We start from the raw sequence: 114373 nt of genomic DNA, 5'->3' as shown, positions 1-114373 counted from the left end.
CTGAGGCTTGCCGTTGGACGCCTCGGCCAGCACGTACCCACCCTTGGCCACGCCCTCGGCGCTGCCCAGGACGTCGCGGTCCATGGTCGGCAGCGGCTGACGGCTCAGCGCCAGAGCGGTGGGCCGGTCGGTGTGCTCCAGCGCCTGCCGCCAGGCCCAGGCGGTCTCGTTGGCGTCCGCCGGACGGACCACGTCCAGGCCCGGGATGGCGCGCAGCGCGGTGAGGTGCTCCACCGGCTGGTGGGTCGGGCCGTCCTCGCCGAGGCCGATCGAGTCGTGCGTCCAGACGTAGGTCACCGGCAGCTTCATCAGCGCGGCCAGCCGCACCGACGGACGCATGTAGTCGCTGAAGACCAGGAACGTGCCGCCGTACGGGCGGGTGCCGCCGTGCAGGGCGATGCCGTTGAGGATCGCGCCCATGGCGTGCTCACGGATGCCGAAGTGCAGCGTGCGGCCGTACTCGTGGCCGGGGAAGTCCTTGGTGGCGTGCGCGGCCGGGATGAACGACGGCTCGCCCTTCATTGTGGTGTTGTTGCTCTCGGCCAGGTCGGCCGAGCCGCCCCACAGCTCCGGGAGCACCGGCGCCAGCGCCTCCAGCACCTTGCCGGAGGCGGCCCGGGTGGCGACACCCTTGGCGTCCGCGGGGAAGACCGGCAACGCGTCGGTCCAGCCGTCGGGAAGTACGCGACCAGCCAGCCGCTCGTAGAGCGCGGTGCGCTCCGGGTTGGCCTTCTTCCAGGCGTCGAACGCGGTGGTCCACTCCTGCTGGGCGTCGGAGCCGCGGCCCATCACCATGCGGGCGTGGCTGAGCACCTCCTCGTCGACCTGGAAGGTCTGCTCCGGGTCGAAGTCGAGGATCCGCTTGGTGGCCTTCACCTCGTCGGCGCCGAGCGCCGAACCGTGGATCTTGCCGGTGTTCTGCTTGTTGGGCGCGGGCCAGCCGATGATGGTGCGCAGCGCGATGAAGGAGGGGCGGGCGGTCTCTGCCTTGGCGGCCACCAGCGCCGCGTACAGCGCCTCGGCGTCCTCGTGGTAGTCGCCCTGGTCGGCGTCACCGCTGCGCCAGTCGACGGTCTGCACGTGCCAGCCGTACGCCTCGTAGCGGGCGGCCACGTCCTCGCTCTTGGCGATCCGGGTGTCGTCCTCGATGGAGATCTCGTTGTCGTCGTAGATCACCGTGAGGTTGCCCAGCTGCTGGTGCCCGGCGAGGGCGCTGGCCTCGTGGCTGATGCCCTCCTCGATGTCACCGTCGGAGACGATGCACCAGATGTCGTGGTCGAAGACCGACGCGCCGAGCTCGGCCTCCGGGTCGAACAGGCCGCGCTCGCGGCGGGCCGCCATGGCCATGCCGACCGCGTTGCCCAGACCCTGCCCGAGCGGGCCGGTGGTGGTCTCCACGCCCGGCGTGTGCCCGTGCTCGGGGTGCCCCGGCGTCTGCGAGCCCCACTGCCGCAGCGACTTCAGGTCGTCCAGGCTCAGCGGGTAACCGGAGAGGAACAGCTGGATGTAGAGCGTCAGGCTGGAGTGCCCGGCGGAGAGCACGAACCGGTCACGGCCGGGCCAGTTCGGGTCGGCCGGGTTGTGCCGCATCACGCGGTTGAAGAGGAGGTACGCCGCGGGCGCGAGGCTCATCGCGGTGCCCGGGTGACCGTTGCCGGATTTCTCTACGGCGTCCATGGCCAGCACGCGGACGGTGTCTACGGCCCGGCGATCGAGGTCGGACCAGTTCAGTGCGGAGTGCTCGGGTCGTTTAACAGCCACGATGGTTGTGCTCCTCGGCAGATGGGCGGAACCCTCACCGATGACCTTATCGAGCGTCCGTAAACGTGCGCCCGGGGATCTGTGCATGGTGTGCGCTACGTGACCATCCGGATGCTCGGTTCAACCCGGTGGTGTGACGGCCCGCACCGTTGTCGGGTCGGCCGGGCAGCCAAAACGACGACGCGTAGTGTGTGGGGCGGTATGCGGACCCGAGCGGTCCCGGCCAATCCGATCTCCCCGTGCCCGATGCCGGAAGGTGGCAATCCGTGAGCATGATCACCGAGCGCCCCGCGAGCAACCCGGCCGGGCAACACCCGGCGCGGGCGGCCGAGGGCCCGGTGGCCCGGCGGGACGTACGCGCTGTCCTCTCGGCGTACGTGGCGCTCACCAAGCCGCGGATCGTCGAGTTGCTGCTGGTCACCACCATCCCGGCGATGATGCTCGCCGAGGGCGGGCTGCCGTCGCTGTGGCTGATGGCCATCGTGCTGATCGGCGGTTCGCTCGCCGCCGGCGCTGCCAGCGTCCTCAACTGCTACATCGACCGGGACATCGACCAGCTGATGCGGCGTACCAAGCGTCGGCCGCTGCCGGCGCACACGGTGTCGCCGCGAAGCGCGTTGATCTTCGGTCTGGTGCTGGCGGCGGTGTCGGTCGCCCTGATGGCGGCGTTCACCAACCTGCTGGCCGCCGGGCTGACCCTCGCCGCGATCGCCTACTACGACCTCGTCTACACCCTGTGGCTCAAGCGCTCCACCCCGACGAACACCTTCTGGGGCGGCGCCTGCGGGGCGGCACCGGTGCTGATCGGGTGGGCGGCGGTGACCGGCTCGCTGGCGCCGGCTGCCTGGGGCCTCTTCGCTGTGGTCTTCTTCTGGCAGATGCCGCACTTCTACCCGCTCGCCATGAAGTACAAGGACGACTACGCCCGCGCCGGCATCCCGATGCTGCCGGTGGTGGCCTCGATCCGCCGGGTGAACGCCGAGATCCTGATCTTCGCGTGGCTCACCGTGCTCACCTCCCTGGCCGTCTGGCCGCTGGGGCTCAGCGCGATCTACGGGGTGCCGACCCTGGTGGTGGGTGCCATCTTCGTGGTCGAGGCACACCGGCTCTGCCGGCGTGCGACGCGCGGCGAGGCGGTCAAGCCGATGCGGCTGTTCCACTGGTCGACCACGTACCTGACGATCGTCTTCGTGGCCGTCGCGCTCGACGCGCTGATCTGACCCGCCCCGCTCTGGCGCCCCTGGTGCTTGGTGCGATGCGCCTCCGGTCCGCGGCTTCGCTGGCCGCCGGCTTCCGTGCCGCGGCTCCGCTTGTCGGCCCCCGCGCCGCCCGTCGCGTGATGCGCGGGGGACCGCGGTCGGGAGATGCGCGGAGCCATCGGCGGCGAATCGCGCCGATGATCTCCCGACTAATCATGGACGTGGATGAGTTGTCCGGGTTTAACGTCACATCAGAGTAACTTTCAGCATGAGTCGGATCGGCTCAACCTGGGGTAGTTCAGGGGAGATTTGCCGAGGTGCTTTGAGCGCAAAAGTCCACATATAAGCGGACAGCAAACCTGTGGTCGTCCTTAAACCTGTAGGTAATTGGCATCACAAAACGTTCATGGTTCTCACCCGGCAGGGTGCAACTCTGCTTAGGCTTCGCGTTATGGCAGATGGTTCCGATACGACGCTGACGGCCGAGCAGACCGCCGGCGAGCAGGCGCCCCAAGGCCTGGTCGCGGGCCTCAAGGCGTTCGCGGCCGGACACGGCGGCGCGAAGGCGGTCATCGAGTACGTCGGCAAGCGTGGCGCGCGGATCGTCCTGGTGGGCTCCGACGGCGAGTGGGGCGACCAGTTCGCCGACGACACCGTCACCGCCCGGGAGGCGTGCGCCAAGGCGGGAGTCACCGTCGAGAACGCCTGGGAGCGTGAACTGATGGACCAGATGCGTCCGAGCAACGACCTCTGGCGGTCGATGGCCCGGCGCACGATGGCCCGCTGAAACAGACACCTGAATTGACCACACATCACCAGTCGACCCGGGGGGAACCCCGGGTCGCTCTCGTCACCTGCGCCGACCTGGCCGACCTCGACCCGGACGACCGGCTGGTCCTCGCCCCGCTCGCCGCCCGTGGCGTCGCCGTCCACACCGTCGTCTGGGACGACCCCGACGTCGACTGGTCGTCCTACGACCTGGTCGTGCTCCGCTCACCCTGGGACTACGCGCTGCGCCGCGACGAGTTCGTGTCCTGGGCGGCCACCGTGCCCATGCTGGTCAACCCGGCCGACGTGGTCCGCTGGAACACCGACAAGCGCTACCTCGCCGAGCTGACCGCCGCCGGGGTGCCGACCGTGCCGACGTCGTGGATCGAGCCGGGGGAGAGCTGGCAACTGCCTGCCGAGACCGGCGAGTACGTGCTCAAGCCCGCCGTCAGCGCCGGCAGCCAGGACACCGGCCGGTACGACCTGGCCGACCCCGAACACCGGGACCTGGCCGCCGCGCACGTCCGCCGGCTCTCCGAGGCCGGCCGGGTGACCATGGTCCAGCCGTACCTGCGCGCCGTCGACACCGAGGGCGAGACGGCACTGCTCTTCCTGGCCGGCCCGGACGGGCTCGCGTTCAGCCACGCGATCCGCAAGGGCCCGATGCTGTCCGGGCCGGATCTCGGCCCGGACGGGCTCTACAAGGCCGAAGAGATCACCGCCCGCACCGCCCGCCCCGAACAGCTGGCGGTGGCCGAGCAGACCCTCGCGACGGTGCCCGGCGGCACCCGACAGCTGCTCTACGCCCGGGTCGACCTGATCCCCGGCCCGGACGGCGAGCCGGTCCTGGTCGAGCTGGAGCTGACCGAGCCGTCCCTCTTCATCGGGTACGCGGACGGAGCCCCGGACCGCCTCGCCACCGCGATCACCACCCACCTGGCCCGCGCCGCCTGACCTCCCACAACGAGCGTCACCCCAGAACGGCCTCGGGGGTGGCGCGCGACCGCGCCACCGGGAAGATCGCGCAACATCCTGGTTCTAGTGGTGTCGGCGCTGCGCCGAGGCCACTACATCCTGGTCCGAGCACGATCTTGGTGGCCGTGGGCGCCCCGAACCCGTCCCCGGTCTCTCGGGCGCGCTGTGCGTCGTCAAGATCCGCGCAACATCGGGGATGGTGCTGTCTCCCGCGCGTCGGAGGCAGCAACATCGGGGAAGTTGCGGAGATCTTGGCGCGGAGCGCGCTGGGCGGGCCGACGCGCGCTGGGCGGGCTGGGCGGTCAGGCGGTGGCTGGGACCGGGGTGGCGGCGGCGGTCGGGGCGGCCTGGGGGGCCGGCGCGACCGGGCGGCGTTCCCGGGTGGACCACTGCACCGCCAGGGCGGCCAGCAGCACCAGGCAGGAACCGAGCATGTGCGCGCCGACCAGGATCGCCGGCAGGTGGGTGAAGTACTGCACGAACCCGATCAGGCCCTGACTCAGCTCCACGGCGACCAGGACGATCGCGGCGCGGGTGGCTCGCTGCGCACCGACGGCGCGGAACGCGAAGATCAGCGCCACCGACAGCCCGATCAGCAGGAAGACGCCGTCCGCGTGCACCTGCGCGATCGTCTCCGGGTCGAGCCCGTTGCGAGCGGCGCCGTGGTCGCCGGCGTGCGGGCCGCTGCCGGTGACCCAGGTGCCGACGACCAGCACGGCCACTGTGACGCCGGTGGTGACCCGGGCCAGCGCACGCAGGGGTGTGGGCACCACGGCCACGGTCGGGCCGTCGGGGTCGCCGATGCGTCGCCAGAGGGCGTACGCGGCGGCGATCACCGCCATCGAGGCGAGGAAGTGCAGCCCGACCACCCACGGGTTGAGGTTGGTCAGCACTGTGATGCCACCGACCACCGCCTGGGCGGGGATGCCCAGGAAAACCGCGACGGCAAGCGCGAGGAGCCCGGGTCGGCGAGGCCGGTGCAGCAGTACGGCCAGCACGGTGGCCAGCGCGATGAGACCCACCGCGAAGGTCAGCATCCGGTTGCCGAACTCGATCACCCCGTACACGCCCATCTCGGGGGTGGTGACGTAGGAATCGTCGGTGCATCGGGGCCAGGTGGGACAGCCGAGGCCCGAGGCGGTCAACCGGACGGCCCCGCCGGTGACGACGATGCCCACGTTCGCGATGATCGAGGCGAGCGCGAGGCGGCGCAGCAGGTTGCCGGAGACCGGACGGACGATTCGGTTCACGGCGCAAATCCTACGCACCGTAGTGATCGAGGTTCGTCCGACTCCGTTGAGTCGGTGGTTGGGATCACCGGGGCCCGGGTTTGCGACCCTCCGGGTAATTACGTAACGTTGGCGTTGTGAAAAACGCGGCGGCGCTCTCCGGGCACCAACCGACGGCCGTACCGGCCCTCGGTGCGCCCGCCTCCGCGCCCGTCGTGACCACGTCGGCCGGCCTGGCCGGGTCGGCGGCGGCCGAGATCTCCACCCGGGATCGGGTCACCCAGTTGCTGCTGGAGCAGGGTGCCACCACCGCCGCACAGCTTGGCGCGGCCCTCGGGCTCAGCCCGGCGGCGATCCGCCGGCACCTGGACGCGATGCTCGCCGACGGTGACGTGTACGCCCGCGAGCAGACCGTGCAGGGCAGTCGGGGGCGGGGGCGCCCGGCCAAGGTGTTCCTTCTGACCGAGTCTGCCCGGGTCCGCTGTGGCACACACCACTACGACAACATGGCCACCGCCGCGCTGCGTTGGATCGCCCGCAGTGGCGGCTCGGACGCGGTCGAGGCGTTCGCCACCGAGCAGGTGTCCGCTCTCGAGTCCCGTTGTCGGACGGCCATGGAGGACGCCGGCGACGACCCTCTCGCCCGAGCCGAGGCACTCGCCGCAGCGCTCACCGCCGAGGGTTACGCTGCCAATGCGACCACGATCGCCTCTGGCGGCCAGCTCTGTCAGCACCACTGCCCGGTGGCGCACGTGGCCGCCGAGTTTCCCCAGCTGTGCGAGGCCGAGACCGCGGTTATCTCCCGTCTGGTCGGCACCCACGTGCAGCGTCTGGCCACCATCGCGCACGGCGACGGGGTGTGCACCACGCACATCCCGACCCAGCCGGGCCGCGCTCAATCCGGTAATCCCGTAACCACTGTGAGGACAGATAGATGACCGAGCAGATCGTCCAGCCCCTGACCCAGGAAGAGCAGCTCGCCGCCCTGGGCCGGTACGAGTACGGCTGGTCCGACCCGGACGCCGCCGGGGCGGTCGCCCAGCGCGGCATCAACGAGGCGGTGGTGCGGGACATCTCGGCCAAGAAGAACGAACCGGCGTGGATGCTCGACCTGCGGCTGAAGGGCCTGCGGCTGTTCGGCCGTAAGCCGATGCCGGCCTGGGGCGCGGACCTCACCGGGATCGACTTCGACAACATCAAGTACTTCGTGCGGTCCACCGAGAAGCAGGCCACCAGCTGGGAGGACCTGCCCGAGGACATCAAGAACACCTACGACCGGCTGGGCATCCCGGAGGCGGAGAAGCAGCGGCTGGTCGCCGGTGTCGCGGCGCAGTACGAGTCGGAGGTCGTCTACCACAAGATCCGCGAGGACCTTGAGGAGCAGGGCGTCCTCTTCCTGGACACCGACACCGCGCTGCGCGAGCACGAGGACGTCTTCAAGGAGTACTTCGGCACGGTGATCCCGGTCGGCGACAACAAGTTCGCCGCCCTGAACACCTCGGTGTGGTCCGGTGGCTCGTTCATCTACGTGCCGAAGGGTGTGCACGTCGAGATCCCGCTGCAGGCCTACTTCCGGATCAACACGGAGAACATGGGCCAGTTCGAGCGGACGCTGATCATCGTCGACGAGGGTGCGTACGTGCACTACGTCGAGGGCTGCACCGCGCCGCTCTACTCCTCCGACTCGCTGCACAGCGCGGTCGTGGAGATCATCGTCAAGAAGAACGCGCGTTGCCGCTACACGACCATCCAGAACTGGTCGAACAACGTCTACAACCTGGTCACCAAGCGCGCCGTCTGCCACGAGGGCGCGACCATGGAGTGGGTCGACGGCAACATCGGCTCCAAGGTGACCATGAAGTACCCGGCCGTCTACATGACCGGCGAGCACGCCAAGGGCGAGGTGCTCTCGGTGGCGATGGCCGGCGAGGGTCAGCACCAGGACGCCGGCGCCAAGATGGTGCACGCCGCGCCGCACACCTCCTCGACCATCGTGTCGAAGTCGATCGCCCGTGGCGGCGGCCGCACCTCGTACCGGGGTCTGGTGCAGGTGCTGGAGGGTTCGCACCACAGCCGGAGCACTGTCAAGTGCGACGCGCTGCTGGTCGACACCATCTCCCGCTCGGACACCTACCCGTACGTCGACATCCGTGAGGACGACGTGTCGATGGGGCACGAGGCGACCGTCTCCAAGATCAGCGACGACCAGCTCTTCTACCTGATGAGCCGGGGCCTGAGCGAGGACGAGGCGATGGCCATGATCGTGCGTGGCTTCATCGAGCCGATCGCCAAGGAACTCCCGATGGAGTACGCCCTGGAGCTCAACCGCCTGATCGAGCTTCAGATGGAGGGCGCGGTCGGCTGACGCCGCCGCTCCCCGTGGCGGGCCGAAACCTCGGCCCGCCACACCCGGCCCCAACTCGTCGTCACGGAACAGACAGACCAAGGAAGAAATGACTACCCAGGCTTCCGCGCCGCCGCCCAGCACCAAGTCGCAGGCGCTGCGCTCGTACGACGTCGCCGACTTCCCGGCCCTCACCGGCCTGGAGGAGGAGTGGCGTTTCACCCCGCTCAAGCGCCTCCGCGGCCTGATAGGTGAGGCGCCGGCCGCTACCGGCGCGGTCCGACACGAGTACGGCGACCTGCCCGAGGGCGTCGCCATCACCCGCGTCGGCCGTGACGACGATCGGGTCGGCAGCGTGCTGACCCCGGTCGACCGGGTCAGCGCGTTGGCGTACGGTGCCGCCGCGGACGCCCTGCTGCTGCGGGTGGCGCCCGACGTGGTGCTCGGTGAGGCGGTGCGGCTGCGGGTGGTCGGCGAGGGCGTCGAGCAGCCGTCGTTCGGGCACACCTTCGTCGAGGTGGGCCGGTTCGCCGAGGCGACAGTGGTGCTGGAGCACGTCGGATCGGCCACCCTGGCCGACAACGTCGAGGTCGCGGTGGCCGACGGCGCCAAGCTGACGCTGGTCACTGTCGCCGACTGGGCCGACGACGCGGTCCAGGCCCAGCACCTGAAGATCAAGCTGGGCCGGGACGCCAAGGCCATCCACATCCAGGTGTCCCTGGGTGGCGACCTGGTCCGGCAGTTCACCAGCGTGGAATACACCGGGCGGGGTGGCGAGGCCGAGCTGTACGGCGTCTACTTCGCCGACTCCGGCCAGCACCTGGAGCACCGGCAGTTGGTCGACCACACCGTGCCGGACTGCCGTAGCTACGTCGGCTACCGGGGCGCTCTGCAGGGCGAGAGCGCGCACACCGTCTGGGTGGGTGACGTGCTCATCCGGGCCGAGGCGACGGGCACCGACACGTACGAGATCAACCGGAACCTGCTGCTCACCGACGGCGCGCGGGCGGACTCCGTACCCAATCTGGAGATCGAGACCGGCGAGATCGCCGGCGCCGGCCACGCCAGCGCGACCGGCCGCTTCGATGACGAGCAGCTGTTCTACCTGATGGCCCGGGGCATTCCGGAGAGCGAGGCCCGCCGGCTGGTGGTCCGTGGCTTCTTCGCCGAGCTGATCAACAAGATCCCGGTGGAGTCGCTGCGCGAGAGCCTCGGCGACGCGATCGAGGCCCGGCTGACCAAGGCGGGCGCTTGATGATCCGCATCTGCTCCACCGAGGACGTGCCGAAGGGCACCGCGATCAGCGCGGACGTCGACGGCACGCCGATCGCCCTGGTGCACGGCGAGGACGGCGGCTTCTACGCCGCGTACGACGAGTGCTCGCACGCCTCGGTCGCCCTCTCCGAGGGTGAGGTCGACGGCTGCACGCTCGAGTGTTGGCTGCACGGCTCGCGCTTCGACCTGCGCACCGGCGAGCCGACCGGCCTGCCCGCCACCGAACCCGTCCCCGTCTACCCCGTCGAAGTCCGCGACGGCGACATCTACCTCAGCCTGACGCCGAGTAATGGAGTGACCCGATAATGAGCACCCTGGAGATCCGCGACCTGAAGGTGTCGGTCAAGCTGCCCGAGGGTGAGCTCAAGCCGATCCTGGCCGGCGTCGACCTGACCGTGAAGTCGGGTGAGACCCACGCGATCATGGGCCCGAACGGTTCCGGCAAGTCCACCCTGGCGTACTCGATCGCCGGTCACCCCAAGTACGAGATCACCGGCGGCACGGTGACCCTCGACGGTGAGGACGTGCTGGCCATGACTGTCGACGAGCGCGCCCGCGCCGGCCTCTTCCTGGCCATGCAGTACCCGGTCGAGGTGCCCGGCGTCTCGGTGGCGAACTTCCTGCGGACCGCGAAGACCGCCATCGACGGCGAGGCGCCGAAGCTCCGTACCTGGGGTGGCGAGCTGCGCGGCGCGATGGAGCGTCTCCAGATGGACCCGGCGTTCGCCCAGCGCAACGTCAACGAGGGCTTCTCCGGTGGTGAGAAGAAGCGGCACGAGATCGTCCAGCTGGAGCTGCTCAAGCCGAAGATCGCGATCCTCGACGAGACCGACTCCGGTCTCGACGTGGACGCGCTGCGCGTGGTCAGCGAGGGCGTCAACCGGGTCCGCGACAACGGCGACACCGGCGTGCTGCTGATCACCCACTACACCCGGATCCTGCGCTACATCAAGCCGGACTTCGTGCACGTCTTCGTGGCCGGCCGGATCGTCGAGCAGGGCGGCCCGGAGCTGGCCGACAAGCTTGAGGCCGAGGGCTACGAGCGGTACGCCGCCGGGGCCGGCACGGCCAAGGCCTGAGCGGGAGAGGCGCTGCCGAGATGACCAGCATCGCGATCCCTTCGGGGATGCCGCAGTACGACGAAGTGCCGCGTTTCGACGTGGCCCGGGTGCGCGCCGACTTCCCGATCCTCGGTCGGGAAGTCAACGGACACCCGCTGGTCTACCTCGACAGCGCCAACACCTCGCACAAACCCCGCCAGGTGCTCGACGTGCTCGACGAGCACTACGCGCGGCACAACGCCAACGTGTCGCGCTCGGTGCACACCCTGGGCACCGAGGCCACCGAGGCGTACGAGGGGGCGCGGGCGAAGGTCGCCGCGTTCATCAACGCGCCGAGCGCCGACGAGGTGGTGTTCACGAAGAACTCCACCGAGGCGATCAACATCGTGGCGTACGCCTTCTCGAACGCCTCGCTGCGCCCGGACGCCGACAGTCGGTTCCGGCTCGGTCCGGGCGACGAGGTGGTGATCTCCGAAATGGAGCACCACTCGAACATCGTCCCGTGGCAGCTGCTCTGCGAGCGGACCGGCGCGACCCTGCGCTGGTTCCCGGTCACCGACCAGGGGCGGCTGGACGAGTCGGGCCTGGAGGATCTGGTCACCGAACGGACGAAGATCGTCTCGCTGGTGCACATGTCCAACATCCTCGGCACTGTCAACGCGACCTCCCGGATCACCGCGCGGGTCCGCGAGGTGGGCGCGCTGCTGCTGCTGGACTGCTCGCAGTCGGTGCCGCACCTGCCCATCGACGTGGTCGACCTGGACGCCGACTACATCGTCTTCACCGGGCACAAGATGTGCGGTCCGACCGGCATCGGTGTGCTCTGGGGTCGGGGTGAGCTGCTGGCGGCCATGCCGCCGGTCTTCGGCGGCGGCTCGATGATCGAGACGGTCACCATGGCCCGTTCGACGTTCGCGGCGCCACCGGCCCGCTTCGAGGCGGGCACCCCGCCGATCGCCGAGGCGGTCGCGCTCGGCGCGGCGGTCGACTACCTGACCGGCATCGGGATGCAAGCCATCCAGTGGCACGAGAAGGAGCTGACGGCGTACGCGCTGGACGCTCTCGGCTCGGTGCCGGACTTGCGGATCTTCGGTCCGACCGTGCCGGTGGGCCGGGGCGGCACCATCTCGTTCGCGCTGGGTGACGTGCACCCGCACGACGTGGGTCAGGTGCTCGACTCGCTCGGCGTGCAGGTGCGGGTGGGTCACCACTGTGCCAAGCCGGTGTGCAGCCGGTTCGGCGTCCCGGCCATGACCCGGGCCTCGTTCTACCTCTACACCACCACCGAGGAGATCGACGCTCTGGTGGCCGGTCTGGAGCAGGTGCGGAAGGTGTTCGACTGATGCAGCTCGACCAGCTCTACCAGGAGATCATCCTGGACCACTACAAGCGCCCGCACGGGCGTGGTCTGCGCGACGCCGACGACCCGGGCGACCAGGTCGCGGAAGCGCACCACGTCAACCCCACCTGCGGTGACGAGGTCACCGTGCGGGTGGCCACCGACGGCACGGTGCTGCACGACATCTCGTACGACGGGATGGGCTGCTCGATCAGCCAGGCGTCGGCGAGCGTGTTGCACGAATTGCTGCGGGGTCGGGGTGCTGGGGAAGCATTCGAGGTGCACGAGGCGTTCGTGGAGTTGATGTCCGGACGTGGCCAGGTCACGCCGGACGAGGACGTGCTCGGTGACGGGGTTGCTTTCGCGGGTGTGGCCCGTTACCCCGCCCGGGTCAAGTGCGCGCTGCTGCCGTGGATGGCGTTCAAGGACGCCGCGGCACGCGCCGGTGTGGGCGTGAGCCCGGAGGTGAAGGCGTGACGGTGCGTCAGCGAGCGAATGACACCGTGGTGCCCTGTGGCATCACACAGCGATGCGGAGGGACGGCATGAGCGAGCGTCAGCGAGCGAATCAGCGGTTCAGCGCGTTGGTGCCTCATGGCGTCACGGAGCGATGCGGAGGGACGGCATGAGCGAGCGTCAGCGAGCGAATCAGCGGTTCAGCGCGTTGGTGCCTCATGGCGTCACGGAGCGAAGCGGAGGGACGGCATGAGCGAGAACACCGCCACTGAGGCGACGCCGGAGGCCGGTGACACCACGGTGGTGCCGCAGACCGACGCCGCGACGACCGATGGCACCGGTGACGCCGCCGCTCCTGCGGGCGGCGTCAGCAAGGCCATGATCGCCGACATCGAGGAGGCGATGAAGGACGTCGTCGACCCGGAGCTCGGCATCAACGTGGTCGACCTGGGCCTCGTGTACGGCGTCCACGTCGACGACGAGAACGTCGCGACCCTGGACATGACGCTCACCTCGGCGGCCTGCCCGCTGACCGACGTCATCGAGGACCAGACCCGGCAGGCGCTGACCACCGGCCCCGGCGGCGGCCTGGTCAGCGACATCCGGATCAACTGGGTGTGGCTCCCGCCGTGGGGCCCGGACAAGATCACTGACGAGGGTCGGGACCAGCTCCGCTCCCTCGGCTTCAACGTCTGACCCGATCCACTTCGTCGAGCGCGGTACCCGGACGGGTACCGCGCTCGATGCGTTTCCAGGCCCGAAAGTAGTGGAACGGATCGTTCCGGTCTGCTAAGCTGAACTCATCGAACGGAGCGGAATATTCCGCTCCGCACGCGGGCGAGGTAGCTCGCAGGAGACCGGCGGAGAGGGCAGGACGATGAGCGAGATGGCAGCGGCGCAGTGGCGGATCGTGCTCGAGCAGGCGCACGAGGCGCTTCGTACGGCCGTCGAGGGGGTTCCGGCGGACGCCTGGGAGCGGCCCACCCCGTGCGAACGGTGGAACGTCACCCAGGTGCTTCAGCACGCGACCGGCGACCAGCTCGCCTTCGCGTCGGCGATCAACGGCGGTCCGGGGCCGACGGAGGACCCGTTCGCGCCCTCCGGTCGGATCGACGGCGGACAAACTGGCCGACCTGCGCGCTGCCCTCGACGCGTCCGCCCGGGCCTGGAAGAGCGTCGCCGACGACGCCACGGAGGTGCCCACGCCGCTGCCTCAGGGCAAGCTGCCGGCCGAGGTGGGCGCCGTAGCGTGCGCCCTGGATGCGGCGGTGCACGCCTGGGACATCGCGGTGGCCACCGGACAGCCGTCCCCGCTCGACGCCGAACTGGCCCGCCCTCTGCTGGTGGTGGCCCGGCAGATCGTCGAGCCGCTGCGGGCCTACGGCGCGTACGCCCCGGCGATCGACCCCACCCCCGAGGCCGACGAGGTCGCGGCCCTGCTCTCCTACCTCGGTCGCAACCCCCGCTGACCGCCTGACGTTCGGCTCCGCTCGGTCGGCCGACCCCGGAACAATTCACGATCGCGCTCGATCATCGATGTAGTGGCCTCGGTGCGTCGCCGAGGCCACTACATCCTGCTTCGAGCACGATCGTGGCGGCGCTGTGCGTCCCCAATCCCCTTCCGGTCTCCCGGGGGCGCTGTGCGTCGTCAGGATCTGCGCAATATCAGGGATGTTGCTGTCTCCCGCGTGTCGGAGGCAGCAACTTCGGGGAAGTTGCGGAGATCTTGGCGCGGGGCGCGGGGCGCGGGGCGCGGGGAAAATCGGTGGCGGGGGTGCGGGTTCGGCGCGGAGGATGCGCGTGTGATTGAGGCGTACCCGATGCAGGTTCCTGTCCGTGCGGCGACTGCCGTGCGTCGACAGCGGCCGCTCCGGGGACGAACCTCGACCCGCCACCGACGTCCGTGACCGGGGCGTTCCTCGCCGGCCTGGTCGCCGGCTACGGCGTCGCCATTCCCGTCGGCGCGATCGCGATTCTCATTCTGGGGCTCAGCGCCCGTACCTCGTTTCGGGTTGGTGCGGCCGCGGCGCTGGCCGTGGCGACGGCCGACGGGCTGTACGCGGCGGTGGCAGTGCTCGGCGGCGCCGGCCTGGCCGGGGTCATTGCGCCGGTCGCCGGGCCACTGCGGGTGGTCGCTGCCGTGGTCCTGCTGGGTCTCGCCGGGCACGGCCTCTGGCGGACCTGGTCGGCGCACCGCTCGCGGCGACCACCGACGGCACGCGCCGGTCAGGGCATGGGTACCCCGGGGCGGGCCTACGCGGCGCTGCTCGGGTTGACACTGCTGAACCCGATGACGGTCCTCTACTTCACGGCGCTGGTCCTCGGCCGTCGGGACACGGCCGACTCGGGGATGCTCGCCGTGGCGCTCTTCGTGGCCGGGGTGTTCCTGGCGTCGGCGAGTTGGCAACTGGTCATCGCCGGCGGTGGCACTGTGGTCGGCCGGGCGCTGACCGGGCCGCGCGGCCGACTGGTCACCGGCCTGGTCTCCAGCGCGCTCATCGCCGCGCTGGCGGTGGCCGCCCTGCTTCCGAGCTAGCGGTCACCGCCGGAGCGTGCCGGGCCCGCCTGACCATGCTGGGCCCGCCTGACCGCTCTGGGCCCGCGTGCCGCCCGGGGGCCCAGGCGGGTCCGCTGTGCCGTACGGTCGGGCGGTGACCAGTCGACCCGCAGCGGGCGGAGGCCGGTGGGTCGAGGTCGACCCGGCCCGCGTCGGCCGCTGGGTCGAGGGCTTCGCCGACCGGCACGGCCCGCCCACCGCCAGCGCGCGGGAGTACGGCCTGTTGCTCGCCGCCCCGGACGGGGCGACCGCCGAGCTGTACGCCCCACCGGGTGCGTCGGCGGGCGTGGATGTGGCCGGGTTCGTGGCCTCCGCCGTCATGCCCCGCCGGATCGGTCTGCTGCTGGCCCGCAAGGGCGCGGTGGCGCTCGGGGTGGCCGAGGGCGCCGATCTCGTCGTTTCCAAGGTGGACACCCGGTACGTGCAGGGGCGCACCGCAGCGGGGGGATGGTCGCAGCACCGGTTCGCCCGCCGACGCGACAACCAGGCGAAGGCCGCGCTGGGTGACGCGGCGGACCTGGCCGTACGGCTGCTGTTGCCGGAGGCGGCGACGCTGGCCGCACTGGTCTGCGGTGGTGACCGCCGGGCGGTGGACGGGGTGCTTGCCGACCGGCGGTTGGCCCCGCTCGTGCCGTTGCGGGCGGAGCGGTTGCTCGACGTGCCGGAGCCCCGGCACGCGGTGCTGGTCGCGGCGGTGGGTGCGGCGCGGGCGGTGCGGATCCTGGTGCGCGACCCGGACTGACCTCGGCGATCCCCGGCGTCCGAGGGGAGACGACCGCCACCTGGAACGGGGTTCGCGGCGTGCCGCCCGGCTGGCGGTCGGAGGATGGGCGCGTGGAGTTTCTGGTTGACATGGTGACGACGGTGCCGCAGGGAACCTCGGAGGACGGGGTCGCCGACATGCGCGCGCGTGAGGCGGCGCGTTCGGCCGAGCTGACGGCGCAGGGCAGCCTCCTGCGGCTGTGGCGGCCGCCGCTGGCGCCGGGGGAGTGGCGTACCTGGGGGCTGTTCCAGGCCGCCGACGCCGATGAGCTGGAAGTCGTGCTGGCGTCGATGCCGCTGCGCGCCTGGCGGCGCGAGACCGTGACGCCGTTGACGCCGCACCCGAACGACCCGGGTCAGCCGCCTCGCTGAGCCTGGAAGGCACGCCATGACACCGTCCGCCAACAGGGAGATCATCATGTCCGAGGTCCAGATTCTGCGTACCGTCCTCGACCGGTGGAAATCGGCTGTCGATGCCCACGAGCCCGATCGGGTCGCGGCGTGCTTCACCGACGACGCGATCTTCCAGGGGTTGCAGCCGTACACGGTCGGCCCGGCCGGCGTCGCCGCGTACTACGCCGCCCAGCCGCTCGGCCTGACTGCCGCGTACGACATCCGGGAGATCCGTCGTCTCGCCGACGACGTGGTGCTCGGCTACCTGGAGGTGGAGTTCGGCTTCACCGACCGGCCGGCCCTGACCGTCAACCTCGGCGTGCTCCTGCGGCGGGTCGAGGGCGACTGGCTCATCGGCCACTACCAGGTCTCGCGGCTCGCCTGACCCGGCTCCGCCGTCGACCATCCCCTCCCGGGCCGGGGTGGGGGACGGCCGACGGTGGTGCGGTGGCTACCGGGCGACCGTGGCCTGGAAGGTCAGGATCTCGGTGCCGTTGCCCTCCTCGCCGTTGTCCGGCGCGGCCCACATGGTGAGCCGGTTGCCGTCGGCGGCGAGCTTGACCGGGTTGCGGGTAGCCACGTGTCCGGCAGTGGACCACTGCTGGAAGGGCACCTCACGGAGCACGTCATGGCTGTGCAGGTCGATCAGGGCCAGGCCGCCGAGCTCGTAGGTGGCGTTGCTGCCGCCGGCGGCAGGGGTCTGCGGCAGGTTGGTGACACCACCGCAGATCATCTTGCCGTTCGGCACGTACTGGCAGTCCTGGTAGTCGACGAAGAAGTTCTCGTTGTCCCAGGTCCGCAGCTGCTTGCCCTGGAGGTTCCACTCTGCGAAGCGTCGCGATCCCCAGGTGTTGCCGACGAGGTGGCCGTTGGTCTTGTCGAGGACCACGCCGCCGAAGTGGTCGGTGACCTCGAACTGCTTGTGCACCCGCAGGCTGGAGGCGTCGACGCGGTAGACGATCGTGCTGCTGTTGGGGCGGTACTGCGCGACCGGCACCCAGATGTTCGTCCCGTCGAAGTCGATGCCGCCCGGGTGGTACATGTCGCCCTCGCCGAGGACGATGTCGCGTTGCAGGTTGCCCTGGCGGTCCATGACGAACAGGTGGCCCACCCCCTTGCCGGGGCTGCGGTCGTACCCGTTCTGCGGGGTGGGGTATTTGACGGTCGGTTCGATGATCTCGACCGAGGAGAGGAAGATCCGGTCGCCGGCGAAGGCGATGCCCTCGGTGTGGAACGTGGGGAAGTTCAGCTTCAGCTTGCCGGTCTGCTGCCAGGAGGTGTTGCGGTCCACGGCGCCGAATGCGGTGGCGAGCGCGGTGTCGCGGGGGTGGCCCACGCCGGGGTGCCCGGTTGCCGGGCCGGTGGCCTGGGCGGTGGCGGCGCCACCGAGGACGGCGGTCAGGGCCACGCCGACGGCCAGGGTCCACCTGGTGGTCGTCTTCATCGTTACCTCTTCACAGCGGGTTGCGGGGACCCGGTGAACGTAGGTAGCCGTCGTGAACGCCCTCTGATGCTGCGGTGTCATGGCCTGGAACGATCGTGGCAGGCCCGCCGAAGGGCCCGCCACGATCTTGCGGAGAGGTCAGAGCTGGTCGGTCCCGAAGGTGTCGCAGGTCTTCGGGTCGCCGCGGTCGTAGCCCTGGGTGAACCAGCGCTTGCGCTGCTCGGACGTGCCGTGGGTGAACTGGTCGGGGTTGACCCGGCCGCCGGAGCGCTCCTGGATGCTGTCGTCGCCGATCGCCTCGGCGGCCTGCACGGCCTCGCTGATGTCGGTCTGGGTGATGGACTTGAACAGCGGTTCCTGGCCGGTCTTGTCCTTGCTCTCGGTGGCGTGCTTGGCCCAGGCGCCGGCGTAGCAGTCGGCCTGCAACTCCAGCCGCACCGAGGCGGAGCGGGGGCCGCTCTGATCGCCCTGGCCGGCCTTGGCGTTGGTGCCGAGCAGGTTCTGGATGTGGTGTCCGTACTCGTGGGCGAGCACGTAGGGCTGGGCGAACTCACCCTTGGCGCCGAAGCGGGAGGCCAGCTCGTCGTAGAAGCTCAGGTCGATGTACACCTGCTTGTCGGCGGGGCAGTAGAAGGGACCGACGCCCGAGTCGGCCTGCCCGCAGCCGGTGTTCACGGCGGCCTGGAAGAAGTTGGTGTCGGTCGGCTCGTACTTGCCGTTGCCCAGCTCCGGGTACGCCGTCTGCCAGTAGGCCTGGATGCTGTTGACGTAGAGCGCGTTGCGGCAGCGCGCGTCGTCGAGACGTTCGGGGTTGTCGCGGGAGCACAACTGCTCCAGGTCGGTGCCGCCGGCCTGGCCGCCCTCGTCGCCGTTGGTCATGGCGTTGAGGCCGAAGCCGCCGCCGAGCAGCGCAATGAGCACTGCCACCACGATGCCGATGATGCCGCCTCGACCGCCGCCTCCGGGGATCGGGATGCCGAGGCCGCCGCCGCCGGATCCGCCACCGCGGCCCACGTCGTTGACCTGGGAGGTGTCGATTTCGGCCCGCTCGTTGAGTTCCATGGTGACCCCGATCGCCGTATGCCGGTAAGTATGTGTCGTTTCGTCCATCGAGTGCCGGACGGGGTCCGGACAGGCGTTCCGGTACCCGATGATCTTGATCGGTAATCCGGGCGGGCCGTCCCGGGGCGCCCGGTACACTTGTCGGGTGCTGCGCTGCGAAGGCTGAACCGCCCCGCGCCGTCGGGCCCCTTGAGCCCGCCGGCCGTTTCGCGTGCCCCGAGTCAGCCTTCCAAACCCCGAGAGCGAGCCCGCAAACATGATCACTGCCACCGGCCTGGAACTGCGTGCCGGTTCCCGGATCCTGCTGTCCGACACCACCCTGCGCGTACAGCCCGGTGATCGGATCGGCCTGGTCGGTCGCAACGGCGCCGGCAAGACCACCACGTTGAAGGTGCTCGCCGGCGAGGGGCAGCCGTACGGCGGCCAGATCGACCAGCGCAGCGCCATCGGCTACCTCCCGCAGGACCCGCGCACCGGTGACCTGGAGGTCACCGGCCGCGACCGGGTGCTCTCGGCGCGCGGCCTGGACGTGCTGATGTCCCAGATGCAGGAGGTCGAGGCCCGCCTCGCCGAGGACGCCAACGACAAGCTGGTCCGTCGGTACGGCGCGCTGGAGGACCAGTTCGCCGCCCTCGGCGGGTACGCGGCCGAGGCTGAGGCCGCGCGGATCTGCGCCAACCTCGGCCTGCCGGACCGGGCGCTCGCCCAGACCATCGGCACCCTCTCCGGCGGTCAGCGGCGCCGCATCGAGCTTGCCCGGATCCTGTTCCGGGACGCCGGCGAGAACGGTGGCGGCATCCTGCTGCTCGACGAGCCCACCAACCACCTCGACGCCGACTCGATCACCTGGTTGCGGGGCTTCCTCGCCAACCACAAGGGCGGCCTGATCGTGATCTCCCACGATGGCGCGCTGCTGGAGTCGGTGGTCAACAAGGTCTGGTTCCTCGACGCCACCCGGTCGGTCATCGACGTGTACAACCTGGGTTGGAAGGCGTACCTCGAGGCGCGCGAGACCGACGAGCGGCGCCGCCGCCGGGAGCGGGCCAACGCGGAGAAGAAGGCCGGTGCGCTGATGGCGCAGGCCGACAAGATGCGGGCCAAGGCCACCAAGACCGTGGCCGCGCAGAACATGGCCCGCCGTGCCGAGAAGCTGATCTCCGGCCTGGAGGAGGTGCGGGTCTCCGACCGGGTGGCCAAGGTGCGTTTCCCCAATCCCGCGCCGTGCGGCAAGACGCCGCTCACGGCGACTGGCCTGTCCAAGTCGTACGGCTCGCTGGAGATCTTCACCGACGTCAACGTGGCGGTGGACCGGGGCTCCCGGGTGGCCATCCTCGGGCTCAACGGCGCCGGCAAGACGACCCTGCTGCGGATGCTCGGTGGGCTGCTCAGCCCGGACACCGGCGAGGTGCACGCGGGCCACGGCCTGCGGCTGGGCTACTACGCCCAGGAGCACGAGACGCTGGACGTGGAGCGGACGGTGCTGGAGAACATGCGCGCCGCCGCCGTCGAGCAGTCCGACACCGACCTGCGCAAGATCCTGGGCGCGTTCCTCTTCTCCGGTGACGACGTGAACAAGCCGGCCGGTGTGCTCTCCGGTGGCGAGAAGACCCGGCTGGCCCTGTCCACCCTGGTCTGTTCCGGCGCCAACGTGCTGTTGCTCGACGAGCCGACGAACAACCTCGACCCGGTCAGCCGGGAGCAGGTGCTCGACGCCATCGCCAACTACCCGGGCGCGATCGTCCTGGTCACCCACGACCCGGGTGCGGTGCTGGCGCTCAAGCCGGACCGGGCCATCCTGCTGCCCGACGGCGACGAGGACGCCTGGAGCGACGACCTGCTCGAACTTGTCGAGCTGGCCTGACCGAGGAGGCCCGGTCGGCTCTCAGCCGAGCAGGTCGACCAGTCGACCGAGCACGCCGGAGCTGACCAGGATCACCAGACCGATGGCGATGAAGATCGTCGGCACCAGCCAGGCGCCGGCGCGCTCGACCAGCCGGACCACCCTCCGGTGCCCGCCCAGCCAGGCCCCGGCCACGCACCACAGCGCGATGAGCAGCACGAAGACCAGCAGGAACACCACGCTGTCGGCCACACCGAGGGCCCGGAAGACGGGTACGTAGACAGCGACGTTGTCGGCGCCGTTCGCGATCGTCACCCCGGCCACGCCGAGCGCTCCGGTGACGACCGCAGGCGCCTCGTCGTCGCCCGAACTTCGCAGCGCGCGTACCCCGAGCGCGATCGGCAGCAGGCCGAGCAACCCCGTCCACGGGTCGGGCACGACCAGGAGCCCGCCCGCGATCACCGCGCTGGCCACCGCGAGCGCGCCAATGCCGAGGTATTGGCCGGCGACGATCTCCCATGTGCGGGGTCGGCCGGTGGTGCGGGCCGCGACGAAGAACAGCGTCAGGATGACGATGTCGTCGATGTCGGTGGCGGCGAAGACCACCGCCGCCGCGCCCGCGGTGGTCAACAGGTCGATCACGACCGAAGGGTACGGGCTGTCGTCAGCCGTCAGCTTCCGGCGGCGGTACGCCCGGACGCCGCGGCGGGCCCGATCGCCAGGATCACTCTATCGGGAAGCTGACATTGCATAGCGTGTCGGTTGGCGAAGAGTTGATATCTGGCGCATGATCGTCCGAGGCGGTCTAATAGGTGGGACCGTATCCGAACCGCACAGTCTGGGACGTGAGGACACAGCATGGCAGCCACTGGCACAGCCACCAGCACTGAGAAGGGTCGCCGGATCGTCGGAGCCGAGCGTCAGACGCTCGCCAAGGACCTGGTAAAGCGGTACACCTCGGGGGAGAGCATCCGCGCGTTGGCGGCCTCGACCGGCCGTTCCTACGGGTTCATCCACCGAGTGCTCACCGAGTCCGGCGTGCAGCTGCGTCAGCGCGGTGGCGCCCGGCGCCGCAAGAAGGCGTGACCCGCCCCTCAGCGTCGTTCACCAGCGCCGCGCCCCGGGACGTCCGGTGACCGCCGAGGCGACCGGGGTTCGGCTGACTTGCGACGGGCCGGTCGCCACGGTGACGTTGTGCCGGCCCGACGTGCTCAATGCCCAGACGCCCGCGATGTGGCGAGCGATGAGCGACTTCTCCCGCGACCTGCCCGGCGACGTGCGGGTGGTGGTGGTTCGCGGTGAGGGTCGCGCGTTCTCGGCCGGCCTCGACCTCGCGGTGGCCGGCGCCTCCGGCCCGGGGTCGTTCGCTGAGCTGGCCACGCTGCCCGAGCAGGAGTGCGCCGAGCGCATCGCGGAGTTCCAGGCCGGTTTCACCTGGCTGCACCGGCCGGATGTCGTCTCCGTCGCTGCCGTTCAGGGCCACGCGATCGGTGCCGGCTTCCAGCTCGCGCTCGCCTGTGACCTGCGAGTGCTGTCCGCGGACGCGAAGCTGTCGATGGCCGAGGTGACCCTCGGCCTGGTGCCCGACCTGGCCGGCACGAAACGCCTCGTCGAGTTGGTCGGCTATTCGCGGGCGTTGGAGATCTGTGCGACCGGCCGCCGGTTGGACGCCGCCGAGGCGGACCGGATCGGGCTGGCCACCCTGGTCGTGCCTCCGGCGGAGCTGGACGGCGCGGTGCGGGACCTGACCGCCGGCCTGCTCTCCGGGGCACGCGACGCGGTGGTGGAGATCAAGGCCCTGCTCGCCGGCGCGGCCGGGCGGTCGCACGCCGACCAGCAGCGCGCCGAGCGGGAGGCGCAGACCCGTCGGCTGCGTGACCTGGCCGGCACTGGAGAATAGGTAAGGACCGCACGGGAAGATCCGGGTTACGACCGAGGTTGTCACACTCGTCGGGAGAATTGACCTGACGGTGCGGTCCGCCCGGCAACCCGGAGGTGAGCGATGTCCAACCCGATGTCCGGCGGTGGCATGGCCGGGTGGAGCATGCTCCGGTCGATGCGCAACCGCGACGAGGTCTCCACCCACCGGCTCAAGCGCGGGGTGGCCCGCCGCATCGTCGCCTTCGCCCACCCCTACCGGCGCGACATCATCGTGTTCCTGGCCACAGTGGTGTTGGCCGCCATCATCGGCGTGGCCACTCCGGTTCTCGCCGGCGACGTGATCAACGCGATCAACCGGGGCGGCACCGAGGCCGGCCGGCTCGTGGTGCGGCTGGCCCTGTTCATCGCCGCGCTGGCTGTCGCCGACGCGCTGCTGTCGCTGGCCCAACGGTGGTATTCGGCCCGCATCGGCGAGGGCATCATCCTCAACCTGCGCACCCGGGTCTACGACCACGTGCAGCGGATGCCGTTGCAGTTCTTCACCCGTACCCAGACCGGCGCCCTGGTCAGCAGGCTCAACAACGACGTACTCGGCGCCCAGCGGGCATTCACCTCCACCCTGTCGGGTGTGGTCAGCAACGTCATCCAGCTGGTGCTCACCGCTGCGGTGATGTTCACCCTCTCCTGGCAGATCACCGCGCTCTCACTGGTGCTGCTGCCGATCTTCATCATTCCGGCGCGCCGGGTCGGTCGGCGGCTGGCAGACATCACCCGCGAGGCGTACAACCTCGACGCCAAGATGAACGCGACAATGACCGAGCGGTTCGGGGTGGCCGGCGCGTTGCTGGTGAAGCTCTTCGGCCAGCCCGAGATCGAGGCCCGCCGGTTCGGCGACCGGGCCGAGCGGGTCCGCGACATCGGCATCCAGTCCGCGATGTACTCCCGCACGTTCTTCGTGGCGATGCTGCTGGTCGCCTCACTGGCGCAGGCACTGACCTACGGGCTCGGGGGTTGGCTCGCGGTGACCGGCGGCGTCAGCGCCGGCACCGTGGTGACGCTCGCGCTGTTGCTCACCCGCCTGTACGGGCCGCTCACCGCGCTCTCCAACGTCCGGGTGGACGTGATGAGCGCGCTGGTGTCCTTCGACCGGGTCTTCGAGGTGCTCGATCTCAAGCCGGGCATCGTGGAGAAGCCCGACGCGGTGCCGGTGCCCCGGGGCGCCGGCCGGGTCGACTTCCGCGACGTGCGGTTCCGCTACCCGAGCGCCGCCGAGATCTCCCTCGCCTCGCTGGAGGAGGTCGCCACGCTCGACCGGACCGTCAACGAGCCGGTGCTCAAGGGGGTCTCGTTCAGCGTCGAGCCGGGGCAGATGGTCGCGTTGGTCGGTCCGTCCGGGGCCGGCAAGTCGACGCTGTCGATGCTCATCTCCCGGATCTACGACGTCACCGACGGGCAGGTGCTCGTCGGCGGGGTGGACGTGCGCGACGCGACGCTCGCCTCGCTGCGTGACGAGATCGGTGTGGTCACTCAGGATTCGCACCTGTTCCACGAGACGATCGCCGAGAACCTTCGCTACGCCAAGCCGGATGCCACCGACGACGAGATCTGGGCCGCCCTGGCCGGTGCGCAGGTGGCCGACCTGGTCCGGGCGCTGCCCGACGGTCTGGACACCACAGTGGGGGAGCGCGGCTACCGGTTCTCCGGTGGCGAGAAGCAGCGCATCGCGATCGCCCGACTGCTGCTCAAGGCCCCGTCGATCGTGATCCTCGACGAGGCGACCGCCCACCTGGATTCGGAGAGCGAGGCGGCGGTGCAGCGGGCCCTGTCGGTGGCGTTGGCCGGGCGTACCGCGCTGGTGATCGCGCACCGGCTCTCCACAGTGCGCGACGCCGACCAGATCCTGGTCCTCGACGGTGGGCGGATCGTCGAGCGGGGTCGGCACGAGGAGTTGGTCGCGGTCGGCGGGCTCTACGCCGAGCTGTACCGGACCCAGTTCGCGGTCGCCGACTCGCCCACCCCGTTCGTCGACGCGACCGGCCCCGAGCCGGTGGTCATGCCGCTGGGCACGTACCGCGCCGACGAGGTGCTGCCGCCCGCCGCCGCCAACTGACGTCTGGCGGCCGGGCCGTCGACACCGGGTGTGCTCGGCTCAGTCCGCCACGAAGGCAGCGATGGTGCCGGCCAACGGCGTGCAGGCGAACAGGCCGTACGCGCGCCCGCCCGCCGGCACACGGCCGGCTCCTACGGGGGCGGGCGCAGCGCGGCCAGGTCCCGTTCGATCACCGAGGCGAGCAGGTCGGGGCGGGTGACGTTGAGGTAGTGGCCGCCGTGCTCGACGAGGACCAGGCGCCGCTGGGGCAGGAACAGGTCCCAGTTGCCGACCGCCGCCGGGTAGTCGGCTGTCAGAGTGTCGTCGCGGGCCAGGACCACGGTCGCGGGCGCGGCGACCCGGTGCCCGTCGACGTCGTCGAGGGCCTGGTACAGGGCGTGCGTGGCCAGCGCGGTATCCCGCCGGAACGCCTCGGCCAGGGCGGCGCGGCCCGCCGGATCCTGCTCGTGCGCCCCGCACGGGCCGGTGACCAGCTGGTCGGCGATCTCGGCGTAACTCAGCCCGGCGCCGGTCACGACGTAGTCCGCCGGGTCGGTCGAGCGCAGCAGCCGCGCCACCAGGATCAGCCGGTCCACCGGGACGCTGCGCGACTCCAGGGCCCGGGTCAGGTGCAGGGCGACCGGTGCGCCGGTGCAGTGGCCGAGGACCAGCACCGGGGCGTCGGCGGCCCGGCCGGTGACCTCCTCGGCCAGGTCCCGCACCAGTTCGTCTAGGCCGGCCGCGCCCTGGTCGGCGGCCACCTCCCGGCCCGTCGGCCGCACCCCGAGGATCCGTATCGGCACGTCGTGGGCCGCCAGGCTGCGCGCCAGCGGGAGGTACGCGGCCGGGCCGCCGCCGGCGTGCGGGACGCACACCAGCAGCGGATCGGTGGCACGGCATCGGGTTCCGATGGCGGCGCCCAGGTCGGTGAGCGGGTCGCGACGTGCTGGGACGGAGCGGCCGCCCCGGGCGGTGGGCTCGGTGGTCACGGAGGTCCTCGCCGGATCAGGGAGTGAGGTGGCCGAGGCCGAGCAGCCGGTCGGCCTCGGCGAGCCCGGCACGGCGGACGGCGGCCCGCTCGGACCAGCCGCGGCTGATCTCCCCCAGCTCGGAGAACTGCCGGGTGCTCAGCGCCCGGACCGCGTCGGGATGAGCCGAGCCGCCGGTGAGGTTGCGGTGCAGAGCGCTGTCGACGTCGTCGTCCACGCCCTGCTCGCAGGCGGCACGCATCCGATCGGCGCGGAACTCCAGACGGTCGAAGACGGCCGTGAGCAGCCGGATCATCCCGTCGAACGTGTCAAAGAGCTCGGGCAGCCGGTGGTCGACAGCGGCCGGTGCGCCAGCGCCGAACGCAACGCCGCGCCGGCTCAGGGACAGGGCGGTGGCGAGCGCGATCAGGTGGGAGGTCCGGACCCGGGCCTGATCGAGGACCGGGAAGGGCCGGTCCGTCGCGACTCCCGCGATCTCGCCGGGCAGGTCGAGGTACCCGGCGTCGCCCCAGGCGCTGAGGTCGGTGACGTACCGGCTGACGGCGACCGCGACGGTGGCCAGCTCACCGGCCGGCTCGAGGATCCAGGATCCGGAGGCGACGGCATCCAGGGCGTGCGGAGTGGCGGCGGCACAACCGAGCAGGCGGGCCATCCGGTCGCGGTCGAAGGCCGGGTCCTGACCGTTGCCGTCGCCCGCGCCGAGAGCGGCCGTGTTGCCGAGGTCGTACGTGTACAGCAGCCGCCGCCCGGAGCGCACCACCTGGTCGGCGACCGCCGCGAAGTAGAACCCGGGGGTGATCAGCTGCCGGTCCGGCCCGGCCATCGGCAGATGCGTGGTGCGCCGGGCGAGCGCCACCGCGGACCGGCCCAGCGCGACCAGGCAATCCCCCGCCCGGGCCAGCCGGTCCCGGGTGAAGAGCGCCTCCGCGCAGGCCCGCACGTCGGTCCGGCCGCCGCCCGCGTGCCATCGGCCCGGGGTGTCCCGCAGCCGCTCGCGGGCCCACTGCTCCAGCGCCGTGGCGACGTCCGGCGCAGTCCCGGCGCCGGTGATCGTCACGGCGCGCCCGGCGTCGTGCAACAGTCGGCCGATGTCGGCCGCCTCCTGCTTGCTGAGCAGTCGCATCCGCTGGTATTCCAGCAGCCGCGCCTTCTCCACGGCGATGTGCCACGGCAGCAGGTGCTCGCCGGCGAGGCGGGCCGCCGGTCGGTGGCCGAGCGGTGTCGTCGGGGTCATCGGCCCCTCCTCCCGTGTGTCAGCGGCCCGGATGACAGCGAACCGGGCATCCGGTGGCTCGTGCGAAGATTTCCGGCATGGCAGACACCGAGCCGGCGCTGGCCGGCATCCGCACCGCTATCGACGAACTGGACGCCGAGATCGTCGGCCTTCTCGCTCGGCGCGCGGACCTGGTCCGGCAGGCCGCCCCGCTCAAGAGCGACCGGCAGGCGGTGCGGGCGCCGGAGCGGGTGGCGCAGGTGGTGGCCCGGGTGCGGGCCCTGGCCGGTGCGGCCGGCGCGGACCCGGACCTGATCGAGCGGATCTACCGCGGCATGATCCAGGCGTTCATCGACATGGAGACCGTCGAGCATCATCGCGTCTCCGGCGACTGATCGCTGCGGCACCGCGTCATGCCCGCATCGGTGCGGCCCGAACCGCGACGCGGCGGCTCGTCACCGTCTGCAGCGCGGCCACGCCGAGGGCGGCCACCACAAGCGCCCCGCCGAGGTATCCCAGCGAAGGCGCGGCGATCGTGTCCAGAGCGACGCCGCCGACCAGGCCGGACAGTCCGATCCCCAGGAAGGTGGCCGAGCTGTTCAGCCCGATCGCGACGGCCGGGGCTCCGGGTGCGAATGCCATCAGCCGGTGCTGTTGCGGCACGGTCAGCGCCCAGGCCGACACGCCCCAGACGGCCAGGACCACTGTGGTGCCCGCGACCGATCCGATGGCGGCCGGGAACAGCAGCAGGGCCGCGGCGAACACGGCCAGGCCGCCGAGCAGCACCGGGGCCGCGCCGGCCCGGTCGGTGAGCCGTCCGCCGAGGGCGTTACCGATCAGTCCGGCGACGCCGAAGACCAGGAGGAACCCGGCGAGCGCCGCGGCGGTCACGGCGGTGCCGCCGGACAGGGCGGGCGCCAGGTAGGTGTAGACCACGAAGCCGCCGACGTAGTAGAGGACCGTGGTCAGGATCGCGAGCAGCACCTGCGGGTGGGCGAGGACGGCGAGGCGGGCGCGCAGCCCCGCAGGCGGTGGCGCCGGGACCGCCGGCAGGACAACGGCCAGGGCGACAAGCGCGAGCACGGCCAGCCCGGCGACCACCAGGAAGGTCGCCCGCCAGGCAAGCTGCATGCCGACGTACGCGGTGATCGGCACCCCCAGCACCGTCGCGGCGGTGATGCCGCCGAGCACGACGGCCAGCGCACGCCCGCGGCGTTCCGGCTCGACAAGCGCGGCGGCGCCGGCGGCCGCGGTCGGCGTGTACGCGGCCGCCCCAGCTGCGGCCAGCACCCGGGTCAGCAGCAGGACCGTGAAGTCGGGCGCGAGCGCGGAGAGCAGGTTGGCCGCCGCGAACAGGCCGAGCGCGGCCAGCAGCAGGGTACGGCGCGGCACCCCGGCGAGCAGGGCAGCCGCGAGCGGCGCGAAGACGGCGAACGCCACCGCGAAGATGGTGACCAGCTGCCCCGCCGCGGCGACCGAGACGTGCAGGTCGCCGGAGATGGCCGGGAGCACGCCGGCGGTCACGAACGTGTCGGTGCCGATCGCGAACGACCCGAGCGCGAGCAGGTAGACCCGGCGCATCTCAGGCCGCCACCGGCACGCGTACCGCGTCCCGCTTGATCTCGCCGCCGAGCAGCACCATCTCGATGCGGTCAGGGTCACCCAGGACGGTGATTTCGGCGGCCGGGTCGCCGTCGGTGACGACCAGGTCGGCGAGGCGCCCGGGTGCGACCACCCCGGCGTCGTCGCCGCGGCCGGCCAGGGCCGCGCCGTTGGCGGTGGCCCAGCTCAGCACGGTGGGGGCGGGGATGCCGGCCACCTCGACGTAGACGCGCAGCTCGTCGTTGTAGGTGCCGTGCGGGGTCCAGGCGAAACCGAAGTCGTCGCCGGGGACCAGGCGGATGCCCAGCTCCTGGGCACGCGGCAGTAGCCAGAGCGTGTTGTCGATCTCGTCCTGGAACTCCAGCTTCTCCAGGTACTCCGAGCTCTTGCCGTGCTGCTCGCCGAAGAGCAGCAGTTGCCGCGGCTGATACAGGCTGGGGACGACGAAGATGCCGCGCTCGGCGATCTGCTCCAGGCAATCCTCGTCGGCGTACGAGGCGTGGTCGATCACGTCGACGCCAGCGTTGATCGCGTTGCGGATGCCGTCGATGCCACGGGAGTGTGCCCGGACCCGGACGCCCCGGGCGTGCGCCTTCTCGACGACCGCGCGCAGCTCGTCGAGGGTGTAGAGCAGCTCCTTGCTCTTCGCGTTCGGGTAGGTGTCGTCGCCGGACGAGAACGTCTTGATGATCTCGGCGCCCTCGTCGATCTCCTTGTCGGTGCGCTCGACCATCTCGGCGGCGGAGTCGACGACCGGCATCAGCTCGACCGGGATGCGCCGGGCGACCGCGGGATCGCGGCGGTCAGGCGGCGCGGAGACCATCAGGTCGCGGCTGCACGCGGTGACCCGAGGGCCGGTGATCCGGCCCTCGGCGATGGCGCGTTTGAGGGCCATGTCGATGCCGGCGACCGAGCCGGCGCCGACCATGGCGGTGTAGCCGAGCTGGAGCAGCCGCTCGGCGTTCGCGGCGGCGATCAGGGTGATCTCAGGCAGCGAGTACTTGAACATGGTGTCCCGGGCGGTGACCACGTTGTGGTAGGCGACGTGCGTGTGCCCGAGGGTCATGCCGGGCAGCACGGTCCGGCCGGTCAGCACGCGCACGTCCACGTCGGGCGAGCCGGCGGGCGCGTCGCCCACCGGCATGACCGCCTCGATCCGGTCGCCGCGGATCAGGATCGAGCGGCCGGGCACCGAGGCGCGGCCGAGCCCCTCCTGGACGGTGACGTCGTGCAGCAACAGCGGGCGCGTGGCGGGTGTGGTCATCGCTCGTCCTCGTCGGTGGATGCGGGTGCGGCGGGCGGGGTGTTCAGGGGCAGGGAGGTGAACAGCAGCCAGACGATCTGCGCGCCGGGTCGCCGGGCGAGCCAGTGCAGGTCGTGGGCGTGGCGGCCGTGATCGTTGGTAAGCGCGAGGTCGGCGTCGCCGCGGGACAGCACCTGGGCGGCGTCCATTGTCGAGCGGGCCGGGACCCAGTCGACGGCGCGGTCACGCAGGGCGGGCGGGCACAGCTCGGGGTAGAGCACGGAGACCTCGGACATGGTGGAGATCCGCAGCCGGGTACGGTCCGGGGCCTGCCCCTGGCGGGCGGCCAGCCCGTACGCCGGAGTGGGGTGGGCGAAGTGGAACAGCAACCGCAGCGCGGGGTGCCAGTGGAACGCGGTCGCGTCCCGGTAGGCGCTGGGCACCAGCGCCACCTCGGACCGCCCACCGGTGACGCTGTCGAGCACCGCGCCGAAGGTCGGGTGCAGGGCGACCTCCGGCCCGGGGTACCCGGCGGCGAGCAGCCGCTCGCGCAGATGCCCGGCGGCGTACTCGCTGCTGGTCCCGGCCGGGCCGAGGGTGCTCAGCCGCAGGGTGCCGTGCTCGCGCAGCACGGCGCCGAAGCGTTCAAGGCTGCGGGCGTAGGTGTCGCCGAAGGTCGTCACGTCGTGTACCCCCGCCGGGCGGCCATCGCCATCGCGACCTCCGTCTCGTGGTCCGGGGCGGTGCGCCGGTCCTGGATGCGGGCGGCCTTCCAGCTGACGAACGCGCCGGTGCTGACGATCTGGTCCAGTTCGCCGACGATCTCGACGGTGGCGGGCACCCCGAAGCGGTTGGCGAAGCGCCCGACCACACCGGCCCGGACCTCGTCCGGGTTGCCGCCGCCGTCGATCAGGTCGAGCCGGACGGTGACCCGGTCGCCGTCCGCGTCGGCATCGATGACGATCTGGAAGCCGAGGCAGTCGCGGACGCCGTGCAGGACGGCCTCCTCCAGTTCGGCGGCGAGGTGTCGACCGCGGCCCAGTTCGATGCGGTCCAGGACCCGGCCGACGACGTCCAGCCGCGGGCCCTTCAGCTCGCAGTCGCAGGTGTCCCGGCCGAGCCGGACCAGGTCGCCGGTGCGGTAGCGGACCAGCGGTTTGAGGCCGTCGATCAGGGTGGTGACGCAGAGCTCGCCGGTGCCGGTGCTGCCGAGCACGTCACCGCTGTCCGGGTCGATCAGCTCGGCGACGTAGTTCGGCGCGGACAGGTGCATGTTCTTGTTCCTGCAGGCGGTGCCGATGACGAAGGCTTCCTGCGAGCCGTACAGGATGTTGTAGGTGTCGACGCCCCAGACCGAGTCGATGTTGGCGGCCAGGGCCGGGGTGCACATCTCGCCGGTGAGGAAGAACAGTTTCACGTCGAAGTCCTTGGCCAGGTCGTACCCGTAGTGCCGGGCGGCCTTGGCCAGGTTGAGGCAGACGCCCGGGGTGCAGACGACCACCTCCAGCCGCAGATCCTTCATCAGCTGCAGGGCCTTCTCGAACCCGATGACCGGCGAGTACGGCCAGATCTTGGCGTTGCAGGAGCCGACGTTGCGGGCGACGTCGCCGAGGGTGTCGCCGAACGAGTGCACCTCGGTGGGTCCCATCAGGCCGATCGCCGGGCGGCGGTCACCGAAGTGGTGCCGGAAGATGCTGCGCCAGCTCTCGGTGACGTGGTAGTTGCTGGCGATCACCTCCTTGCCGTCGCGCGGGCAGGGGGTGGCGCGGCCGGTGGTGCCGGTGGTCTCGTAGAAGAAGGTGCCCTCGGTGATGTCGCCGCTGAGCACGTCGAACATCTCCCGGCGCAGGTCCGCCTTTGTGGTGAAGGGCAGGCCGGCGAGGGTGGCAGTGGTGGTCGTGGCCGGGTCGACGCCGGCCAGGTGGCGGCGGTAGAACGGGGACTTGCGCTGGGTGTGCGCGAGGACGACGGCGAGGCGGCGGTCGTACCAGGCGCACCAGTCGGCCGCGGTCATGGTGTCGGCGTAGTAGCGGTCGCAGACGTCGAGGTATTCGGTGAGGAAGTCGCGGTAACGCGGGTCGGTGGGCAGCCACATAGGGGTCGGTGCCTTCTCTCGTCTCTCAGGGGTGGATCAGTGCAGGCCGCCGTTGACGTCGACGACGGCGCCGGTCATGTAGGCGGCGGCCGGCGACGCGAGCATGGCGATGACGGCGGCGATCTCGGCGGGCTGGGCGAACCGGCCCAGGGGGATGTCGTCCAGGTAGTGCCTGCGCCGGTCCGCGGGGATGCGGTCGGACATCTCGCTGTGCACGATGCCGGGGGCGACCGCGTTGACCCGGATCTGGTAACGGGCCAGGACTCCGGCGAGGCTGCGGGTGAGAGCGATGACGGCGCCTTTGGAGGCGCCGTACGCGGCGTCCGGGCTGCCGCTGCGCCCGCTGATCGAGGCGACGTTGACGATCGCGGCGGGTTCGCCGCCGCCGGTCGCGGCGATCCGGCGGGTGAACGCCTGCGCGCAGTGGAAGGCGCTCTTGACGTTGCCGGCGAGCACCAGGTCCAGCTCCTCGGGGGTGGTGTCGAGGAAATCCCGGGCCAGGTAGACGCCGGCGTTGTTGACCAGCACGGCGAGCCGGCCCATCCCGGCGGCCCGCTCGAACGCGGCGGTGACCGCGCGCGGGTTGCCGAGATCGACGCTCAGGTGCCGGTGCGTGGCGCCGGGTGCGGGCGGGCGCAGGTCCAGACCGGCCACCGTGTATCCGGCGGCGGCCAGGTGCTCGCAGGTGGCGGCGCCGATCGCACCGGAGGATCCGGTCACCACGGCGAGCCGACTCATCGCAGCACCCGCTCGTTGCTGCCCGGCACCGGCAGGTCGTGCCCGGTCATCCGGCGGTGCTCGTGCAGCAGGTGGATCATGTCGGTCATCCGGTCGACGAGGCGGGTCACCGCGTCGACGCCCTCCCGGTCGGCGAGGGCCTCGCCGCGGTCGCCGGCGTGCACGACCGCCGGGAAGCCGCTGCCGACCAGCAGCATCCGGTTGAGCATCACGTTGTGCAGCAGTTGGGCGTGCACGTCGACGTGCGAGTAGCGGCGGCCGACCACGACGACCCCGCCGACCTTGTTGGTCAGAGGCCGGGCGAAGCGCAGATAGCCGACGCCGGCCCGCTCGATGAACTGTTGCATGAGGCTGGCGGTGCCGAAGCCGTGCACCGGGGTGGCGTAGATGATGCCGTCGGCGGCGATCATCCGGCGGACGATCCCGGGCATGTCGTCGGCCTGCCGGCACGTCTCGGTCCGGGTGTTGCACTCGCCGCACGGCCCGCAGGCGGTGAAGTCGGTTCGGGCCAGCTCGACCACGTCGAGGCGCACGCCGCGGGCGGCGAAGCGGGCGGCCGCGTAGCCGAGCACCTCTGCGGTGTTGCCACCGATCCGCTCCGAGCCGTTGATCGCGACGACCGTGGGTTCAGCGCCCATGTCAGGCCCGCTCCGGCCGGCGCTCGCCGGGCAGGTGCCGGTCGATGAAGGACCGGAACACGTTCAGCCCACTTGCGGTGCAGATGCTCTCCGGGTGGAACTGGACCGACTCGATCGGCAAGTCGCGGTGGCGCAATCCCATCACGTAGCCGTCGTCCTCGGCGCGGGCGCTGATCTCCAGGCAGTCCGGGACGGTGTCCTCCTCGACGATCAGCGAGTGGTAGCGGGTGGCCGCGAACAGCTGCGGCTGCGCGGCGAAGCAACCCCGTCCGTCGTGCATGATCCGGCTGGTCTTGCCGTGCATCAGGTGCTTGGCGGGGCGGACCGTGCCGCCGAACGCGGTGCCGATCGCCTGATGGCCGAGACAGACGCCGAACATGGGGATCCGGCCGGCGAACGTGGTGACCAGCTCGACGTGTCCGGATTCGACCGGGTGGCCGGGGCCGGGGCCGAGCACCAGCAGGTCGGGGGCCTCGGCGGCGATCCGGTCCGGGCCGGCCTCGTCGCTGCGTAACACGAGCGGTTGCGCGCCGAGGCTGCGCAGATACTGGTGGATGATGTAGACGAAGCTGTCGTACGCGTCCACGACGATGGTCTTCACAGCAGCTCCTCGCCCGTGACGGCCCAGACCGCCGCGCTCATCTTGGCCAGCGTCTCGCGCCATTCGCGGCTCGGGACGGAGTCGGCGACCACCCCGGCCGAGGCCCGGGTGCGGTATCCCGTGCCGTCGCCGACGACGGCGCGGATGGACAGCGCCAGCACCATCTCGCCGGAGAAGTCGATGTGGCCGAACGCGCCGGCGTACAGGCCGCGGCGGCTCGACTCGGTCGCCTCGATGATCTCCATGGCGCGGATCTTGGGGGCGCCGGTCATGGTGCCGGCCGGGAACGTCGCGGTGATCACGTCGTACGCGTCGGTGTCCGGCTCGAGCCGCCCGGTGACGTTGGAGACCAGGTGGAAGACGTGCGAGAAGTCCTCGACCACCATCATCTCGTCGACCTCGACGGTGTCGGCGCGGCAGATCCGGCCGAGGTCGTTGCGGCACAGGTCGACGAGCATGACGTGCTCGGCGATCTCCTTGTCGTCGGCGCGCAGCGCGGCCACCCGCCGCTCGTTCTCGACCTCGTCCGCGCCGCGCGAGGTGGTGCCGGCGATCGGGCGCATGGCGATCGCGTCGCCCTCGACCCGGACGAACAGCTCGGGGCTGGAGCCGATCAGGGTACGTCCGGCGATCGGGAGCAGGCACATGTACGGCGACGGATTGCGCTGCCGCAGCCGCCGGTAGATCGTCAGCTCGTCCACGTCGCTCTCGATGCACAGTTCGTGGCCGATCTGGATCTGGTAGATGTCGCCCACCCCGATGTGGTGGAGGCAGCGGGCGACATCGGCGACGTACGCGTCCTCGGTGGTGCTGTCGCTGATCGACCGCGGGCGGGGCACGGGCGGCAGTCCGGCATCCGGCTCGGGTGCGGCGGTCAGCGCGGCGGTGACCGCGGTCAGGTCGAGCCCCGGCCAGTCCGGCGACTCGTGCACCAGCAGCCGGGCACTGTTGTCCCGCAGGTCGACGTGGACCTGACCCTGGTAGAGCACGAACGTCACGTCGGGCGGCCCGTCGGGGTCCTCGATGACGTACGGCAGCTTCTCGAGGTAGCGGACCGCGTCGTACCCGAGGAAGGTGAGGAATCCGAGGCCCGGCTGCGGCGTGCCGCCGGTGTCGAAGCGGGCCTGCACGGCCCGCACGAAGCCCCACAGCGCGGGGTCGTCCGGCAGGCGCAGCCCGTCGGAGGTCTCGACCAGGGTGCCGGTGCCGATCCCGGCCGCCACGGCCTTGTCGCGCACGGCGGCGACGCCGGTGACCTCCACGGCGCCCCGGCGCACCGAGATCTCCAGCAGCGGCTGGAAGCCCACGGTCGCCGACCGGCGGTCGGAGGCGGGTCCGGACAGCGATTCGAGCAGGTAGACGCCGGCCGCTCCGAAGATGGGGCGCAGGGCCAGGTAGGCGGCCAGGGGGTTCGGGCAGGGCACGGCGGTCTGCCGGGTCCGTACGTCGATGCGGGATGCGTCCGGTGGATCGGAAAAAGGCATGGGGGTCTCTCCGGAGAAATGCGGGGGAATGGGCGGGGAATAGTCGTCGACGGCGGCGATACGAGGTAATGCCGTCACGCTTATTTCTGTCGGGAATCTTCCAGCAATTCCACAGCATCGTTGGAGGCCGGGACACGGACGCGGGAATCGGTCATCGAGCGCCACGCCGCTACCGCGGACAATGCCGCGACCAGCCCGCAGAGCAACCAGAAACGGTCACCGGCAGCGGCCCAGACGGCGACGCCGAGCGGTGGCCCGATCGCGGCGCCGAGTCCGAACATCGACTGGGACGCGCCCAGGTACCGGCTGCGCAGCGCGACCGGTCCGGCCCCGGCCGGGTAGGCGGTGAGCGTCGGCGACCCGATCACCTCGCCGACCGACCAGACCAGCGTGGCCACGACCAGGCCGGCGAACTGCAGCGGCAGCGCGTAGGCGCTGAGCCCGGCGCCGACCAGCAGGATCCCGGCAGCCGCCGCCACCCGGCCGGACCAGTGCCGCACCCACCGGGTGACCACCAGTTCCAGCGCGATCACCACGGCCGCGTTCACCGCCACGCAGACGCTGTAGACAGTGGTCGGCAGCCCGGCGTCGCGCACGGTCAGTGGCAGCGTCGCGAGGTACTGGTTGTAGACGGCCGCGAACCCGAGGATCGCCAGCAGGAACAGCAGGTAGCGGCGGTCGGCCAGCAGTGCGCGGTAACTCGCTCGTGGCTCGGCCCCGGCCGGTGGCTCGGCCCCGGCTCGCGGCTCGGCCGGGGCCGGACGGTCGTGGGGCAGCGACAGCCCGATCGCGACCACGCTCAGCGCCGCCAGGGCCTCGACCCAGAACAGCACCGGGTACGAGATCGCCACCAGCGCCGCGCCCAGCAGCGGCGCGGCCGTGGTGCCGAGGTTCGTGGCGAGCCGGTACATGGCGAAGACCAGCACCTGCCGCTCGGCGGGGGTGTATCGGCTGACCACCTCGGCGGCGGCGGGCCGGTACAGCTGGCTGGCCGCGCCGACACCTGCCACCATCGCCAGCAACGCCGGATATCCGGGGACGTAGAGCACCGCGACAGTGCACAGCGCGGTCGCCGACATACTGGCGGCCACCGCGAGCCGGCAGCCGACCTGGGCCGCCAGCCAGCCCCCGCCGAGAGTGCCGAGCACCGCACCCGCACCCAGCGCGCCCAGGGCCGTACCGGCCTGGACCGTGCTGAAGCCCCGCTGCGTCAGGTAGAGCACCAGGAAGATCTGCAGGAAGCCGCCGAAGCGGTTCACCAGAATCCCGGCGATCACGGCCTTGACTGGCCGCGGCGCCTGACGCCACGTCGCCAGGACCCCGTCGGCGGCGGGCGCGCTGCCCGGCGTACTCATCCGCGCACCGCCACCGCAGGCTCGGCGACGATCAGGCGAACCGCGTCCTCGGCGGCGTCCAGGATCCGCTCGCACTCCTCGGCGCTGCCGCCCGCGGCGACCAGGACCGCGTACCGGCCGGTGTGCGAGGCGGGCGGCAGCTCCAGGACGTGCCCGGGTCCGGCCAGGGCGCGGGCCAGCACGATCCCGGACGGCAGCCGGTCCGAGACGATCTCCACCTCGCCGACCACGGTCTCCACCGGTGGGTAGAGGAACCGCACGGCCGCCGCCGGATACCCGGCCGGGCCGGGCTCCGGGCGCTCCCCCAGGGCGAGGGAAGCCGCCGCCAGCGCGGCGTCCGCTCCGGTCACCAGACGACCGAGGTACGAGATCAGGTCACCGCCGCTGCGGGCATTGACCTCGACGAGCCGGGGACCGTACGCGGTGAGCCGCCACTCCGAGTGCGTCCAGCCCCGGGTGACCCCGAGCGCGGCGTGCACCAGCCCGAGCACCCGCAGCAGCTCCGGGTCGCGCACCAGCGGGTCGTCGCGCGAGACGACGTGTCCGACCTCCTCGAAATTCGGCAGCGGGCTGAGCTGCTTGCGGGCCACGTAGAGCGGGGTGACCACACCGTCCCAGACCAGGGAGTCGACGCTGATCTCCGGGCCGTCCAGATATTCCTCGACGAGCACCGCCGAGTCGAACCGCTCCCGCACCTCCGGCATGGTGATCCCCCGGGTGGCCGGGAAGATCTCGGTGAGTTCCCGCTCGTCGCGGGCCAGCCGGGTGCCGGTGCTGCCGACCAGCGCGCGGGGCTTGACGACCACCGGATAGCCGGTGGACCGGGCCGCGGCGAGCGCCTGCGGCAGCGTGTCGACCAGGGTCGACACCGGCTGCGGGCCACCGGCTGCGGCGACCGCGCGCCGGGTGGCGTGCTTGTCACGGCAGGCGAGCACCGCCGCCGGGGTCAGTCCGGGCAGGCCGAGCCGCTGCGCGACGTGGGCTGCGGCCAGGATCCGGGTCTCGTCCCAACAGACGATCGCGTCCGGGGAGAGCCGGCGGGCCTGCTCGGTCATCCGGTCCGCATCGAGCGTGTCGATCACGGTGTGACCGGCCGCGTAGGCGCTCTCCCAGGTGGGTTCGGTGTCGACGAAGAGCCAGACCCGATGGTGGGCGCCGACCGACTCCAGCATGTGCCAACGGGTCTCCCGGTCCATCGGGCAGACCACGATCAGCAGGGGTGAGGTGGACATGGCGGTTCCTTTCAGCCGTGGACGACCGCGCTGCCGGCCGGGAACAGCTCCCGGACGGCGGTGATCGCCGCGTCGAGCCGCTCCCGGTCCAGTCCGGGCACGCCGAAGGCGTAGAAGATCGGCTGGGTGGTGCCGTCGTCGATCCGGGTACGGTGGTCGGGTCCCTGAAAGACGGACGCGATGATCCCGGCCCCGTCGCGGATCACCGGCTCACCGGCCCGGCACACCACGTCACCGCGCATCCCCGCGAAGGTCTCCCCGTCCTCGGCGAGGTCGAGCAGCAGGTCGCCCCGCATCCCCTCGGCGTCCTGGACGCCGAGCAGCACGCCGGTGCTCATCTCGGCGTAGAGCAGCGCGCGGACGAGCGGCGGCACCGGGGGCAGGCCCTTGCGTCGAGCGCCGGCGAGTTGGCCAGGCAGGGGGCAGCGGTGACCCTCGACCCGGAAGAACGTGTCGGCCGCCGCGACCGCCCGCTCGATCCGGTCCGCGTCACGCTCGATCGTCGCGGCCACGTCCAGGGCGGCCGCCCTGGCTGGGAAATCGGCGTCGATCACCACGTCCGTGATCATGGCGAATTGCAGATCCGGGAATCGGTCACGCAACGTGGCGCTTCGCTCTGCTTTCATATTCCATTCCGTTCCATTGACTGGGACAACTGACATGCATTCCGCGGTGACTTGCGGCGGAGGAATAAAATTCAGCGCGAACCTATCTTGCAATCGCCGGAGGGTGCCTGGTGGTCCGAATCGCGCTTCGGTCCTCTTTCCATCGCCGAGGCTCGCGGTGGCCGTTGCGCAGCCAGATAGGGATAACCGGACGTGCCGCCGGAAGCGGCCGCGCCTGCCGGCAGATACCCCGGATCCTGCCGCCCCGCGAGCTGCCTGGTGTGGAAGGCGCGCCACGCACGTATCCGCTGATCCAAGGTGACGATCTCATCGCGCAGGCCCCGCTCGGCCGGGCTGTCGCCGAGATCGGCCACCACCGGCACCAGCGGGACGAAGTCCGGCCGGTGCAGGGCCAGCACGTGCCGCACCTCCGGGGTGGTCTCCAGCGCGTCGACCTTCTCCGGGAGCACGCCGTAGAGGTGCGCGTCGAGCATCTGCCAGCTCTCGCACTGCACGGCGCTGGCGTTGCCGGTCTGCTCCCGGAACCCGTGGAAGTGGGCGGGCGGCATGGTCCGTACGGAATGAAAGATCTTGATCAGGGGTCGGGCGAACTGCCCGGCGGCGCGCACGTGACGGGTCGCGCCGGCCAGGTCACCCGCGCCGATCGCGGCGAGCGCCTGCCGCACGCACAGCAGCGCGCCCCAGAACAGGCACTCACCGAGCTGGATCTGGGCAAGGAAGGCGACCTCGTCGTGGCAGGTGGTCTGCGGGAACAGCAGCAGCCGCGCGATCGCGGCGGCGCCGGAGCGGTCCCGCGCCACCTCCCCGAGGGTGCGCCCGCCGGCCGGCATGGTCAGCCACTGCGAGCCGACCGGGCGGCCGCCGAGCCGGCCCGGGACCATCTCCCGGATGTCGGCCAGCACGAGATACCTGTCGCGCGCCACCTGCGGGGAGAAGTCCCGCTTGGCCAGGCTGGTGACACCGGCCAGGGCAGCCAGCTCGAACTCCAGTTGTGCCTCCAGGATCCGGCGGAAGACCAGCCAGACGTGGGCGCGCTCGGCCGGTGTGGCGGTGTTGCCCTCGACCCGCAGCAGGTGGCGCAGCAACCCGACCGACGCGTACTGCTCGTAGCGGGGTTTGTCGTGCGTGAGCAGGTAGTCCTGCGCGTCCAGGAACTGCCCCGCGGTCTCCACCGCCCGCCGTGCGAACGGGCCGAGCGCGCCGCTGTCCTTGCGGACCGCCGCTGTCGCCTCGGTCAGTGTCCGGACCTGCTCGGTCAGGGCCGCGTCGCCACGCATCGCGTCGCGTCCCTCCCGGTGCGCCCGGTCGGTGTAATCGGACAGGTTGAAGGTGTCGAGCAAGGTCCACAGCCGGTTCGTCCCGGTCATCCGCCTACCCCCGATGGCCTGTGTGCGGACGGCTTTGCGATCGAGCACTCGGCGACGCTGCCAGCACGAAGATCAGCAAGGAGATGTCCGACCAGGACTCTGCCGGTGTCCGGGGCGACGGAGCGAGTAGTCCGTACGAATCCGTACGCCCGGCGCCGACCACGGGGAAAGGCACGCCGATGAACGACGACACCAGCCACCCTCCGGCGCCCGGCCCGGGCCAGCCGCGGTCCGTCGACGAGTTCGTCGGCGCCCTGAAGAATCTCTGGAACTGGGCGAACATGCCGTCGTACCGGGTCCTCGCGAAGCGCATCTCGGCCGATCCGGAGGCCGTCGCGGTCTCGCACAGCACGGTCGCCGACATCTTCAAGACCGGCCGCCGTCGCCTCGACATCGACCTGGTCGTCCGGCTGGTCCGGGCGCTCGGGCTGGACCCCGCCCAGGTCGCCGCATGGCGCGACGCGTGCATCACCGCGCACGCGGCCACCCAGCGTTCCGAGTCGGTCGAGGCGCTGCGTCAGCTACCCCACGAGCTGGCCGGGTTCGTCGGCCGCGAGCCGCAGCTGGCCGGCCTGCGCGCCTGGATCGACGAGGCCGGGCACTCCCCGCACCCGCTGGTGGTCGTGGTCGAGGGCATGGCCGGCATCGGCAAGACGCAGTTCGCCATCCGGGTCGCTCACGAACTGATCCGCGACGGCCGGTACGCGGACGTGCAACTGTTCACCAACCTGCGCGGCTTCGACCGGCAGCGCGCCCCGATCGACCCGGGCGAAGTGCTCGACTCGTTCCTGCGGCGTCTCGGGGTGCCCGGCTCCCGAATCCCGGCCGACCTCGACGGGCGGGCCGCGATGTATCGTGACCGGCTCGCCGGGCGCGAGGCGATCGTCGTGCTGGACAACGTGGCGAACGAGGAGCAGGTGCGTGATCTGCTGCCGACCAGCCCGTACAGCCTGACGATCATGACGAGCCGGCGCAGCCTGGCCGGGCTCCCGCACGTACGCCAGATCGCGCTGCCCGCGTTCAGCCCGGACGAGGCGCTGCGGATGCTGCGCACCACGGCCAGCGCCGACAAGGTCGCCGACATGCGCGCCACCACCGAGGTCGCCGAGCTCTGCGGGCACCTGCCGATCGCTGTCGCGCTGGCCTCGCAACGCCTGCGGGCACGCAGCTCGTGGACTGTGCAGAACCTGGTGGAGTACCTGCGGACGCACGGCCTGGACGGGCTGTCCGCCGGCGGCAGCACGGTCCGCGCCGTCTTCGAGCTGTCCTACCGCGAGCTGGACGACGAGCAGAAGCGGCACTACCGGCTGCTGGCCCTGCACCCCGGCGACGCGCTGACCCCCGGCTCGGTGGCCGCGCTGACCGGGCTGACACCACCGGCCGCGCAGGCGTTCCTGGAGTCGATGCTCGACCAGAACCTGCTGCAACAGCGCGGGCCGAACGCGTACGACTTCCACGATCTGCTCCGGGCGTACGCGCGGGACCTGGCCGTGCGGGAGGACGAGCCAGCCCGGGACGCGGCGCTGGCCCGGGTCTTCGACCACTACGTGGCCACCGCGGCGGCGGCGATCCGGGAGCTGTACCCGTACCGGTGGCTGCCGGACCGTGGCACCGGGCCGGCCGACTACTTCCCGCACCCGGACGCGCTGACCTGGCTCGGTGAGGAGAGCACGAACCTGCTGGCGGTGGCGAGCGCGGCCGGGCCGGAGCGGGTCGTCGACATGGCCGCGATCCTCGGCCACCATCTGCAGGCCGGCGGGCACTTCGGGGCGAACGAGCAGCTGCAGGTCGCCGCCGCCGAAGCCGCCCGGAAGCTGGGTGACCTCGCCGGGCGCAGCACGGCCCTGCTCAACCTGGGGGCCAACTATGCCTGGACGAGCTTCCACACTGAGGCGCTGAGCTGCCTCGCCGAGGCACTGAGCGGATTCCGGGAGCTCGGCGACCGGCAAGGCGAGGCGGACGTGCTCAGCACGCTCGGGCTCTGCCACGACATGTCGAGCCAGTTGCTGGACGGCGTGCAGCACTACCTCGCGGCACTGGCCGTCTTCGCCGAGCTGGACGACCAGGCCGGGGAGGGCCGGGTGATGTGCAATCTGGGCTTCGCCTACGAGCGTCTCGGCCGCTACGAGGAGTCGCTGTTCTGGTCACGGCAGGCGGCGGACCGGCTGCGGGCGATCAACGCACGGGTGGCCGAGGGCCGGGTGCTGACAAACGTGGGGCGCAGCCTGGCCTGGACCGGGCGGTTCGAGGAGGCGACCGAGATGGTGAAGCAGGCCCTGGAGATCGGCCGGTCGACCGGCGACCGTACCGGGGAGGGCGCGGCGCTCAAGGGGCTCGCGTTCGTCCACGAGCGTGCGGGGCGACCGTCACGCGCGATCCCGCTGCTGCAACAGGCTCTGGAGACGTTCGACAGCACGGGCAACCGAGCCGACGAGTGCCGGGCGCTGAGCCGCACCGGCGCCTGCCTTCTCGACCTGGGCGAGGTCGTCGAGGCGATCGCGGTGCTGACCCGGGCCCTGGACGCGAGCCGGGCGATCGCCGACCGGGTGCTGCAGGCCGAGGTGCTCAACAGCCTGGGCGTGGCACTGCTCCGTACCGGGCACCCGGATCAGGCCCTGGAGTGCCATCGGGAGGCCGCCGAGCACACCGCGCGCACCGGCGACCCGCACGAGGCGGCGCGGGCCCAGCGGTACCTGGGCGACGCCTACGCCGAGCTGGGCGACCCGGTGGCCGCCCGCGAACACCGGGAGCGGGCCGTGCACGAGTTCCGTGCCCTGAACCTGCCGGAGGCGGACCTGGTCCAGGGCGCCCTCGACCGGGCCGCGATCGGCGAGGCCTCCCCGGGCGCGCCCGCCCGGAGCCGCTGACGGCCGTCGCCCACCCGAGAGGCCACAACAGCTTGACCGCTGGTCAGAACGCCGCCACGCGCAGCTCGGCGAACGCCAGGCCCAGGGTGACCGGGGTGAAGTGCGCGTTCAGGCCGCTGGGGTTGGGCAGCACCCACAGCCGGGCGCCGGCCAGCGACTCCGGCTGCGGCCCGAAGGTGGCCTTCGGCCGCTGGAAACCGATCCGGTACGCGGTCACCCCCACCACGGCCACCCAGCGCGGCCGGTACCGGGCCACCTTGTCGGTCAGGATCGCCGCACCGTCGAGGAGTTCCCCGGTGCTCAGCTCGTCCGCGCGGGCGCTGGCCCGGGCGGCCATGTTGGTGATGCCGAGCCCGAGCGCGGGCAGCTCGTCCTGTTCGCTGGGGTGCAGCAGTCGAGGGGTGAACCCGCCGCGGTGCAGGGCGGGCCAGAACCGGTTACCGGGCCGGGCGAAGTGCCAGCCGGTGGCAGCCGACCAGAGGCCCGGGTTGATGCCGACGAAGAGCACCGCCAGCCCCGGCGCGAGCACGTCGGGGATGGTCCGATCGGCGGCGGCGGCCAGCTCCGCCCGGGTCGGCCGGGGATGCCGGATGCCGGAGGGGCGGACCGGGCCGGGGGTCACAGCCCGCGCAGCGCGCCGCCGTCGACCGGCAGGGTGATCCCGGTGAGGTAGCTCGCGGCGGGGGAGAGCACGAACGCGGCCACCCGGCCGAACTCGGCGGGGTCGCCGAGGCGGCGCAGCGGGATGCCGGCCTCCGCGTCGGCGCGGGCGCGATCCGGGTCGCCGGTCGCGGCGAAGAGCTCCCGGTTGCGGTCGGTCATGATCCGGCCGGGCAGCAGCCCGACCACCCGGACACCACGCGGGCCGTAGTCGTCGGCGATGTCCTTCGCCGCGCCGACCAGGCCGGGCCGTAGACCGTTGGAGATGCCCAGGCCGGGCACCGGGCCGCGGGCCGAGGTGGAGAGCACCAGCCCGATCGCGCCGCCCTCGGGCAGCGCGGCGGCGACCGTGCGGACCGCGCGGATGGTGCCCAGGAAGACGGTTTCGAAGGAGAGCCGCCACTGCTCGTCGGTGATCGCTGCGGCGTTGCCCGCCGGTGGACCGCCGACCGAGATCAGCGCGCCGTCGAGCCGGCCGAAGTGCTCTCGGGCGGCGGCGACGAGCTGCTCCGGGGTCTCCGGGTCGGTCAGGTCCGCGGTCAGCCCGACGGCGTGCTCCGGGCCGCCCAACTGCTCGGCGGCGGCGGCCACCGCGGCCGGGTCCCGGGCCGAGAGCACCACCCGTGCGCCGTCGGCGACCAGGCTCTGCGCTGTCGCGTATCCCAGGCCGCGGGAGGCGCCGGTGAGGACGTACACGCGGTCGGTCAGTCCGAGATCCATAACTCCGATCCTGCCGCATCCGGTACCCCGTCGCCAGCACGGGTGGATACCCGTGGGGCGGGGCGCAGCAGGCGTACCCGGCCGGCGATCTGCACCGCGACGGCGCCGCCGGCGCGGCCCACCGCCGGCACCCGGCGCGGACGCGGCGCCCGACGCCCGTCGTAGCGCAGGCGGGCCTCCCGGACGGCCAACTCCTCGGCCGCCGCCGGGGGGAGCGCGTGCTGGTCGTGCAGCGCCCGGGCCAGGTCCCAACCGTCGCGCAGCGATCCGGCGGTGGGCCGCCGGGCGGCCCAGTCGGCGAAGGTGGTCGACCATGTGGCACCGAGGCCGGCGGCGAGCAGTGGCCAGTGCCGGGCCACCTCGCCGGCCCGCTTGCGCAGCAGGGCCGCGCGGGTGGCGGCCAGCGGGCCGGGCGCGAACCCCGCCGGTGGCTCAGCCCCGGCGACCAGCGCCGCGACCAGTTCGGCCTGCCGCTCGGCGAGCCCGGCGCGGGGGGTGGGCGCGGAGCCGCCCTGGGGTGTGCCCGTCATGTCACGGTCGGGAAGCCCGCGGCGGTGGCCAGGGCGTCCAGTTCGGCGCGGAGTTCGGCGGCCGGCGGATAGTGGCCGTCGCGCTCCAGCAGTAGCGCTGGCGGTCGCCGCCGGGCGCAGAGCGCGCCGACCAGCTCCAGCACCGCCGCCGGCACCGGGTCGGTGTGGGTGTCGTGGTAGAAACCGCCGTGCTCCGCGCCGCCGGCCACGTGGGCGTACGCGACCCGTTCCAGCGGCAGGCGCTCCAGCAACGCCAGCGGGTCGGTGCCCCGGTTGTGGGCGTTGGCGTGCACGTTTGCCACGTCCAGCAGCAGCAGTGCCCCGGTCCGATCGAGGATCTCGGTGAGGAAGTCCGCCTCGGTCAACTCGTCGTCGGGCCAGTCGAGCAACGCGGCGATCGGTTCGAGGGCGATCGGCACCGGAAGCTCGGCCTGTGCCCGCGCCACGTTGGCGCAGACCGCGTCGACGGCTTCCCGGCTGCGCGGCAGCGGCAGCAGGTGGCCGGCCTCCAGGCCGCCGGCCCGGACGAACGCGATGTGTTCGCTGACCAGCGGGGCGTTCAGGCGTTGCGCCACAGCGGCCAGGTGCGCGACCCGGGCCCTGTCGACCGGCTCGGCGCCGCCGAGGGAGAGCCGCACCCCATGGGGTACGACTGTCACCGCGCGGTCCCGCAGCTGCGTCAGGCCGGGCGGGAGCGGCCCGGAGGCGGAGACCCCCTCGGCCACCACCTCGACGAAGCGCAGGCCGGGCAGCTCGGCCACGAAGCCGGCGATCTCCGGACGCCAGCCGATGCCAACCCCGGACGGGCCGGTCATCCGCCGCCCCCGCACCCGCCGCCTCCACCGCCGCAGGAGCTGCCGCCGTCCCCGCCGGAGCTGTCCCCGCCACCGGAGGACCCGTCGGAGCCGCCCGTCCAGCCGCCGCCGGAGGCGGCCTGGCGCTGAATCTCGGCCTGCTCGGCGAAGCCCGGGTCGAGCGCCCAGAGCGAGGCGGTGCCGTACAGGGCCACGCCCATCGCCGCGCCGGCCGCTCCGTAGGTGGCGTAGGCGGGCGCGGAGGCCGGCGCGAGGTGGGTGTGTTCGCGGCGGACGGAGCGTAGGGCGGTGCGACCGGCCCGGGTGAGCATGGGTGCCCGGCGCAGCACCAGCGTGATGGTCAGCAGCGGAACCAGGGTCAGCAGCAGGTAACCCACCGGGCGGTCGCTGAACAGGCCGGAGACCAACCGGAGCACGCCGAGGCCCAGCAGGGCGAACAGGATCATGGACCAGAAGCGGGCACGGGCGCGCTGCGCGTCGTCGGTGATCAGCCCGCGCTGCTCCAGGCCGTCGCGGATCTGGTCCAGCGCGGTGCGCACGCGCTCGTCCTGCGGCAGGTCCCGGACCCGGGAGTGCTGGTGCGCGGCCCAGTGGACGGCCTGGTCCAGCGGGGTGAGCCCGCTCGGCGGGGCACCGCCGGTGGTCAGCCGACGGTCCGGTCGTACGCCGACAGCGCCGCTGCCGCGCAGCCCGCCCAGCGCCGCGTGCACAGCGAGCTGAGGGCCACCGTTGAGGTACGCGACCTGCTGCGCGCCGAGTGGATCGACTGTGGTGTGCCCCGGGGCGGTCAGCAGGCGGATCCGGTGGTACACCGCGATCGCCACCACCAGGATGGCCGCCGCGATGTAGTACCGGAGGAAGGTCGGGCCGGAGATGCCCCAGGTGTCGCCGGACGCGGCGTGGACGTTCATCGACTGCTCCTGTCACCGGAGGGATCGGCGGCCCCATTGTGGAGCAGCCTCGCCACGGGCGTCCGACCGGTGTGCGCGCGGTCAGTGGCGGCGGACCGCCTCCTCGACGAGGTCGAGCACCGGGCCCAGGTCACCGGCCGGTCGGCCCATGGCCAGGTGCAGCACCAGGCCGTCGTAGGCCAGCTCCAGGAACTGGGCCAGCACGTCGATCGGTACGTCCTCGCGCAGCACCCCGGCGTCGCGTTGGCGGGCCAGCCGGTCCCGGGTCGCCTCCGCGATCGCGGCGGACCGCTCCGCCCACCGTCGGGCGAACGCCGGGTCGGTGCGCAGTCGCCGGGAGACCTCCAGTTGGCTGCCCAGCCAGCCGGTGGTGTCCGGCGAGACGGCGCGGGCGAGCAGATCGCGCATCACCTGCACCAGACCGTTGCGGGCCACCGTCTCGACCATGGCCGCGGCGTCGTCCTCGGCGACGGCGAGGAAGAGCGAGTCCTTGTCGCGGAAGTGGTGGAAGATCGCGCCTCGGGACAGGCCGGTGGCCTCCTCGAGGCGGCGTACGGTCGCCCCCTCGTAGCCGAGCCGGGCGAAACACGCCCGGGCCGCGGCGAGGATCTCCTGCCGGCGAGCGTCGAGCTGGTCCTGGCTTACTCTGGGCACAGGTCGATCGTTGCAGGTCACCCCGGGGCACGCAAACCGTACGTACGGCTTGGGATGTCGCCGATTACCATCGCCCGGTGACCCAGCCCCGCACCCTGCCCAGCTCCCCGCTGACAGTGGCCACCGTCCAGGCCACCCCCACGCCGGGCGACGTCGCCGGCAACGCGGTCATGGCCGCCGACCTGGTCCGCCGCGCTGGCGAGCGGGGCGCCCGGGTGGCCGTCCTGCCGGAGCTGTTCCTCTGCGCGTACCACCCGCCGGTGCTCGCCGCCGACCCGGCCGGCACCGACGTCGCGGCCGATCCGGCCGGGATGGTCGCGGATCGCCGGCTCGACCCGCTGCGCGTCGCGGCGCGCGAGGCCGGCGTCACCGCGCTGGTCGGCGCGGCCGTCCGGCACCCGGACGGCCGGCGGACCATCGCGGCGCTGGTGGTGGACCGGACCGGCGAGGTGCGGGTCGGGTACGACAAGCAGCAGTTGTGGGGCGACGAACGGGAGCTGTTCACCCCCGGCGATCGGGGTGCCACGCTGCTCGTCGACGACTGGCGGCTCGGGCTGGGCATCTGCTACGACGGCTGTTTCCCGGAGCACGGTCGGGCCGCCGCCCTCGACGGCGCGCACGCCTACCTGTGCCCCAGCGGATACCTGGCCGGCTCCGAGCACCGCCGCGATCTCTACTACCCGGCGCGTGCCCTGGACAACACGATGTTCGTGGTCTTCGCCAACGCGGTCGGCGGTGTCGAGCCGTGGCGGTTCAACGGCGGCGCGGCCATCTACGACCCCGAGGGGCGGGTGCTGGCTCGCGGCGCCGACGACGGGGCGGCGGTGCTGGTGGCGACGCTGGATCCCGCCGTGCTCGCGGCCACCCGGGCGGCCCACTCGATGCTCGCCGATCGCCTGTCGGACCAGGGCGGCCCGCGGCTGTCGATGCCTGGCTGAGCCCGCCGTCAGCTCGATACCCGCCGCATCTGTTGGCGGACACGTCGGTCCCGTAGGGTGCCCGAGTGCCACTGCTCCTGCTGGACCTGGACAACACCCTGCTGGATCGGGCCGGGCCGTTCCGCCGCTGGGGTGAGCGCTTCCTGGACAGCATCGGCGCGCCCCACACCGACATCGACTGGTTGGTCTCGATCGACGCCGACGGGCTGACCGATCGCTGGGACCTCGCCGACGCCATCCGGGACCGCTACGAGCTGCGCATCCCCTCGATCGACCTGGTCGAGGAGCTGCACGACGGGGTGGTGGCGCAGACCCGGCTCGACCCGCTGACCGCCTGCGCGCTGCGGATCGCCGACGACGCCGGCTGGGTGCCGGTGGTGGTCTGCAACGGCAGCGTACGCGTCGAGGACGCCAAGATCCGCCAGACCGGGCTGGACCAGTACGTCGCGGACTGGGTGATCTCCGAGGAGGCTGGCGTCAGCAAGCCCAACCCGAGAATCTTCGCGCTCGCCGCCCAGCGGGTCCGGATGCCGCTGCGGGGGGCGTGGGTGATCGGTGACAGCCCGGAGGCGGACATCGGTGGCGCCGCCGCCGTCGGGTTGCCCAGTGTCTGGCTGCACCGAGGGCGCACCTGGTCCGACGTGCGGTTCGCGCCGAGTCGCACGGTGGACGGGTTGATCGCCGCGGTCGCCACGGTCCTGGCCCGCTGAGGGTTCCCGCGCTGGGGTCGGGCGTCGGAGCGGCCCGTTCCGGTGGTGGCGCGGTAATTCGGTTGACCGGCCGCCGTGGTGGTACCAGCATTGTCCGCGCATGGTGCATCCCGGGCGTGTGCCCGGTCGAGGAGAGGGGGTCGGTCATGGCCGTCTTCGCAGGTCGCTTCCAGCCGCCTATCTCAGCCTCGACCAAGGGACCTTCACCACAGTGCGCGATCATGACCTTCCGGCGCTGGAGCGCCGCAGCCGCGGCAAGAGCCGCTTCGACGACGACGAACCGCAGTTTCTGAAGCGCGGGCGGCCCACCGAGCCGCTCGCAGACCCGGACAGCGAGCCCGACCCGGACACCGGCGAGCGCTGGTCGTCCTGGGACGACGCCGTCCACGGGCCGCATCCGCATCCGGCCTGGCTGGTAACCGAGTTGGCCGCCAAGGACACCGAGTTGGGTGTGCTCAAGACCGGCAAGGAGGCGGACGTCCACCTCGTCCGTCGGGCGGTGCCCGACACCGACCGGTCCTGCCTGCTCGCTGTGAAACGCTACCGCGATCCTGAACACCGGCTGTTCCACCGCGATGCCGGCTACCTGGAGGGCCGCCGGGTGCGCCGGTCCCGGGAGAACCGGGCGATGGCTGGCCGGACGGCGTTCGGCCGGCAGATGATCGCCGGGCAGTGGGCGGCGGCCGAGTTCGCAGCGCTGGCCCGGCTCTGGGAGATCGGCGCCGGGCACGACCGGATCGCCGTGCCGTACCCGGTGCAGTTGCGGGGCACCGAGTTGATGCTGGAGTTCGTCGGTGACGCCGAGTCGGGGGAGGCCGCGCCCCGACTGGCCCAGCTGCGCCCCGACCCGAGCGAACTGCGTGACCTGTGGGCCCAGTTGGTGGAGGCGCTGCGGGTGCTGGCTCGGGCCGGTTACGCGCACGGCGACCTGTCGCCGTACAACCTGCTCGTGCATCAGGGCCGGTTGGTCGTCATCGACCTGCCGCAGGTGGTCGACGTGGTGGCGAACCCACAGGGGCCGGAGTTCCTGGCCCGCGACGTGCGGGTGGTGGGCGCCTGGTTCGCGGCCCGGGGTCTCCCCGCCGAGCAGGTCGACCCCGGCGTGTTGACCGGAGAGCTGCTGCACGAGGCGGGCCTGCGCTGATCGGAGCGGGTCGGGCGGCCACTCCGCCCGACCCGCCACCCGGCTATTGCAGGTAGCGCTCCACCTCGGGCTTGGGGCGTTCGCCCTGGGCGTCCGGGTCGCCGTGGGTCTCGCGGGCGGCCCGTCGGCGGCGCAAAAGGTCCCAGCACTGGTCGAGGGACTCCTCCAGGGCGCGCAGTCGCTCGCTCGCCTCGCCCTCGGTGCCCGACTCGTGGGCCTGGGCGTCGGCACGCAGCTTGTGTTCCTCGTCGACCAGCTCGGAGATCCGGTTCAGGATGGTCTTGTCGTCCATGCCACAGAGCCTGGCACAGGGTGCCGGGCATCGCCCGGATTCGGGGGTACCGGTGCGTCCCGGGTCACTGGCCCGCACCGTCCGGCCCGACGCCGCCCGTCTGGTGCCGATGCCGCAGCCAGGTCGGCCGCGCGCGGCCGTTTCGTGCGTCGCGCCGGGGTCCCGGCCCACCCGGCGCGGTGCTGCGCCTGAGTATCCATTCAGGATTTGCGCAAGCCAAGAACATCGATGAATGTGCGTGCGCTTAGATGGAAATTGCGCCATCCGCAAGTCTGGAGGTGCCCCTCGTTTGGTGAGATGCTTCCGTCGGCCCAGAAGGTGAAAGTTTCATCAACCTGCCCGACCGAAGTGGACCGCTTCGGTCGCCGGGACGACGAGGAGACGTGGTTCGATGTCGCAGGTGTCCGAGGCGCGCCCCGCCACCGTCAGCACCGAGCCAAGGACGATTCCGTTACGCCGCGCTGTGCCGGCACTGGTCCGCGATCCGCTGGGCGCGCTCGTCGGCTTCGCCCAGGACGCCGACGGCGACGTCATCCGGCTCAACCTCGGCTCGTTCCGCCCCTACCTCGTCAGCCATCCTGAGCACCTGCAACGCGTGCTGCGGGACAACGTTGCCAACTACACCCGGGACGGCGACGGGTTGCTCTGGCGACCCGTCCGCCGGATCGTCGGTGACGCCATCCTTGTCGCCGAGGGTGAGATCTGGGAGTCCAGCCGAGGCGCGCTGCAACCGTTGTTCACCGCCAAACGAGCCGAGACGCTCGTCGACAAGATGGCCGAGGCGATCAACGAGGCGGTCGACGAGTGGCTCGAACCGGCACTCGCCGGTCGCCCGATCGACGGTGGCGCCGAACTGACCCGGATCGTCCTACGCACCACCATGCGGGTGCTCTTCGCCGACCGGATCTCCGTCCCCGACGCCCTGCGGATCAGCGCCGCGCTGGACACCGTCACCACCGCGATGCTTCCCCGACTGCTGATGCCCGCAGTGCCGTACGCGGTGCCGATGCCCGGCGACCGGCGCTTCCGCGACGCGGTGCGCACCATCGACGAGGTGGTGCTGCCGATCATCCGGGAGGCCAGGGCCCGTCCCACCGACGGCGACGACATCATCTCCACGCTCTGCCGGCCGCGCGCCGACGGCAGCGAACCCGACGAGTACGCCATCCGCGGCGACGTGGTCGCGATGTTCTCCACCGCCACCGAGACCACCATCGCCCTGCTCTCCTGGCTCTGGCCGGTGCTGTCGTCCCGGCCCGACGTGGCCGAGCGGATGACCGACGAGATCGAGCGGGTCGTCGGCGCCGAACGGGTCGGCCGCGAGCACCTGCCCCAGCTGCGCTACGGCCGGATGGTGCTCGACGAGATGCTGCGGCTCTACCCGGCTGGCTGGATGATCCCGCGCACCGCCGTCGCCGACGACGTGCTGGGCGGGGTACGGATCAAGGCCGGCGGCACCGTGCTGGTCAGCCCGTACGTCACCCAGCGGATGTCGACGTTCTGGACCGACCCGGCGCTCTTCGACCCGGAGCGGTTCGCGCCGGAGCTGCCCCGGCGGCGCTACCGCTACTCCTACTTCCCGTTCGGCGGAGGCCCGCACCAGTGCCTCGGGCAGTACCTGTTCCTGCTGGAGGCCCAGCTCATCGTCAGCACCGTGCTGAGCCGCTATCGCTTCCGGCTACGCGAACCGGTCGACCTCACCCCTCGGATGGGCGCCTCGCTGCAACCGAAGCAGCGGGCCGAGCTCATCCTCACCCCGGTCGAGCGCCCGGTCGCATCGTGACGGAGACCCCGCGACCGGCTCGGGCCGGTCAGGACGCGGTCGCCGAGCAGGGCCGGGTGTGCGCACTCGCCGTCCGGGGCGTACGCGACCTCCAGGATGTCACCGCCGCCCATCCGGAGCTGTTCGACGCCGCGCCGTTCGACGCGGCGCTGCTCAGTTCGGTGGCCACCGCCATCGCCTTCACCGCGCCGTGGCACACCGCCGCGGAGCTGCGGATCACCACCCGTACCCTGCTCTGGGTCTTCGCCGCCGACTGGCAGGTCGACTACCTCGCGCGGTCCGTCGACGACGTGCGGGAGGTGGTGACCGACTGCCTCGCGGTGGCCGACGGCGCCGCGCCACCACCGGGGCGCCACCTGGCCCGGCTGCTCGCCGACCTGCGCGACGAGCTGACCACCGTCCCGGCGTTCGTCCGGCTGCGGCCGATCTGGCGTGACGAACTGGCCCGGATGCTCGCCGCAGTGGCGCGGGAGTGGGACTGGAAGCACCTGCCGACCGACCCGACCACCGGACGGCGGCTGCCGGACCTGGACCGCTACCTGGACAACGCCGACAACCTCGCCTGCTCCTTCGTCAACGTCACCCACTGGATCGCCACCGGCGACGACCGGACCCTCGCCCAGCTGACCGACCTGCTGGACGCCGGTCGTGGCGTGCAGCGCGTACTGCGGTTGGTCAACGACCTGGCCACCCACGGCCGGGACTCCGAGTGGGGTGACCTGAACGCCCTGCTGCTGGTCGACGACCCGGCGCAGGTGCACGACCGGTTGGCCGAGCTGACCGCCCGGTGCCGAGGGGACCTGGCCGCCCTCGCCGAGCGGTGCCCCCGCCAGGCGGACTACCTCAATCGGCAGATCTCCTTCACCGGCGGCTTCTACCAACTGTCGGACTTCTGGGGGGCGCGCGATGAGTGACGGCGCCACCCGGGTGTTCGCCGACGAGGCGACCGCCGCCGACCCGGTCGCCGACGCCGCCCGCGAGCTGATCGCCGGCCTGGCGCTGCGGCCGTGGGGGCAGGTCGCCCCCTCGGTGTACGAGAGCGGCCGGCTCGTCGCCGGCGCGGCCTGGCTGCCGGGACACCACCAGCGGATCGGTTTCCTGCTGCGCGAACAGCGCCCGGACGGCGCGTGGGGCCCACCCGAGGGGTACGCCCTGGTGCCCACGCTCAGCGCCACCGACGCTCTGCTCGCGGCGCTGGCCGACGGCCGATGGGCCGGTGCGGACCTGCTCGCCCCGGTGGCACGCGGACTGGACGCGCTCACCGGCCGGCTGCTCGCCACGCCCGCGCGGGCGTTGCCGGACACCCCGGCGTTGGACCTCATCGTCCCCGCGCTTGTCGAGTCGATCAACGACCGGTTGGCCCGGCTGGATCGGACGACCGCGGAGCGGCTGCCCCGTCCGCCGCTGGCGCTGCCCGCGGGGCTCGGGTCCGACCGGCTGCGCGCGGTCCGCGCCGCGGTGGCCGCCGGGGCGGCGCTGCCGACGAAGCTGGCCCACTTCTACGAGGTGCTGGACGCGACACCGGCCGACGCCGGACCGACCCTGACCGCCGTCGGCGCGTCACCCGCAGCGACCGCCGCATGGCTGACCGCCGCCGGCCCGGCCGCCGGCCCCGCCGCGCACGCCTTCCTGCGGGAATTGATCCGCGAGGCTGACGGGCCGGTGCCCTGCCCGACCCCGATCACCGTGTTCGAGCGGGCCTGGGTGCTCAGCGGCCTGCGCCGCGCCGGTGTCGCTGTCAATCCGCCGGCGACAGTGCTGCGGACCCTGGCCGCCGCCACCGGTGCCGAGGGCATCGCCACCGGCGAGGGCCTGCCGACCGACGCCGACACCACATCGGTCACGCTGGACGCACTGGCCCGGCTCGGCCGCCGCGCCGACCCCGCCAGCCTGTGGGCGTACGAGACGGCGGACGGCTTCTGCACCTGGCCGGGGAGCGAGGACGGCTTCTCGGTCACCACCAACGCACACGTGCTGGACGCGTTCGGCCAGTACGTGGCCACACACCCCGGCGCGAACGCCCGGTACCACCGGACGGTCGAGCGGCTCAGCGCCGTGCTGCCGGCACACCAGCTCGCCGACGGCCCCTGGCAGGACCGGTGGCACGCCTCGCCGTACTACGCCACCGCCTGCTGCGTGCTGGCGCTGGCCGAGTTCGGGCGGGGTGCGGCCGCCGCCGAGGCGGTGGATCGGGCGGCCGGCTGGGTGCTGAACAGCCAGCGCGCTGACGGTTCGTGGGGGCGGTGGGACGGCACCGCCGAGGAGACCGCGTACGCCCTCCAGGTGCTGCTGGCGGTGCCGACGACAGTGCCACGGGTGGACGACGCGGTGGCCCGTGGGCACGCCTACCTGCACGAGTCCGCCGGCCGGCAGCACCCTCCACTGTGGTACGGCAAGGAGCTGTACTGTCCGACGGTCATCGTTCGCGCCACGGTGCTCGCCGCCTGCCGGCTGGCCGGCATTCGTGCCTCGGGCGTGGACCGATCGGTGGTGGATTGCGGTTACCAGTCAACAAAAACAGCAACTTGAGGGGTTGTGTGGACACTGCTAGCGTACGCAGAGCCTCAGCCCGGATGCCCCGCTGTGGTGGGACGTCGCCCCCTCTGATCATTCGTTGATGAGCTGAGTCAACGCCCAGCCTGGGACGGTTCAATGCGTTCTCGCGGTACGAGTATCCGCACCAAGGTTGTCGCCCTGCTGCTCTCCCTGATCGCGCTCTGGATGTTCGCGGCCTGGGTGACCCTGCGTGACGGCTTCAACCTGCTCGGTGTCCAGTTGCTCAACAGCAAGGTCTACACGCCGAGTGAGCCGCTGTTGCAGGAGCTCCAGGTGGAGCGGCGGTTGACCCAGGCGTACCTGAGCAACCCCGAGGCCGCGCAGCGGACGGCGCTCGAGGCCGAGCAGCGCAAGACCGCCGAGTTGGCTGCCGACTTCGCCGCCTCGGTGCGCAACTGGCAGGTCGACATCGCCGGCAGTTCCGCACTGGACACCCAGCTCGGTATGACGATCGCCCAGGTCAACGCGTTGGAGCAGACCCGCGCGGAGGTGCTGGACCGCAAGATCGACAAGATCGCCGCCGCTGAGGCGTACACCGGCGCGATCGAGTCGATCTTCCAGATCTACGACGTGACGGGCAGCCTGGACGACAAGCAGATCGCCGGCGAGGCGGCGGCCCTGATCCAGCTCAACCGGATGAAGGAGCTGATCTCCCAGGAGGACGCGCTGCTCAGCGGCCTCTTCGGCAACGGTCGGATGAGCGGCGCCGAGTACGCCCGCTACGTCGCGCTGGTCGGCTCGGAGCGGTTCCTCGGTGAGGAGACCCGGGTCCGGCTCGCCGACGCCGACCAGCGCCGTTACCAACAGCTCGTCGAGGGCGAGGCGTTCACCCGGCTGCGTGCCGTGCAGGACAGCATCATCCGCGAGGGTCGGCCGTCGACCCAGCTGCCGGTCGACGCCGAGCAGTGGCGGGGCACTGTCGAGCCGGTGCTGGCCGAGGTGAACGACGCCGTGACCGCCGGCGGTGAGGGCATCGTGGGTAGGGCCACCGGCGTGGCAGTGATGGTCGTCGTCCGACTGGTCCTCGCCACCGGCCTGGGTCTGCTCGCCGTCATCGCCTCCGTCGTGGTCTCGATCACCACCGCACGGAACCTGCTGCGCCAACTGGACCGGCTGCGGGAGGCCGCCTGGCAGCTCGCCGACGAGCGGCTGCCCCGGGTGGTGGAGCGGCTCGGGCGCGGCGAGGAGGTCGACGTGGCCACCGAGGCGCCCCCGCTGGAGTTCGGCACCGACGAGATCGGCCAGGTCGGCAAGGCGTTCAACGCCGTCCAGGAGACCGCGCTGCGGACCGCCGTCGAGCAGGCCGACCTGCGGCGCAACGTCCGCGAGGTCTTCCTGAGCCTGGCCCGACGCACGCAGGCGCTCGTCCACCGCCAGCTCACCCTGCTCGACGCCATGGAGCGCCGCGAACACGACGCCGAGGAGCTGGAGGACCTGTTCCGGGTCGACCACCTGGCCACCCGGATGCGCCGCAACGCGGAGAACCTGATCGTGCTCTCCGGCTCCACCCCCGGTCGGGCCTGGCGACGCAACGTCCCCATGGTCGACGTGGTGCGCGGCGCCGTGGCCGAGGTGGAGGACTACACCCGGGTCAACGTGCTGCCGCTCGGGCCGGTCTCGCTCGCCGGCCGCGCGGTCGGCGACGTCATCCACCTGCTCGCCGAGCTGATCGAGAACGGCCTGTCGTTCTCCCCACCACACACGACCGTCGAGGTCCGCGGCCAGCTGGTCTCCAACGGGTTCGCCATCGAGATCGAGGACCGGGGCCTCGGCATGAGCGAGGAGGACCTGGCCGCCGCGAACCACCGCATCGTCGACCAGTCCGAGCTGAACCTCGCCAACGCCGCCCGCCTCGGGCTCTACGTGGTGAGCCGGCTGACCGAACGGCACGGCGTGCGGGTACGGCTCAAGGAGTCCGCGTACGGCGGCACCACAGCTGTCGTGCTGATCCCCCTGGAGCTGGTCACCGAGGCCGACGCCTCCCCGGAGGACTCCGGCTCGTTCCGGGCCGGCTCGGCCATCCCGATGCCGTCGGCGCCCGCCACGGACAGCGGCCGTCCGGCGTCTCTCGCACCGGTCGCGCTCGCCGCACCGACGACCACCGCGCCGGAGGTGGCGGTGACCGCGCCGGTGGCGGTGCCGGCCGACACCGCTCCAGCGACGACTGACGAGGAGGCCGAGGCGGACACCGTTCTTCCCACCCGACAGCGGACCACCCCGGCAACCGGCGCTCCCGACCTGCCCACCCGTGCCCGGCGCGGCCCGGCCCAGCCAGCCCTGGAAGCCCCGACCGTGCCCACCGGCCTCCCCGCCGTCGACCGCACCCGCGCGGAGGCCCCCGACGGCGAGCCGACCCCGGCCGGCGACGGTGGTCCGATGCCCGCCCGCGCCGAGGCGGAGCGCACCGACTCCGGCCTGCCCGTCCGGGTCCGACAGGCGAACATCGTTCCCGAGTTGCGAGACGACCCGGCGGTGTCCGAGACCGACGACGAGGATGTGGTGCGCCCACCGGAGCAGGTTCGCCGGATGATGAGCTCCTACCAGACCGGCACCCGGCGTGGGCGGACCGACGCGGCTCGGCTGCTCGGGGGCGCCTCCGGCGCCCCGGCGGCGGCGACGCCGGCCGAGCCGACCGACGAGGATCCACAAGCGACCTGACCGAGCACCGACGACGCGGGTTTCCGCGCGGTGTGACGGTCAAGCCCCAGACGAACACGGCGCACAGCCGGGCGAGAAGAGGACGACGAAGTGACCCAGAAGACGGCTTCGAGCGCCGACCTGACGTGGTTGCTGGATGACCTGGTGGGCCGGGTGAAGCAGGCCGAACATGCGGTCGCGCTCTCCACCGACGGCCTCTTGATGGCCTCCTCCCAGGGGTTGAGCCGGGACGACGGCGAGCACCTCGCAGCGATGGCGGCCGGCATCCAGAGCCTCGCCCGAGGCGCCGGCAAGCGTTTCGGTGGCGGGCAGGTGCAGCAGACCATCATCGAGATGCAGTCGTCGTTCCTGTTCGTCACAGCGGCCGGCCGCAACGCCTGCCTGGCGGTGCTGGCCACCGAGGACGCCGACGTCGGCCTGATCGCCTACGAGATGGCGATGCTGGTCACCCGGGTCGGCAAGTACGTCGCATCGCCGTCGCGCGGCACTGATCAGCAGGTCGGCGAGAGGTAACGGCGATGACCGTGCAGGGAGAGTCCGCAGACCATCAGTGGGTGGATGACCACGCGGGTCCGGTGGTGCGTCCGTACGCGGTGACGCGTGGGCGGGCCCGCCCGGTCACCGGAACATTCGACCTGATCTCCCTGGTCACGGCGACCCGAGCCGAGGTCACGCCCGAGGTCGGTCTCGGTCCCGAGCATTTGGCGATCGTCGGGCTGTGCCAACGCATACAGTCCGTCGCCGAGATCGCCGCCCATCTCGACCTGCCGGTGGGCACCATCCGGGTGCTTCTCGGTGATCTGGCGGCCCGCAGCCTGGTGCAGGTCCGCGAGCCGCAGACCACGGCCGGTCTTCCCGACAACAGCATCTTCGAGGCGGTAATCAATGGACTACGGGCACTCTGACCGGCCGGCGGGAGCGACGCCACTGCCCACCGCGATCAAGATCCTGGTCGCGGGCGGCTTCGGCGTGGGCAAAACGACAATGGTTGGCGCGGTCAGCGAAACCCGGCCGTTGCGCACCGAGGAGGTGCTGACGGAGTCGGGGGTCGGCATCGACGACCTGTCCGGGGTGGAAGGCAAGACCACCACCACAGTGGCCATGGACTTCGGTCGGATCACCATCAGCGACGACCTGGTGCTGTACCTCTTCGGTACGCCGGGGCAGGACCGGTTCTGGTTCGTCTGGGACGAGTTGGCGTTGGGGGCGATCGGCGCTGTGGTGCTGGCCGACACCCGCCGGCTCGCCGACTGTTTCCCCTCGATCGACTACTTCGAGGGTCGGGGCACGCCCTTCGTGGTGGCGGTGAACTGCTTCCAGGACGCCCGGAAGTACCGGCTCGACGAGGTGCAGGCCGCGCTGAACCTGGACCCGGGTGTGCCGGTGCTGCTCTGCGACGCCCGGCAGCGCGAGTCCAGCAAGGAGGTGCTCGTCACGCTGATGGAGCACGCCATGAAGACCCGCGAGGCCCGCCGCCGCGCCGCCAGCGGAGACTGACAAAGTTTTTCGGGGGAGGGTGTCCGGAACACCGCCGGCCGATCGTCATGCTGGCGATACCCCGAGAAACCAGGGAGCGACCAGATGAAGTACATGATGTTCGTGTGCAGCGACACCGAGCCGGACACCGACCCCACCGAGCTACCCGACATCCACAAGTGGGTGGCGGAGAACGACTCTCGGGGCCGCCGCCTGACCGGCAACGTGTTCGCGTCGCCCAGCGCGGCCACCACCGTCCGTGTTCGCGACGGTGAGCTGCTCGTCTCCGAGGGGCCGTTCGCGGAGACCGCCGAGGTGATCGTGGGCTTCGACCTGCTCGACTGCGCCGACCTGGACGAGGCGATCGAGGTGGCCCGCACCCACCCGATGGCCCGCGAAGGGCGACTGGAACTGCGCCCGTTCGCCGACCTGTCCGACTGACCAGGATGTCCACCCCGCAGCGCCGGCCGGTGCGCACCCCGGCACCGGCCGGCGCGGCGGCGGCGGCCGTCGCGGCCGCCAGCGTCGAGTCGTACCCCCGGATCGTCGCGACCCTGATCCGGGTGACCGGGGACTGGGCGTTGGCCGAGGACTGCGCCCAGGAGTCGTTGGCCGTCGCGCTGGAACGGTGGCCCGCCGACGGTGTGCCGGACAACCCGGGCGGCTGGCTCATGACCGTGGCCCGCAACCGGGCGATCGACGTGCTGCGCCGGGCGACAGTGGAGCGGCGCAAGCTGCACGACCTGGCGCTGCTCACGCCGGACGACGCGTCGCCGGAGCCGGAGGTGGGGCAGGACGTGGTGGACGACCGGCTGCGGCTCATCTTCACCTGCTGCCACCCGGCGCTCGCGCTCGAGGCCCGGGTGGCGTTGACGCTGCGGACGGTCTGCGGCGTGCCCACCGCCGACATCGCCCGCCTCCTGCTGGTCAGCGAGTCGACGATGACCCGCCGGCTGACCCGGGCCCGCACCCGCATCGCCCAGGCCGGCATCCCGTACCGGGTGCCGAGCGGGCCGGCGCTGACCGAGCGGCTCCCCGGCGTCCTCGCCGTGCTGTACCTGCTGTTCACCCGGGGCTACGTCGCCGACGGCGAACCGGCCTTCGCCGACGAGGCGGTCCGGCTGGCCCGGCTGCTGGCCCGGCTGATGCCCGACCAGTCCGAGGTCGCCGCGCTGCTGGCGCTGTTCCTGTTCCAACACTCCCGTCGGGACGCCCGCCGCGACGCCGCCGGCAACCTGCTCACCCTTGAGCGGCAGGACCGCGACCGGTGGGACCGCGCCGCCATCGCCGAGGGCCTGGCCGCCCTCGATCGGGTACGCCACGACGGGCCGTACGCGTGGCAGGCCCGGATCGCCGCCTGCCACGCCACCGCCGCCTCGGCCGACGACACCGACTGGCCGACGATCGCGCGGGCCTACGACACGCTCGCCGACCTCCGCCCCTCACCGGTGATCGCGCTCAACCGTGCGGTGGCGCACGGCTACGCGTACGGGCCGGCCGCCGGGTTGGTAGTGCTCGACGCGGCGCGCGCCCGGGGCGGGCTGGACGGCTATCCACTCACCGTGGCGGTGGAGGCCGACCTGGTGGCCCAGCAGGGTGACCGACTGCGTGCCGCCGGCCTGTTCCGGGAGGCGGCGGCAGCGGCCGGGTCGACCGCCGAGCGCCGAGCGCTGCTTGAGCGTGCCGACGACCTCGCCCGTTAGCGGAGCGGTCGCACGCCATCAGGAGCGGTACGTCGGTCATCTGGACCGGCACCGCCTCGTCGATCATGGAGTTGTGGTGGGCAACAAAGCCCCCGTGAACTGCCAAACCAGGCACCACAACTCCATGATCGACGGGCCCGGTCTGTCCCCGCTCCGCGATCTTGCATCTTCTGTCCCGACACAAGGGGCATCCCGCCCATGTCGACGACCGAAACCGCAAGATCGGCGCGATCTTCTCGCTCGACACACGCTGATCTCCGAGCGTTCACCCCGTTGGGCGCCGGGCATTGATCGACCGGGCCGACGAGCACATCGGTGGGCGGATGGGAGTCAGGCCACCAGGATCGGTACGTCGTACTTCTGGATTCGGTCGTCCCGGGTGACCAGGGTCAGCCCCTCGTGCAGGGCCTGCGCGACCAGCATCCGGTCGAAGGGATCCCGGTGGATCGCCCGGTAGCCGACCAGCCACGATGGCGTGATCGTGGCGGATCGGGAGTTCCCGCAGTTCGGCGTCACGGAGCCGTTCGGCGAGGTCGGCCGGGCAGCCCGAAGTCGCGAGCCACCTCGTCGTTGACCTCGTCGGAATCCCAGTCACCGGTGAGATCCAGCGCACCGCGCAGAGACCCGCGACCGGTGCGTGTCGTACGACGAAGAGGAATGACCTTGGCGACCGGGTTGCCGGCCCGGCTGATCACGATCTCCTCGCCGTGCTCGACCCGTTCGATGATGCGTGACAGGTTCGTCTTCGCATCGTGGATGTTGAACTGCGCCGCAGCTTCACCGGCCACCGTGCCACCTCCTTAGCTAAGAGGTTAGCCCGTGGCGGGGCCCGGTACGAGGAGCGACCCGGGAACGACGCAGGCTCCCTCCCGCCGAGGGCGGGAAGGAGCCTGGTGACGTCGGTACGTCAGTTGGCGATCATGCGGCGCAGCACGTACTGCAGGATGCCGCCGTGCCGGTAGTAGTCCGCCTCACCGGGGGTGTCGATCCGCACCACGGCGTCGAACTCGACGCCGGTGTCGGTGCTGACCTGCACGGTGCGCGGGGTCTCACCGTCGTTCAGGGCGGTCACCCCGGTGATGGTGAACGTCTCGGTGCCGGTCAGGCCGAGCGACTCGGCGGTGACGTCCACCGGGAACTGCAGCGGCAGCACGCCCATCCCGATCAGGTTCGAGCGGTGGATCCGCTCGTACGACTCGGCGATGACCGCCCGGACGCCCAGCAGCATGGTGCCCTTGGCCGCCCAGTCCCGCGACGAGCCCGAGCCGTACTCCTTGCCGGCCAGCACGACCAGCGGGATGCCGGCCTCCTGGTAGGCCACCGAGGCGTCGTAGATCGAGGTCTTCTCGCCGGTGAGGTGGTTGACGGTGAAACCGCCCTCCACCCCGGGCACCAGCTGGTTGCGCAGCCGGATGTTGGCGAAGGTGCCCCGGATCATCACCTCGTGGTTACCGCGGCGGGAACCGTACGAGTTGAACTCGTGACGCGGCACGCCGTGCTCGGCCAGGTACGTGCCGGCCGGCGAGTCCGCCTTGATCGCGCCAGCCGGCGAGATGTGGTCGGTGGTCACCGAGTCACCCAGCTTGGCCAGCACCCGGGCGGCGGAGATGTCCACGACCGGGCTCGGCTCCTGCTGCATGCCTTCGAAGTACGGGGGCTTGCGCACGTAGGTGGAGTCGTTTTCCCAGGCGAAGGTGTCGCCGGTCGGGGTCGGCAGCGACTGCCACCGTTCGTCGCCGGCGAAGACATCGGCGTACGCGGCGCTGAAACCGGTGGCGCCGATCGCCTGGGCGATGACGTCCTGGATCTCGGCGCTGTTCGGCCAGATCTCGCGCAGGTAGACCGGGTTGCCATCGGAGTCCTCACCGATCGGCTCGTTGGCCAGGTCGATGTCCATGGTGCCGGCGAGGGCGTAGGCGACCACCAGGGGCGGCGACGCCAGGTAGTTCATCTTGACGTCCGGGTTGATCCGGCCCTCGAAGTTCCGGTTGCCCGAGAGCACCGAGACCACCGACAGGTCGTGCTCGTTGACCGCGGCGGACACCTCCTCGGGCAGCGGGCCCGAGTTGCCGATGCAGGTGGTGCAGCCGTAGCCGACCAGGTTGAAGCCGAGCTTGTCCAGGTACGGCGTGAGGCCGGCCCGCTCGTAGTAGTCCATGACGACCTTCGACCCGGGTGCCAGGGTGGTCTTCACCCACGGCTTGCGGGTCAGGCCCTTCTCCACGGCGTTGCGGGCCAGCAGCGCGGCACCGATCATCACCTGCGGGTTGGACGTGTTGGTGCAGGAGGTGATCGCGGCGATCACCACGGCGCCGTGGTCCAGCTCGTACTCGACGCCGTCGGCGCCGGTGACCCGGACCGGGTGGCTGGCCCGGCCGCCCGCGCCCACCGCAGCGGTCTCCAGGTCACGCGGCTCGTCGGCCGGGTCGCTGAACTCGTTGGCCGGCGGGTCGCTGGCCGGGAAGGACTCGGCGCTGGCCTCGTCGGCCGGACCGTTGGCGCCGCGCGGCAGCTCCTCGCGGGGGACACCCGGCTTGAGGTCACGCTCACCGACGGAGTCGTCGGCCACGTAGTCGGTCAACGCGGAGCGGAACAGCGTCTTCGCGGCGCCCAGCGGCACCCGGTCCTGCGGGCGCTTCGGGCCGGCGAGCGACGGCTCGATGGAACCCAGGTCCAGCTCCAGGCGCTCGGAGTACTCCGGCTCGGCGTCCGGGTCGTGCCAGAGGCCCTGCTCCTTGGCGTACGCCTCGACGAGCGCGACCTGCGCGGCGTCGCGACCGGTCAGCTCCAGGTAGCGGATCGTCTCCGCGTCGATCGGGAAGATCGCCACGGTGGAGCCGTACTCCGGGGACATGTTGCCGATGGTGGCCCGGTTGGCCAGCGGCACGGCGCCCACGCCGGGGCCGTAGAACTCGACGAACTTGCCGACCACACCGTGCTTGCGCAGCATCTCGGTGATCGTCAGCACCAGGTCGGTGGCGGTGGTGCCGGCCGGCATCTCGCCGGAGAGCTTGAAGCCCACCACCCGGGGGATCAGCATGCTGACCGGCTGGCCGAGCATCGCGGCCTCGGCCTCGATACCGCCGACGCCCCAGCCCAGCACGCCCAGGCCGTTGACCATGGTGGTGTGCGAGTCGGTGCCGACCACGGTGTCCGGGTACGCCTGGCCGTTGCGCTCCATGATGGTGCGGGCCAGGTACTCGATGTTGACCTGGTGCACGATGCCGGTGCCCGGCGGGACGACCTTGAACTCGTTGAACGCGGTCTGACCCCAGCGCAGGAACTGGTAGCGCTCCTTGTTGCGCTCGTACTCCAGCTCGACGTTGCGGGCGAACGCGTCCTCGCGACCGAACAGGTCGGCGATGACCGAGTGGTCGATGACCAGCTCGGCCGGGGCGAGGGGGTTGACCTTGCTGGCGTCGCCGCCCAGGTCACGCACGGCCTCGCGCATGGTGGCCAGGTCGACCACGCAGGGCACGCCGGTGAAGTCCTGCATCAGGACCCGCGCCGGGGTGAACTGGATCTCCACGCTCGGGGCGGCGGTGGAGTCCCACCCGCCGAGCTGGCGGATGTGGTCGGCGGTGATGTTCGCGCCGTCCTCGGTCCGCAGCAGGTTTTCCAGCAGGATCTTCAGGCTGTACGGCAACCGCGCGTGGCCGTCCACCTTGTCGATCTTGAAAATCTCGTAGCTCGCGTCTCCGACGCGTAGCTGGGTCTTCGCACCGAAGGTGTCGAGGCTCGCCACGTCGTACTCCTTCACACCAGCGACCGTGAGTAGTCCTGAGCAGTCTGTCGCACCGGCCGGGGTGCCGCCGAGGTTAGGTGACACTTACCCGCCGATTCCGCTTCCAACAAAACCGTACGTCCGTCTTGCTATATGCGCAACCTGGCGTCAGGGTCGGGGCGGCCCACGACCACGGCGCGTCGTCAGATCGGCGGGGTAGGGTCGGGGCCGATCGGAAGGGGTGCCGAGTGATTGACGTTCAGCACTGGCTCTCGGCACTGCCCCCGGGCGTGGTCTACCTGCTCGTCGCCGGGGTGATCGGCGTGGAGAGCATGGGCGTCCCGCTGCCCGGCGAGATCGTCCTGGTCAGCTCCGCACTGCTCGCCGCCACCGGCGTGGTGGAGCCGGAGTGGGTGGCCAGCGCGGCGGCGTTCGGGGCCATCGCCGGCGACTCGGTCGGGTACGCCATCGGCCGACGCGGCGGTCGTCCGCTCCTCGCCCGACTGGGCAGACGGTTCCCCAAACACCTGGGCCCGGCGCAACTCGCCCGTGCCGAACAGAGCTTCGCGCGGCATGGCGTCTGGGCGGTCTTCTTCGGTCGGTTCGTGGCACTGCTGCGGATCCTCGCCGGGCCGCTCGCCGGTGCGCTGCACGTGCCGTACCGCCGCTTCCTGCTGGCCAACGCGGCCGGCGGGTTGGTCTGGGCCTTCGGCACGACGTACCTGCTCTACTCCGTCGGCCGGGCGGCCGAACACTGGCTGAAGGACATCTCCTGGGCGGGGTTGGTCCTCGCTGTGCTCGCCGGGCTCGGCAGCACCTGGTGGCTGCGCCGACGCGCCCACCGCGTCGAGTCGGCCGACGGCGCCTCCGGCGTGGAAGCCGCCGAGGTGGCTTCCGGTGGTCAGTCTGTTGGGGCGGCTTCGGGCGGTCGGTCTGTTGCGGCGGCCTCCGGCGGGAAGGCGGCTGTGGTGGCCTCCGGCGTTGAGCCGAGCCGCGCGGGCGACTGACCTGGGCATGCCGAAGGGCCGGACCCCGTGGTGGGGTCCGGCCCTTTCGTTTCGTGTGGTGCGGTGGGTCAGCTGGTGGCGTAGCCGCGGGTGGCGATCCAGTCGGCGAGGTGCTCGACGGTGACCTCGTAGGAGGCGGTGTTCGCATCGGCGGAGTCGGCGATCTTCACCACGTTCCCGCCGTCGCGGTAGCCGACGACGCTGATGTAGTGCCCGCCCTCGAAGGAGTGCACGCCGCCGTCGGTGTCGACGCTGGTGCCGGCGATGTTGGCGACCACGGCCCGGCCGTCGTCGACGGTCTTGACGATGTCGGCGCGCAGCTGGTCGGTCTGCTTGCCGTCGGCGTTGGGGCTGGAGATCTCCACGCTGTGGTAGGCGTCGTTCTTGCCGGTCTCCTTGTTCAGCACGGGGGTGATGTCGTTGATGGAGTTGGTGCCGGCCTCGGTGGTGCCCATCTCCTTGGCCATGGCGTCCACGCTGATGTCCTTGCCCTGCACGCTCAGGGCGTTACGGGTGGCGGCGGGGCCGCAGTAGTAGAAGTTCGGCTGGGCCTCGTAGCGCACACCGAGCTGACGCTCACTGGCGGGCTTGCGGTCGGTCTGGGTCTGGGTGGCCGGCTTGGCATCCGACGCGGCGTACGCGGCGGTCACCGGTCCGGCGATGGCGCCACCGGTGAACGCGAGGCCGGCGGCGGTCAGGGCGGTCTTACGGATCAGATCGGTACGCATGATGGCGTGCTCCTCTGCATCGGGGGTGCCCGCACGACAGTTCGGGGGGTGTGTGCCGTGCGGGGAAAGTCTTGTTGCCCGGCGACCCGCGAGAAGGGGGTCGGCGTCGGGACAGGGTGTAACCGTTCGCGGTGGCGGGTCATTCCCGCAGGGGGTTGGCCGTTGTGGTGCTCGGCCGTGCGGGGGATGTAACCGGGGCGGCCTGCCAGGTGTTCCCGGCGGCTGCCGCGCCCCACGACCCGATGGTCGCGGTGGCATGCCAGGTATAACGACCCCGGCCGGCCGCCGATTCCACCGTCGGGGTGGCCCCGACCACCCGACAGCGCGGCCCAAACCGGACAACCCGCCCAGCCCACCCCGCCTGCCGGACCCGACACGGCGGACAAGGCGCCGTGATCGACTCGCGTTCACGGAAACCGCCGGGTCTGGGTGACGGGGATATCCCGACTTCAACGAAGTCGAGTGGATCATGCCCGTCTTCGAGCACGATCACGCGGAACCGGCCGCTGATGAGTCGAGTACCTGGTCCCCGACGCGTTGCCACCGGGCAACATCTAGGCTCTGACCGAGAGGGGCGGATCATGGACGCTGCAATGTGCCGGGCTCTGACTCCTTCCCCGCCCGGGGTCGGCCGATGAGCGCAGTGGCATTCCTGAACATTGCCATGCACGGGCACATCAACCCGACATTGCCCGTTGTGGGCGAGCTTGTTCGTCGTGGTCACTCCGTCACGTACCACACGACGGCGGCCCATGCCGAGCAGATCGCCGCGACCGGGGCGCGAGTGCTCCTCTACTCGGGTGACGACGTACCGCTCTCCGGCCCGCCGACGCCCGTCACGGTGCTGGAGCAGCTCGCGCGTACCGCCGTACGCGTGCTGCCCGCCGTCCTCACCGATCTGCGGGGCACTCGACCCGATCTGATCGTCCACGACTCCCTCTGCCCGTGGGGGCCGGTGGCCGCCCGGGAACTCGGCGTGCCGCCCGCATCGTCGTTCACCACGTTCGCCTTCAACCGGCACGTACCCAGCCCGACCCGCGGCTCCTGGGAGCTGCTCAGCGCGGCGGCGGCCCTTCCCCGTCCCACCGCTGGGTACCTGAGGTCTCGATGGAAGCTGCGCCGCCGGTACGACACGGGCGCGTTGCCCCTGATCGACCTGGCCAACATCCGTCAGCCGCTCAACCTGGTCTACACCTCGCGGGCGTTCCACCCCGAGGCGGACAGTTTCGACCAGTCCTACCAGTTCGTCGGACCGAGCATCGGTGCCCGCCCAGCAGACTCGTCGTTCCCGGTCGATCGATTGCGGGACCCGGTGATGTACGCCTCGATGGGCACGGTGTTCGACGCCCCGCAGCTGCTACGCACCTTCGCCGCTGCGCTCGCCCCGCTGGGTGGCACCGTGATCATGTCCACCGGACACACCGATCCCGCCGCGCTTGGCCCGCTACCTGACAACGTGCTCGCCTACCGTTCCGTACCGCAGTTGGAGGTGCTGGCCCGCGCGGCGCTGTTCATCACCCACGGCGGGGTGAACAGCGTCAACGAGGCCCTGTACGCCGGAACTCCGATGCTGGTCGTGCCGCAGGGCGCCGACCAACTGCTGGTGGCTTCCCGCATCGTCGAGCTCGACGCCGGCCTGTCGATCCGTACCGACGACGTCACGGTGGAGGTCGTGCGGGCCCTCGCTCAGCGTCTGCTCGACGAGCCTCGATTCCGCGCCGCCGCAAGCACCCTGCAGGCCGCCCAGCGTCAGGCGGGCGGCTACGCGCGTGCCGCCGACGTACTCGAGCACTTCGTGCAGCAGACCGGCTCGGTCACTCGGCCGGGCGCCCTCGATCTGCCACCACAGGGCTGACCGATGTCTCCCGTCGTCGCCATCCTGCTGCTGGCCGCCGGGCTGTCCGAGGCCGCCGGGCGTCTCCTCCCGGTGGTGGCACGCCTGTCCGGCGTGTCGCACGCGCGGGTGGTCAGCCTGTTGCTGGCGGGCGCGATCGTCGACGGCGCGGTGTTCGCGCTCTGGCCGCTGTCGGCGTGGGCCGTTGCCGGTCTGGTGCTGCCGACCTCGGCGTCCGACGAGGCCGCGCTCGTCTGGACACCCGGCCTGGCTGCGCCGCTGGTGCTTGCCGGCGTCCTCGCGTTCCCGCTTCTCGGGCCACTACTGCACCTGGTGCTCATGGTTGGGGTGGGGGCCGGCCTCGCCGGTGCACTCGCCACGGTGGCCGGAGTTGGCTGGTGGGAGGCCGCCGGCTGCGTAACGATCGCGGGAATCGCGCTCGGCGTCTCCGTCGAGGCCGTCCGCCGCCTCGTCGTGAAGCTCAACACCAGACGAGCACCGGAGCCAGTCGCGTGATCGGACTGGCGCTCCTGCTGCTGCTCGGCGGGCTGGGACTGGTGCTGATCGCCGAGGCCCTGCTCGCCCGCTACGAGGTGCTGGTCTACGCCGCAGGATGGCGCACACCCACCATCTCCCGCCCCGAGGGCATGTCCTACGCCCGCGGGGCCGATCCGGACCGCCCTCCGGATGCCTACCTGGTCTATCTGGACGGCATCGGGAAACGCCGTTTCCACGACACCCGCGATGGTGGCCGACTGGTCAAGAGTCTGATCAACCGAGCGCCGGAGCTCCGGGTGCTGGGCCAGGTGCAGCCCTACTCCCCGCTGGCCGTGCCGCTCGCCGACCGGCCGGTCTGGACCTGGGTGCGCCGCCACATCGGGCTGCTGCTGTTCCTGCACAACGTGATGCAGATCTTCGTCGCCGCCGACCGCCGCTACCGGCCCCTGTACAACCGTGCCGTCGGTGCGCAGATCGCCACCGAGCTCCAGGTCGCCGGTTACCTGCCGGACAGCGGCATACCCGTGGTGTTGCTCAGCTACAGCGGTGGCGCCCAGGTCGCCAGCGGTGCGGTGAACGAACTGTGGTCCCAATTACGCACTCCGCTCTGGCTGATCACTCTCGGTGGGTTCCACAACGGTGCCAACGACATCACCCACGCCCAGCACCTCTACCGGCTCACCAGTGCCGGCGACTGGATCGAACGAGTCGGCACCTGGATCTTCCCGCAGCGGTGGCGGCTGTTCCGCTGGAGCGGATGGAACCGGGCCGACCGCGAAGGAAAGATCACCGTGCATCGGCTCGACCCCGCCACGCACATTGGCCCCCGCAGCTACATCGCCCCGGAGGCTCGCCTACCCGACGGGCGCAGCCACCTCGACCGGACCACCGACACTGTGCTCGCGCTGATCCGGGATCGGCTCAGCCTGACGGCGGAGACCGACGGCCCGTTGCCCTGAGCGCTCACACGTCGGCATTCAAACCGGCCTGCTGATTCGCTTCCGTCTGGGGGAGCCCGGAGATCTGGAGCAGTTGACTGACGACAACCCGCAGTTGCGCGACGACGACAGCTCCGGAGGACCCGACACCCTCGGCACACGCCTCGTCGATGTCACTGATCACCTGAAGCGCTCGCTTCCGCGCGCGGTCCGGCTCTCGTCCGGCCAGGAAGTCACGATGCAGGAGCCTGAACGCCTGGCCGAAGTGCTCGATCGCCGTGGAGAGACCGGCCGGCAGCGTCTCCCGGGCGTGTAGTGCCGACACCGCCCACTGCACCATCTCGCGGCTGCTGGTGTAGGCGAGTTCAAGGTGTTCGGCCGCCCGCCCGTACCGACGCAAGATGCCCAGCCGTCTCCTCCGCCACGGTGAGAGAATCGCGACTTCGCATGCTGCGGCGACCACATCGCCGGTGTTCCGTCGTTGCGCCTCTGCCGCACGCAGTCGCTGTAGGGCGTCCTCGGCCTGCCGCGCGTCGCGCTGAGCCAGCGCGTTGGCGATGGCTGTCATCTCCCGGGCGATGGCATCGACTGTCGGGCCAGCGGCGCGGTGCACGATCCGCACCGGATTGAGCGGCAGGATCAGCAAGGCCACCACGATGGCCACCACCACACCGACCAGCGCATTCGCCGTCCGGGGCACGGCCAGGTCCGGCCGGTCCGGAGACACTGTGCCGAGCAGGACCGCGGTGCTTCCCGCCTGCACCATGACGGCGCCGTTGCCGCGAAAGACGGCTGCCGCCGAAATGGCCAGTGCCACGACCACACCGGTCTGTATTGGTCCCGCCCCGATGAACCGTACGATCCCGTTTCCGACCAGCACCCCCAGGAACACCCCGGCGAGAAGTTCCAGAGTGCGACGGGCCCGATTGCCGATGGCCGCCGCGATGGTGCCGACCGCGGCGGCGGGTGCGAACAGCGGCTGCGGATTGTGCAGCACATCGCTGGCAATAAACCAGGCCAAGCCGGCGGCCAGCCCCGCCTGCACCGCGAGGATGAGGTAGGTGCGAAGCCGTTCGTAGGCCTCCCGGCCTTCGCGCAGCGCACTCTCCGCCGGTCGGGCACCCCGACGTCTGCCGCGCACCTCTCACCCCCCCACCACCGATCAGCTCTCCCACGATCGTCGTACGGCGGCGAACGTCGGGTGCGAGAGATCCCCAATCTGGTGCGGCAGCGATGGAAGCCTCCGCATCCGCACATGAGGGGTATTCGGCCCGCGGGGTGGGTCAGCCGGCGCCGAGGAGTTCCAGGAGTGGCACGCCCGTGCCGGCGCTGAGGGCTTCGACCGGCAGGAACCGAGCGTCGACCTCCCAGCCGGGGAACGGGATGAGCAGCGGGTACGTCAGTGCGATCCCGCGTAGCCACGGTGGCGGGACGCGGAGCCAGTCGGCCGCGAAGAGGCCGCCGCCGGAGAAGAACCACAGCACCACCCGCTCGCCGTCGACGCGCGGATCGGCGCGGACCTGTTCGACCATCGCGGCGATCTCGTCGGCTGCGGCGGGCAGCGCCGACAGCTCGGACACCTGGTAGCTGACCAGCGCGGTGACCACGCCGCTCGCGGCGAGCAGCGAGCCGTAGCCGCGGTAGAGCAGCCAGTCGCGAGGGTCGGGCGCCTCGGTGGCAGCGGAGCGCCGTGCACCACCACGACGGCGGGAGCGGTGTGGGTGGGCAGGTGCAGGTCGACGTTGCCGTGTCGTTCGACCGGCGCGGCCGGGGTGGACAGGACGAAGGGTCGTTGTGCGACGGGCGACGTCGTGGCCTGATCGTATCGATCATCGACCTGCCCGGTTGACCCAAGCGATCTACAAGGGACAGCGGGTCAGGCCGGATCGCCGGGCTTCGCGGCGTCGCCGGCCTGGGCGTGCCGCTCCAGGAGTCGCTGCCGGATCTCCTCCGGGGTGTACGCGCGCCGCCGCCGTTCGGCCCGCGCGATGACCACACCGGACGCCGCGACGCCGGCGAGCCCGGCCAGCCCGAGAACCTTCCACCACCGCATTCGTTGCCGCATCGGCCTAGGCTAGACCCTCATGAGCATCAGCCTGGATGAGGCCGTCGAGTTGACCCGCACCGGTGACGTGTGGGTGTTCCGGGGTCGCAGCGTGCCGGACCGGGCGATCCAGTTCACCACCAACAGCCCGGTGAACCACGTCGGGATGGCGGTGGTGCTGGACGACATGCCCCCGCTGATGTGGCACGCGGAGTTGGGCAGGTCGTTGCCGGACCTGTGGTCGGGCAGCCACCAGCGTGGTGTCCAGCTGCACGACCTGCGGGACGCGGTCTGCGTCTGGGCCAACCGGTACGGCCAACGGGCCTGGCTGCGGCAGCTCGACCCGCCTGTCGACGCGGAGATGGAGCGGGCGGTGCTGCGGACGATCGCGCGGCTGGACGGTACGCCGTTCCCGTCGACCGCGCAGTTGGCGTGGCGCTGGGCCCGTGGTCGGGTGCCGGCGCTGCCGCGCCCCGGCCGGCTGCCCAACCTGCCGCACCTCGGTCGGCTGTCGGCGCTGTCGCGCCTCGGCCAGCCGACACCCCGACCGACCCCGCCCGACCAGGCCGACCGCGCCAACTCGACCGACCGCGCCGACCGCGCCCGATCGGCGGGGGAGCGGGACCGGGCTTTGGAGACGGCGTACTGCGCCGAGGTGGTGGCCGTGACCTACGAGGCCATGGGGTTGTTACCGGCGGGCCGGCGTCCGAACTGGTACGACCCGGGGCGGTTCTGGAGTGGGGACGACCTTGGTCTGGCCGCCGACGCCCGGTTGGGTTCGGAGATCGAGGTGCGGGTGCCGCCGCGTTGAGGTTTGACCTGTGCGGTGACCGGCAATTGCTGTGACCGTGAACGCCTCCACGGATCTTGACACGTTGGCCGACTTCTTCGACCGGTACGGCGTGGCGTTGACCTCCGGCGACCTGCCGGCCATCGCCGGTTGTTACGCCCTGCCAGGGTTGGTGGTGGCCGACACGTACAGCTTCTCGTTCACGTCCGCGGCGGCGGTGGCGCTCTCCTTCGTGGGCGCCGCGCCGGACTACCAGGACCGGGAGTTGGTAGCGGCGCATGCCCGGATCGAGGATGTGCAGCCGGTCTCCGCGCTGCTGACGCTGGTGGCGGTGGAGTGGGAGTTCCTGGACAGTCGGGGGCAGGCGGTGCCCGGGGAGCGGTACCGCTACCTGCTGCGTATCTCGGATGACGGTCCACTGATCTGCACTGTCGTCCGGACGGGCTGACCGACCGGGGCCGGTCGGCCCGATCCGTACCCGCCCGGTTTCCGGTCCGTGCGGCGCTGGCTACGCTGTCGCGTCGGTGGGGGACGAGGGGAGACCTGATGGCGGTGCGGCCGGATGGTGCGGCAGCTTCGCGGGCGGCGCGGGTGTTGGCGTCGGTGCCGTGGATCGTGGTGCTGCTCGGTGTGTGCGCGCTGGTGGTGCTCCTGGTGATCGCACTGTTGTCGTTCCGGACCAGGGAGCGGGACGCCCCGCCGCAGGCCGCGCCTCCGGCGTTCCTGCCGACCGTGCCGGCCGCCGCGTCGGCCACCGGTGGGCCGACCCCGGCCGGTGTGGAGCGGCGCTCGGTGTCGCCGCGACCGTCGCGCAGTAGTAGTCGGACACCGTCGCCGCGGGCCACCGCGGCCGGCTCGCCGACTCCGGGGCGGACGAGCGTCCTGATAGCGCCGACGGCACCGGCGGACGACACGGTCAATGCTCGGTACGAGGTCGGTACGGACGGCTGGGACGGAGACGCGGCGGTGCTGTCGATCGCCAACGAGTCGAGTCAGTCGGTGGACTGGCAGGTGGAGTTGGCGTACGACGACGACACGTGGGCTCTGCGAGTGGGTGATGACTCGGGCGTCTCGGTGCGGGGGCGCGGGGACGGGGAGTTCGTGTTGCGCGGCACCCGTTCGCTGGGACCGGGTGACTCTCGGACGGTGCGGCTGCGCGTCGGCTGGGGTGAGTCGGCGGAACGGCCGCACAGGTGCACGATCAACGGGGTCGACTGCCGGATCGGCTGAGCTGGGAGCCGGCTCGCTGGCACTGCGGCACCGCGCCGCCGAGGCTTTCCGGCCCGGGCGTCGATCGCTACGCTGCCCGGACGGTCCGCTGAGGGAGGTACATGTCCGGCATGCGCCGTGTTCCGCGCCCGCCGCACGGTCCGGTCGCGATCGCCACGTCGCCCTGGATCGTGGTGGGCGCCGGTGTCGTCGTGATGGTGGTCCTGCTCTTCGTGGCCCTGGGCGCGTACCGGGGACGTAGCCCCGCGCCGGACGGCGCGCGGCCGCCGGCGCTGCCGGTGCCGTCCGCGGTGGTGGCGCCGAGCGCGCCCACGTCGGTGGCGTCACCAGTGCCGGCGCTGCCGGGGATATCCGGCCGTGCGAGTGGGCTGCCGCCGAGCGCCGCGTCCGGTTCACCGTCGGCCGACCCGACGGTCGGTTCGAGCGGGAGGCCGACGGCGACGCGGTCGCCGAGTCGGGCGTCGTCGGGTCAGCCGGCGATGACCGGGCGGTACCGGGTGGTGCAGAGCTTCGACGGGGGTTTCATCGGCGAGGTGGCGATGGTCAATGCGTCCGCGCGGAGCCGTGGTTGGACGGTGCGGTTGGAGTTCTCCGGCGGACGGCTGGTGACGGCCTGGGTGGAGGGTGTCCCACAGGGGACGATCCGGGAGAGCGACGGCGGCTTCACGTACGTCAGCGGGGTCGAGGTGTCGCCCGGCGGTTCGGTGGCGCTGCGGTTCCACATGGAGCGGGCGTCCAGCAGCCCACGGGAGTGCACTGTGGACGGGGTGCGCTGCGACGGTCTCTGAGCGGTGCTTCCGCAAGGATGCTGCTTTGTTGCGACCATGTTTGCAAGGTATTGCAGAATGTTTCGGCAAGGGTTAGCGTGCGGCCAATCAGCGACCAGAGGAAGGCGTCGATGAAACCCCCGCCGATACCGCGCACCGCCCTGCTGGCCCTTGCCTCCCTGCTCACCGTCACGCTCGTCGGCGCTCCGGTCGCCGTACGTCCCGCCGCCGCGGGCCCCCAACCGTCCGACGGCGCCCCACTCGCGATCGGCGGCGCAACCCAGTGGCGTGCCGAACCCACAGCCGAGGCGCTGCTCAAGGCCGGCGGCAACTCCGCCCGGGCCGAGCAGTTCTACTTCGTCCTGCCGGACCGGTTCGCCAACGGAGACCCCCGCAACGACAGGGGCGGCCTCACCGGCGACCGACTGCGGACCGGCCTCGACCCTACCGACAAAGGCTTCTACCACGGCGGCGACCTCAAGGGCGTCATCGACAAGTTGGACTACATCCAGGGGATGGGCACCACCGCCATCTGGCTCGCCCCGATCTTCAAGAACCGGCCGGTGCAGGGTGCCGGCAACGACGTCTCGGCCGGCTACCACGGCTACTGGATCACCGACTTCACCCAGGTGGACCCGCACTTCGGCACCATGGAGGAGATGAAGCGGCTGGTCAAGCTCGCCCACCAGCGTGGCATCAAGATCTACCTCGACGTGATCGTCAACCACACCGCCGACGTCATCAAGTACGCCGAGGACAAGTACGCGTACGTGGACAAGGCGACAGCGCCGTACACCGACGCGCAGGGCCGGGCGTTCGAGGACCGCAACTACGCCGACGGCAGCCGCGCGTTCCCGCCGGTCGACCAGGAGTCCTTCCCGTACACGCCGACGTTCGCCGAGCCGAAGGACGCGAGCGTCAAGGTCCCGGCCTGGCTGAACGACGTCACCATGTACCACAACCGGGGTGACTCCACCTTCGCCGGTGAGAACAGCGAGTACGGCGACTTCTTCGGCCTCGACGACCTGTGGACCGAGCGTCCCGAGGTGGTCCGGGGCCTGACCAAGGCGTACGGGGACTGGATCGGCGCGACCGGCGTCGACGGGTTCCGGTTGGACACCGTGAAGCACGTCAACATGGATTTCTGGCCGCAGTTCAGCCAGGGCATCGAGCGGGCCGCCGAGAAGGCCGGCAAGAAGGACTTCTTCATGTTCGGCGAGGTGTACAGCGCCGACCCGGAGATCAGCTCCAACTACGTCCGGCAGGGTGGCCTGCCGGCCACCCTCGACTTCGCCTTCCAGGAGGCCGCGCGGGGCTTCACCGCCGGCGCCGGCTCCGCGAAGGCGCTCGCCGACGTGTACGCCCGCGACGACCTCTACGCGGCCCGGAACACCGACGCCGGCCGGTTGACCACCTTCCTCGGCAACCACGACATGGGCCGGATCGGTTCGTTCATCGCCGGTGGTGGCAGCGACCCGGCCAGCCACCTGCGTCGCGACCAGCTCGCGCACCAGTTGATGTTCCTGACCCGTGGCCAGCCGGTGGTCTACTCCGGCGACGAACAGGGCTTCACCGGCCCGGGCGGGGACAAGGACGCCCGCCAGGACATGTTCGCGTCGAAGGTTCCCGACTACCTCGACGACGACCTGCTCGGCACCGACCGCACCCACGCCAGCGACCAGTTCGACAGGGCCCACCCGCTGTACCGGACCATCGCCGACCTGGGACGGCTGCGCCAGGCCCACCCGGCGCTGCGCGACGGTGTGCAGGTCACCCGGTACGCGGCCGACGGGCCGGGCGTCTTCGCCGCCTCCCGGATCGCCCCGGCCGACCGCACCGAGTACGTGGTGGCAGTGAACAACGCCGACACCGCGCAGACTGTCACGGTGGACACCTGGTCGGCCGGCGCCACCTTCACCGGCATCTACGGCGGCTCGGAAGACGAACAGGCCGGCAGCAACGGCGAGCTGAGCCTCACCGTGCAGCCGCTGTCGGCGGTGGTGTACCGCGCCGGCAGCCCCATCGCACCGGCGGCCGACAAACCGACCATCACCATCAGCAGCCCGGCTCCGGACGCGCCGGTCGCCACCCGGGCAGCGGTCAACGCCCGGGTGACCGGCGACCCGCTGGCCACCGTCACCGTCGCGGCCCGCGTGGCCGGCGGCCGGTGGACGCTGCTGGGCAGCGCCGGCCACGCCCCGTACACGGTGCAGCACGACCTGACCGGGCTGGCCGGGGGTACCCCTGTCGAGTACAAGGCGGTGGTCCGCGACGGCAGAGGCCGTACCGCCACCGCCCGGTCCACCGCCGTCGTGGGCACCCCGCCGCAGGGCAGCTCCCGGGAGTGGGCGGTGGTGCACTACCAGCGCCCCGCCGGGGGGTACGACGACTGGGGGCTGTACGCCTGGGGGGACATCGACCCGGCGTACGTCACCGAGTGGCCGAAGGGGCAGCCGTTCGCCGGGGAGGACTCCTACGGCCGGTTCGCCTGGGTGAAACTCAAGCCGGGTGCCACGTCGGTGAACTTCCTGGTGGTCGACAAGGCTGGTACGAAGGACGTCGCCCAGGACCGCAGCATCGACGTCACCCAGACCGGCGAGATCTGGCTCAAGCAGGGCGACCCGGCGATCTACCCGAGCAGGCAGGCGGCCACCGGTGAGCCGGACCCGTCGGTCGAGGAGGGCACCGCTGTTCTGCACTACCGGCGGGCCGACGGCAACTACGACGGCTGGGGCCTGCACCTGTGGGACGGCGCGGCCAACCCGACCGAGTGGTCCGCCCCGCTGCGGCCGACGTCCGTCGACGCGTTCGGGGCGGTGTTCCGGGTGCCGCTGGCGGCCGGTGCCACCGGCCTGAACTACATCATCCACCAGGGCGACACCAAGGACCTGCCCGACGACCAGCGGCTCGACTTCGCCAGCGCCGGCCGGGAGGTGTGGCTGCTCGCCGCCACACCGGGCCGCCTGCTGCCGTCGACGGCCACCACCGCCAGCGGAGACACCGACATCAGCAAGCAGAAGGCGCACTGGATCGACAGGTCCACAGTGGCGTGGCAGACCCCGCCGACCGACGGCAAGACGTACGCGCTGGTCGCCGCGCCCACCGGCGGGGTCAGCGTGGTCGACGGCGAGCTGACCGGCACGTACACCACGTTGCCGCTGCGGGCGCAGCGCAACGGGCTCACCGAGGCCCAACGCGACAGGTTCCCGCACCTGTGGTCGTACCGTAGCTTCGCCCTGGACCGGGCGGTCCTGGCCAAGGTCCCGGCGGCGCTGCGGGGGCAGTTGCTGGTCACCGAACGCGACGCCGAGGGTGCGCTGCTCGCCGCGACCGGCGTGCAGATCCCCGGCGTGCTCGACGACGTGTACTCCCGGGCGACCGACGCCACCCTCGGGCCCACGTTCTCGGGCCGGACGCCGAGCCTCGCGCTGTGGGCGCCCACCGCCGGCAGCGTGCGTCTGCAACTGTTCGACTCACCCACCGCCGCGCCGAAGACGGTGCCGATGCGCCGCGACGACAGCACCGGCGTCTGGTCGGTGCGCGGAGACCGCTCCTGGACCGGCAAGTTCTACCGGTACGAGGTGCGGGCGTGGCAGCCGGCGGCGCAGCGAATGGTCACCGCGTCGGTCACCGACCCGTACTCGGTGGCCCTCGCCGCGGACTCCACGCACAGCCAACTCGTCGACCTGAACGACCCGGCGCTGGCCCCTCCCGGGTGGCGCACGCTGCGGAAACCGGCGCCGGTGCCGCCCGCGAAGGCACAGATCACCGAGCTGTCAGTGCGGGACTTCTCCATCGCCGACGACACAGTGCCGGCCGAGCGGCGGGGAACGTTCCTGGCGTTCACCGATCCGAAGACCGCCGGGATGACCCATCTGCGGGCGCTCGGTGACGCCGGGGTCACCCACCTGCACCTGCTGCCGGCGTTCGACTTCGCGACGATCCCCGAGAAGCGGGCCGACCAGCGCCAGCCGGCGTGCGACCTGGCGGCGCTCCCACCGGACTCGGCCGAGCAGCAGAAGTGCGTGGCGGCGGTCGCCGAGACCGACGGCTACAACTGGGGGTACGACCCGCTGCACTACACAGTGCCCGAGGGCGGCTACGCCGTCGACCCGGTCGGGGCGGCGCGGACCACCGAGTTCCGGCGGATGGTCGCCGGGGCGAACGACGCCGGGCTGCGGGTGGTCATGGACGTGGTCTACAACCACACGTCCGCGGCCGGCACCGACGCGAAGTCGGTGCTCGACCAGATCGTGCCCGGCTACTACCACCGGCTGCTGGAGGACGGCACAGTGGCCAACTCCACCTGCTGCGCCAACACCGCTCCCGAGCACGCCATGATGGGCAAGCTGGTGGTCGACTCGCTGGTCACCTGGTCCCGGCAGTACAAGGTGGACGGCTTCCGCTTCGACCTGATGGGCCACCACCCCAAGGCGAACATCCTGGCCGTCCGGGCGGCACTGGACCGGTTGACAGTCGCCCGCGACGGCGTGGACGGCCGGTCGATCCTGCTCTACGGCGAGGGCTGGAACTTCGGTGAGGTCGCCAACGACGCGCGTTTCGTGCAGGCCACCCAGGCCAACATGGCCGGAACCGGCATCGGCACCTTCAACGACCGGCTGCGCGACGCGGTGCGCGGTGGTGGACCGTTCGACGCCAACCCCCGGGTGCAGGGTTTCGCCTCCGGGCTCTACACCGACCCGAACGGCGACGCGGTCAACGGGTCACCGGCCGAGCAGAAGGCCCGGCTGCTGCACGCCCACGACCTGATCAAGGTGGGGCTCACCGGTAACCTGCGCGGCTACCGGTTCACCGACACCGCCGGGCGGCAGGTCACCGGGGAGCAGGTGGACTACAACGGCTCCCCGGCCGGCTACACCGCCGCACCGGGGGAGGCCGTCACCTACGCCGACGCGCACGACAACGAGATCCTGTACGACGCGTTGGCGTACAAACTGCCGCAGGCCACCACCGCGGCGGACCGCTCCCGGATGCAGGTGCTGGCGCTGGGCACTGTGGTGCTGGGACAGGGCACCGGGTTCGTCACCGCCGGCACCGAACGGCTGCGGTCGAAGTCGCTGGACCGCAACTCGTACAACTCCGGTGACTGGTTCAACCAGATCCGCTGGGGCTGTGAACGGGGCAACGGGTTCGGCGCCGGTCTGCCGCCCGCGCCCGACAATGAGGACAAGTGGTCGTACGCGAAGCCGCTGCTGGCCGACCCGGCGCTGGTGCCGGACTGCGCGGCGATCAACACCACCGACGCCCGGTACGCCGAGTTGCTGCGCATCCGGGCGTCCTCGCCGGTGTTCGGTCTGGCTACCGCCGAGCAGGTGCAGCGGCGGGTGGCGTTCCCGCTCTCCGGTGCGCAGGAGACGCCGGGGGTGCTGACCATGACCCTGGACGCCGGTGGGCTGGGCGGGCCGTGGAAGTCGCTGACAGTCGTCTTCAACGGCACCCCGTCGGCGGCCACCCAGACGGTCACCGGACTGCGCGGAGCGGACGTGGCACTGCACCCGGTGCTTGTCGACTCGGCCGACCCGGTGCTGCGTACCGCGGCGTTCGACACGGCCGCCGGCACGTTCACGGTGCCGGCGCGCAGCGTGGCGGTATTCGTCCAGAAGTGACGTGAACCGGCCCCCTTCCGCGTCTCGCGGAAGGGGGCCGGTCCGTTGTGCTGGCGCTACGCCGTCGTCACCCGAGGGTGAGCAATCAGGCGAAGCAGTTGTCGATCGTGCCGCCCGGGATGGCCAGGCAGTTGGTCGGACGGTTCGCGGTGATGGCGGACTTGTCGTCCACGTTCACGTCTCCGAAGAAGCTGAAGACACCGCCCGGCTCGAAGGTGGAGAAGTTGTGGGCGACCTTCGTCTTCGACAGGTTGACCTCGCCGAAGATGTTGAAGATGCCGCCGCCGACCCCGATCGGGCCGATGGCCCGGTTGCCGACGACCTCGCTGTCGCGCAGCGTGGTGACGCTGCCGACGTTGAAGAGCCCGCCGCCGAAGAAGCCGGCGGTGTTGTCCTTGATGCTGCTCTTCTCGAAGGTGGCCACGCTGTCGAAGGCGATGGCCACACCGCCACCGACACCGGCGGTGCTGTTCTTCTCGATCGTGGCGTGGTGCAGGTTCAGCTGGCTGTCAGCTGCGGCGATACCGCCACCGGCGAGAACCGCGGTGTTCGAGACGAACTTGCTCTCGTACGCCGTGGTGTTGCCTTCGATGTCGAGGTAGCCACCACCGAAGCCGAGCGTCTCGTTGTCGGTGATCTCGGCCTTCTTGAGCTCGACCGTACCGCCGTCGACGTCGTCGGCGAAGATCCGCGCAGCGCCGTTGGAGATACCGCCACCACCGATGATGGCGGTGTTGTCCTTGATCTTCGACTCCTCGACCTTGAGCAGGCCGGCGTTGAACACACCGCCACCGAAGAAGAAGGCGGTGTTACGGGTGACGGTGCTGTGCCAGATCTTCGTGGTGCCGAAGTTGGCCACGCCACCACCGTTGCCGCCCGACTGGTTCAGGACGACCTCGGACTCCAGGATCTCGGCGGTGCCACCCGGCTGGACCAGGATTCCGGCGCCGTCGGTGGCGTCCGGGTACTCCACGAGCGGCGTGACGACACCCGCCTTCGCGGTCGGCGCGGCCTTGGGCGTCACCTTCGGCGTCGCCGTCAGGCCGGCCTTCGGGTTGGCCTGACGGGCGGTGAGCGCCTGGTTCAGCGGGACGCCCGCCTTCACCTGCGCCGCGATCGCCTCGGAATCCGAGTAGGACGCCCAGACGGCCGCCGGCTCGACGCTGTTGAACCGTTCGAGGGTCTGGCCACCCTTGATGGTCAGGCCCTTGATGGTGAGGTGACCACCGGCACCGACGTTGAGGATGCGGAAGTAGTCGGCTGTGGCTTCCCGGGAGATCGTGGTGTGCTCGCCCTTGAGCGTGATTCGCTCGGTGATCACCGGCAGGCCGTTGCCCTGGTAGTCGTTGCGGCTCAGGTTGTAGGTGCAGCCCTTGGCCAGCTCCAGCACACCGCCGTGCTTGTTGTTGGCGAACACGATCGCCTGAATCAGCTTGTCGGTGTCGCAGGGCACCTCCTTCCCGCGCTCGTGGTCCTTGTCCCGGTCCTTGTCCTTGTCCTGGTCCTTGTTCCGGTCCTCGTCCTTGTCCCAGTCGCGCGCCTCGTCACCCCGCTGGTCGCCGTCCTTGCTGACCTGCGCGGTGTTCCAGTTGAGGCCGACCGCTCCGGCGCTGCCCGCGACGCCCACCGCCGCGAGACTGATCACGCCTGTCAAACCGGCCACGCCACTGGCGAGCCAGAGCTTGCGGCGGCTCTTGGCCGTCGCCCGCCCGGAGGCTTCTTTGTTCGTTAGGTAGTTGGACATCGGAGCTCTCTGCCCTCTCCTCGTACCAGACAGGGTCGCCGCCGTCAGACGGGTGTCCCCTGCTACAAATCGGTTGTAGCTCCCAAAACCACCGTATGAGAAGGTTCCTCGCCTCGCGGGCTTATCCGAGAGAAGCCCACATTCGGTTCATGTTGCCCCCAGCGAGGCCGGACCGACGCAGCGTGGCCCTAGCCGGCCGGCAAGCCCCTGACCTGCCCAAATGGGTACGCCCCTCCGAGCCGTTCACGGCTCGGAGAGGCGCGCCCTCTATGTGGATCAGCCACCCGTTCCGGTCAGAAGCACTCGGGAACGTTCAGGCAGTTGGTGGGGCGGTTGGCGGACACCACTGACTCGTCGTCCAGCCGCACCTGGCTGAAGAGGCCGTTGGAGATCCCGCCGGGCGGCAGGGTGGCGAAGTTGTGCGTCACCTTCGTCCGGTGGAGGCTGACCTCGCCGCCGTCGGTGTTGTAGATGCCGCCACCGCTGCCGAACGGGCCGACAGCCCGGTTGCCCGTCACCTCGCTGTCGCGCAGCGTGGTGATGCTGTCCTCGTTGTAGAGGCCGGCACCGAAGAAGCCCGCCGTGTTGTCCTTGATCCTGCTGTTCTCGATCGTCGCGACGCTGTCGAAGGCCACGGCCAGGCCGCCACCCACGCCAGCGGTGCTGTTCTTGGCCACCGTGGCGTCCTTGAGGGTGAGCTGGCTGTCGGCCACCGCGACGCCACCACCGGCGAGGACCGCGGTGTTGCCGCTGACCGTGCTCTGGTGCAACGTCGTGGTGCCCTCGACATCCAGGACGCCGCCACCGAAGCCGAGCGTCTCGTTGTCGGTGATCTCGCTCTTGTGGACCCAGACCGAGCCGCCGTCGACGTCCTCGGTGAAGATCCGCGCCGCACCGTTGGAGATGCCACCGCCGCCGATGATCCCGGTGTTGTCCTTGATCTTCGACTCGTCGACCTGGAGTACGCCGGCGTTGAAGATGCCGCCGCCGAAGAAGAAGGCAGTGTTGTGAGCGACAGTCGTCTTGCTGAGCCTCGTGCTGCCGAAGTTGGCCAGCCCGCCGCCGTTGCCGCCGGACTGGTTGTAGAGCAACTCGCTGTCCAGGATCTCCGCCCGACCACCGGGCTGCACCAGCACCCCGGCGCCGTCGGTGAACCCAGGCTGCTCGACCAGCGGCGCCACCGCCGGCCCGGCAGCCGCTACCGGCTTGGCGGCTGTCGCCGCGGCGGGCTTGGCGGCTGCGGCTAGCGGCTTGGTGGCCGTCGGGGCCTTGGTGGCCGTTGGTGCGGCCTTGGTCGCCGTCGCCGGGGCCTTGGCTGCCGCTGCTTTCGCTGCCACCGGCTTGGCGGCGGCCCTGGCTGCGGCGGCTGCCGGCTTGGCGGCCTTGGCTGCGGCGGCTGCCGGCTTGGCGGTCGTGGCGGCAGGCTTCGCTGCCGTGGCGGCCGGCTTGGCTGCGGTCGGCTTGGAAACGGTGGAGCGGACCACTGCCGAGTACGGCGCCCAGACCGTCGCCGGGTCGGCGGTCATCGGGGACTGAAGGGTCTGGCCACCCCTGATGCTCAGGCCCTTGAGAGTGAGCTGCCCGCCGGCGCCGACGTTGAGGATGCGGAAGTAGTCGGCAGTGGCCTCGCGGCCGATGGTGGTGTGCTCGCCCTTGAGGGTGATGTTCTCGGTGATCACCGGGAGGCCGTTGCCGTCCTGGTTGCGAGTCAGGGTGTAGGTGCAGCCCTTGGCCAGCTCCAGCACGCCGCCGTCCTTGTTGTTGGCGAACGTGATCGCCTGGATCAGCTTGTCGGAGTCGCACGGGACCTGCTTGGTGCGGTCCTTCTCGTCGTGCTTTCCGTCCCTGCGGTCCTCGCCATCCTTGCCGGACCGGTCGTCGAAGCCGCTCCAGTCGTCGCCGCTCCACTCGTCGTCCTGACCGCCGTCGTCCTTGGTGCCGCCCTTGGCCGCGCCGCCGTCGTCGCTGACGTTCTGCCGGTTGGTCGACGGTTGCCCGTCGGACACCTGGTCGGCCTTTGGCTTGTCGTCCCGAGCGGCGATGCCGCCGAGGGCCGCCAGGCCGACCACGCCGGTCAGCCCAGCCACGCCGGCGACCCAGAGCGCCCGCCTTCGCCGTGTCGGCGGAGCTGCCGAGGCCCCGCCGTCGGTACTCGTTACGTCGTTGGACATCAGAGCCTTCCGCCCTTTCCTGCTACCAGACGGGATCGCACCGCCCGAGGCGCCACGACCAGCTACAAATGGGTTTGCAGCTACTGATCCCCACCGTATGAGAACCATCTTCGCGATGCGGACTTATCCGAGATAACCACGCATTTGACGCAGGTCAGATGACCGCGGGCAACCGGGCCGGGCCGGCTGGAAAGGGCCTGAGTAGCACAAACATCGACGGACGACGCCGCTGGGCCAGCCGAACCTCGCCACGGCCCCGTGCAGGCCGTCGCCACCGGTGTGCCGGTGTCGGTGGGGCGGTGTGGCTGGCCACCGGGGTGCGGCTGTCGGCGGGGCCGTGTGGGTGTCGCCGCCGGTGTGCGGGTGTCGGCGCTCAACGGCGCGCAGGTGACGGTGTTCGCGCGGCCGTGTGGCTGGCCACCGGTGTGCGGCTGTCGGCGCGGCCGTGCGGGTGTCGCCTCTGGTGTGCGAGTGTCGGCCCGTGTGCCGCCGCCGCCGGTTTGCGGGTCGACGGTGCGGGGTCGGGCGCCGATGTGTCGCAGCCGGTGTCGCTGTCGCTGTCGGTGCGCCGGTACGGCCGTCGGGGTGTGCGGATAGCGAACGTTGCCCGCCCTCAAGGCGTGATCCACTCGGCTTTCTTGAAAGCGCAGTATCCGAGCGGCGGGGACAGCGCGACTTCAAGGAAGCCGAGTGGATCACGCTGGGCAGGCGGGTCAGCTGCAGGCGGGTCAGCTGGGCTCGCTGTTAGCTGGGCAGGCGGGTTAGCTGGGCTCGCTGTTAGGTGGGCAGGCGGGTTAGCTGGGCAGGCGGGTCAGCCGGGCAGGCGGGGGCCGGCTTCGCGCTGCTCGGCCAGCCAGGTCTCCACCTCGTCCGAGGTCCGGGGCAGCCCGGCCGACAGGTTGACCGCGCCGGTCGCGGTGACCAGCACGTCGTCCTCGATCCGAATGCCCACACCGCGCAGTTCGGCGGGGACCAGCTCGTCCTCCGGCTGGAAGTACAGGCCGGGCTCGACGGTGAGCACGTAGCCCTCACCCAGCGCGCCGTCGCGGTACGTCTCCTTGCGGGCGTTGGAGCAGTCGTGCACGTCGATGCCGAGCATGTGACCGAAGCCGTGCAGCGTCCACCGCCGGTAGACGGTCGACTTCTCGTCCATCGCCTCGTCCACGCTCACCGGCAGCAGACCCAGGTCGGCCAGGCCCTCGGCGAGCACGCGCATGCAGGTCAGGTGGACGTCCTTGAACTTCACCCCGGGGCGGATGGCTTCGATGCCGGCCTGCTGCGAGGCGTACACGATGTCGTAGACCTGGCGCTGTAGCGCGGTGAACCGGCCGCTCACCGGCAGGACCCGGGTGACGTCGGCGGTGTAGAGGTTGCGGCCCTCGACACCCATGTCCATCAGCAGCAGGTCACCCGGTCGGGTGGCGCCGTGGTTGTGCACCCAGTGCAGGATCGTGGCGTGCTCGCCGGCGCCGACGATCGAGCCGTACCCGACGTCGTTGCCGTCGTGGCGGGCCCGCAGCGCGAAGACGCCCTCCAGCAGCCGCTCGGAGACCGCCCGGTCGGCCGGCAGGATCCGGGCCACGTCCTCGAAGCCGCGTACGGTGGCGTCGATCGCGTCCTGGAGTTGGCCGATCTCCCACTCGTCCTTGACCAGCTTCATCTCCGAAATGGCGATGGCCAGCTCCCGGTCGCGGGCCGGCTGGCCCTCGGCCCGGGGCCCGTCGTAGGGGCGGACGGCCGCGTCCACCTGGGCGTCGAAACCGCGCAACACCCGGGTACGCCCCGGAGCCAGGTCGGCGAGCGTCGCCTCCAGGCCGGTCAGGTCGGCGGTGGGCAGGCCCAGCTCGGTCGACTTCTCGCCGAGGGTGTGCCGCCGGCCCACCCACAGCTCGCCGTTGCGGCTGCGGAAGAACTCGTCGGTCTCCCGGGAGGACCGGGGCCGCATGTACAGCGTCGCGTCGTGCCCCGAGCCGTTCGGGCGCAGCACCAGCACGCTGTCGGCGTCGTGGTCGCCGGTCAGGTAGGCGAAGTCGCTGCCCGGCCGGAACGGGTAGTCGGTGTCGTTGGCCCGGACCTTCTCGGTGCCGGTGGGGATCACCAGCGTCTCGCCAGGGAAGGCCGCCGAGAGGGCGGCCCGCCGCTTGGCGTAGTTGGGCGTCTCCGGGCGGGGCGTCACGGGAAGCGCGGTGTCGCTCCAGCCCTGCCGCATGAAGGACAGGAACGCCTCCGGGAAGTCCGGATCGTGCGATTCCGTACCGTCCGTCGGCGTACCGTCGGTCTGTCCCTCGGTCATTGCGCCGCTCCCTCCGCTTCGTTGCTGGTCCCGACGGTACCGCGCGTCCGGTTGGCGGTAACGCCCCCTGGGAGTCGGGTGGATCGACGGACGGCTGCAAGGGCCGACAGCGCGCGTGGAAAGATGGCCACCATGTGCGGACTTCTGGCCTTCTTCAGCGCGAACGGCAACGCCGCAGCGCATCGCGACCACATCGCCGGAGCGTTGGAATGCCTGCACCACCGCGGCCCCGACGAGACCGGGGTCGAGGTGGTCGGCGACGCCTCCGGCCGGTACGCGGACGGCGTGTTCGCCCACAAGCGGCTGGCCATCATCGACGTCGCGTCGAGCCACGAGCCACTGCCCTACGCGAACGGCCGTTACCTGCTGACCTTCAACGGCGAGATCTACAACTACATCGAGCTGCGCGAGGAGTTGATCAGAAACTTCGGTGCCCAGTTCGCCACCGCCGGTGACGGCGAGGTGATCGTCGCGGGCTACCACTTCTGGGGTGAGCAGGTGCTCACCCGGCTGCGGGGCATGTTCGCCTTCGTCATCTGGGACCGGCAGGAGCGCCGGGCGTTCGGTGCCCGCGACTACTTCGGCATCAAGCCGATGCACTACCTGGAGACCGCCGACGGCCTCTACCTGGCCTCGGAGAAGAAGGCGCTGCTGCCGTTCGCGCACAGCAACTACCAGGGTGACGCGGGCGTCGACACGGCCAACCTGAGCCACTACCTGACCCTTCAGTACGTCCCCGAGCCCGGCACCCTGCACAAGGGCATCAGCCGGATCGGCTCCGGGGAGTACCTGAACTGGACCCCGGGCGGCCGGATCGACGTACGCCGGTGGTACCGGCCGGTGTTCCGGCCCGCGCCGGTCGACGACGAGCAGAAGCTGTACCACGAGATCCGGGAGACGCTGCGGGAGAGCGTGCGCATGCACATGCGCTCCGACGTGCCGGTCGGCTCGTTCCTGTCCAGCGGCATCGACTCCACAGCTGTGGTGGCGCTGGCGCGGGAGTTCAATCCGAACATCCTCACCTTCACCGTCGGCTACGACGTGCCGGGTTACTCGGAGATCGACGTCGCCCAGGATTCGGCCCGGCACCTCGACGTCACGACGATCCCCACCAAGATCGGTCCGCAGGACATGATCGACGCGCTGCCGAAGATCGTCTGGCACCTGGACGACCCGGTGGCCGACCCGGCGCTGGTGCCGCTCTACTTCGTGGCCAAGAAGGCCGCCGAGCACGTCACCGTGGTGCTCTCCGGTGAGGGCGCGGACGAGTTCTTCGGTGGCTACACGATCTACCGGGAGCCGCTGTCGCTGGGCACCGTCAACGGCCTGCCCGGCGGCGTGCAGAAGGGGCTGCGCGCGGTCTCCAAGGCGATCCCGCAGGGGGTCAAGGGCAAGAGCTTCCTGGAGCGCGGCACCACCCCGATCGAGGAGCGGTACTACGGCAACGCCCGGATGTTCACCGAGGAGGAGAAGCAGCACCTGATGCGCCGCTACGACCCCTCGGTGCGCTACACGGACGTGACCGCCCCGATCTACGCCGAGTGCACGGAGCTCGACGACGTCACCAAGATGCAGTACGTCGACCTCTACACCTGGCTGCGCGGCGACATCCTGGTCAAGGCCGACCGGATCTCGATGTCGCACTCGCTGGAGGTGCGGGTGCCGTTCCTCGACCGTGAGGTCTTCGACGTCGCGGCGAAGATCCCGGTCGACCTGAAGCTGCCGCCGCGCTCCGACGCCACCAAGTACGCGATGCGTCAGGCGTTGCAGGGTGTCGTGCCGCCGGCCATCGTCAACCGCAAGAAGCTGGGCTTCCCGACCCCCACCCGGGTCTGGCTGCGTGGCGAGATGTACGAGTGGGCCCGGCACGTGCTCAGCACCTCGGGTGCGGGTGACCTGCTCGACCTGTCGTACGCGCTGCGGCTGCTCGACGAGCACAAGCGGGAGGAGGCCGACCACTCCCGCAAGGTGTGGACGGTGCTGATCTTCTGCATCTGGCACGCGATCTTCGTGGCCAAGACGCTCGACCCGGGTATCCAGCGCAACCAGTCCGCGCTGCTCACGAAGCCGGTGGTCGGCTCCATGGTCCGCTGACCCTGCCCCACCCTGTTGATCAAGAGGTTTGCGTCATCCGGAGTGGTTCCGGTGACGCAAACCTCTTGATCATTTCAGGGTGGTGGTGGGGTGGTGGTTAGCGGCGGGCGCAGGTGACTGTGGGGAGTCCGTTGGTTCCTGTGGAACTCGCCAGGAAGCCGAACGTCGTGCTGCCATTCGGTGCGACAGTGCCGTTGTAGCCGACATTTGTCGCCGTCACCGTTGAGCCGGACGTTGTCTGGGTGGCACTCCAGATCTGACTGATCGCCTGTCCGTTGGGCCAGGTCCAGCTCGCGGTCCAACCGGCGAACGGCGTACTGCCGTGGTTCATGATCGTGACTTCGCCCTGGAATCCACCCTGCCAGGTGCTGGACACCTTGTAGGCGGCCATGCAGTCACCGCCGGACGGCGGTGGGGTGGTCGGGTCGGTCGGCGGATCCGTCGGGTCGGTCGGCGGATCGGTCGGCGGGTCGGTCGGCGGGTCGGTCGGCGTGCCACCCGGACCCACGCCGGTGACCTGGCCGTTGCCGCCGTCGAAGGTCACGTCGGAGCAGCCGAAGAAGTTCTCCTGCGAGTCCGAGCGGACCCAGCGGGAGTAGATGATGTGCCGGCCACTCTTACCCGACGGCAGGTTGCCGCTGAAGTAGTAGTGCCCGTCGTTGCTGCCGACCGAGCCGCGCTGCGGCGGGTTGGTCACCGTCAGGAACGGCTCCTCCAGGTCACTCCAGGCCAGGGCCCGGGTCGGGCTCCAACTGTTCTTCGTCACGTAGAAGTAGAACGTGCCCGGGTGGTGCGCCCAGTTGCTGTACTTGAAGTCCAGCCGCGCCCCGGCGGTCAGATGGGTCAGCGGCCAGTCGGTGCGGGGCAGGTCGTAGCCGCGGAAACCGGTTGCGCCGCCGCTGCACAGCTGCCCGTCCGGGATGAAGCCGGTGGTCCGGCCGCCAGCGTCGGAGCGCAGCACGCTGAACCAGTTGTACAGCGAGTTCGCTCCGCTCTGCGCCACCGCGGCGGAGCACGCGGGGTTGTTCGGCCTGATCTCACCGGTCTGGCTGCGGCCGTCCTGCCAGCACAGGTAGGTACGGCTGCCCGGCGTCATCGCCGCGCCGTGCGCGGCGGCCGGCTGAGGAGTGGACGCCAGGGCGACAACGCCCAGCGCGAGGGTCATGGCCGCGGTGAGCAACGCGGCCACACGGGAACGGTTCACGGGTTCTCCTGACTCGCGAGGGGCGCTGGCTGAGCCGCCCCGCCGCAATCGGGTGGGTTGTGGCGTGATCGCCCCGCTGTCGTGAGCGGTGCGACGATCACGGCGACGTGCCCCGGCGGAAATCAGCCAGTGGACGTGCGCCGTCGACGGTCCTGTCCTGGACCGGTGCCCTCGCGTCTAACCAACCCGGCAACCGGCGGCGCCGCAGCCCTCGCACCGCCCGGTACGCGTCATCCCACCACGCCGAACGAGCCGAGCGCAATAGGCGTTACTCGATGCATGAGAAGAGCCGCCGGTCGCCGGTGCACGCCATATCCTGCGTACGGGGAGCGGGAACGGAGAGGCGGCCACCGGTGCCGGACGTGTTCGACGAGGTGCACCGCCGGTGCCGCGACGGCGAGCCGGTCGCGCTGGCCACCGTGGTGGCCACCTGGCACTCCGCCCCGCAGCCACCCGGCGCCGCCATGGTGGTCGCGGCCGACGGCACTGTCGTCGGCAGCGTCTCCGGCGGCTGCGTCGAGGCGGATCTCTACGAACGGGCCCGGCGGGTGCTCGACACCGGCCAACCCGAGCTGTGCCGCTACGGGATCAGCGACGACGACGCGTACACAGTGGGCCTGACCTGCGGCGGCATTCTCGACGTGTTCGTGGAGCGGGTCGACGCGGGCGCCCTGCCGGCGCTGGACGCGGTCGCCGCCGCCCGCCGCGGTGGCCAGCCGGCGGCGATCGTCACCTGCGTGGCCGCCGACGACGGCACTTCTCCGGGGGCCGGGCCGACCGACCCGGCCCGGCGGCTCGGCCGGCGGCTGGTGCTGACCGGCCAACGGACCGTCGGCTCGCTCGGCGACGACCGGCTCGACGCCGCCGCCCGCGCCGACGCCCTCGGGCTGCTCGCCGCGGGACGCAGCGGACCGCTCCGGTACGGGTACCACGGGCAGCGGCGAGGCGACGGCATCAGCCTCTTCGTGACCGCGTACGCCACCCCGCCCCGGATGATCGTCTTCGGGGCGATCGACTTCGCCGCCGCGGTGACCCGGATCGGTGCGTTCCTCGGCTACCGGGTCACCGTCTGCGACGCCCGGCCGGTCTTCGCCACCGCGCGGCGCTTCCCCGAGGCGGACGAGGTGATGGTGCAGTGGCCGCACCGCTACCTGCGTACCGAGCTGGCGGCCGATCGGCTCGACGAGCGGACGGTGGTGTGCGTACTCACCCACGACCCGAAGTTCGACGTGCCGCTGCTGGAGCTGGCACTGCGCCACCCGCTGGCGTACGTCGGCGCGATGGGCTCACGGCGCACCCACGACGAACGACACAAGCTGCTGAGCGAGGCGGGGCTCAGCTCGGAGCAACTGGCCCGGCTCGCCTCCCCGATCGGGTTGGACCTCGGTGGTCGTACCCCGGAGGAGACCGCCGTGAGTGTGGCCGCGCAGATCGTCGCGGCCCGATGGGGCGGCACCGGCCGCCCTCTCGCGGCGCTCGACGGGCCGATCCACCAGCTGGGGTAGTCCGTACGTCGGTGCGCGGCCTTCGGTGCCCATCGGGCCGCGCGCTGTGCCAGCCTGGTGCCACGGCGATCGGCTCGGCGGGCGACGGCCGGTGGCGACGACGAGAGGATCGGCATGGGATACGCGGTGGTGCTCGGCGAAGCGCTCGTCGACCTGCTCGACAGCGAACTCGACGGGGAGCGGGTCTATCGGCAGGCCATCGGCGGCGCGCCGCTCAACGTCGCCGTCGGGGTGGCCCGACTCGGCGGAGCGGCACAGTTCGTCGGCTCGCTCGGTGACGACGCGCTGGGCGGCCGGATCCGCGCCTTCCTCGCCGCGGCCGACGTAGGGGTGGCCGGTGCGATCACGGTGCCGGCGCCGACCACGCTCGCGGTGGTCACGTACGCGGGGCCGGAGCCGGACTTCCGTTTCTACGGCGAGCCGGTCTCCTACGGACTGCTCGGCCCCGACGACCTGGACCTGGCGCTGCTGGAGGGCGCCGACGTGCTCTACTGCGGCTCGATCGTGCTGCTCCAACCCGACACGCTGGCCGCCGCCCGACGTGCCTGGTCGCTCACCCCCGGCCTGCGGGTCTTCGACCCGAACGTTCGTCCCCGGCTGCTGAACGGGCCGGCCGCGCTGGAAGGGCTGCGCGAGGTGGTGGCCGAGTTCGCCGCCGGCGCGCACCTGGTCAAGCTGAGCGCCGCCGACGCGGTGCTGCTCTATCCCGGTGAGCCGGTCGAGGGGGTGGCGGTGTACCTGCGTGAGTTGGGGGCGGCCACGGTGGTGGTCACGCTCGGCGCGGCCGGTGCGGTGCTGGCCGCCGCCGCCGCCGATCCGGTCCGGGTGCCGGCCCCCAAGGTCAACGCGATCGACGCCACCGGCGCTGGTGACTCGGTGATGGCCGCGCTGATCGCCGACCTGCTCCTGGACGGTGAACCGGAGGGCCCGTCCGGCTGGACCGACCGGGTCGCCTTCGCGCTGCGGGTGGCCGGCCTGGTCTGCGAATCCCCGGGCGGTGCCACCGCCATGCCCACCCGCGCCGCCGTGGAGAACCGCTTCCACGCCTGATCCCGCCCGCGCCGATCTTGCACTTTCGGTCGACGTTTGGTCCGCTTTGCTCATTTTTGATCCCGCACAAAGTGCAAGATCGCGGCAGGGGCGGGGCGAGGGTGGGTCAGGCCGTGCCGGTCAGTTCCAGGTAACCGCGGTGGGCGGCGACCAGGGCGGGGCGGGCGCCGAAGGGGGCCTCGGCGGCCACCCGCTCCGGCGGGGCGCTGCCGGTGTGCGCGGCCCGGATCAGCCAGGCCAGCTTCGCCAGCTCCGCGTGCTGGGCCCGGACGAAGTCGACGTCCACCGGGTCGCCGTGGCCCGGGATGACCACCGTGCGCGCGGTGGTCAGCCGCAGCAGGTCCGCGACCGCGTCCGGCCACTGCAAGGGGTACGAGTCCTCGAAGGCGGGCGGGCCACTCTGCTCCACCAGGTCCCCGGCGACCAGCACGTCGGCGTCCGGCACGTGCACCACCAGGTCGGCCTCGGTGTGCCCCCGCCCCGGGTGGCGCAGCAGCACCCGTCGACCCCCCAGGTCGAGGACCGTCTCGACGTGCACCGTGTGCGTCGGGGCGAGCAGCGGGGTGTCGGCCAGCTCGGCGGCGAGCGCCGGATGCTCGGTGCGCAACTCCTCGTACGCCTCGCGGCGCAGCCGCTCCGGCTCCCCACGCAGGGCGGTGGCGGCCAGTTCGTGCGCGTACACCGGTCGGGGTGGGTCGCCGGCCAGGACGGCGTTGCCGAAGCAGTGGTCGTAGTGTTGACAAGCGTCAACGGGCGGTCGGTGATCGCCCGGACGGCCGCCGCCAGCTCGGTGGCCTGGGCGGCCGACGAGAGCGTGTCCACCAGTAGCGCCTCGTCGTCGCCGACGACCAGTGTGACGTTGACCCGCAGCAGCGGCTCGGCCAGCACGTGCACCCGGTCGGCGACCTCGACGAAGCCGGCGTTCACGAGGCCCGCCCGGCGCGCTCGACGAAGCGTCCCCGGTCGACCAGGATCCGGTCCACCCGGCCCCGGGCCACCGTCTGGTCACCGTCGCTGACGGTGACCTCGAACGACAGCCGGCGACCGTCGACGGTCGCCAGCAGCGCCTGCGCGCGCACCGTCCGGCCGACCACTGTCGGCGCCAGGTGCTCCAACTCGACCCGGGTACCCACCGTCGTCGACCCGGGCGGCATCCCGATCGCCGTCGCCGCGACGGTGGCCGCCTCCGCCAGCGCCAGCACCCGGGGAGTGCCCAGCACCGGTACGTCCCCGGAACCGACCGCCTGGGCGGTGTCCGCGTCGGTGACGGTCAACTCGACCTGGGCGGTCAGACCCGGCGCGAAGGCCGGTTCGGGCTGCTCCTGCATGGTCGTCAGCCTAGGTGTTCGCCGGACACGTCGAGCACGCGCCCGGCGATCCGGGCGCACCCGCCCGCGACGACCTACGGGTGGTCCCCGTCGGTCTATGCCGTACCCGTCGTTAACCTTGACCCCGATGGCCGTCGTGACTGACCCCCAGCCCCCCGCCCGGACCGACCCGCCCGCGTCCCCGGACGGGGGTCGTCGGCGCGTCGTCGCGATGACCGTCTGGGCGGTCGCCTTCGTCGCCGCGTGGCTGGCCATCGGCCTGCCCACCGACCCGGCGTACGCCTTCGTCTGGATCTGGCTCGCGACCATCGCCTGGAACAGCGAACGGCCCTGGCGCAGTCACCTGCGCTTCGCCCGGGACTGGGTGCCGGTGGTGCTGCTGTTCGTGGTGTACAACCTCTCGCGCGGCTTCGCCGACAACGGGGCCACGCCGCACGCGATGGAGTTGATCGTCGCCGACCGGTTCATGTTCGGCTGGGCCACCGGCGGGGAGGTGCCCACCGTCTGGTTGCAGGAGCACCTCTACCACCCGCAGGTGCACTGGTGGGATGTCGCGGCGAGCTGGGTGTACTTCTCCCACTTCGTGGTGGCGCTCACCGCCGCCGCGGTGCTCTGGCTGCGCGACCGGCACCGCTGGGCCGCGTACATGCGGCGCTGGGGTTTCCTCTGCGCTGCGGGCCTGGTCACCTACTTCATCTACCCGGCCGCGCCGCCCTGGTGGGCGGCGCAGAACGGCCTGCTCACCGAGGTCGCCCGGATCTCGACCCGCGGGTGGAAGGCGTTCGGCATGCACGGCGCCGGCAACGTCCTCAACGCCGGCCAGATCGCCTCCAACCCGGTCGCCGCGATGCCGTCGCTGCACACCGCGTGGGCGTTGTTCGTGGTGCTGTTCTTCCTGACCGCCACCCGTCGTCGCTGGTGGCCGCTGCTGCTCGCGTACCCGCTGGCGATGACCTTCACCCTGGTCTACTCGGGTGAGCACTACGTGATCGACGTGCTGGTCGGCTGGGCGTACGTGGGGCTGACGTTCCTGGTGGTCGGTCTGGCGGAGCGTGGTTGGGCGGCCTGGCGTGTCCGCCACCCGAGCGCCGAGTCGGAACAGGCCACGGAACCCCCACCGTCGCCCACCGACCCCCCGCCCGGCGAGCCCGAGCCCCCGTCACCACGGGAACCGGACACCACCACCCACCCCGCGATCCCCGCCGACCGTTAGATCCCATGAGGGTCGGTCAGCACGGGTTCATCGGGTGGTAGCGACCGCACCTCGGGCCTGAGGCGACGGGCGAGGCGATTGATGCCGGCCATGGTGGCGGCGACCACCGTGATGACGATCGCCAGTGGCAGCGGCTGACCGTCGAAGTGCCGCATCGCCGTGTTGGAGAGCAGCGGGTCGGGGACGAGCCATCCGGCGATGAACCCGGTGAGTCCGACGCCGATGATGACGATGGGCCGGTGGCGGCGGACCGCGACGGCGGCTCCGACAGCGACGGCGGTGGCGGTGAGGATCCCGATGACCGTCGGCACGGCGTCGGGAACGTAGACGCCGTGGCGCCCCCACTCTCCGGTGCCCTTCCAGGCGAGGATCCCGAGCGGGACGAGGGCCCACCAGAACAGGCGCGGCCGGGGCACGGCCCACCGCTCGCGGGCGGCGATCGCGAGCAGGGCGAGGGTCAGGACCGGTGGGGCGGCGTACGCGAGGAGTTGTTGGCCGGGGTTGATTCCCAGGCTGGCGCCGCTGAGCACGTCGATGACGAGCCAACCCATGGTGGCCGTCAGGAACATCGCCTGCAGGGTGAGGGCGGTCCGGGTCGCGCCGCACAGCCAGGCGATCAGCGGCGCGAGGGGCAGCAGGCCGAGAGCGACAAGCTGCGGCCAGCTGGCGATGACGGCCGACATGTCGGGGGCGAGGACGGCGCCGGTGAACAGGTCCACTGTGTGACCGGCGGGCTGGGTGCCGGCGGCGACGAGCAGGGCGGTGAGCCCGGTGGTCAGGGCCGTGGTGGTGACGGGCGTGGTGAGTCGCAGCCGGATCGCCAGGGCGATGATGTGCAGTGTCTCGTGCCGGCTGGGGTGCCGGCGGCCGTCGTCGAGGTCGAGCAGCAGCCCGAGCAGTTCCTCGCCGCGGGTGGTCCGGTGCGTGGCGGGCAGCAGGCGCAGCAGCCGCCGATACCGTCGTTCCAGGGGGCCTATGTCCGGGCTCATCCGATGGTCCCAAGGCGCGGGGCGTTGCGGGCGGCACGCTTGTTGAGGCGCTCCTCGGCGAGCCGGACCGCGGTGGCCATCCGCTGGCTCTCGGCGCGGATGGCGTCCGCCCCCGCGTCGGTCAGTTTGTAGAAACGGCGCAGCCGGCCCTTCTCCACCTCGTCGTGGTCGGGGGCGATGAGCCCCTGGGTGACGAGGCGGTCGAGGGCCCCGTAGAGGGTGCCGGCGCGTAACCGGATCCTGCCGTCGGTCATCTCGTCGACCTCTGTCACCACCGCGTAGCCGTGGCGGGGTTGGTCGGCGAGGGCGGAGAGGATCAGGAACGTCTGCTCACTGATGTCCATGTGCTATATATATCGCACGGCGATATATATAGCAACGACGTGGACCGGGGCGGGTCAGGGTTGGGTGCGGGCCTGGTGGGCTCTCGTGGTCAGATCGGCCGCCAGGGCCCAGGCCTCTGCCAGGTCGCGGTCCTGGGCGGTGGCGCCGGAGCCGCCCGCGGTGTCCGCGTGTACGGAGGCCAACCCCAGCCGGCGCTGGAGGGGCCCCTGGACCACTCGCACGCTCTGGATCCGGGCGTACGGCACGATCACCAGCTGCCGGGTGAGCCGCCCGGACCGGGTGGCGAAGACCTCCTCGAACAGCCCGGCGCCGAACGCGGCGCGGCCCAGTGGGTGCAGCCAACGGGTCCGGCGCGGAGGTGGGCTCAGCGTGAGCACGTCGAGGCGTACCCCGGGAAGCACCTCGGCGACGATCATCGTCGCCGTCGGCAGGTCGCCGACCGGCAGCAACCGGTCGGGCCGGTTGCGGTCGTCGGCCTCCGCGACGGAGTAACCGGCCACCTCCAGCCGCAGCCGCAGCCAGCCCTTCATCCGCCACAGCAGCGGCCAGGTGGCCCGCACGGTCTGCACCCGGTCCAACGGCACGGTCTGCGCCCGCGTCTCCAGCAGGCCGTTGTGCACCCGCAGCGTGCCGCCGTCGCGGGCCAGCCGGAAGTTCCAGTCGTCGAGGACCCGGCGGATCGGTTGCAGCAGCACACCCGCCATCGCGGTCAGTGTGCTCGCCACAGCGACGAACGACCATGATCCGGCGGTGAGGAACTGCACCACGACGAAGGCCACACCGAACGGGAGCAGGAACGCCTGAGGGGTGAGGAGTTGGCTGATCAGCAGGTTCTGGTTGCGTACCGCGTGCAGTGGCCGGCCCGGCACGGCCGCCGGCGGCGCTGTCGCACCCGGGGCCACCGGGGCGGCCGCGTCGCCGGGCGCGGGCAGCTGCGCCACCCGCCCGGCCAGCGCCAGCAGACGCTCGCGCAGCACTGCCGCGTCGGCCACCCCGAGGTACGCCAGTGGCGCCTCGGTCTTGCCTCCGCCGACCACCTCCAAGCGCAGCTCGGCCAGGCCGGTGAGCTGGGCGAGCAGCGGCCGGACCACCTCCACGGCCTGCAACCGTTCCAACGGGATGGCCCGGGTACGCCGCCAGAGCAGCCCCTCGTACACCCGTAGTTCCCGGCCGACGACGTGGTAGCCGGTGTTGTACCAGCTGATCACCGACAGCACTGTCGCGCCGAGCGCCAGTACCGCCACCATGGCGGCGAACCAGCCGAAGCCCACCCGGGACAGCGTCGACCAGGACAGCCCGGCGATCACCACGACCAGGGACTTGGCGCCGTGCAGCACCGGGCTGAGCGGGTGCAGTCGCTGCCGGGGTTCGCCCTCGCCGCCGCCGGGTGGTGTCGGCCACGGCGCGGGCGCTCCCGGCGGCCCAGGGGGAGCCGCGTCGGTGGCTGACGTGCCAGCGGGCAGCACCGGCCCCGGTGGCGTCGGGCCGGTGGGTGGCACGGTGCTCGGCTCGGCGGGCCCGTCGCTCATCGGCGCGGCCCTCGGCGCGGCCGATGGTCACCTGCGGGGGTGTTCACAGGGTCGCCTTTCGTTCGCGACTGCGGGGCTCGCAACCCCGGCTCACTCCTCGCGCTCACAGGCCCTCTGCCCGGTCCTCGCCGAGCGCGGTGAGCCGGTCGCGCAGCCGGGACGCCTCCGCCGGCCGCAGCCCGGGCACCCGGGCGTCGCTCGCCGCCGCCGCGGTGTGCAACTGCACGGTGGCCAGGTCGAACGCCCGCTCCAACGGCCCGGCGCTCACGTCGACGAACTGCATCCGCGAGTACGGCACGATGGAGAGCCGGCGGACCAGCAGCCCGTGCCGGACCAGCAGGTCGTTCTCCCGCTCGGCGTACCCCCAGGCCCGGACCGCGCGGACGATCGCGATGGCCCGCCACACCCCGAACACCAGCACGAGGGCGACGGCGAGCCCGAACAGCCAGTGGCCGCTGAACGCCCAGCCGACCGCCGTCACCACCAGGCCGATGGCGACCACGATCGCCAGCCGGATCAGCTCCACCCAGATCAGGTCGGTGGAGATCGGCTGCCAGTTGACAGTGTCCGGCCAGGGCTCCAGCGGGCCTCGGCCACCCGGCGCGGCCGTCGACAGCGCGCCGGGCTCGGGCGGCAGGAGGCCCGGGAACGGCAGGTCGGGCGCGCGCTGGTCGGCGGCGGGTGCCGGCCGGTGACCGGGTGGCAGTGCGCCCGGTGGCAGCGGGGCGGGCGTCGAGACGTCCGGCGCGGCAGGCTCCGGGCCGAGGGTGCCGGGCGCTGGGAACGCGCCGGGCGGCGGCTCCACGCCGGGCGGTGCGGCGGCCGGGGTGGGCGGCCAGGACGGGGAGATGGGGCCGGGGGAAGCCGGAGGGTCGCCGCTCACACGTCGAGCGTAGGCGATCCGGGCACCGGAGTGACGGCACGCAGGAAGCCCCGAGCGTCGAGGAAGTCACCGAGGCTGCCCCGATGGTCGGCGCAGGCCAACCAGGTCTTGCGCCGATCGGCGTCGTGCAGACGGGGATTGTTCCACTCCAGCGCCCAGACGGCGGTGGACCGGCAGCCCCGGGCCGAACAGACCAGGGCCTCGTCGGCGGGGGAGGGGATGCTCATCCCGGCCAGTCTAGGGCGGCGGGACGGAGAGGTTGAGCGCCGGGCGACCACGGGGGGAGCCGCCCGGCGACGGGGTGAATCGTACACGCGACGGGCCGGTCCGCGCACACCCGAGATGCGCGATTCGGCTGCTGGGGACGGCGCGACCAAAATCGGCTTCTCCCCACCTCCACACTCAGCAAGGCGTGCGAGTCTTGATACCGCACGAGCCGCGACGACCGACAAACGCTGTGGAGGACCGGTGGCCCAGCCGACCATGCCCGACGCCCCGACGCCGAACGGAGCGGCACCTGCGCCGGTGACCACACCGGCGCAGGACGCCACCCTGTTGGAAAAGGGCCTGTTCGAGATCAAACGTGTGATCGTCGGGCAGGACCGGATGGTGGAGCGGATGTTCGTCGCGCTGCTCGCCCGCGGCCACTGCCTGCTCGAAGGCGTGCCCGGGGTGGCCAAGACCCTGGCGGTGGAGACCCTCGCCAAGGTCGTCGGCGGGTCCTTCGCCCGGGTGCAGTTCACCCCGGACCTGGTGCCCGCCGACATCATGGGCACCCGGATCTACCGGCAGTCCAGTGAGAAGTTCGACGTCGAGCTCGGGCCGGTCTTCGTCAACTTCCTGCTCGCCGACGAGATCAACCGGGCGCCGGCGAAGGTGCAGTCCGCGCTGCTGGAGGTCATGAGCGAGCGGCAGGTGTCCATCGGTGGGGAGAGCCACCGGGTGCCCGACCCGTTCCTGGTGATGGCCACCCAGAACCCGATCGAGCAGGAGGGCGTCTACCCGCTGCCCGAGGCGCAGCGGGACCGGTTCCTCATGAAGATCGTGGTGGGCTACCCGACCGACGCGGAGGAGCGGGAGATCGTCTACCGGATGGGCGTGGCCGCGCCCGAGCCGACAGCGGTGTTCGACACCCCGGAGCTGATCGCCCTGCAACGCAAGGCGGACCAGGTCTTCGTCCACAACGCCCTTGTCGACTACGCGGTCCGGTTGGTGCTGGCCACCCGCGCTCCGGCCGAGCACGGCATGCCCGACGTCGCGCAACTGATCCAGTACGGTGCCAGCCCACGCGCGTCGCTGGGCCTGGTCCGGGCCACCCGCGCGTTGGCGCTGCTGCGCGGGCGTGACTACGCGCTGCCGCAGGACGTGCAGGACATCGCGCCGGACATCCTGCGGCACCGGTTGGTGCTCAGCTACGACGCGCTCGCCGACGACGTGCCCGCCGACCACATCGTGCAGCGGGTGATGTCGACGATCCCGCTCCCGGCGGTCGCTCCCCGGCAGCAGGCCACGCCGCCGTCGATCGCGCCGCCGCCGGGCGCTGGCTGGCCCGGGCAGCGGCCGTGACCTCACCCACCCCTCGTCCGGCTCCCCTCGCCGACCGCAGTGAGGCAGTGCTGTCCCGGCTTCAGTTGCTCGTCACCCGCAAGCTCGACGGTCTGCTCCAGGGCGACTACGCCGGCCTGCTGCCCGGACCGGGCAGTGAGGCGGGAGAGTCCCGGGAGTACCGCCCCGGCGACGACGTGCGCCGGATGGACTGGCCGGTCACGGCGCGGACCACCACACCGCACGTGCGGCGTACGGTCGCCGACCGGGAGTTGGAGACCTGGCTCGCGCTGGACCTCTCCGCCAGCCTCGACTTCGGCACCGGTCAGTGGCTCAAGCGGGAGGTCGTGGTGGCCGCCGCGGCCGCCATCACCCACCTGACAGTGCGCGGGGGTAACCGGATCGGCGCCGTGATCGGCACCGGGGGCGGGGCGTCCGCGCCGGCCCGACGCTGGCGGGGCGGACCACCACCGGCCGGGCCCGGGGTGCTCACCCGGCTGCCGGCCCGCTCCGGCCGCAAGGAGGCGCAGGGCCTGCTGCGTGCCGTCGCCGGCACCGCCATCCAGCCCGGCCGTGGTGATCTGGGCGCCCTGATCGAGATGCTCAACCGGCCGCCCCGCCGTCGCGGGGTGGCCGTGGTGGTCTCGGACTTCCTCGCGCCGGCCGAGCAGTGGGCGCGGCCGATGCGCAAGCTGCGCGTCCGCCACGACGTGCTGGCCATCGAGGTGGTCGACCCGCGTGAGCTGGAACTGCCCGACGTGGGCGTGCTGCCGGTGGTCGACCCGGAGAGCGGTGAACTGCACGAGGTGCAGACCGCCGACCCGCGGCTGCGGCAGCGCTACGCCGAGGCCGCCACCGCCCAACGGGCCACGATCGCCGCCGCCCTGCGCGGCGCCGGCGCTGCCCACCTGCGTCTTCGTACCGACCGAGACTGGCTGCTGGACATGGTGCGATTCGTGGCCGCGCAGCGGCACGCGCGTACCCGGGGGACGACACGATGATCCGTTTTCTGCAACCGTGGTGGCTGCTGGCCGTGCTGCCGGTGTTCGCCCTCGCCGCGTTCTACGTCTGGCGGCAGTTGCACCGCAGGGCGTACGCGATGCGGTTCACCAATGTGGACCTGCTGCGTACGGTCGCGCCGAAGGGCCTGGGCTGGCGTCGGCACGTCCCGGCGACCGCGTTCCTGCTCTGCCTGCTGGTGCTGGCCACCGCGCTGGCCCGTCCGGCGGTGGACACCAAGGAGCCGCTGGAACGGGCGACGGTGATGCTCGCCATCGACGTGTCGTTGTCGATGCAGGCCGACGACGTGGCGCCGAACCGGCTGGAGGCGGCCCAGGAGGCGGCCAAGCAGTTCGTCAGTGAGCTGCCGGAGAGCTACAACCTGGGCCTCGTGTCGTTCGCCAAGGCGGCCAACGTGCTGGTGCCACCGGGCAAGGACCGGGACGCGGTGACCAGCGCCGTCGACGGGCTGGTGCTGGCCGAGGCGACAGCGACCGGTGAGGCGGTGTTCACCTGTCTGGAGGCGATCCGGTCGGTGCCGGCCGACGGCGCGGCGGGTATTCCGCCGGCCCGGATCGTGCTGCTCTCCGACGGTTTCCGGACCTCGGGTCGGGCGGTGGAGGAGGCGGCGGCGGCCGCGCAGGCGGCCAACGTTCCGGTCTCCACCATCGCCTTCGGCACCGACACCGGCCAGGTCGACATCGGCGGGCAGTTGCAGCGGGTGCCGGTGGACCGGTTGGCCCTCGCCGAGCTGGCCGAGACCACCGAGGGTTACTACTACGAGGCGGCTTCGGTGAGCGAACTGAAGCAGGTCTACCAGGACATGGGCAGCTCGATCGGGTTCCGCACCGAGCCGCGTGAGGTGACCCAGTGGTACGCCGGGGTGGCGTTGCTGCTGGCGCTCTGCGCGGGCGCGTTCAGTCTGCTCTGGTCGTCCCGGATGCTGTAGCCGGTGCGCCGGCGGCGGTCAGTGACCGCCGCCGGCGAGCACGAAGACGATGGCCACCCAGACGGCGGCGAGGGTGAAGCCCAGCGGGGCGACGTAGCGGCTCATGACGGCTCCGGGTGGCGGCTGGACGGTCCGCGTGCGGGGGCGGACCGCAGGGGGTGGGGACGCACACACGAAGTCGTGACCGGGCGGCTCCCGGCGACCGCCCGGAATCGGGCGGCGCGGCACACTCACCTCGGCAGCTGCCGACGTGGTGGGGAGCGGAGCGGGGTCAGCTCACCAGACTGAGTCGTGGCTCAGCGGGACTGACCATCGGCCCGGCCACGACTGGGAGGATCGCTATCTCGCACAGCGATCACCTCCTGCAAGTCGGGCGGGCCGGAACGTCGATGATCGTACACCTGCGGTGCCGACGGAACGCACTCGGCCGACCGGCCGGCGAACCCTCCACCGCCCGGTTGGCGACGCCCTTCGCCACCAGCGAATACGCCTCGGCGAAACGACACCGGCTGACCCACTCGCACGACAGTGACCAGCACCACGGCGAACAACGGCAGCCAGCAGCAGCGCGCCAGCACCCACCCCGGGTCGTCCGGGACGGTGTGCAGACCGGGCACTGCCAGCCCGGTGCGGGCGGTGAGCGCTGTCACCGCCACCAGTACCGGTTGGTGCCACAGGTAGATCCGCACCGCGGACCGGTTCACGGCGCTCACCGCCCGGCTTGCCAGCGGCCGGGTCAGCAACCGGTGCAGCGCCGGCCGGGCGAGCAGCCCCAGCCCGACCTGGGCGACCGCCAGCGCCACGACCAGCAGCGACGGCGGGTTCAGGTTGGACACCCCGGCCCCGGGCACGCCGACCGCGCTCACCGGGTAGCCGAGCGCCAGCAGCGCCGCCAGCGCGACCGCCCCACCGGCCGCCACCGTGCCGCCCGCCCGCCGGCCGTTCAGCCGCCCGTCGGCGTGCGCCACGCCCAGCAGGTACGGCACCGACCAGGCCGCCAGCACGGTGACCGGGGGCAGGTCGGTGCCGGCCGGCAACAGCCGGACGGCCAGGTCGGCCGCGGCCACCACGGCCACCGCCGGTGTCCCGCACCGCGCCACCCCCCACCGGCGTACGGCGACACGCAACGGGCCGGTCAGCGCGACCAGGACCACCAGCGGTAGCAGGAACCACAACGGGCTGACCGCGAGGCGCAGCGCGACGGCGAGCGTGTCGTCCGAGGTGCCGACGACTGTGGCGGCGAGCAGCACGGCGGCCCCCACACCGAGCAGCGCCACAGTGGGCAGCAGCAGCCGGCGCAGCCGCCCAGCCAGCCAACCGCCCGCACCGCCCGGGTGGCGGGCCAGCGACCGGGTCGAGCCGAACCCGGCGGTGAAGAAGAAGAGCCCGAGCGTCTGCAACACCCAGGTCACCGGGGCCAGGTCGGGCAGCGCGGTCAGCGGACTGGCCTGGTGCAGCCCGCCGTCGCCGGCCAGCACCAACCCGGTGACCAGCCAATGCCCCAGCACCACACCGCCGATGGCGTACGCCCGCAACGCGTCGATCGCACGGTCCCGGCTCACCGGACGTCCCCGATCCGGGCGGCGTCGATGCCGCCCAGCACCACCGCTGCCACCGCTACCAGCGCGGCGCTGCCCGACGCGAGGTAACCGTCGTGCCCCGCCACCCCACCCACCGGCAGGGGTCGGGCGCCGAAAGCCCGGTCGCCCGGTCGCCGGCCGAAGCCCAGGCCGGGCAGCCGCACCGGCGGTACCCGACGGATCCAGTCGGTCGGCGCCTCGGCCGCCCAGAACCGCCGCACGCCGGGCAGGTCGTCGGCGCGCTGCACCCCGGCACCGACGCCGCCGAGGCTGACCACGTCGGTGACCTGGGACGGTGCGTCCGCCGCCGCCAGCGACACCACCAGCGCCCCGTAGCTGTGCCCGACGAGCGTGATCGTCGCCGCCGGACGCCGCCCGGCCAGCTCCCGCAGCAGCGCGGCCAGCCCGGCCGCGCCGCGCCGGGCGCTGACGCCACCGGCGGCGGTCAACACCCCGTCGGGCGGGTCGTAGCCGAGCCAGGCCAGCACCGCCACCCGCGCCGCCGGGTCGGTCGCCCGCAGCTCCCGGAAGAGCTGCCCGGCCTGCACCGCCGGCGCCCGCCGGGCCACCCCGCCCAACCCCCTGTCGAAGTCGGCGAGGGTGCTGCCGACCCCCGGCACCAGCACCGCGATCCGGTCCGCGTCGGCGAGGTCGCCCAACACCTCCACCGCGCGGCCGTCACCGCGCGCGTCGAACAGCAGGAACCGGCGTCCGTCGGCCGCCCAGTCCGCGTACGGGGGGCCGGCCGCGCGCATCGCCGCCGCCATCACCGGGTACGCCTCGAACCCCGCCGCCGTGGCCGGCTCGGGTCGGGTCGGCAGGACCAGGTTCACGCCGAGCAGCGCGGCCATCGCCACCCGGCTGGCACCTCGTCGTCGCATCACGTTCTCCCTCCGGAATGTCGTCCGGAGGGAGATTGCGCCCAGGGGCGCGGCCCGGTCGTCGTCCCGGAGAGCCGTTCCCGGGGTGGCTCCCCGGGGCTACTCGCCGGCGGCCACCAGACCCGTCTCGTACGCCAGCACCACTGCCTGGGCCCGGTCGCGCAGACCCAGCTTGGCCAGGATCCGCCCCACGTGCGTCTTCACTGTCTGCTCGGCCACCACCAGGTCACCCGCGATCTCCGCGTTGTTGCGGCCCCGGGCGATCAACCGCAGCACCTCGGTCTCGCGGGGGGTGAGCCCGGCCAGGTCGGTGGGGCGCGGGCGGCGGCGGTCCGGACGGGCCGCGAACTCGGCGATCAGCCGGCGGGTGACCCCCGGGGCGAGCAGCGCGTCCCCGGCCGCCACCACCCGCACCGCCTGCACCAGATCGGCCGCCGGGGCGTCCTTGAGCAGGAACCCGCTGGCCCCGGCGCGCAGCGCCTCGTACACGTAGTCGTCCAGGTCGAAGGTGGTGAGGATGAGCACCCGGGGTCGCTGCGCCGACCGGTCACCGAGCAGCTTGCGGGTGGCCTCCAGCCCGTCCATGACCGGCATCCGCACGTCCATCAGCACCACGTCCGGGTCGAGGTGGCGGGCGGCGGCCACCGCCTGCGCCCCGTCGGCGGCGTCACCCACCACCAGCAGGTCCGGTTGGGCGGCGAGCAACGCGCCGAAACCCTGCCGGACCATCGCCTGGTCGTCGGCGATCAGCACCCGGATCATCGGTACCCGCCCTCCGCGTCGTACGGCAACTCGGCCGCCACCGCGTAACCCCCGCCGGGCAGCGGCCCGGCGGTGAACGTACCGCCCAGCGAGGTGGCCCGTTCCCGCATGCCGGTCAGCCCGTGCCCGGAGCCGCCGTCAGCGGTCGGTCGGACGTCGGCCGGGGAGTTCTCGACGCGTACTCCCAGACCGGATTGACCGGCGCGGACGGTGACGCGCACCGCGGCGCCGGCCGCGTGGCGGGCCGCGTTGGCCAGGCCCTCCTGCACGATGCGGTACGCGGCCAGCCCGACCGGCGCGGGCACCCGGTCGTCGTCCACCGGTTCGGCGTCCAGGGTGACCGGCAGCCCGGCCCGGCGTGCCGCGTCCACCATCGCGCCCAGGTCGGTGAGGTCCGGCTGCGGCGCGGTCTGCGGCCCGCTCGTCTCGCTGCGCAGCACCCCCAACAGCCGCCGCATGTCGGTCAGCGCGTCACGGGCCGACGCGGCGATGGCGACGAACTCCGCGGCCACCGGGGCCGGCACGTCCGTCAGCCGGTACGGGGCGGTCTCCGCCTGCACCGCGATCAGCGACATGTGGTGGGCCACCACGTCGTGCAGCTCCCGGGCGATCCGGGTGCGTTCCTCCAGCACCGCGCGGCGCTCCTGCTCCCGTTCGCTCAGCTCGGCCTGCGCCGCCAGCGCGTGCCGGGACAGCCGGTTGCGGCGGATCAGGTCGCCGACGATCGCCAGCGCGCCGAGTAGCAGCAGGACGGGGACCCGGTTGTCGGGATGGACCAGGGTGAGCACCGGCACCGTGCTGATCACCACCACCCAGACCAGCACCGGCCGGTCGACCCGTGCGACGACCACCGCCACCACCGCGATCGACCCGAGCGCCAGCGGCGGGGTCCACGGCCAGGCCTGGTCGTCCGGCGCGTTGAACGTGCAGATCAGCAGGGCCAGCACCGTCAGCCGCCAGGCCAGCAGCGGACGCCGGGGCAACGCCAGCAGCGGTGCCACAGTCATCGCCGCGAACAGGAGCGCGATCGGCGGCGCCAGGCCCCATTCGCTCTCCACTGTCAGCGTGATCAGGAAGAGGCCGAGCGCGGCGAGCAGACCGACCGGCGCGGCGTAGCGGGCCGGCCCGGGCCAACGGGCCAGCAGCGGCCGCTCGGGCCGGGCGTCCGGGCCCAGCACTGTCTGCCGCAGGGCCCGCACTGCCACCGCGATCGGTTGCCGGTTCACCACCCGGAGGCTACGGGCCGACCCCGCCACGAGGCGTGCCACCAGGGGTTGATCCCCGTGTCGTACCCCAGTGTGACGCGACTCCCGTTAGCGCTTACCTGCCGGTAACGCCTAGGCTCCGACGCGTCCGTGCTGACCATTCGCAAGGGGGAACAGTGGCCCGTACCGTGCTGGTGACCGGGGGCAACCGGGGAATCGGCCTGGCCATCGCGCAGGCCTTCGCCAAGCAGGGCGACCGGGTGGCGGTCACCCACCGCAGCGGCGACGCGCCCGACGGGCTGTTCGGCGTCCGCGCCGACGTCACCGACGCCGCCTCGATCGACGCCGCGTTCGCCGCCGTCGAGGCCGAACTGGGTCCGGTCGAGGTGATCGTCGCCAACGCCGGCATGACCGCCGACACGCTCCTGCTGCGCATGACCGAGGAACAGTTCACCGACGTGGTGGACACCAACCTCACCGGCGCGTTCCGGGTCGCGAAGCGGGCCTCCGGCAAGATGCTCCGCGCCAAGTGGGGCCGCATGATCTTCATCTCCTCGGTGGTCGGCCTCGCCGGCGGCGCCGGGCAGGTCAACTACGCCGCCAGCAAGGCCGGCCTCGTCGGCATCGCCCGCTCGATCACCCGGGAGCTGGGCAGCCGCAACATCACCGCGAACGTGGTGGCGCCCGGCTTCATCTCCACCGACATGACCGCCGGCCTCTCCGATGACCGCAAGGCGGAGATCCTCAAGTCCATCCCGGCCGGCCGGATGGCCAGCCCGGACGAGGTCGCCGCCGTGGTCACCTGGCTGGCCTCCGACAGCGCCGGTTACGTCTCCGGCGCCGTCATCCCGGTCGACGGCGGCCTCGGCATGGGCCACTAACCCTTTTGACTACGGAGGAAATCAGCGATGTCCGGACTGCTCGCCGGTAAGCGACTGCTCGTCACCGGTGTCATCACCGACGCCTCGATCGCCTTCTCGGTGGCGAAGCTCGCTCAGGAAAACGGCGCGCAGGTCGTGCTCACCGGCTACGGCCGGCTCTCCCTGGTCGAGCGGATCGCCAAGCGGCTGCCCGAGCCGGCGCCGGTCATCGAGGTGGACGTCACCAACACCGAGCACCTGGCCGGCCTCGCCGACCGGGTACGCGAGCACGTCGACGGCCTCGACGGTGTCGTGCACTCGATCGGCTTCGCCCCGCAGAGCTGCCTGGGTGGCGGCTTCCTCGACGCGCCCTGGGAGGACGTGGCGACCGCCCTGCACGTCTCCACCTTCTCCTACAAGTCCCTCGCGATGGCGGCGCTGCCGCTGATGTCGCCCGGCGGCGCGGTGGTCGGCCTGACCTTCGACGCGACGAAGGCGTGGCCGGTCTACGACTGGATGGGCGTGGCCAAGGCCGGCCTGGAGTCCGCGTCCCGCTACCTGGCGCTGCACCTGGGCAAGCAGGGCATCCGCAGCAACCTGGTCGCCGCCGGGCCGCTGCGCACCATCGCCGCGAAGTCGATCCCCGGCTTCGACCAGTTCGAGGACGCCTGGGCCGAGCGGGCCCCGCTGGGCTGGAGCCTCACCGACCAGGAGCCCGCCGCGCGGGCCTGCCTGGCGCTGCTCTCCGACTGGTTCCCGGCCACCACCGGCGAGATCGTCCACGTCGACGGCGGCTACCACGCCATCGGTTCCTGACGGGCACCACGACGCTCCCTGGTCGCCGTTCGCGTGATCTACGCGTCCGGACCAGGGGGCGTCGCCGGGACGTCCCGGCCGAGGGGCAAGAATGACCCCATGTCGTACGACGCGGTGGTGCTGGTGTCCTTCGGTGGGCCCGAGCGGCCCGAGGACGTGATGCCGTTCCTGCAGAACGTGACCCGGGGCCGGGGAGTGCCGCCCGAGCGGCTGGCCGAGGTCGCCGAGCACTACCAGCACTTCGGTGGGGTGTCCCCGATCAACCAGCAGTGCCGGGACCTGTTGGCCGCGGTCCGCGCCGACTTCGCCGCGCACGGTCTCGACCTGCCCATCTACTGGGGCAACCGCAACTGGGACCCGATGCTCGCCGACACAGTGACCCAGATGCGCGACGACGGGGTCACCCGGGCGCTGGCCTTCGTCACCAGCGCGTACGGCGGCTACTCGTCCTGCCGCCAGTACCAGGAGGACATCGCCGCCGCGCGTGCCGCCGTCGGCCCCGACGCCCCGGTGATCGAGAAACTGCGCCAGTTCTGGGACCACCCCGGCTTCGTCGAGCCGCACGTCGACGCGGTCAAGGCGGCCCTGGGTCAGCTCGACCAGGCGTTGCGGGACACCACCCGGCTGGTCTTCACCGCCCACTCCATCCCCAGCTCCATGGCGGCCAACGCCGGCCCGCACGGCGGCCGGTACGAGGCGCAGCTGCACGAGACCGCCCGGCTCGTCGCCGCAGCCGCCGCACCCGACCTGGCGTACGACCTGGTCTGGCAGAGCCGCTCCGGCCCGCCGCAGGTGCCGTGGCTGGAACCGGACATCAACGACCACCTGGCCGCCCTCGCGCAGGGCGGCACCACCGCCGTGGTGGTCAGCCCGATCGGGTTCGTCTCCGATCACCTGGAGGTCGTGTGGGACCTGGACACCGAAGCGCTGGAGACGGCGAAGCAGCTCGGCCTGGACTTCGTCAGGGCCGGCACGCCGGGCACCGACCCGCGCTTCGTGACCATGGTCCGTGAGCTGGTCACCGAGCGGACCGACCCGGACGGCGCGCAGCTGCGCCGCCGCCTGGGCGAGCTGCCCATGTGGGACAGCTGCCCCACCGTCTGTTGCGTGCCGACCCGTCGCCCCTGACCTCTGAGGATCATCATGCATGACCGTAAGCCCGTGCAGAGTTGGCTGACCGACATGGACGGCGTGCTGGTGCACGAGGGCCAGCCAGTGCCCGGCGCGCCGGAGTTCATCAACCGGCTGCGCGCCTCCGGCAAGCCGTTCCTGGTGCTGACCAACAACTCGATCTACACCCCACGCGACCTGACGGCCCGGCTCAGCCGGATGGGGCTGGACGTCCCGGAGGAGTCGATCTGGTCCTCCGCCCTGGCCACCGGCCAGTTCCTCGCCGACCAGCGGCCGGGTGGCACCGCGTACGTCATCGGTGAGGCCGGGCTGACCACGGCACTGCACGCCGTCGGCTACGTGCTGACCGACTTCGCCCCCGACTACGTGGTGCTCGGCGAGACCCGCACCTACAGCTTCGAGGCGATCACGAAGGCCGTCCGCCTGATCAACGACGGTGCCCGGTTCATCTGCACCAACCCCGACGTGACAGGCCCGTCCGTGGAAGGCGCGCTACCCGCCGCCGGCTCGGTTGCCGCCATGATCTCCAAGGCGACCGGGGTCGAGCCGTACTTCGTCGGCAAGCCCAACCCGATGATGATGCGCTCGGCGCTCAACACCATCAACGCGCACTCGGAGAGCACCGCGATGATCGGTGACCGGATGGACACCGACATCCTGTGCGGCCTGGAGGCCGGGCTGGAGACGATCCTGGTGCTCACCGGGATCAGCAGCCGCACCGAGGCGGAGCGTTACCCGTACCGCCCGTCCCGGATCATCAACTCGGTCGCGGACCTGCTCGACGAGGTCTGACCAGCCCCGGTCTCGCCGTGTGGTGCCGGCGCTGGTCAGGGGCGCAGGGGGGCGTTGCAGGCGGCCACCAGTGCCTGCCGGCAGGCAGCGGTGAGGGGGCGAAGTGCCGCGTCCCGTTGCTGTGCCTCGTAGTTGTTGATCGCCCCGCCGGGCGCGGAGTGCCCGGCCAGCGCGAGCACCCGGTCGAGCACCGCGGCCCGGGCGAAGAGCCGGCGGGCCCGCGGGTCGAAGCCCGGTGGGAGATCGGTGGCGCCGTCCGGGCGGCGCAACGCGGCCAGCGCACCGGCCAGCTCGGGCCGCCACTGGGCCACGTCGAGGCGGGTCAGCGCGGCGGTCGTCTCGGCCAGCGCGGCGGCCAGCTCCGCCTCCGCCTCGGCGGCGCCAGGCAACGACAGTGACGCGGCGGCCGCGTTGGCCGGCAGCGGGTAGACCCGCCACAGCACCGTCTCGAAACAGTCCCCGGAGCCGGAGGTGTGCGAGCGTACCTCCGGGATCAACCCGAGCCCGCCGGCGACGACCGCTTCGCCGGTGACCAACGCCGCGCCGGCGAAGTCGCCGGGGCCGGGCAGCCCCCGTGGGTCGCCCGGCGCGGGCAGCACCAGGCGGATCTCGTCGGGGGAGAGCTTGGCCAGGGTGGGCAGTGCGGCGCCCAGCGGGACGTCGGTCCAGGTGCCCGGGGCGTCCGCAACGAGGTGTTCCTCGTCGCCGGCGATGGCGTCGGCGACCTCGTCGTAGGGCACCAACCCGGCGCGCCACGCGCGCACCCAGGCAACGAACCGGCTGGACCGGCGCGGCGCGAGTGTGGCCGCGCCCGTTGCGGGGGTGGACATGCCGAAAGGGTACGTGGTCACGACCGGCCCTGTCTCGGCTGCCGCTCCGGTCGCCCGGCCTGCCCCCAACTGCCCTGTTCGCCCCAATCCCCGGCCCGTGGAGCGGCTGTGTGGTCGGCGGTCAGAGGGCGGGGCGGTGTGTCGGAGCCGAGCTGGGCGCGGGCCGGGTTTAGCGTGATCGACATGGCGGGGCGATACGGCGAGGACGTGTTGGCGGGCGACTGGCGACGGCGCAAGGTCACCCCCGAGGTGGACGCCGAACCGGATCTCGTGGTCGAGGATGCCGACTCCGGGTTCTGCGGAGCGGTGGTGGGCTTCGAGGCTGGCGCGGTGGTGTTGGAGGACCGGCACGGTAAACGGCGCAACTTCCCGCTGCTGCCGGCGGCGTTCCTGCTCGACGGCAGCCCGGTGACGCTGCGCCGCCCGACCCGGGCGGCGGTGCCGACGGCCCGTCGGCGGACCGCGTCCGGTTCGGTCGCCGTGGACAACGTGCGGGCCCAGGTGGCGAAGGCCAGCCGGATCTGGGTGGAGGGCATCCACGACGCCGCGTTGGTCGAGCGGATCTGGGGCGACGACCTACGGATCGAGGGCGTGGTGGTCGAGCCGTTGGATGGCATCGACGCCCTCGACGCCGAGGTACGCGACTTCGGCCCCGGCCCGACCCGACGACTCGGCGTGCTCGTCGACCACCTGGTGCCGGGCAGCAAGGAGAGCCGGATCGTCGCCCGGGTGAACTCGCCGCACGTGTTGGTGACCGGGCACCCCTACGTGGACGTGTGGCAGGCGGTCAAGCCGGCGGCGCTGGGCATCGCTGCCTGGCCGGTGGTGCCGCCGGGGCGGCCGTGGAAGGAGGGGGTCTGCGCGGCCCTCGGGGTGGCCGAGCCGGCCGACATGTGGCGGCACATCCTGTCCCGGGTGAACAGCTTCGCCGACGTGGAGACACCCCTGATCAACGCCATGGAACGCCTCATCGACTTCGTCACCGAGCCAGCCTGACCGCCTGGCCCGCCAGACCCACCAGGCGGCGGGTCAGGGAACCTCGTCCGGGCTCCGGGTGAAGACGAACGTGGCGATGTCGACCGCCACCGCCCGTCCGCTGTCGTCGCGCAGCACCGACAGGATCTCGCCGTTCTCCGGGCCGGAACGTCCCCGCCAGCGGTCCGTCCCCTCGGCGGTGAACCGGCTGACCCGCTCACCGCGTACGTGGGCCACCAGGTCGCCCGCGTCCCAGCGCAGGTCCAGCGGAGTGCCCATCCACCACCAGCGACCGGTCAGCTCGGTCAACCCGGCGTCAGGTGCGGCGGCGGCCGGCCGCCACGGCTGCGGAAGCGCCGGCTCGGCGTCCAGCACCGTGGTCAGCAGCCGGCGGCCGAGCCCGGTGATCGGGAAGCCGTACGAGTTGGCGAAGCCGACCACTGCGGTACGGGTGGGCCGGTGCACCACGAGAGCGGCCACGTACCCGGGCATCGAGCCGCCGTGCCCGACGTACACGCGCTCGCCGTCCCGGTAGAGCTCCAGCCCGAGGCCGTGCCCGCCGGTCCAGGAGTCGTCGCTGATCACCACGGGGGAGCACATCTCGGTCAGCGTCTCGGCGGCCAGCACCGACGGGTCGGGGTCGGCCAGGAACGCGGCCCAACGACCCAGGTCCTCGATTGTCGACCAGAGCTGCCCGGCGGGGGCCATTGCGCCGGTCTCGGTACGGGGTTCCTCGCGCAACGTGCCGTGCCAGGGGTGGACGACGTAGCCGCGGGCGTACGGGTCGGTGGCCGCGTAGGTGGTGCGGCGCAGGCCCAGCGGGGTGAGGATCCGTTCGTCGAGCAGGTCGGCCCACCGTGTGCCGGTGAGCCGTTCGAGCAACCCGCCCAGCAGCCCGTACGCCAGGTTGGAGTAGTGGTACGTGCGGTGCGGTGGGTAAGCGATCTTGTCGGCGTCGACCCCGGCGAGCAGGGTGGTCAGATCGACGCCCGCTGCCCGCTCCCACCAGTCGCCCTCGGGTTCGCGTTGGATGCCGCTGGCGTGGCCGAGCAGTTGGCGCACTGTGAGCGCGCCCACGCCGGTGCCCGGCAGGTGCTGCTCCAGCGGGTCGTCGAGGGCCAGTCGGCCGGCGTCGCGCAACTGCATGATCAGGGTGGCGGTCATCGTCTTGCTGATCGAGCCCACCCGGTACTGCAGGTCGGCATCCGGGCGGGGGTTTTCGCCGGCGACGGCCACATGCGCCAGCGTGCCGTCGCGGACCACGCCCAGCACCAGCGACGGGGTGCGCCCGTCGGCCTGGGCCTGGGCGACCCGGATGTCGATCTGTCGGGCGGTCTCGGGGAGCACTGTCAACGGGATCTCCTCGGGTCGGGCCGCCGTTTCGTGGTGTTTTGGCGGGCCGGAAGGGGCCTCGCCGAGCCTACTGATCTTCGCGGGGAGGTCGCGCGTGCATTTGCGTGTCACGATCGGGGGGTGGACGCCGTGGTGTGGATCGTTTTGGGTGTGCTGCTGGCCGTCGCTGAGATTTTCACGACGACGCTATTTCTGATCATGTTCGGGGCCGGTGCGTTCGCCGCCGCCGGTGCGGCCGCCCTGGGCGCGCCGGTCGCCGTGCAGGCGCTGGTCTTCGCCGTGGTGTCGGCGTTGAGCCTGGTGGTGGTCCGGCCGGTCATCCGGCGGCACAGCCGTTCCGCGCTGGAGAGCGGTGAGCAGCCGTTCGGCGTGGAGGCGATCGAGGGCTCCACGGCGCTGGTGCTGGAACGGGTGGACGCCGAGAATGGCCTCGTCAAGATCGACGGGGAGTTGTGGAGCGCCCGGTCGTACGACACGACACAGGTTTATGACCCCGGTCAACGGGTTCGGGTGATAAAGGTCCGGGGCGCTACCGCCCTGGTGTGGCAGGACGATGTTTCTTCCGCCGGCGAGCTGCCGGAATCGAGAGGGTGAACGGGATGACCTTAATCGGGGTGGTGGTGATCGCGGTGGCGTTGATCGCCGTGATAACGCTGGCCAAGGCGGTGCGGATCGTGCCGCAGCAACGCCAGGACGTGGTGGAACGGCTCGGCAAGTACAAGCGCACCCTCAGCCCCGGCCTCAACCTGCTGGTGCCGTTCATCGACGCGGTTCGTACCAAGGTCGACATGCGGGAGCAGGTTGTCAGCTTCCCGCCGCAGCCGGTGATCACCTCGGACAACCTGGTGGTCTCGATCGACACGGTTCTCTACTTCAAGGTGGTCGACTCGGTCCGGGCGACCTACGAGATCTCCAGCTTCCTCCAGGCCATCGAGCAGCTGACCGTCACCACGTTGCGTAACGTGATCGGTTCGCTCGATCTGGAGCGGGCGCTGACCAGCCGCGACGAGATCAACAGGCACCTCTCGGGCGTGCTCGACGAGACCACCGGCCGCTGGGGCATCAAGGTGACCCGGGTCGAGATCAAGGCGATCGAGCCGCCGGCAAGCATCCGCGACTCGATGGAGAAGCAGATGCGTGCTGAGCGGGACCGCCGCGCGGCGATCCTGACCGCCGAGGGTCACAAGCAGTCGGTGATCCTGACCGCCGAGGGTGACAAGCAGTCGGCGGTGCTGCGGGCCGACGGTGACCGGCAGGCCCGCATCCTGCAGGCCGAGGGTCAGGCGAAGGCGATCCGGACGGTCTTCGACGCGATCCACCAGGCCAACCCGAGCCAGAAGGTGCTCGCCTACCAGTACCTGCAGGCTCTGCCGCAGATCGCCCAGGGCAGCGCCAACAAGGTCTGGATCGTCCCGGCCGAGCTGACCAAGGCCCTGGAGGGGATGGGTGGCGCGCTCGGTGGGCTGAGCCAGATGGTGGGGGACCTGCCCGCACCGGAGGCCGCGGACCAGGCGAGCCAGGTCGAGCGCGAGGCCGCGGAGGCGGCGCAGGCCGCGGCGGACGCCGCCCAGCAGATCCACGACGAGGTACGCGTCGCCGAGGCGCAGGCCACCGGCGGCAAGGGGCCGAAGGGGCTGCCCGCGCCGGAGCCGGTGTCGCCGGCCAGCCTCGTCGAGGACCCGGCCGACCAGCGCGAACGCGGCTGATCCCGTACGCCGGCCGCTCGGTCGGCTAAATACGAGAAAGACTCATGGGGCGCTCCGACGCCTGCCACGATCGGTCCTAGGACGGGTGGTGACCAGGCAATCGGGGCGCCCCGGCGCGTCCCGCACCGTTCGTCGGCGAGCGAGGTGACGCATGAAGGATCCGGCGAATCGGATGTGGTCCTCGGCCCCGGTGCCCGGCGCGCACGACCCGGTCGCCCCGCTGGGCTCCCGGCGCAGCGGTGGCGGGTTCGGCGTACTGCCCTTCGTCGGCGAGCCGACCCCGGGCGCCCCCGCCACGAACGCCAGTTGGGCCTGGTCGGTGCGCCGGTTCGCGCGGGCGGCTGTCTGGCTGCTGCCCGCGTACGCCATCCTCTACGGCGCGGTGGCGATGGCCAGCGACGGAGGGGTGGGCAACGACCC

108 protein-coding genes and 2 pseudogenes (2 of these 110 cut by a window edge) are annotated in these 114373 nt (G+C 71.7%); 59 read left to right on the top strand and 51 right to left on the bottom strand.

Translation table 11 applies throughout. The features are described from left to right. Positions 1 to 1761, bottom strand: the 5' portion of a protein-coding gene (gene tkt, locus IW249_RS33390) for a transketolase (RefSeq protein WP_196924417.1). 378 nt of this gene lie to the left of the window's left edge; only the first 1761 of its 2139 coding nucleotides appear in the window; it begins with the start codon at positions 1759 to 1761; its stop codon lies beyond the left edge, outside the window. Positions 1762 to 2027: 266 nt separating this feature from the next. On the opposite strand from tkt, the gene IW249_RS33385 reads away from it, so the two are divergent. The 3 genes from IW249_RS33385 to IW249_RS33375 all read left to right on the top strand — a co-directional run bounded on the left by IW249_RS33385 (position 2028) and on the right by IW249_RS33375 (position 4682). Further along, positions 2028 to 2981: a heme o synthase gene (locus IW249_RS33385; protein ID WP_196924416.1), complete on the top strand. Its 954-nt coding sequence runs from the start codon at positions 2028 to 2030 to the stop codon at positions 2979 to 2981. Between the two features lie 430 nt (positions 2982 to 3411). After that, the gene (locus IW249_RS33380) at positions 3412 to 3747 is read left to right on the top strand and encodes a hypothetical protein (RefSeq protein ID WP_091403682.1); all 336 of its coding nucleotides are present in this window, start codon (positions 3412 to 3414) and stop codon (positions 3745 to 3747) included. Positions 3748 to 3761: 14 nt separating this feature from the next. Continuing rightward, positions 3762 to 4682 (top strand): ATP-grasp domain-containing protein, encoded by a 921-nt coding sequence (locus tag IW249_RS33375; protein ID WP_196924415.1) that lies wholly within the window; start codon positions 3762 to 3764, stop codon positions 4680 to 4682. 323 nt (positions 4683 to 5005) lie between these two features. On the opposite strand, the gene IW249_RS33370 is transcribed toward IW249_RS33375, so the two are convergent. After that, entirely contained in the window at positions 5006 to 5971 is a 966-nt protein-coding gene (locus tag IW249_RS33370) for a COX15/CtaA family protein (protein ID WP_196924414.1), read from the bottom strand. Between the two features lie 98 nt (positions 5972 to 6069). Here IW249_RS33370 and IW249_RS33365 point away from each other — a divergent pair, with 98 nt between their 5' ends. The 14 genes and pseudogenes from IW249_RS33365 (at position 6070) to IW249_RS33305 (ending at position 16503) form a co-directional block, all read left to right on the top strand. After that, positions 6070 to 6870 (top strand): helix-turn-helix transcriptional regulator, encoded by an 801-nt coding sequence (locus tag IW249_RS33365; protein WP_372433018.1) that lies wholly within the window; start codon positions 6070 to 6072, stop codon positions 6868 to 6870. Then, positions 6867 to 8297, top strand: a complete 1431-nt coding sequence (gene sufB, locus IW249_RS33360) for a Fe-S cluster assembly protein SufB (RefSeq protein WP_074312771.1) — start codon at positions 6867 to 6869, stop codon at positions 8295 to 8297. The genes IW249_RS33365 and sufB overlap by 4 nt, the downstream gene beginning before the upstream one ends. Before the next feature lie 88 nt (positions 8298 to 8385). Then, a complete protein-coding gene (gene sufD / locus IW249_RS33355) occupies positions 8386 to 9531 on the top strand; it encodes a Fe-S cluster assembly protein SufD (protein ID WP_196924413.1) in 1146 nt (381 codons plus the stop codon). Then, the gene (locus IW249_RS33350) at positions 9531 to 9857 is read left to right on the top strand and encodes a non-heme iron oxygenase ferredoxin subunit (RefSeq protein ID WP_091403693.1); all 327 of its coding nucleotides are present in this window, start codon (positions 9531 to 9533) and stop codon (positions 9855 to 9857) included. Before sufD ends, IW249_RS33350 begins: the two co-directional genes overlap by 1 nt. Then, the gene (gene sufC / locus IW249_RS33345) at positions 9857 to 10630 is read left to right on the top strand and encodes a Fe-S cluster assembly ATPase SufC (RefSeq protein ID WP_112677399.1); all 774 of its coding nucleotides are present in this window, start codon (positions 9857 to 9859) and stop codon (positions 10628 to 10630) included. The genes IW249_RS33350 and sufC overlap by 1 nt, the downstream gene beginning before the upstream one ends. A 20-nt stretch (positions 10631 to 10650) precedes the next feature. Continuing rightward, positions 10651 to 11955: a cysteine desulfurase gene (locus IW249_RS33340; protein ID WP_196924412.1), complete on the top strand. Its 1305-nt coding sequence runs from the start codon at positions 10651 to 10653 to the stop codon at positions 11953 to 11955. After that, positions 11955 to 12428 (top strand): Fe-S cluster assembly sulfur transfer protein SufU, encoded by a 474-nt coding sequence (sufU, locus tag IW249_RS33335; RefSeq protein ID WP_091403700.1) that lies wholly within the window; start codon positions 11955 to 11957, stop codon positions 12426 to 12428. Before IW249_RS33340 ends, sufU begins: the two co-directional genes overlap by 1 nt. 227 nt (positions 12429 to 12655) lie before the next feature. Further along, positions 12656 to 13102 carry a metal-sulfur cluster assembly factor gene (locus IW249_RS33330; protein WP_196924411.1) on the top strand — a complete coding sequence of 149 codons (447 nt, stop codon included), beginning with the start codon at positions 12656 to 12658 and terminating at the stop codon, positions 13100 to 13102. 181 nt (positions 13103 to 13283) lie between these two features. Beyond that, positions 13284 to 13583: pseudogene (locus tag IW249_RS35310) on the top strand (maleylpyruvate isomerase N-terminal domain-containing protein); the annotation flags it as partial. Positions 13584 to 13602: 19 nt separating this feature from the next. Then, positions 13603 to 13875 carry a DinB family protein gene (locus IW249_RS33325; RefSeq protein WP_372433057.1) on the top strand — a complete coding sequence of 91 codons (273 nt, stop codon included), beginning with the start codon at positions 13603 to 13605 and terminating at the stop codon, positions 13873 to 13875. 434 nt (positions 13876 to 14309) lie between these two features. Then, positions 14310 to 14942 (top strand): LysE family transporter, encoded by a 633-nt coding sequence (locus IW249_RS33320; protein ID WP_196924410.1) that lies wholly within the window; start codon positions 14310 to 14312, stop codon positions 14940 to 14942. A 115-nt stretch (positions 14943 to 15057) separates the two neighbouring features. Then, positions 15058 to 15705 carry an acVLRF1 family peptidyl-tRNA hydrolase gene (locus tag IW249_RS33315; RefSeq protein ID WP_196924409.1) on the top strand — a complete coding sequence of 216 codons (648 nt, stop codon included), beginning with the start codon at positions 15058 to 15060 and terminating at the stop codon, positions 15703 to 15705. A 92-nt stretch (positions 15706 to 15797) separates the two neighbouring features. After that, a complete protein-coding gene (locus IW249_RS33310; RefSeq protein ID WP_196924408.1) occupies positions 15798 to 16097 on the top strand; it encodes a muconolactone Delta-isomerase family protein in 300 nt (99 codons plus the stop codon). A 46-nt stretch (positions 16098 to 16143) separates the two neighbouring features. Beyond that, positions 16144 to 16503: a YybH family protein gene (locus tag IW249_RS33305; RefSeq protein ID WP_231392759.1), complete on the top strand. Its 360-nt coding sequence runs from the start codon at positions 16144 to 16146 to the stop codon at positions 16501 to 16503. Between the two features lie 66 nt (positions 16504 to 16569). Here the strand turns inward: IW249_RS33305 and IW249_RS33300 are convergent, their stop codons facing one another. Further along, positions 16570 to 17562 carry a DUF6454 family protein gene (locus IW249_RS33300; RefSeq protein ID WP_196924406.1) on the bottom strand — a complete coding sequence of 331 codons (993 nt, stop codon included), beginning with the start codon at positions 17560 to 17562 and terminating at the stop codon, positions 16570 to 16572. 138 nt (positions 17563 to 17700) lie between these two features. Then, positions 17701 to 18624 carry a KPN_02809 family neutral zinc metallopeptidase gene (gene ypfJ, locus IW249_RS33295; RefSeq protein ID WP_196924405.1) on the bottom strand — a complete coding sequence of 308 codons (924 nt, stop codon included), beginning with the start codon at positions 18622 to 18624 and terminating at the stop codon, positions 17701 to 17703. 256 nt (positions 18625 to 18880) lie between these two features. On the opposite strand from ypfJ, the gene IW249_RS33290 reads away from it, so the two are divergent. Further along, complete coding sequence (locus IW249_RS33290; RefSeq protein WP_196924404.1) at positions 18881 to 20485, top strand: ABC-F family ATP-binding cassette domain-containing protein; 1605 nt, start codon at positions 18881 to 18883, stop codon at positions 20483 to 20485. Between the two features lie 21 nt (positions 20486 to 20506). Here the strand turns inward: IW249_RS33290 and IW249_RS33285 are convergent, their stop codons facing one another. Continuing rightward, on the bottom strand, positions 20507 to 21106 hold the full coding sequence (locus IW249_RS33285; RefSeq protein WP_196924403.1) for a cadmium resistance transporter: 600 nt from the start codon (positions 21104 to 21106) through the stop codon (positions 20507 to 20509). A 216-nt stretch (positions 21107 to 21322) separates the two neighbouring features. Between IW249_RS33285 and IW249_RS33280 the strand changes: the two genes are divergently transcribed. The 3 genes from IW249_RS33280 to IW249_RS33270 all read left to right on the top strand — a co-directional run bounded on the left by IW249_RS33280 (position 21323) and on the right by IW249_RS33270 (position 24455). Then, the gene (locus IW249_RS33280) at positions 21323 to 21550 is read left to right on the top strand and encodes a helix-turn-helix domain-containing protein (protein ID WP_007462679.1); all 228 of its coding nucleotides are present in this window, start codon (positions 21323 to 21325) and stop codon (positions 21548 to 21550) included. A gap of 46 nt (positions 21551 to 21596) precedes the next feature. Further along, the gene (locus IW249_RS33275) at positions 21597 to 22364 is read left to right on the top strand and encodes an enoyl-CoA hydratase/isomerase family protein (RefSeq protein ID WP_196924402.1); all 768 of its coding nucleotides are present in this window, start codon (positions 21597 to 21599) and stop codon (positions 22362 to 22364) included. Between the two features lie 114 nt (positions 22365 to 22478). Beyond that, complete coding sequence (locus IW249_RS33270; RefSeq protein WP_196925086.1) at positions 22479 to 24455, top strand: ABC transporter ATP-binding protein; 1977 nt, start codon at positions 22479 to 22481, stop codon at positions 24453 to 24455. A gap of 131 nt (positions 24456 to 24586) precedes the next feature. Here IW249_RS33270 and IW249_RS33265 read toward each other — a convergent pair whose 3' ends face one another. Continuing rightward, complete coding sequence (locus IW249_RS33265; RefSeq protein ID WP_196924401.1) at positions 24587 to 25423, bottom strand: thioesterase II family protein; 837 nt, start codon at positions 25421 to 25423, stop codon at positions 24587 to 24589. Positions 25424 to 25439: 16 nt separating this feature from the next. Continuing rightward, the gene (locus IW249_RS33260) at positions 25440 to 26657 is read right to left on the bottom strand and encodes a lyase family protein (RefSeq protein WP_196924400.1); all 1218 of its coding nucleotides are present in this window, start codon (positions 26655 to 26657) and stop codon (positions 25440 to 25442) included. Between the two features lie 77 nt (positions 26658 to 26734). On the opposite strand from IW249_RS33260, the gene IW249_RS33255 reads away from it, so the two are divergent. Continuing rightward, complete coding sequence (locus tag IW249_RS33255; protein ID WP_196924399.1) at positions 26735 to 27031, top strand: chorismate mutase; 297 nt, start codon at positions 26735 to 26737, stop codon at positions 27029 to 27031. A gap of 16 nt (positions 27032 to 27047) precedes the next feature. Here IW249_RS33255 and IW249_RS33250 read toward each other — a convergent pair whose 3' ends face one another. The 12 genes from IW249_RS33250 to IW249_RS33195 all read right to left on the bottom strand — a co-directional run bounded on the left by IW249_RS33250 (position 27048) and on the right by IW249_RS33195 (position 39617). Next, the gene (locus IW249_RS33250) at positions 27048 to 28217 is read right to left on the bottom strand and encodes an MFS transporter (protein WP_196924398.1); all 1170 of its coding nucleotides are present in this window, start codon (positions 28215 to 28217) and stop codon (positions 27048 to 27050) included. Between the two features lies 1 nt (position 28218). Next, positions 28219 to 29502 carry a metal-dependent hydrolase family protein gene (locus tag IW249_RS33245; RefSeq protein ID WP_196924397.1) on the bottom strand — a complete coding sequence of 428 codons (1284 nt, stop codon included), beginning with the start codon at positions 29500 to 29502 and terminating at the stop codon, positions 28219 to 28221. After that, a complete protein-coding gene (locus IW249_RS33240) occupies positions 29499 to 30164 on the bottom strand; it encodes a type 2 periplasmic-binding domain-containing protein (RefSeq protein WP_196924396.1) in 666 nt (221 codons plus the stop codon). Before IW249_RS33240 ends, IW249_RS33245 begins: the two co-directional genes overlap by 4 nt. Beyond that, positions 30161 to 31576 carry a phenylacetate--CoA ligase family protein gene (locus IW249_RS33235; protein ID WP_196924395.1) on the bottom strand — a complete coding sequence of 472 codons (1416 nt, stop codon included), beginning with the start codon at positions 31574 to 31576 and terminating at the stop codon, positions 30161 to 30163. Before IW249_RS33235 ends, IW249_RS33240 begins: the two co-directional genes overlap by 4 nt. Positions 31577 to 31612: 36 nt before the next feature. Further along, positions 31613 to 32314, bottom strand: a complete 702-nt coding sequence (locus IW249_RS33230; protein WP_196924394.1) for an SDR family NAD(P)-dependent oxidoreductase — start codon at positions 32312 to 32314, stop codon at positions 31613 to 31615. Next, entirely contained in the window at positions 32311 to 32952 is a 642-nt protein-coding gene (locus IW249_RS33225) for a flavodoxin family protein (protein ID WP_196924393.1), read from the bottom strand. The genes IW249_RS33230 and IW249_RS33225 overlap by 4 nt, the downstream gene beginning before the upstream one ends. A gap of 1 nt (position 32953) precedes the next feature. Further along, a complete protein-coding gene (locus IW249_RS33220) occupies positions 32954 to 33553 on the bottom strand; it encodes an anthranilate synthase component II (protein WP_307788791.1) in 600 nt (199 codons plus the stop codon). Beyond that, entirely contained in the window at positions 33550 to 35037 is a 1488-nt protein-coding gene (locus tag IW249_RS33215; RefSeq protein ID WP_196924391.1) for an anthranilate synthase component I family protein, read from the bottom strand. The genes IW249_RS33220 and IW249_RS33215 overlap by 4 nt, the downstream gene beginning before the upstream one ends. 80 nt (positions 35038 to 35117) lie before the next feature. Continuing rightward, positions 35118 to 36392, bottom strand: coding sequence for an MFS transporter (locus tag IW249_RS33210; protein WP_196924390.1), 1275 nt, complete (start codon positions 36390 to 36392; stop codon positions 35118 to 35120). Further along, positions 36389 to 37624: an ATP-grasp domain-containing protein gene (locus tag IW249_RS33205; protein ID WP_196924389.1), complete on the bottom strand. Its 1236-nt coding sequence runs from the start codon at positions 37622 to 37624 to the stop codon at positions 36389 to 36391. Before IW249_RS33205 ends, IW249_RS33210 begins: the two co-directional genes overlap by 4 nt. An 11-nt stretch (positions 37625 to 37635) precedes the next feature. Further along, positions 37636 to 38250, bottom strand: a complete 615-nt coding sequence (locus IW249_RS33200; protein ID WP_196924388.1) for a hypothetical protein — start codon at positions 38248 to 38250, stop codon at positions 37636 to 37638. A gap of 71 nt (positions 38251 to 38321) precedes the next feature. Then, the gene (locus tag IW249_RS33195) at positions 38322 to 39617 is read right to left on the bottom strand and encodes a hypothetical protein (protein ID WP_196924387.1); all 1296 of its coding nucleotides are present in this window, start codon (positions 39615 to 39617) and stop codon (positions 38322 to 38324) included. 179 nt (positions 39618 to 39796) lie between these two features. Between IW249_RS33195 and IW249_RS33190 the strand changes: the two genes are divergently transcribed. Next, complete coding sequence (locus tag IW249_RS33190) at positions 39797 to 42484, top strand: tetratricopeptide repeat protein (RefSeq protein ID WP_196924386.1); 2688 nt, start codon at positions 39797 to 39799, stop codon at positions 42482 to 42484. Between the two features lie 43 nt (positions 42485 to 42527). Here IW249_RS33190 and mug read toward each other — a convergent pair whose 3' ends face one another. The 6 genes from mug to IW249_RS33160 all read right to left on the bottom strand — a co-directional run bounded on the left by mug (position 42528) and on the right by IW249_RS33160 (position 46774). Then, a complete protein-coding gene (gene mug, locus IW249_RS33185; protein ID WP_196924385.1) occupies positions 42528 to 43106 on the bottom strand; it encodes a G/U mismatch-specific DNA glycosylase in 579 nt (192 codons plus the stop codon). Further along, a complete protein-coding gene (locus IW249_RS33180) occupies positions 43103 to 43864 on the bottom strand; it encodes an SDR family oxidoreductase (protein WP_196924384.1) in 762 nt (253 codons plus the stop codon). Before IW249_RS33180 ends, mug begins: the two co-directional genes overlap by 4 nt. Continuing rightward, positions 43849 to 44394, bottom strand: a complete 546-nt coding sequence (locus IW249_RS33175) for an SCO6045 C-terminal-like domain-containing protein (protein ID WP_231392758.1) — start codon at positions 44392 to 44394, stop codon at positions 43849 to 43851. The genes IW249_RS33180 and IW249_RS33175 overlap by 16 nt, the downstream gene beginning before the upstream one ends. After that, positions 44391 to 45209 (bottom strand): MbnB/TglH/ChrH family RiPP precursor modification enzyme, encoded by an 819-nt coding sequence (locus IW249_RS33170; RefSeq protein ID WP_196924383.1) that lies wholly within the window; start codon positions 45207 to 45209, stop codon positions 44391 to 44393. The genes IW249_RS33175 and IW249_RS33170 overlap by 4 nt, the downstream gene beginning before the upstream one ends. Further along, positions 45206 to 46120, bottom strand: coding sequence for a TIGR04222 domain-containing membrane protein (locus IW249_RS33165; RefSeq protein WP_196924382.1), 915 nt, complete (start codon positions 46118 to 46120; stop codon positions 45206 to 45208). Before IW249_RS33165 ends, IW249_RS33170 begins: the two co-directional genes overlap by 4 nt. A gap of 81 nt (positions 46121 to 46201) precedes the next feature. Next, positions 46202 to 46774, bottom strand: coding sequence for a TetR/AcrR family transcriptional regulator (locus tag IW249_RS33160; RefSeq protein ID WP_091403732.1), 573 nt, complete (start codon positions 46772 to 46774; stop codon positions 46202 to 46204). Positions 46775 to 46851: 77 nt separating this feature from the next. Between IW249_RS33160 and IW249_RS33155 the strand changes: the two genes are divergently transcribed. The 3 genes from IW249_RS33155 (at position 46852) to IW249_RS33145 (ending at position 49566) form a co-directional block, all read left to right on the top strand. Beyond that, complete coding sequence (locus tag IW249_RS33155; protein ID WP_196924381.1) at positions 46852 to 47712, top strand: carbon-nitrogen hydrolase family protein; 861 nt, start codon at positions 46852 to 46854, stop codon at positions 47710 to 47712. A gap of 65 nt (positions 47713 to 47777) precedes the next feature. After that, on the top strand, positions 47778 to 48422 hold the full coding sequence (locus tag IW249_RS33150) for an HAD family hydrolase (RefSeq protein ID WP_196924380.1): 645 nt from the start codon (positions 47778 to 47780) through the stop codon (positions 48420 to 48422). Between the two features lie 211 nt (positions 48423 to 48633). Further along, complete coding sequence (locus tag IW249_RS33145; RefSeq protein WP_196924379.1) at positions 48634 to 49566, top strand: serine protein kinase RIO; 933 nt, start codon at positions 48634 to 48636, stop codon at positions 49564 to 49566. 43 nt (positions 49567 to 49609) lie between these two features. Here the strand turns inward: IW249_RS33145 and IW249_RS33140 are convergent, their stop codons facing one another. Further along, positions 49610 to 49858, bottom strand: coding sequence for a DUF2630 family protein (locus IW249_RS33140; RefSeq protein WP_091403743.1), 249 nt, complete (start codon positions 49856 to 49858; stop codon positions 49610 to 49612). Positions 49859 to 50303: 445 nt separating this feature from the next. Between IW249_RS33140 and IW249_RS33135 the strand changes: the two genes are divergently transcribed. The 9 genes from IW249_RS33135 (at position 50304) to IW249_RS33095 (ending at position 60034) form a co-directional block, all read left to right on the top strand. Further along, complete coding sequence (locus IW249_RS33135) at positions 50304 to 51641, top strand: cytochrome P450 (protein ID WP_196925084.1); 1338 nt, start codon at positions 50304 to 50306, stop codon at positions 51639 to 51641. Beyond that, positions 51638 to 52555: a terpene synthase family protein gene (locus IW249_RS33130; protein ID WP_196924378.1), complete on the top strand. Its 918-nt coding sequence runs from the start codon at positions 51638 to 51640 to the stop codon at positions 52553 to 52555. Before IW249_RS33135 ends, IW249_RS33130 begins: the two co-directional genes overlap by 4 nt. Beyond that, positions 52548 to 54170: a prenyltransferase/squalene oxidase repeat-containing protein gene (locus IW249_RS33125; RefSeq protein ID WP_196924377.1), complete on the top strand. Its 1623-nt coding sequence runs from the start codon at positions 52548 to 52550 to the stop codon at positions 54168 to 54170. The genes IW249_RS33130 and IW249_RS33125 overlap by 8 nt, the downstream gene beginning before the upstream one ends. Before the next feature lie 123 nt (positions 54171 to 54293). After that, positions 54294 to 56855, top strand: coding sequence for a sensor histidine kinase (locus tag IW249_RS33120; protein WP_196924376.1), 2562 nt, complete (start codon positions 54294 to 54296; stop codon positions 56853 to 56855). Positions 56856 to 56945: 90 nt separating this feature from the next. After that, on the top strand, positions 56946 to 57368 hold the full coding sequence (locus IW249_RS33115; RefSeq protein WP_030337269.1) for a roadblock/LC7 domain-containing protein: 423 nt from the start codon (positions 56946 to 56948) through the stop codon (positions 57366 to 57368). A 5-nt stretch (positions 57369 to 57373) separates the two neighbouring features. Beyond that, a complete protein-coding gene (locus IW249_RS33110; RefSeq protein ID WP_030337267.1) occupies positions 57374 to 57760 on the top strand; it encodes a DUF742 domain-containing protein in 387 nt (128 codons plus the stop codon). Continuing rightward, the gene (locus tag IW249_RS33105) at positions 57741 to 58352 is read left to right on the top strand and encodes a GTP-binding protein (RefSeq protein WP_196924375.1); all 612 of its coding nucleotides are present in this window, start codon (positions 57741 to 57743) and stop codon (positions 58350 to 58352) included. Before IW249_RS33110 ends, IW249_RS33105 begins: the two co-directional genes overlap by 20 nt. An 84-nt stretch (positions 58353 to 58436) precedes the next feature. Further along, on the top strand, positions 58437 to 58772 hold the full coding sequence (locus tag IW249_RS33100) for a YciI family protein (RefSeq protein WP_196924374.1): 336 nt from the start codon (positions 58437 to 58439) through the stop codon (positions 58770 to 58772). Between the two features lie 5 nt (positions 58773 to 58777). Continuing rightward, the gene (locus tag IW249_RS33095; RefSeq protein WP_196924373.1) at positions 58778 to 60034 is read left to right on the top strand and encodes an RNA polymerase sigma factor; all 1257 of its coding nucleotides are present in this window, start codon (positions 58778 to 58780) and stop codon (positions 60032 to 60034) included. Between the two features lie 330 nt (positions 60035 to 60364). Here IW249_RS33095 and IW249_RS35125 read toward each other — a convergent pair whose 3' ends face one another. The 3 genes from IW249_RS35125 to IW249_RS33080 all read right to left on the bottom strand — a co-directional run bounded on the left by IW249_RS35125 (position 60365) and on the right by IW249_RS33080 (position 63794). Continuing rightward, the gene (locus IW249_RS35125; protein ID WP_372433017.1) at positions 60365 to 60550 is read right to left on the bottom strand and encodes a PIN domain-containing protein; all 186 of its coding nucleotides are present in this window, start codon (positions 60548 to 60550) and stop codon (positions 60365 to 60367) included. After that, positions 60547 to 60822: a type II toxin-antitoxin system Phd/YefM family antitoxin gene (locus IW249_RS33085; RefSeq protein ID WP_196924372.1), complete on the bottom strand. Its 276-nt coding sequence runs from the start codon at positions 60820 to 60822 to the stop codon at positions 60547 to 60549. Before IW249_RS33085 ends, IW249_RS35125 begins: the two co-directional genes overlap by 4 nt. A 119-nt stretch (positions 60823 to 60941) precedes the next feature. Next, complete coding sequence (locus tag IW249_RS33080) at positions 60942 to 63794, bottom strand: aconitate hydratase (RefSeq protein ID WP_196924371.1); 2853 nt, start codon at positions 63792 to 63794, stop codon at positions 60942 to 60944. Between the two features lie 212 nt (positions 63795 to 64006). Between IW249_RS33080 and IW249_RS33075 the strand changes: the two genes are divergently transcribed. After that, positions 64007 to 64765 (top strand): DedA family protein, encoded by a 759-nt coding sequence (locus IW249_RS33075; protein ID WP_307788790.1) that lies wholly within the window; start codon positions 64007 to 64009, stop codon positions 64763 to 64765. A gap of 68 nt (positions 64766 to 64833) precedes the next feature. Here the strand turns inward: IW249_RS33075 and IW249_RS33070 are convergent, their stop codons facing one another. Continuing rightward, positions 64834 to 65493 carry a C39 family peptidase gene (locus IW249_RS33070; RefSeq protein WP_196924370.1) on the bottom strand — a complete coding sequence of 220 codons (660 nt, stop codon included), beginning with the start codon at positions 65491 to 65493 and terminating at the stop codon, positions 64834 to 64836. Between the two features lie 634 nt (positions 65494 to 66127). Between IW249_RS33070 and IW249_RS33065 the strand changes: the two genes are divergently transcribed. The 3 genes from IW249_RS33065 to IW249_RS33055 are packed head-to-tail and all read left to right on the top strand — an operon-like array spanning position 66128 to position 68784. Beyond that, positions 66128 to 67348: a macrolide family glycosyltransferase gene (locus tag IW249_RS33065; RefSeq protein WP_196924369.1), complete on the top strand. Its 1221-nt coding sequence runs from the start codon at positions 66128 to 66130 to the stop codon at positions 67346 to 67348. 3 nt (positions 67349 to 67351) lie between these two features. After that, positions 67352 to 67843, top strand: a complete 492-nt coding sequence (locus IW249_RS33060; protein ID WP_196924368.1) for a hypothetical protein — start codon at positions 67352 to 67354, stop codon at positions 67841 to 67843. After that, positions 67840 to 68784 carry a hypothetical protein gene (locus IW249_RS33055; RefSeq protein WP_196924367.1) on the top strand — a complete coding sequence of 315 codons (945 nt, stop codon included), beginning with the start codon at positions 67840 to 67842 and terminating at the stop codon, positions 68782 to 68784. Before IW249_RS33060 ends, IW249_RS33055 begins: the two co-directional genes overlap by 4 nt. A gap of 4 nt (positions 68785 to 68788) precedes the next feature. Here the strand turns inward: IW249_RS33055 and IW249_RS33050 are convergent, their stop codons facing one another. From IW249_RS33050 to IW249_RS33040, 3 genes are all read right to left on the bottom strand, one after another. Beyond that, positions 68789 to 69904, bottom strand: coding sequence for an FUSC family protein (locus IW249_RS33050; RefSeq protein ID WP_196924366.1), 1116 nt, complete (start codon positions 69902 to 69904; stop codon positions 68789 to 68791). Positions 69905 to 70046: 142 nt separating this feature from the next. Beyond that, positions 70047 to 70370, bottom strand: coding sequence for an alpha/beta fold hydrolase (locus tag IW249_RS33045; RefSeq protein WP_196924365.1), 324 nt, complete (start codon positions 70368 to 70370; stop codon positions 70047 to 70049). Between the two features lie 269 nt (positions 70371 to 70639). Beyond that, positions 70640 to 70828: a hypothetical protein gene (locus tag IW249_RS33040; protein WP_112582944.1), complete on the bottom strand. Its 189-nt coding sequence runs from the start codon at positions 70826 to 70828 to the stop codon at positions 70640 to 70642. Between the two features lie 19 nt (positions 70829 to 70847). Here IW249_RS33040 and IW249_RS33035 point away from each other — a divergent pair, with 19 nt between their 5' ends. From IW249_RS33035 to pulA, 5 genes are all read left to right on the top strand, one after another. Next, complete coding sequence (locus IW249_RS33035) at positions 70848 to 71618, top strand: hypothetical protein (RefSeq protein ID WP_196924364.1); 771 nt, start codon at positions 70848 to 70850, stop codon at positions 71616 to 71618. 37 nt (positions 71619 to 71655) lie between these two features. Then, on the top strand, positions 71656 to 72045 hold the full coding sequence (locus tag IW249_RS33030; RefSeq protein WP_196924363.1) for a DUF6841 family protein: 390 nt from the start codon (positions 71656 to 71658) through the stop codon (positions 72043 to 72045). 98 nt (positions 72046 to 72143) lie between these two features. After that, the gene (locus tag IW249_RS33025) at positions 72144 to 72827 is read left to right on the top strand and encodes a hypothetical protein (protein ID WP_196924362.1); all 684 of its coding nucleotides are present in this window, start codon (positions 72144 to 72146) and stop codon (positions 72825 to 72827) included. A gap of 110 nt (positions 72828 to 72937) precedes the next feature. Continuing rightward, a complete protein-coding gene (locus tag IW249_RS33020) occupies positions 72938 to 73615 on the top strand; it encodes a cellulose binding domain-containing protein (protein ID WP_196924361.1) in 678 nt (225 codons plus the stop codon). A gap of 110 nt (positions 73616 to 73725) precedes the next feature. After that, the gene (pulA, locus tag IW249_RS33015; protein ID WP_196924360.1) at positions 73726 to 79221 is read left to right on the top strand and encodes a pullulanase-type alpha-1,6-glucosidase; all 5496 of its coding nucleotides are present in this window, start codon (positions 73726 to 73728) and stop codon (positions 79219 to 79221) included. Positions 79222 to 79306: 85 nt separating this feature from the next. On the opposite strand, the gene IW249_RS33010 is transcribed toward pulA, so the two are convergent. From IW249_RS33010 to IW249_RS33000, 3 genes are all read right to left on the bottom strand, one after another. Next, positions 79307 to 80965, bottom strand: coding sequence for a hypothetical protein (locus IW249_RS33010; protein WP_196924359.1), 1659 nt, complete (start codon positions 80963 to 80965; stop codon positions 79307 to 79309). A 293-nt stretch (positions 80966 to 81258) separates the two neighbouring features. After that, positions 81259 to 83052 carry a hypothetical protein gene (locus IW249_RS33005; RefSeq protein WP_307788789.1) on the bottom strand — a complete coding sequence of 598 codons (1794 nt, stop codon included), beginning with the start codon at positions 83050 to 83052 and terminating at the stop codon, positions 81259 to 81261. A gap of 895 nt (positions 83053 to 83947) precedes the next feature. Next, positions 83948 to 85429, bottom strand: a complete 1482-nt coding sequence (locus tag IW249_RS33000; RefSeq protein WP_196924357.1) for an aminopeptidase P family protein — start codon at positions 85427 to 85429, stop codon at positions 83948 to 83950. 132 nt (positions 85430 to 85561) lie between these two features. Here IW249_RS33000 and asnB point away from each other — a divergent pair, with 132 nt between their 5' ends. Continuing rightward, positions 85562 to 87523 carry an asparagine synthase (glutamine-hydrolyzing) gene (gene asnB, locus IW249_RS32995; RefSeq protein WP_091405235.1) on the top strand — a complete coding sequence of 654 codons (1962 nt, stop codon included), beginning with the start codon at positions 85562 to 85564 and terminating at the stop codon, positions 87521 to 87523. 97 nt (positions 87524 to 87620) lie between these two features. On the opposite strand, the gene IW249_RS32990 is transcribed toward asnB, so the two are convergent. Beyond that, the gene (locus tag IW249_RS32990) at positions 87621 to 88688 is read right to left on the bottom strand and encodes a lytic polysaccharide monooxygenase (protein WP_196925081.1); all 1068 of its coding nucleotides are present in this window, start codon (positions 88686 to 88688) and stop codon (positions 87621 to 87623) included. Between the two features lie 392 nt (positions 88689 to 89080). Between IW249_RS32990 and IW249_RS32985 the strand changes: the two genes are divergently transcribed. Both IW249_RS32985 and IW249_RS32980 read left to right on the top strand, forming a co-directional pair. Next, positions 89081 to 90232 (top strand): XdhC family protein, encoded by a 1152-nt coding sequence (locus IW249_RS32985; RefSeq protein ID WP_307788788.1) that lies wholly within the window; start codon positions 89081 to 89083, stop codon positions 90230 to 90232. 114 nt (positions 90233 to 90346) lie between these two features. Next, positions 90347 to 91282 (top strand): PfkB family carbohydrate kinase, encoded by a 936-nt coding sequence (locus IW249_RS32980; protein WP_196924355.1) that lies wholly within the window; start codon positions 90347 to 90349, stop codon positions 91280 to 91282. 106 nt (positions 91283 to 91388) lie between these two features. On the opposite strand, the pseudogene IW249_RS32975 reads toward IW249_RS32980, so the two are convergent. Beyond that, positions 91389 to 92209 (bottom strand): annotated as a pseudogene (locus tag IW249_RS32975) (MBL fold metallo-hydrolase). Continuing rightward, on the bottom strand, positions 92206 to 92610 hold the full coding sequence (locus tag IW249_RS32970) for a thioesterase family protein (protein ID WP_196924354.1): 405 nt from the start codon (positions 92608 to 92610) through the stop codon (positions 92206 to 92208). Before IW249_RS32970 ends, IW249_RS32975 begins: the two are co-directional and overlap by 4 nt. 127 nt (positions 92611 to 92737) lie before the next feature. Between IW249_RS32970 and IW249_RS32965 the strand changes: the two genes are divergently transcribed. Then, the gene (locus tag IW249_RS32965; protein WP_231392756.1) at positions 92738 to 93823 is read left to right on the top strand and encodes a phosphatase PAP2 family protein; all 1086 of its coding nucleotides are present in this window, start codon (positions 92738 to 92740) and stop codon (positions 93821 to 93823) included. Here IW249_RS32965 and IW249_RS32960 read toward each other — a convergent pair. From IW249_RS32960 to IW249_RS32940, 5 genes are all read right to left on the bottom strand, one after another. Continuing rightward, positions 93820 to 94812, bottom strand: a complete 993-nt coding sequence (locus tag IW249_RS32960; RefSeq protein WP_196924353.1) for a hypothetical protein — start codon at positions 94810 to 94812, stop codon at positions 93820 to 93822. The two genes, IW249_RS32965 and IW249_RS32960, sit on opposite strands and share 4 nt — an antisense overlap. Beyond that, positions 94809 to 95156 carry a PadR family transcriptional regulator gene (locus IW249_RS32955; protein WP_112582958.1) on the bottom strand — a complete coding sequence of 116 codons (348 nt, stop codon included), beginning with the start codon at positions 95154 to 95156 and terminating at the stop codon, positions 94809 to 94811. Before IW249_RS32955 ends, IW249_RS32960 begins: the two co-directional genes overlap by 4 nt. A 54-nt stretch (positions 95157 to 95210) precedes the next feature. Beyond that, a complete protein-coding gene (locus tag IW249_RS32950) occupies positions 95211 to 96686 on the bottom strand; it encodes a PH domain-containing protein (protein ID WP_196924352.1) in 1476 nt (491 codons plus the stop codon). Between the two features lie 103 nt (positions 96687 to 96789). After that, complete coding sequence (locus tag IW249_RS32945) at positions 96790 to 97323, bottom strand: PH domain-containing protein (protein ID WP_196925079.1); 534 nt, start codon at positions 97321 to 97323, stop codon at positions 96790 to 96792. A 242-nt stretch (positions 97324 to 97565) separates the two neighbouring features. After that, positions 97566 to 97796, bottom strand: a complete 231-nt coding sequence (locus tag IW249_RS32940; protein ID WP_196924351.1) for a hypothetical protein — start codon at positions 97794 to 97796, stop codon at positions 97566 to 97568. 241 nt (positions 97797 to 98037) lie between these two features. On the opposite strand from IW249_RS32940, the gene IW249_RS32935 reads away from it, so the two are divergent. Genes IW249_RS32935 through IW249_RS32925 form a run of 3 tightly spaced genes read left to right on the top strand, consistent with a single transcriptional unit; the run spans position 98038 to position 101062 of the window. Next, complete coding sequence (locus IW249_RS32935) at positions 98038 to 99135, top strand: AAA family ATPase (protein ID WP_196924350.1); 1098 nt, start codon at positions 98038 to 98040, stop codon at positions 99133 to 99135. Further along, positions 99114 to 100115, top strand: a complete 1002-nt coding sequence (locus tag IW249_RS32930) for a DUF58 domain-containing protein (RefSeq protein ID WP_196925078.1) — start codon at positions 99114 to 99116, stop codon at positions 100113 to 100115. The genes IW249_RS32935 and IW249_RS32930 overlap by 22 nt, the downstream gene beginning before the upstream one ends. Beyond that, a complete protein-coding gene (locus IW249_RS32925) occupies positions 100112 to 101062 on the top strand; it encodes a VWA domain-containing protein (protein ID WP_196924349.1) in 951 nt (316 codons plus the stop codon). Before IW249_RS32930 ends, IW249_RS32925 begins: the two co-directional genes overlap by 4 nt. Before the next feature lie 18 nt (positions 101063 to 101080). Here the strand turns inward: IW249_RS32925 and IW249_RS32920 are convergent, their stop codons facing one another. The 5 genes from IW249_RS32920 to IW249_RS34925 form a co-directional block, all read right to left on the bottom strand. Further along, positions 101081 to 101296 (bottom strand): hypothetical protein, encoded by a 216-nt coding sequence (locus IW249_RS32920; protein WP_196925116.1) that lies wholly within the window; start codon positions 101294 to 101296, stop codon positions 101081 to 101083. A gap of 62 nt (positions 101297 to 101358) precedes the next feature. Further along, a complete protein-coding gene (locus IW249_RS32915) occupies positions 101359 to 102624 on the bottom strand; it encodes an acyltransferase family protein (RefSeq protein WP_196924348.1) in 1266 nt (421 codons plus the stop codon). Next, positions 102621 to 103523, bottom strand: a complete 903-nt coding sequence (locus IW249_RS32910) for an alpha/beta hydrolase (RefSeq protein WP_196924347.1) — start codon at positions 103521 to 103523, stop codon at positions 102621 to 102623. The genes IW249_RS32915 and IW249_RS32910 overlap by 4 nt, the downstream gene beginning before the upstream one ends. 99 nt (positions 103524 to 103622) lie before the next feature. Further along, positions 103623 to 104285 (bottom strand): response regulator, encoded by a 663-nt coding sequence (locus IW249_RS32905; protein ID WP_196924346.1) that lies wholly within the window; start codon positions 104283 to 104285, stop codon positions 103623 to 103625. Beyond that, positions 104282 to 105511: a sensor histidine kinase gene (locus IW249_RS34925; RefSeq protein WP_196924345.1), complete on the bottom strand. Its 1230-nt coding sequence runs from the start codon at positions 105509 to 105511 to the stop codon at positions 104282 to 104284. The genes IW249_RS32905 and IW249_RS34925 overlap by 4 nt, the downstream gene beginning before the upstream one ends. Before the next feature lie 155 nt (positions 105512 to 105666). Between IW249_RS34925 and fabG the strand changes: the two genes are divergently transcribed. From fabG to IW249_RS32880, 4 genes are all read left to right on the top strand, one after another. Next, complete coding sequence (fabG, locus tag IW249_RS32895; protein WP_196924344.1) at positions 105667 to 106371, top strand: 3-oxoacyl-ACP reductase FabG; 705 nt, start codon at positions 105667 to 105669, stop codon at positions 106369 to 106371. Positions 106372 to 106398: 27 nt separating this feature from the next. Further along, positions 106399 to 107166 carry an enoyl-ACP reductase FabI gene (gene fabI / locus IW249_RS32890; RefSeq protein WP_091403861.1) on the top strand — a complete coding sequence of 256 codons (768 nt, stop codon included), beginning with the start codon at positions 106399 to 106401 and terminating at the stop codon, positions 107164 to 107166. A 99-nt stretch (positions 107167 to 107265) separates the two neighbouring features. After that, on the top strand, positions 107266 to 108294 hold the full coding sequence (locus tag IW249_RS32885) for a ferrochelatase (RefSeq protein WP_196924343.1): 1029 nt from the start codon (positions 107266 to 107268) through the stop codon (positions 108292 to 108294). Between the two features lie 15 nt (positions 108295 to 108309). Further along, positions 108310 to 109089, top strand: a complete 780-nt coding sequence (locus IW249_RS32880) for an HAD-IIA family hydrolase (RefSeq protein ID WP_030337797.1) — start codon at positions 108310 to 108312, stop codon at positions 109087 to 109089. 35 nt (positions 109090 to 109124) lie between these two features. On the opposite strand, the gene IW249_RS32875 is transcribed toward IW249_RS32880, so the two are convergent. Continuing rightward, a complete protein-coding gene (locus IW249_RS32875; RefSeq protein WP_196924342.1) occupies positions 109125 to 109919 on the bottom strand; it encodes an Rv1486c family protein in 795 nt (264 codons plus the stop codon). A gap of 183 nt (positions 109920 to 110102) precedes the next feature. Between IW249_RS32875 and IW249_RS32870 the strand changes: the two genes are divergently transcribed. After that, entirely contained in the window at positions 110103 to 110915 is an 813-nt protein-coding gene (locus IW249_RS32870) for a DUF3097 domain-containing protein (RefSeq protein WP_196924341.1), read from the top strand. A 33-nt stretch (positions 110916 to 110948) separates the two neighbouring features. Here IW249_RS32870 and IW249_RS32865 read toward each other — a convergent pair whose 3' ends face one another. Beyond that, positions 110949 to 112247: a serine hydrolase domain-containing protein gene (locus tag IW249_RS32865; RefSeq protein ID WP_196924340.1), complete on the bottom strand. Its 1299-nt coding sequence runs from the start codon at positions 112245 to 112247 to the stop codon at positions 110949 to 110951. Between the two features lie 120 nt (positions 112248 to 112367). Here IW249_RS32865 and IW249_RS32860 point away from each other — a divergent pair, with 120 nt between their 5' ends. The 3 genes from IW249_RS32860 to IW249_RS32850 all read left to right on the top strand — a co-directional run. Next, positions 112368 to 112841, top strand: coding sequence for an NfeD family protein (locus IW249_RS32860; protein ID WP_196924339.1), 474 nt, complete (start codon positions 112368 to 112370; stop codon positions 112839 to 112841). Positions 112842 to 112846: 5 nt separating this feature from the next. Continuing rightward, positions 112847 to 113953, top strand: coding sequence for an SPFH domain-containing protein (locus IW249_RS32855; protein ID WP_196924338.1), 1107 nt, complete (start codon positions 112847 to 112849; stop codon positions 113951 to 113953). A 151-nt stretch (positions 113954 to 114104) separates the two neighbouring features. Continuing rightward, positions 114105 to 114373: the start of a hypothetical protein gene (locus IW249_RS32850; protein ID WP_196924337.1), read on the top strand. It continues 499 nt past the right edge of the window; the window shows 269 of its 768 coding nt (coding positions 1-269); it begins with the start codon at positions 114105 to 114107; its stop codon lies beyond the right edge, outside the window.

Source organism: Micromonospora vinacea (assembly GCF_015751785.1).
Lineage (GTDB): Bacteria > Actinomycetota > Actinomycetes > Mycobacteriales > Micromonosporaceae > Micromonospora > Micromonospora vinacea.
The sequence above is the reverse complement of the archived record's forward strand: the minus strand, read 5'-3'. Positions and strand labels throughout refer to the sequence as shown.

Coding starts and splice junctions, on each gene's coding strand:
- ypfJ (WP_196924405.1), bottom strand. CDS start 18,624: ATGGAACTCAACGAGCGGGCCGAAATCGACACCTCCCAGGTCAACGAC.
- IW249_RS33065 (WP_196924369.1), top strand. CDS start 66,128: ATGAGCGCAGTGGCATTCCTGAACATTGCCATGCACGGGCACATCAAC.
- IW249_RS33300 (WP_196924406.1), bottom strand. CDS start 17,562: ATGAAGACGACCACCAGGTGGACCCTGGCCGTCGGCGTGGCCCTGACC.
- IW249_RS32885 (WP_196924343.1), top strand. CDS start 107,266: ATGTCGTACGACGCGGTGGTGCTGGTGTCCTTCGGTGGGCCCGAGCGG.
- IW249_RS33260 (WP_196924400.1), bottom strand. CDS start 26,657: ATGACCCCGACGACACCGCTCGGCCACCGACCGGCGGCCCGCCTCGCC.
- IW249_RS33000 (WP_196924357.1), bottom strand. CDS start 85,429: ATGACCGAGGGACAGACCGACGGTACGCCGACGGACGGTACGGAATCG.
- IW249_RS33250 (WP_196924398.1), bottom strand. CDS start 28,217: ATGCGCCGGGTCTACCTGCTCGCGCTCGGGTCGTTCGCGATCGGCACC.
- sufC (WP_112677399.1), top strand. CDS start 9,857: ATGAGCACCCTGGAGATCCGCGACCTGAAGGTGTCGGTCAAGCTGCCC.
- asnB (WP_091405235.1), top strand. CDS start 85,562: ATGTGCGGACTTCTGGCCTTCTTCAGCGCGAACGGCAACGCCGCAGCG.
- IW249_RS33270 (WP_196925086.1), top strand. CDS start 22,479: ATGTCCGGCGGTGGCATGGCCGGGTGGAGCATGCTCCGGTCGATGCGC.
- IW249_RS33110 (WP_030337267.1), top strand. CDS start 57,374: ATGACCGTGCAGGGAGAGTCCGCAGACCATCAGTGGGTGGATGACCAC.
- IW249_RS32970 (WP_196924354.1), bottom strand. CDS start 92,610: ATGCAGGAGCAGCCCGAACCGGCCTTCGCGCCGGGTCTGACCGCCCAG.
- IW249_RS32955 (WP_112582958.1), bottom strand. CDS start 95,156: ATGGACATCAGTGAGCAGACGTTCCTGATCCTCTCCGCCCTCGCCGAC.
- IW249_RS33060 (WP_196924368.1), top strand. CDS start 67,352: ATGTCTCCCGTCGTCGCCATCCTGCTGCTGGCCGCCGGGCTGTCCGAG.
- IW249_RS33105 (WP_196924375.1), top strand. CDS start 57,741: ATGGACTACGGGCACTCTGACCGGCCGGCGGGAGCGACGCCACTGCCC.
- IW249_RS32880 (WP_030337797.1), top strand. CDS start 108,310: ATGCATGACCGTAAGCCCGTGCAGAGTTGGCTGACCGACATGGACGGC.
- IW249_RS32990 (WP_196925081.1), bottom strand. CDS start 88,688: ATGACCCTCGCGCTGGGCGTTGTCGCCCTGGCGTCCACTCCTCAGCCG.
- IW249_RS33175 (WP_231392758.1), bottom strand. CDS start 44,394: ATGACGGGCACACCCCAGGGCGGCTCCGCGCCCACCCCCCGCGCCGGG.
- IW249_RS33230 (WP_196924394.1), bottom strand. CDS start 32,314: ATGAGTCGGCTCGCCGTGGTGACCGGATCCTCCGGTGCGATCGGCGCC.
- IW249_RS33070 (WP_196924370.1), bottom strand. CDS start 65,493: ATGCGTACCGATCTGATCCGTAAGACCGCCCTGACCGCCGCCGGCCTC.
- IW249_RS33165 (WP_196924382.1), bottom strand. CDS start 46,120: ATGAACGTCCACGCCGCGTCCGGCGACACCTGGGGCATCTCCGGCCCG.
- IW249_RS33225 (WP_196924393.1), bottom strand. CDS start 32,952: ATGGGCGCTGAACCCACGGTCGTCGCGATCAACGGCTCGGAGCGGATC.
- IW249_RS33210 (WP_196924390.1), bottom strand. CDS start 36,392: ATGAGTACGCCGGGCAGCGCGCCCGCCGCCGACGGGGTCCTGGCGACG.
- sufD (WP_196924413.1), top strand. CDS start 8,386: ATGACTACCCAGGCTTCCGCGCCGCCGCCCAGCACCAAGTCGCAGGCG.
- IW249_RS33380 (WP_091403682.1), top strand. CDS start 3,412: ATGGCAGATGGTTCCGATACGACGCTGACGGCCGAGCAGACCGCCGGC.
- IW249_RS32905 (WP_196924346.1), bottom strand. CDS start 104,285: ATGATCCGGGTGCTGATCGCCGACGACCAGGCGATGGTCCGGCAGGGT.
- IW249_RS33180 (WP_196924384.1), bottom strand. CDS start 43,864: ATGGATCTCGGACTGACCGACCGCGTGTACGTCCTCACCGGCGCCTCC.
- IW249_RS32855 (WP_196924338.1), top strand. CDS start 112,847: ATGACCTTAATCGGGGTGGTGGTGATCGCGGTGGCGTTGATCGCCGTG.
- IW249_RS33195 (WP_196924387.1), bottom strand. CDS start 39,617: ATGACCGGGACGAACCGGCTGTGGACCTTGCTCGACACCTTCAACCTG.
- IW249_RS33340 (WP_196924412.1), top strand. CDS start 10,651: ATGACCAGCATCGCGATCCCTTCGGGGATGCCGCAGTACGACGAAGTG.
- IW249_RS33100 (WP_196924374.1), top strand. CDS start 58,437: ATGAAGTACATGATGTTCGTGTGCAGCGACACCGAGCCGGACACCGAC.
- IW249_RS33290 (WP_196924404.1), top strand. CDS start 18,881: ATGATCACTGCCACCGGCCTGGAACTGCGTGCCGGTTCCCGGATCCTG.
- IW249_RS32870 (WP_196924341.1), top strand. CDS start 110,103: ATGGCGGGGCGATACGGCGAGGACGTGTTGGCGGGCGACTGGCGACGG.
- IW249_RS33330 (WP_196924411.1), top strand. CDS start 12,656: ATGAGCGAGAACACCGCCACTGAGGCGACGCCGGAGGCCGGTGACACC.
- pulA (WP_196924360.1), top strand. CDS start 73,726: ATGAAACCCCCGCCGATACCGCGCACCGCCCTGCTGGCCCTTGCCTCC.
- IW249_RS33040 (WP_112582944.1), bottom strand. CDS start 70,828: ATGCGGCAACGAATGCGGTGGTGGAAGGTTCTCGGGCTGGCCGGGCTC.
- IW249_RS33205 (WP_196924389.1), bottom strand. CDS start 37,624: ATGTCCACCTCACCCCTGCTGATCGTGGTCTGCCCGATGGACCGGGAG.
- IW249_RS33120 (WP_196924376.1), top strand. CDS start 54,294: ATGCGTTCTCGCGGTACGAGTATCCGCACCAAGGTTGTCGCCCTGCTG.
- sufB (WP_074312771.1), top strand. CDS start 6,867: ATGACCGAGCAGATCGTCCAGCCCCTGACCCAGGAAGAGCAGCTCGCC.
- IW249_RS33020 (WP_196924361.1), top strand. CDS start 72,938: ATGCGCCGTGTTCCGCGCCCGCCGCACGGTCCGGTCGCGATCGCCACG.
- IW249_RS33170 (WP_196924383.1), bottom strand. CDS start 45,209: ATGACCGGCCCGTCCGGGGTTGGCATCGGCTGGCGTCCGGAGATCGCC.
- IW249_RS32980 (WP_196924355.1), top strand. CDS start 90,347: ATGGGATACGCGGTGGTGCTCGGCGAAGCGCTCGTCGACCTGCTCGAC.
- IW249_RS32960 (WP_196924353.1), bottom strand. CDS start 94,812: ATGAGCCCGGACATAGGCCCCCTGGAACGACGGTATCGGCGGCTGCTG.
- IW249_RS33280 (WP_007462679.1), top strand. CDS start 21,323: ATGGCAGCCACTGGCACAGCCACCAGCACTGAGAAGGGTCGCCGGATC.
- IW249_RS33235 (WP_196924395.1), bottom strand. CDS start 31,576: ATGTGGCTGCCCACCGACCCGCGTTACCGCGACTTCCTCACCGAATAC.
- IW249_RS32940 (WP_196924351.1), bottom strand. CDS start 97,796: ATGAGCATCCCCTCCCCCGCCGACGAGGCCCTGGTCTGTTCGGCCCGG.
- IW249_RS33035 (WP_196924364.1), top strand. CDS start 70,848: ATGAGCATCAGCCTGGATGAGGCCGTCGAGTTGACCCGCACCGGTGAC.
- IW249_RS32910 (WP_196924347.1), bottom strand. CDS start 103,523: ATGCGACGACGAGGTGCCAGCCGGGTGGCGATGGCCGCGCTGCTCGGC.
- IW249_RS33025 (WP_196924362.1), top strand. CDS start 72,144: ATGGCGGTGCGGCCGGATGGTGCGGCAGCTTCGCGGGCGGCGCGGGTG.
- IW249_RS33305 (WP_231392759.1), top strand. CDS start 16,144: ATGTCCGAGGTCCAGATTCTGCGTACCGTCCTCGACCGGTGGAAATCG.
- IW249_RS33255 (WP_196924399.1), top strand. CDS start 26,735: ATGGCAGACACCGAGCCGGCGCTGGCCGGCATCCGCACCGCTATCGAC.
- IW249_RS32875 (WP_196924342.1), bottom strand. CDS start 109,919: ATGTCCACCCCCGCAACGGGCGCGGCCACACTCGCGCCGCGCCGGTCC.
- IW249_RS32950 (WP_196924352.1), bottom strand. CDS start 96,686: ATGAGCGACGGGCCCGCCGAGCCGAGCACCGTGCCACCCACCGGCCCG.
- IW249_RS33200 (WP_196924388.1), bottom strand. CDS start 38,250: ATGAAAGCAGAGCGAAGCGCCACGTTGCGTGACCGATTCCCGGATCTG.
- IW249_RS33010 (WP_196924359.1), bottom strand. CDS start 80,965: ATGTCCAACTACCTAACGAACAAAGAAGCCTCCGGGCGGGCGACGGCC.
- IW249_RS33245 (WP_196924397.1), bottom strand. CDS start 29,502: ATGACCACACCCGCCACGCGCCCGCTGTTGCTGCACGACGTCACCGTC.
- IW249_RS33125 (WP_196924377.1), top strand. CDS start 52,548: ATGAGTGACGGCGCCACCCGGGTGTTCGCCGACGAGGCGACCGCCGCC.
- IW249_RS32925 (WP_196924349.1), top strand. CDS start 100,112: ATGATCCGTTTTCTGCAACCGTGGTGGCTGCTGGCCGTGCTGCCGGTG.
- fabI (WP_091403861.1), top strand. CDS start 106,399: ATGTCCGGACTGCTCGCCGGTAAGCGACTGCTCGTCACCGGTGTCATC.
- IW249_RS33190 (WP_196924386.1), top strand. CDS start 39,797: ATGAACGACGACACCAGCCACCCTCCGGCGCCCGGCCCGGGCCAGCCG.
- IW249_RS33095 (WP_196924373.1), top strand. CDS start 58,778: ATGTCCACCCCGCAGCGCCGGCCGGTGCGCACCCCGGCACCGGCCGGC.
- sufU (WP_091403700.1), top strand. CDS start 11,955: ATGCAGCTCGACCAGCTCTACCAGGAGATCATCCTGGACCACTACAAG.
- IW249_RS33350 (WP_091403693.1), top strand. CDS start 9,531: ATGATCCGCATCTGCTCCACCGAGGACGTGCCGAAGGGCACCGCGATC.
- IW249_RS33215 (WP_196924391.1), bottom strand. CDS start 35,037: ATGCCTTTTTCCGATCCACCGGACGCATCCCGCATCGACGTACGGACC.
- IW249_RS32965 (WP_231392756.1), top strand. CDS start 92,738: ATGGCCGTCGTGACTGACCCCCAGCCCCCCGCCCGGACCGACCCGCCC.
- IW249_RS33140 (WP_091403743.1), bottom strand. CDS start 49,858: ATGGACGACAAGACCATCCTGAACCGGATCTCCGAGCTGGTCGACGAG.